Below are 112266 nucleotides of genomic sequence, written 5' to 3'. Positions count from 1 at the left end.
GACCCCACCGGAGCAACGCGCCTCGGTGAGGATCCCGCGCGTGGGATGGAAGCCTGGGGTCCGCGCAACAAGCAGGAACGCACCTGGCGTATCATCGACGCCGTCGCTGAGGTTGCAGCCGAGATCGGTGCCACGAGCGCGCAGGTGTCCCTTGCCTGGCTTGAGGTGCAACCGGCGGTGACCTCGGTCATCCTCGGGGCGCGGAGTGTGAAGCAGCTCGCGGAAAACCTGTCCGCGGCCGACGTGCAACTGAGCCCAGAGCACCTGGAACTGTTAGGCGCACTCAGTTCACCGGTCGTTTCCGACTATCCCTACGGTGAGGCGGCGGTCGCGCAGCGCTTGCGCGTGGTCGGTTTTTAGGCCCGGTGCTCGAGCCGGACCGGTCGCCGCCACGACCTTGCCCATCGCACCCGACGGCATGCCGGTGCACTTCTCGAACGGCCAGGTGCCCTCCGTGCCGTCGATCTGTCCCTGTCTTCATACCCACGGGGTATTCACCACGGAAGACATAAGCGACATCCTGTTCTGAGACCAGAAAGCGAAAACCCCGAAGGAGAAATCATGACCGTCATCAGTTCGAACACCGACACCGAGGCGCTGACGCTCACCTTCGTGGCGGATTTCGACGCGAGCCCGGAGCGGGTGTGGCAGCTCTGGGAGGACCCGCGTCAGCTCGAGCGCTGGTGGGGCCCGCCGACCTGGCCGGCCACCTTCGAGCGGCACGACTTCGTGCCCGGCGGCCGGTCGAACTACTTTATGACCGGCCCGGACGGCGAGAAGGGGCCCGGCTGGTGGGTGACCACGCTGATCCAGCCGCCGCGCCGGTTGGAATTCGAGGACGGCTTCGCCGACGAGAACGGTGACCCGATTCTCGAGATGGGCTCGGTGCGGGCCGTGCTGACTCTGGAGGAGGCCGACGGTCGTACCCGCATGACCACAGTGTCGACGTTTGCGAGCCTCGAGCAAATGCAACAGATTTCCGAGCTGGGTATGGAAGAGGGTATGCGCCAGGCCATGGGGCAGATCGACAGGCTTCTCGCTGAAGACGACAGCGCCTGACCGGAGCGCCGTCGCCGGCGGTCGCGCCCCGCTCAGTGCACGAGCGCCTTGAGTGCGATCAGTGCCAAGCCCATGCCCGCCGTTCCCGCCGCGGTGGCGAGCTTCGCGCGTGAACCGGCCTGCCGTTGCCGGGCAGCCCACCAACCCAGCACCGCGAGGGTGACCACAGCAGCCCACAGTGAAAGGTCTACGGCCGCATCTATCGACCACCCGAGGAGTGCGGCGAGGATCAGGCCGGCTACCGGCACGATGAGCGCCCATAACAGCCCGGCTGAGCGTTGCAGCGCCTCACGGACCGCCTCCCGCCAGCTCAGGTCCCGATTGCCGACGATCTCGGCGTACACATGCGCGCCCCAGAACACCAGGACGGTTCCCACGGTACGGGCGATGAGGGCCGGCAGGCCGGGGTTGTACAGGGAGAACGCGGAAATGAGACCCGCGGTCAGCACAGTGCCGTAGACGGCCTCCGCGTTCATGGCCCGCGACACCCACGGGAAGCGCCGCAACCGGGCATCCAGGTCGAACCCCGAAGGCTTCATCGCCACCGCCGTTTCCGCATTGGCGACTCGCTGCCGCCGCGGTCAGCATAGTCGGGCGAGCTGCGTGTGACCCTACATCAGCAACCACGCCGCGCCAGCATCGTTGGGCGGTCGCGGTCGCGGTCGCGGTCGCGTTCTCGGGCATGCGTCGGGCGGAGAAGTTGCCCTCCCCGGAGAAGACCGTACGGCAGGCGGACCGCGACGAGCCTGCGCCGTTCTGACTCGGGATCCGCGATTTCGCGTGCACGTGTTACACGGCGTTGCCGGCGAACCAGTCCAGAACGGCAGGAGTCGCATGGCGAGCGCGTGGCCCAACTCCGTGTCGACACGAGTGCCCCAAGGCCACGACCTCCGCCCGGTTGCTGGCTCCCGAGCACACGGCCAGCCGCCCCGAATATGCGGATGCCTTGCTGGACGACGTACTGGCCGGTCAGACCTCGGGCTCCCGGGCGACCACGCCTGAGACTTCGACGAGCTGGCGGCGACCATCGGCACCCTCATCGGGAGCGACGTCACCTTCCGCAACCTCACCCCGGCCGCGCACGCGGACATGCTGACGGGATTCGGACTCGACGCGGGCCTGGTGGGCTTTGTTGTGGGGCTCGACACCGATATCCGTGACGGCCTGCTCGGTGAGACCACCGGTGACCTCGCGTGCCTCACCGGCAAGCCGCCGACCCCGCTCGCCGCGGGTTTGGCTCGTGCGTCGTGAGGTGGTTGCTCGAGGCGAAGAACGGGGCCTCGGTGACCGACGCTCGATCGGCATCGGCATCGGCAGGCGTCTGGCCAGCCCCGAGGGGGCGACGAGCAGGTGGAAGCCTTTGCGGGCAAGGATTGGCACAACCTCAGCCTGCCGGCCAAGGTGGAGGGCCAACGAAGAAACCCCAGTTCTGCGACTGGGGCTTCTTCATTGCGACCTCTGCAGAACTCGGGCTAGTGGCTCAGTGCCGGTTCCTCGAACTGGTTCATCGTGTTGTTGGTGCCGCCGGCCTTCAGGGCGGCCTCGCCGGCGAAGTACTCCTTGTGGTTGTCACCGATGTCGGAGCCGGACATGTTCTGGTGCTTGACCGTGGCGATCCCCTCACGGATCTCTCGACGCTGCACACCCTTGACGTAGGCGAGCATGCCCTGGTCGGCGAAGTAGCCTTTGGCCAGGTCATCGGTGGACAGCGCGGCCGTGTGGTAGGTCGGCAAAGTGATGAGGTGGTGGAAGATGCCGGCCTCGGCCGAGCCGTCGCGCTGGAAGGTGCGGATGCTCTCGTCGGCGATTTGAGCGAGCTCGGTCTCGTCGTAGGCGACGCTCATCAGCTTCGCGCGGTCGTAGGCCGACACGTCCCTGCCCTCGGCGAGCAGGTTGTCGTACGCCTGCTGACGGAAGTTGAGCGTCCAGTTGAACGACGGGCTGTTGTTGTAGACCAACTTGGCGTTCGGGATGACCTTGCGAACCTCGTTCATCATTCCGGCGATCTGGGCGACGTGCGGCTTCTCCGTCTCAATCCAGAGCAGGTCCGCACCGTTCTGCAGCGAGGTAATGCTGTCGAGAACGCAACGGGCCTCACCGGTTCCCTGACGGAACTGGAACAGGTTGCTTGCCAGGCGCTTGGGGCGCAGCAGCTTGCCGTCGCGCTTGATGACAACATCCCCGTTACCCAACTCGGCCTCGGTGATCTCGTCGACGTCGAGGAAGGAGTTGTACTGGTCGCCCAGGTCCCCGGGCTGGTAGGTCACGGCGAGCTTCTGCGTCAGGCCGGCACCGAGCGAGTCGGTGCGCGAGACGATGATGCCGTTGTCGATGCCGAGCTCGAGGAACGCGTACCGCACGGCGTTGATCTTCGCGATGAAGTCCTCGTGGGGAACGGTGACCTTGCCGTCCTGGTGGCCGCACTGCTTCTCGTCCGAGACCTGATTCTCGATCTGGATGGCGCAGGCGCCTGCCTCGATCATCTTCTTGGCCAGAAGGTACGTCGCCTCGGGGTTACCGAAACCGGCGTCGATGTCCGCGATGATCGGCACGACGTGGGTCTCGTAGTTGTCGATCTGTTCCTGGATGTCCGCGGCCTTGGCGTCGTTGCCGGCGGTACGGGCCCCGTCCAGGGCGGTGAATAGCAGGTCCAGCTCGCGGGCGTCGGCCTGGCGGAGGAAGGTGTAGAGCTCCTCGACCAGCGCGGGAACGGCCGTCTTCTCGTGCATGGACTGGTCGGGCAGCGGGCCGAAGTCGCTTCGCAGAGCAGCGACCATCCAGCCGGACAGGTACAGGTAGCGCTTGTTCGTGGTCTTCAGGTGCTTCTTGATCGAGATCATCTTCTGCTGGCCGATGAAGCCGTGCCAGACTCCGAGGGACTGTGTGTAGACGGAGGAGTCCGCGTCGTACTCCGCCATGTCCTTGCGCATGATGTCGGCGGTGTACTGGGCGATTTCGAGGCCGGTCTTGAAGCGGTTCTGTGCACGCATGCGGGCGACCGACTCAGGGTTGATCGCGTCCCAGCTGCTTCCGGCCGCGTTCTTGAGAGCTTCGACAGCCTGGGTGTCGTCTTGATAGATGGTCATGTGCATTCCTTCGACGTTGAATTGTGCAGAGCGTTGGACGGCTTCCGGCGGCCCGTTATCGGCTGCTAATTGAAGACTGCTGCAATAACAAGCGGTCTTCTTCACGATTCCCGGCAGAACTTTTGGGATTCTTCTTCGTTTGAGAAGAATTCCCTGAGCGAGCCGGATCGTGACCGGGAATATGCCGAGATCGACGACCCAGGTGGGATCGGAGGGGAGGCCACCCCGGTGGATCCCTCCCCGCGCGACTAGGGTGTTGCGCGGAAGAAAGCTTTGACCGGAGGACCAGCTGAGCCCTGACCGTGGCTGGGGTGTTCCTCGCGGGAAAGGCACGGCGGCAGAACCGCACCAATCAAAGGAAATCACTATGAACAGCACACCTTCAGTAATCGTTTTCGACGTCAACGAAACCCTCTCCGATATGTCCCCGCTGAGCGCCCGGTTCGTGGAGATCGGAGCCCCGGCCCACCTGGCCCGGGTCTGGTTCGCCTCGCTGCTGCGGGACGGCTTCGCCCTCGCCGCCGCGGGAGGAACCGCGCAATTCTCCATGATCGGATCCGAGATCCTGCGCGGGGTCCTCCGCGACGTCGACCTGACCCGTAGCCTCGACGACTCGGTGCGCCACGTGATGGACGGCTTCGAGACGTTGTGCCTGCATCCGGACATTGCCGACGGCATCCGTGATCTGAAAAGTGCAGGGTTGCGCCTGGTGACCTTCTCCAACGGATCCGCGCAGGTGGCCGAGTCCCTCCTGACCCGCGCGGGTCTCCGAGGGGAGTTCGAGGCTCTGCTCACGGTGGAGGACGCCCCGGCCTGGAAGCCGGTTCGGGCCGCCTACGACTACGCCGCGGATGTCTGCGGAGTGAAGCCGGGCGACCTGCTCCTGGTGGCCGTGCACCCCTGGGACATCCACGGGGCCGCGCAGGCAGGCCTCCGCACTGCGTGGCTGAACCGCGCCGATGAGATCTACCCCAGCTTCTTCGCGGCACCGGACCACACCATCACCGCCCTCGGCGAACTGGCCACCCAGCTCGCCCGCGACTCGCACCCCGCCCATCGCCCCTAACGAATTCGACGGAGATTTTGGCTCTGGAGCCCGGTTTGTGGCCCACACAGGTCGAAAATCGGAAAATCTCCGTCGAATTCGTTCGGGCGGGCCGTGGTCTGGGGGCAAGGGCTGTCGGGAAAGAGACCGAGGCCGATGGTGGCGCTCTGGATACCCTAGGGGGTATACTGATACTTTCAGTGAATCGAGAAGGAGTCAGCTATGTGCAGCCCCATTCGTTGTAACCGTTGCGGCAAGATCACCTGGACCGGTTGCGGTGAGCACGTCGACAGCGTCATGGCCGACATCCCGCCCGCTCAGCGCTGCACCTGCAACTAGGCATGAAGAACCTCGTCGCAGCACTCGTCCTGGCCGGTGCCGCCCTGTTCGGCCTCACCGCGTGCTCCGCTCCGGTCGCCCCGGCGGCTGAGTCCGCCATGGCGGCCGGCACCGTCGTGATCGACGTGCGCACCCCCGGGGAGTACGCCGCCGGTCACCTCGAAGACGCGCTGAACATCGATGTGCAGTCATCCGACTTCGACAGCCAGGTTGCGGCGTTGCCGACCGACGGCGACTACGTCGTGTACTGCCGCTCGGGCAGCCGTTCGGCCGCCGCGGCGGCCCGTCTGGCCGATCTCGGGTTCACCTCGGTGACGGATGCCGGCGCCATGTCTGCCGCCACCGTCTCCACCGGTCTCCCGATCGTCACGACCCCGTAGTGCCCGCAACACCGGCACCACCCACAACACCGCGAAGGGCACCCACGAGCGTGGGTGCCCTTCGCGGTGTTGCCGGTGCTTAGCCGCCGAAAGCGACGAGGTGCTTTCGAAAGCGGCCAGCAGTCGCTCGTAGACCTTCAGCACGTCGGGGGCGGTGACGCCCTCGACCGCGATGGTCAGATCGGCGATGTCGGTCTCCTCGACCGCGCGTCCGGCCTCCATAGCGGTGTCCACGCTGACCGAGCCCTCGGCGAGGAGAGTGTCGTAGAGGTCCTGGGTGTCGTCGGTCAGGAACTCGTCGGCCTCCAGTCCGACGGTCGGGTCGGTGAGCTCATACCGCTCCAGGAGGGTGCACACGGCATCCAGGTGCTTGGATTCCGACTTGGCGATGCGGGTAGAGAGCGCCGGGTCGTACTGGGCGTCGAATGCGGCGTACAGGTCGTACGCGAGCTTCTCTTCTCCGCTCATCGCCGCGAGCTCTGACTTCTGGTCCTCGGTCAGCGTGCCCATGACCATGCCGCTCGGGTTCGACTGGCCGGCCTGGGGGGCGTCGCCGGGAGTCGGTAAGGCGGAGAGGCCGGTCAGGCAGACGCCTTGTCGGCGGCCTGGCGTGCCGCGATGCTGGCGTGCACCTCGTCCATGTCGAGGCTCCGCACGGCGGTGATGACCTCTTCCAGTGAGGAGGCGTTCAGGGCGCCGGGCTGGGAGAACACCAGCACTTTATCGCGGAAGGCCATCAGCGTCGGGATCGAACGGATGCCCGCGGCGGCGGCCAGGCTCTGCTCGGCCTCGGTGTCGACCTTGGCGAACACGATGTCGGGGTGCTTCTCGGACGCGGCGGTGAAGGTGGGCGCGAACATGCGGCACGGGCCGCACCAGGCCGCCCAGAAGTCCACCAGCACGATGGAGTTGTCGGTGATGGTCTGGTCGAAGGTTTTCTCGGTGGTGTCAATGGTTGCCATGACTCCAGAATATACCCCATGGGGTATTTTGGTCAAGCGTCGGGCGACGCCCGGAGCGGCCCGACAGGTTGCTTTTCAGATACCCCTGGGGGTATCGTATCCAATGTGCGATCCGATCGCACGCACAACGCAGGCAAGACGTCAGCACGACGCACGCAAGACTTGGAGGACTTCGAACCATGGACGTTATCGTTATCGAAACCCCGCAGCTGGGAGACCGCAGCTACCTGGTGCACGACGGCGCGGTCGCGCTGGTCATCGACCCGCAGCGCGACACCGACCGGGTGGAGAGCGCGGCACGCGAGGCCGGAGTCACCATCACCCACGTCGCCGAGACCCACCTGCACAACGACTACGTGACCGGCGGCTTCGCGCTCGCCCGGGTGCACGGCGCGAAGTACCTGGTCAACGCCGCCGACTCCGTCACTTTCGAGCGGGAGCCGGTCACCGACGGCCAGGTCTTCCCAGTCGGCGGCCTGACCGTCACCGTGGTGGCCACGCCGGGGCACACCCACACCCACGTGTCCTACATTGTCAGCGACGGCAGCGAAGAGGCGGTCTTCTCCGGCGGCAGCCTGCTGTTCGGCTCGGTCGGACGCACCGACCTGGTAGCCACGACCGACACGGTCGCGCTCACCCACGACCAGTATGCCTCGGTGCGCCGGCTCGTGCACAAGGCCGAGCATGACGCCGCGCTCTTCCCGACCCACGGGTTCGGCTCCTTCTGCTCCAGCGGCCCGGCCACCGGCGCCGGAGCATCCACCATCGGCGAACAGCTCACGGCGAACCACGCCCTGACCGACTCCGATGAGGAGCACTTCGTGCGCGACCTGATCACCAACCTCACCGCCTACCCCTCCTACTACGCGCACATGGCCCCCGCGAATACGCAGGGTCCCGGCGCGCCGAACCTGCAGGTGCCCGAGTCCCTCGACGCCGTCGAGCTCACCCGGCGCCTGGCCGAGGGGGAGTGGGTCGTCGACCTGCGCAACCGGGTCGCGTTCTCGAGTAACCACCTGCAGGGTGCCGTGAGCTTCGAATACGGCAACGGCTCGAACTTCACCACCTACCTGGGCTGGGTTCTGCCCTGGAAGGAGCAGCTCACCCTGGTCGGCGACCGCGCAGACGTCGAGGACGCCATCCGTGACCTGTCGCGCATCGGCATCGACTCGCCGGATGCCGCCATCGGCACCGAGCCGCACGCCCTGGCCCCGGATGCCCCGGTCGCCACCTACCCGCGTGTGGGCTGGGTCGGGATGCTGCAGGGCCGCGCCGAACAGGATGTCCTCCTGGACACCCGTCGCGCCGACGAGTTCGCCAATTCCCACCTGCTCGGTGCGGTGAATGTTCCGCTGCACGAGTTGCTCTCCCGGATGGAGGAGATCCCGGCCGGCACAATCTGGGTGCACTGCGGTTCCGGCTACCGTGCCGGGGTCGCCGCCAGCCTTCTGCAGCGCGCCGGCCGTGAGGTCGTGCACGTCGACGGGAACTTCGACGAGGCCACGGCTGCCGGACTCACCCTGGCCGAGCTGACCGTCTAACCCCATGCCGGGAAAGCGAACGGCGATCCACCCGGCCGAGAAGCGCAGTCCCGGCTCGTGGACCGTCCCTGGAAGATGCTGCCGATCGGTGTGCTCTTCGGTTCTGGCCTCGACACTGTCGTCTCGATCAGTCTCTCCGTTTTCTCCCGGGTACTCACGCCGGGCCGGTCCTGGTACGCGGCCCTGGTGCTCCCCATCGTCTTCTGGGAGCGGTCCTGTTCGGCGTCGTCGCGCTGACCGGAGTCCTCCTGGTTCTGTGGGCACCATTCCGCCCCAATCTGTCCCTGGAAAGGCACTCATAATGGAACTCACCCCGCAGCAGGTCTTCAGCCGCCTGGCCGAGGCGCAGATCATCGATGTTCGGGAAACCCCCGAGCTTCTCGACGGCATGATCGCCGGAGCCCGGCACATTCCGCTCAGCACGATTCCAGAGAACACCGCCGCTCTGGACCCGAAGCGACCCGTGATCCTGGGCTGTCGCAGCGGGAGTCGCAGCGCCAGCGCCGCCGATTACGTGGCTGCCGCGGGATTCGACGCGCATACGATGACGGGCGGAATGCTCGAGTGGACTGCTGAGCGGCTGCCCACTGTTCTGCCTCAGCGCCCGTGATCATCGCGGCCCTCGTCCTCGGGCTCATCGTCGGGTCCCTGCTGGGCCTGGTCGGCGGGGGCGGGGCGATCATCGCCGTGCCGGCCCTCGTCTACGGGGTCGGGCTGCCGTTGGAGGAGGCGATCCCCACCTCCCTGATCGTTGTCGGAGCGGCCTCCGCCGTCGCCGTGCTCCCGCGGCTGCGTCGCGGCGTCAACTGGCGGCTGGCCACCATCGTCGGGTCGGCCGGGGTGGCGACCGCCTACCTGGGCACCATGGTCAACCGGCTGCTCGACCCGGGAGTTCTGTTGCTGATTTTCGCCGTGATCATGGTGATCGCCGGCATCCGCATGTTCATGCCGCCCCGACCTGGCGGCGGCCCCTGTGCGCTCCCGGGCGGGGAGATCAGGTGGCGCAGCTGCCTGCCCCGCGCGCTCGCCACCGGCGCGGTGGTCGGTTTCCTGACCGGGCTGCTCGGAGTCGGTGGAGGCTTCCTCATCGTGCCCGCGCTTACCCTCGTGCTCGGCCTGCCCATGAGCGTGACCGTGGGAACCTCGCTGGTCATCATCGTCATCAACTCGTTGGCCGGGTTCACCGCGCACCTGGGTGACGTGCAGATCGACTGGGCCGTGACCGGTGCGTTCGCCGTGACGGCCATGGCTGCGTCGCTGATCGCCGGCCGGCTCGCCCGCGGACTGTCCGACACTGTGCTGAAACGCGGATTCGCCGTTCTGGTTCTGATCGTCGCGGTCTATGTGGCCGTGCAGGCCGTGGTGGCGCTTGTCGACTAGGACAGCGCTAGGAACAGCTTCTCGAGTTCCTCCACGCGGAGGGGCTTCTTGTCAACGGTGTCGCCCTGGTCGGGGAGACACTCCTTCATCGCGGAGGTGATGATCGTGAAGCCGGCGCGGTCGATGGCGCTGGAGACGGCGGCGAGCTGGGTGACGACCGCCCGGCAGTCGGTGCCTGCTTCGACGGCGGCGATCACCGCGACGAGTTGCCCCTGGGCGCGCTTGAGCCGGCTCATGGTCTTGCGCAGATCATCTGGCCTTGTCGGGTCTGACTACATGTGTATAAAATACCCCGTGGGGTATCAACCCTCTTGACAATCGAGGAATCAGCCACACCATGAGAATCTCTAGAACGTTCACCGACCTCCGCATCTGGCCGCGCCGAAGACGGATGGTCGCAGCCGGCATCGCGGCGGCGGCGTTAACCGCGCTGACACTCGCCTCGGGCTCCGTTGCCGTGGCCGGCGGATCACTGATGTTCCCCGGTGCCGTCTGGGCCTATGCGGTCACGGTCGTCGGGGCCGGGCTGATCGGCCTGGTCGTCGCCAGCTACTTCGATGCCCCGATCGGCGGGGAAGCCACCCGGTGTGACGTGCGCTGGCCCGTGCTCGGCCTGATCGCGGTTTATCTCACCACCGAACTGCGGGAGGCCGTTCCACTTATCGCGGCCGCCGTTCGCCCGGTCGTCGCCGTCGCCGCGATCGCGCTGCTGGCGTGGGCGCTGCTCGAGCGTCTGGGCATCGAGCACCGTGCCGTCGACGATCGGAGTGTAAACGGTGAGGACGGCGAGGTCTGCACGACCTGCAAGCCGCTGTTCCCGGCGACGCGGAGCCGCTGACACCGTCAGGGCGCCAGAGGGTCGAGCCGACCGGCAACCACAGGAAGTCAAACCCCCAACAGTCGCACCGACGCTCCACTGCCCGGAAGACCGTGGTGCTCAGGAGGTCACGTTCCTGCGCGCTGAGACCGCCGAGTTCCGGTCTGCTCCCGACGGAGGTCTCCAACGGCCGATGATGTTTTGGCTGGTCTCCCCGTTCCAGATCACCGGGTACACCGCTACATGGATTCCGCGACCACGGCCAGCACGTTGGCGGCCGGGTCCGTGAACCAGGCGATTTGGGCCCGGTCTTCCTCGTCGCGCATGATGCCCTTCTCGTCGTTGGGCGGCATGTCGGCCAGATCCGCATCGCCGTAGATCTTCGTGGTCACGCCGCGGGCGTTGAGCTCGTCGACCGTCTTCTCGACGTCGTCGGTCATGAAGTTGAGAACGGTGAAGGACGCCGGCACATGATCGGGCTTGACGTAAATGAACAGCTGCGCGCCGTTGCCGAGCCGAACCTCGAGGTTGCCCATCATGCCCTCCGTGACGGAGAGACCGAGGGTCTCACCGTAGAAGCGTTTTGCCTTGTCGATGTCGTCAACGGAGAACGAACTGAAGGCCTCGGAACTGGTGAACATGTCAATCTCCTTCGTCAGGAACCATGTGGTTCGCCGACGACGATTGCACTCTGCACCAGAGTTGGATAGCCCCCGGCAGGGTAGCGGATCGCGGATACCCCGTGCCCTGCCGAGGCAGGTGCCTAGTAGCTGCGCGGCTGGCGCGGCGGGCGCTCGGTGCGGCCCTCGCGACGGACCGGTCCGCCGCCGTCGGCACGGATTTCGATGAGCTTGCCGCTGATGCGGGTGTTCTCCAGTCGGCCCAGCACGTCGCCCGGCATGTCGGCCGGCAGCTCGACGAGCGAGTATTCCGGGTTGATCTGGATGTGACCGAAGTCTTCGCGGCTCAGGCCACCCTCGTTGGCGAGAGCGCCGACGATCTGGCGCGGTTCCACCTTGTGGCGCTTGCCGACCTCGATGCGGTACGAGGCCATCGCGCGGTTGTTGTCGCGGGGGCGGCGTTCCACCCGCTCCACGCGTTCGCCGCGCTCTGCGCGTTCGTCACGGCGGTCGCCGCGACCGGCGTCGGCGCGGGCGCGCTCTGCCCGGTCGCCGCGGTCGGCACGCTCGGGGCGCTGCGCGCGGGCATCCGCCTGGGTGAGCAGCAGGGGAGTCTCTCCCTGGGCGACGACCGCCAGGGCCGCCGCGACATCCGCTTCGGGCACGTCGTGGTGTGCGACGTAGTGACCGATGATGTCGCGGAAGGCGCCGATCCGTTCGGACTGGCCGAGGGCCTCGGTGATGGCGTCGTCGAAGCGTGCCAGGCGGGTGACATTGACGTCTTCGAAGCTGGGCAGCTGCATCTGCGTCAGCGGCTGGCGGGTCGCCCGCTCGATGGCGTTGAGCAGGTGTCGCTCGCGCGGCGTGACGAAGCTGATCGCTGCGCCGCTGCGGCCGGCTCGGCCGGTGCGGCCGATGCGGTGCACGTACGACTCGGTGTCGATCGGGATGTCGTAGTTGACGACGTGGCTGATGCGGTCGACGTCGAGGCCGCGCGCGGCGACATCCGTTGCGACCAGGATGTCCAGCTTGCCGGACTTGAGCTGGTTGACGGTGCGCTCGCGCTGCACTTGGGCCACATCGCCGTTGATGGCAGCGGCGGAGTAGCCGCGCGCGCGCAGCTTCTCGGCGAGCAGTTCGGTCTCGTTCTTGGTGCGGGTGAAGACGATCATGCCCTCGAAGTTCTCCACTTCGAGGATGCGGGTGAGCGCGTCGACCTTCTGCGGGTACGACACCATCAGGTAGCGCTGGGTCGTGTTCGCGGAGGTCGTGGTCTTGTTCTTGATCGTGATCTCTTCAGGGTCGTTCAGGTACTTCTTCGAAATCCGCCTGATCTGCGGCGGCATGGTCGCCGAGAACAGGGCGACCTGCTTGTCGTTCGGGGTGTCGGCGAGGATCGTCTCGACGTCCTCGGCGAAGCCCATCTTGAGCATCTCATCGGCCTCGTCGAGCACCAGGTACTTCAGCTGCGACAGGTCGAGCGTGCCCTTTTCGAGGTGGTCCATGATGCGGCCGGGCGTACCGACGACGATGTGCACCCCACGACGCAGCGCGGAGAGCTGCACGCCATAGCCCTGGCCGCCGTAGACGGGGAGCACGTGCACGCCGCGCATATGACCGGCGTACTTCTCGAATGCCTCACAGACCTGTAGGGCAAGCTCACGGGTCGGGGAGAGCACGAGTGCCTGCGGGGTCTTCTGCGCCAGGTCGAGGCGCGAAAGAATCGGCAGCGCGAACGCGGCAGTCTTGCCGGTTCCGGTCTGGGCGAGGCCGACGACGTCGCGCCCGGCGAGAAGCGGGGGGATGGTGGCGGCCTGAATGGCGGAGGGAGTTTCGTACCCGACGTCCTTGAGCGCCTTGAGCATCGAATCATTGAGCCCAAGGTCGGCGAAGGTTTTCGTGTCGCGGGCAGTATCTGCCTCGCTCTGCGTGGGGGTCGTGTCAGGGGTGTGCATACTACAACGGTAATCCATCGGAGAGTGCGCCCCGTTCGTGCGGGAGGATAAGACCATGTCGACAACGCAGCAGCAACCCTGGGTAAAGAACTATCAGCCGGGCGTCCCGGCCGAGATCGAGCTCCCCACGGAGTCGCTCGTGGCGATGCTCGAGCGGGCCGTGGCCGAGGCCGGTGACCACCCCGCACTCGAGTTCTTCGGGCGCCGCACGACGTACACCGAGCTCGGCGACCAGGTCGACCGGGTTGCGGAGGGTCTGCGGCACCTCGGGGTGCGAGCGGGAGACCGGGTGGCCCTGATCCTGCCGAACTGCCCCCAGCACGTCGTCGCCTTCTACGCGGTGCTGCGCCTGGGTGCCGTGGTGGTCGAGCACAATCCGCTGTACACCTCGCGGGAACTCCGCCACCAGTTCGAGGACCACCAGGCGCGCATCGTGATCGCCTGGGACAAGTCCGTGGCCTCCGTTCGCGCCTTCCCGCGCGACATCGAGATCGACCACATCGTGTCCGTGAACCTGCTCCTGGCGTTCCCGACCCTCAAGCGCCTCGCCCTGCACCTGCCGGTGAAGAAATTGCGCGAATCCCGCGAGGCCCTCACGATTGCCGCGCCGGGCACGATCCCGTGGAAGGAACTGCTCAGCCATCTCCCGATCGATCCCGCGCATCCGCGCCCGTCGGTCGACGACCTCGCGGCCCTCCAGTACACCTCGGGCACCACGGGCCAGCCCAAGGGCGCCATGCTCACCCACTTCAACCTGTACTCCAACGCTCTGCAGGGCGAGGCATGGATGCACGGGGCCGAGTACCGCAAGGAGGTCTTCTACGCGATCCTGCCGATGTTCCACGCGTTCGGTATGACCCTCTACCTGACCTACGGCATCCGTAAGCAAGGTCTGCTCGTCTTGTTCCCCAAGTTCGACCCCAACTTGATTCTCGACGCCATGAAGAAGTCGCCCGCCACGGTGTATTGCGCGGTGCCGCCGATCTACGAGCGCACGGCCGTGGTGGCGAAGGAGCGCGGAATCTCGCTGCGCTCCTGCAAGTACTGCATCTCGGGTGCGATGAACCTGCCCGACCATGTCGTGGAACTGTGGGAATCGGTGTCGGGCGGGCTGCTGGTGGAGGGCTATGGCATGACGGAGACGTCGCCGGTGGCCCTCGGCAACCCGTTCCACCCCACCCGCCGGCCCGGCACGGTCGGCGTGCCCTTTCCCTCCACGCTGATGAAGGTGGTCGACCTGGACGACCCCACCGTGGAGGTAGTGCAGGGCCGGCCCGGCGAGCTGCTCCTGAGGGGCCCCCAGGTTTTCCAGGGCTACTGGAACAACCCCGAGGAGACCGCGAAGGCCCTCCTCCCCGGCGGCTGGATGTGCACGGGGGACATCGTGACCGTCGACGCAGACGGCTTCACCACGATCGTGGACCGCGCCAAGGAACTCGTCATCACCGGCGGCTTCAACGTCTCGCCCTCGGAGGTCGAGGCGGTGCTGCGACTGCACGCGGATGTCGTCGACGCGGCCGTCGTCGGCAAGGCTCTCGAACGCGGCGGGGAAATGGTCGTCGCGGCAGTCGAGCTGAAGCCCGGAGTGCCGCTCGATGAGGATGCACTGCGGGAGCACTGCCGCGAGCACCTCGCCGCCTACAAGATCCCGCGCCGGATCGTCACGATCGAGGACATGCCCCGCTCCATGCTCGGCAAGATCCTGCGCAAGCAGGTGCGCGAGCAGGTTCTGCCGGGGCTCTGAGACTGATCAGAGGTGCTGCTCGAGCCGACGCTTCGTGAGCAGGTAGGCCCGGCGCAACCACGGATCGCCGTCGCCGGCCCAGCGATTGAGCACCCCGTCTGCCCGGGCCCGGCCCGGCGCATCCAACCGCTCCACCAGCGGACCCACCACGTCGACGGCGAGCGGGTCGACCAACTCGCGCAGGCGGGCACTTCGCACAAATCCCTCGATCCGGCTCAGGTCGGAGTTGTCCAGCACCCGCACATTCGATTGCAGCAGCACGACGGCCGCGAGACGGCGCTCGAACACCGGCACCGCCCACAGCTCGGAACTCAATGCTGTGATGTCGTCGTGCGTCAGGCCGGGATACCGGCGGCCGGCGTCCCGGATCGTTCCGCGCACCGCGCCGACCGAGGCACCGTAGAACCGCAGGTCGCTGCCCAGCCGCTCCTGCGCCGCCGCCCGGTACGGATCCCCCTCGGCCTGCAGCGTCGCGTCTACGAAGCTGCCGGCGTCACTCACCCCTTCATTCTCGCGTTTCCGGAGGCTGCCGGCGCACCCCGGCCGTTACGCTGAGCGCATGACGACGGCATCGGAGAACACCGTGACGGACGCCCGATCTACCCGCCTGAGCAGCGTCAACCTCGCCGCCGCACTCCTCCTGGTCGCACAGGCCGTTCTGGTCTCCGTGGTCGTCCTGGCCCAGAGCGCCCCGGTGCTGCTGCCGGTCACGGCCGGCTTCCCCGGCGGGCCGGTGGGTTCCCAGGCCGAAGCGCAGGTCGTCGACCTGGCCGCCGTGAACCTCGGGGTGGCCGTCGTCGTCCTGCTCGCCTTCTCCGCGCTCCTACGTCTCGCCGCCGTGACCCCGACGGTCGCCGGCAGCTACCGGCGCGGCCTGGCCGCCGCGCGCAATCCGCTGCGCTGGGTCGAGTACTCGCAGGTCTCCGCGGTCACGGTGTTCCTCATCGCCCAGTTCAACGGCGTCACGGAGGTCGGCACGCTGGTGGCGCTCTACGCCATCACGGCGGGTGCCACGCTGTTCCTCGCACTGCAGGAGCGTGAACCGGCCGGCGGCTCGCTCCGGCCCTTCGTCTTCGGAGCCATGGTCGGCATCGTGCCGTGGGGCATCATCGCCTTCTACCAGGTCGGCGCCGGGGTCCTCCATGACGTGCCCGAACTCTTCGTGCGCACCGTCACCCTCTCGCTGCTCGCGGTGGCGGCCTTGGTCTGGACCAACGCCTGGCTCGGCCGGCGAGCCCACGGCGCATGGGCGCATCCGCACCGAGTGGAGATCGTGCAGATCACCCTCGTCACGCTCGGCACCACGCTGCTGGCCGCGCACGTGGTGTGGGGCGTGCTGCTCTAGGCGAGGTTCGACACCGTCAGGTGCGGGGCCGACTCCAGCAGGGCCTGCTCGAACCCGGCCAGTGCCTCGGCGGGGAGCGACCAGGCCTGCTTCGGGCATCCGTCACCGGGTCTGCCACCCGCATCCGTCGTCACGTTAATACGAAGATTTTTTGGTAAACGCCGGTCTTGGCGCCTGAGCGGCGTGTCGCCAAAATCTCCGAAGTTAGCGACGGCGCGCCGGGTCTCGACGGGCTCGACCGCCGGAAGACGAGCTCGACCGCCGGGCTCAAACGGGCTAGGCGAGCGCGCGGGCCACGTCCAGTCCGGAGCGCACGGCCCGAGAGATGCCCGACGGATGCCCGTGCAGCCGCCCGAAACCGTCTCCCGCCACGAAGATGCCGGGCTGGTCCGCGCTGCGGAAGAACGTGGAATCCGACCCCGAATCTGCAGGCACCACAGCATTCGCATACCGCCAGCGCTTCAACGCTGAGTCCAGAACGCGCACGCCGGGCAGCAGCCGGATCAGCTCGGCCAGCAGCTCCGCCTGCGAGAATGTGGCGTCCGCGTCCCAGGTCGCCTCGCTCCAGAGCGGGCTTGCAATGACCTCGAGCCACACCTGTCGGGCATCGTCCCGGTGCCTGACTCTAATCGTCTCGATGACTCCGTCGGGAGCGGACCAGCCCACGACGTCATTCACGACGTCGGCGCCGTCGACGATGCACAGCAGAACGGCCCGCCTGTCGTAGGCAGCCTCGAGCAGGCCGGGCGCGACAGCGATCCCGCTGCCGCGCAGCATCTGCAGGTTCTGTGGAACCGGCGCTGTGAGAACCACCGCCCGGCCTCCGAACGGTTCCCCCGAGTTGTGCGGCACGACGTGGATGAGACCGGAATTCTGCACGGCGAGGTGGGTGACGAAGGTGCGCCGGAGCGTCGTGCCGCCCGCCCACCGCTTGGCGATATCGCCCGCGGGCTCGTCGAACATCCACTTCGCGTAGCCCTCGGTGTCGGGCACGAACCGGGCTCCCGTTCGGCGGGTGATCTCGCGGGTGACCTCGGCGTCGTGACTGTGAACCGCGTCGACGGACGGGTTCAACAACCGGCCGCCGAGCGGGCGGCTCGCGAGCCGCCCGCCCGGCCGCGATCCCTTGTCGAGGAGGAGGACCGCACGACCGCGCTCCTGCAGGTTCCGGGCGATGGTCAGACCGCAGACGCCCGCACCGACCACGATGACGTCCCACGTTTCCATGTCTGGAGGCTAGTGCACGCGCGTTGCACGCGCATTGCACGCACAGCGCGCCCACCGTGCAGTCGTACGCTTGTTCGTGTCGTCCTAGCTGCCGAGACCTGGCACGGATGCCGCAGCGCTGCATCCGCAGCGCTGCATCCGCAGCACCGCCCACACAAAGGAGTCCCGCATGAAGATCGTTGTCACTGGTGGAAGCGGAAAGCTCGGCCGGACCGTCGTGACGTACCTCGTCGCCGAGGGTCACGAGGTACTGAACCTCGACCGCGACGGTGCCCGCAGCCACGATCTGGTGGTCGTGGACCTCACAGACTACGGCCAGGTCGTCGACGCGGTCCTCGGTGTCGATGACCGGCATAGCGGGTTCGACGCCATCGTGCACCTGGGCGCGATCCCGGCTCCCGGCCTGGTTCCCGACGTGGCCACGTTCCACAACAACATCCTCTCCACCTACAACGTGTTCCAGGCGGCCCGGCGGGCGGGCATCAAGAAGCTGGTCTACGCGTCCAGCGAGACTGTGCTCGGTCTCCCGTTCGACATCGACCCGCCCTATATTCCCGTAGACGAGGAGTACCCGGCCCGGCCCGAGAGCACCTACTCGCTGGTGAAGCACCTCGAGGAGCAGCTGGCGATCCAGCTCACCCGCTGGGATCCCGAACTCAGCATCACGGCTCTGCGCTTCTCCAACGTGAAGGACCCGGAGGACTACGCGGCCTTCCCCGCCTTCGACGCCGACGCCACCCTGCGCAAGTGGAACCTGTGGGGCTACATTGACGGCCGTGACGGCGCCCAGGCCGTGCTGCGGGCATTGCAGAACGCGAAGCCGGGCTTCGAGGCGTTCATCATCGCCGCCGCCGACACGGTGATGAGCCGGCCGAACGCCGAGCTGGCCGCCGAGGTCTTCCCCGACGTCGAACTCCGGGAGGTCGGCGAGAACGACACCTTGCTCTCCATCGACAAGGCCCGACGGATGCTCGGCTACGCACCGCAGCACAGCTGGCGCGACCACGTGTAGCCGTTTCAGCCGATGAAGCAACGGATGCCCCCACCCGGCCGGGCAGGGGCATCCGTCTTTTCGGTGCTGAGTGGTGTGCGGCTAGTTGGTGACCGCCACGAACGCCCGGGAGAACGACCACTGCGGGTTGCTCACCCCGGAGCACATGTACGCAGCGATCCCGCCGGTGCACGGCTGGTCCCGGGTCATTTCCCACCAGCCGAGGTAGTTCAGCGCGTTCGCCTTGGCGAACTTGCCGACCTTGGTCGTGTCGGTGAGCGAGCAGACCTCTCCCGTGTCGTTCAGCCCGATCATCGGCGTGATGCCGATCATGGACAGGCGCTGGGCGTCGGTCAGGCCGGTGTAGCGTCTCGTCCCGAACGAATTCGACGGAGATTCTGCCCAAATTGCCCCAAAACAGCCCGAAAACCGGATTTTTCCTTAAAATCTCCGTCGAATTGGTTCGGCCCTCCGGGCGTAATACAATCGCGCGACACAACCGCGCGACACAACCGCGCGACACAACCGCGCGACACAACCGCGCGACACAACCGCGCGATACAACCGCGCGAGACAACCAATGGCGGAGGACTCAGTGCACCTTGAGCGACAGCAGCTGCGGTCCGCCCGGTGAGCCCACGCTGAGGCCGGCCCACGAAACGAGGGTCCAACCGTCTTCGGGAGAGCCGGACAACTCGACCATCCCCGTGTTCTCGAGGTCGGTCGTGCCCGCGAACAGGGGCGACACATTGCTGGCGCGGGCCGCGGTCCACACGCTGATCGCCGCGCCGTGGCTGAACACCGCCGCCGTGTCGGCACCGGCGGCGGCAGAAGCGATATCGGCGTCGAACCGGGAGAAGAAGCTGTTCCCGTCCAGGCCTTCGGGCATCCTGGCCGCGAGGTCCCCGGTGACCCAGGTCAGCACGGTTTCAAAATAGGTGCGAATGGATGCCCGGTCGCTAAGCCCCTCGAGCGCGCCCGCTTCGATCTCGTGCAGCCCGGTGGCCACCTGAACGTCGAGCTGCAACGCGGTCGCCAGCGGCTCGGCCGTGAGCCGGGTGCGTACGAGCGTCGACGCGAAGATGGCGTCGATGGACTCGAGGCGCAGGGCATCCGGAATCACTGAGGCCTGCCGGAACCCGAGCTCGGTCAGGCCGGGGCCAGGGTGAGCGGTGTCGAGCTGACCGAGCACATTGGCGGGCGTCTGGCCGTGACGGATCAGAAAGAGTCGCATTGTGACACCAGCATAGGCATCGGGCCTGGCGAGAGCCCGCAGGGTGAGATCGTCGCCGCCGAGGGTGACAGCATGGGAGGAGTAAACAGTGCATCCACGAGAGGGAGAAACCCCATGACGATCATCAAAATCAACGCCATCACGGTGCCCGGCGACAACGGCGACGAGCTGGCCCTCCGGTTTGCCGCCCGAGCCGGTGCGGTCGACAACCGACCGGGTTTCGAGGGTTTCGAACTACTCAAGCCGACGGATGGTCGCAGCACCTGGCTGGTCGTCACCCGCTGGGCCGACGAGGAGTCCTTCCAGGCTTGGCTGACCTCGCCGTCTTTCGCGCAGGGTCACCGCGGCGACGCCCCGACGGAGGGCGAAGCACCGGCCCGGCCCATGGGCATCAGCAGTGAGCTGTGGTCCTACGAGATCGCCGGCGGCTCGCCGGCCTGACGCAGTCGCGTCCCCTGCGGTGCCCGAGGCCACGGCGCGTTACACGGAGCTGCGCGGCGGGCGGCCCGGTCGAGCTGGGCCGATGAGCGAACCCCGTGCACACGACGCCCTGCACACCGACGCCGTGCGACCGATGCGGGCCCAGGCTCTGCTGGATGCGTTGAACGTCCGGGTCGTCATCGCCGACGGCGCCATGGGCACCATGCTGTAGGACGGGCCTACGTCGAGGAGGACCGTGCCGAATTGTTCGACGGCACGGTGCGCCACGCGCGGGATGCCTTCGAGGGGTTGGCGGTGATGGAGCCGCTGGTCGCCGTCGCGCGGGGCGCCGACCCGGAATCCGTGGGTCTGCCGCCGCTCAAAAAGCGCATCCACAAGCGCAGTCTGCTCACCGTCACGGAGCCGGACGCCATGCCGGCCCGCTCCGATGTGGTCGCCGACAACCCCGTGCCCGTTCCGCCGTTCTGGGGCACCCGCATCGTCAAGGGGATCGCGCTGGCCGAGTACTCCACGTTCCTCGACGAGCGGGCCACGTTCATGGGGAAGTGGGGTCTGAAGCCCAGCCGCGGCGACGACGGCAAGAGCTACCAGCATCTGGTGGACACCGAGGGCCGACCCCGGCTGCGCTACTGGCTCGACCGCATCCTCGCCGAGGGCATACTCGACGCCTCCGTCGCCTACGGCTACTTCCCGGCCTCAAGCGAGGGCAACGACCTCGTCGTGCTGCACCACGGCGACGACCCGTCGGGCGTGCTGGGGGTCGCCGGCCTGCCCGCCCCCGACGGCGGCTCCGGCGGCACCGTGGATTCCGAACGCCTGCGATTCGTTTTCCCCCAGCAGCGGCGCGACCGGCACCTGTGCCTGGCGGACTTCGTTCGCCCACGCGAATCCGGCCAGACGGATGTCGTCGCCCTCCAACTGGTCACGGCCGGAGCGAACGTCGACACGGTCACGGCAAAGCTCTTCGCCGAGAACAAATACCGCGACTACATGGAGCTCAACGGGCTGACCATGCAGCTCACCGAGGCGCTGGCCGAATACTGGCACTCCCGGGTGCGGGAGGAGCTCGGCCTGGGTGCCGAAGACCCGGTCGAACTGGCCGGCATGTTCAAGCTCGAGTACCGCGGCACCCGGTTCTCGCTGGGCTACCCGGCCTGTCCCGAGATGGAGGACCGCCACACGGTCGTCGAACTACTCAGGCCTGAGCGGATGGGTGTGGTGCTGTCGGAGGAGCTGCAGCTGCACCCGGAGCAGTCGACGGATGCGTTCGTGTTCCACCACCCGGAAGGGAAGTACTTCTCGGTGTAGCCGGTGTAGCCGGTGTAGCCGGTTCGGCCTGGGGTGGTCGGGCGGCCCTGCCTGGCCGGCCCAGCTTCGCTCGGCGGAGAGCGGCCAGTGCGGCCGGGCCTACCAGCACGATCCCGACCGTGGTGGTGATGGCGCGCACGGTGTCCCAGGTGAGGGTCGACGTCACGAGCGTGTACAGGGCGAAGGAGGCGAGGTTCTCGCCGAGCGTGGCGTCGGCCGCATAGGAGATGTCGGTGCCCGAGCCCACCGCGAACGGCCAGAACCAGAGGTTCATCACCAGTCCGAAGAGGTAGGACGCCACGATGCCGTAGGCCACGAGCATCGCGATCTCGAGGCGGGCCGCGCCGATATGTGCGGAACGGATGCGCGGCAGCAGCGCCGCCCCGGCTCCCACCCAGCCGCAGGCGAACATCTGGAACGGGGTCCACGGGCCGAACCCACCCCACAGGGCCGAGGACACCGCGATGGTGAGCAGGCCGAGCAGGAACCCGAAGCGGGCCCCGTAGGCGCGACCGGCCAGGATCAGCAGGATGAACACGGCCTCGACGCCGCCGACGCCGGTGCCCGCGATGCGCACGGCGGCGCCGACCGCGGAGAGCACCCCCAGCAGGGCCACGGTCTTGGCCGTGTACATCTCCCCGTCGAGGGTGAGAGCGAGGGCCACGATCAGGGCCGGCACGAGCGCGAAGGCCACGACCGGCGCGGCCGACTGGGCGTTCTCCGGCAGCGCCGAGGCGAAGAACGGCCAGGCGAAGCCGGCGGCCGCGAGGATACTGCCGCCGCCGAGCACCCAGGCGGTCCAGCCCGTCCAGCCGGTGCGCCTCACGACCGCACCGGTTCCGGTTCGGTGAGCAGGCCGGCGGCCATGATGACCGTCTTCGTCGCCAGGGACCGGGCGAAGTCGCGGTCGTGGGTGGCGAACAGGACCGCCGACGTGTCACTCGAGGCGCGCACTAGCGCGGCGGCGACGATCGCCCGGGCCTGTGGATCGAGGCCGCGCGTCGGTTCGTCCACCAGCAGCACCCGCGGCTCGGCGGCCAGCTGGATGGCCATCACGAGGCAGAGGCGTTCGCCGGCCGAGAGGTCCCGCGGATGCCGCCACATCAGGTGCGCCGCCTCCGCCATGGTGCCAAGCCCGAGTAGGTTCGCGAACCGGAGCGCGGTTCCGATCCCGGTTCCCTTCCCGGCCGGGGGCTTCAGCCGGCGGTCGGCCCGGCGGCACTCCTCGGCCACCGTGACGGCGAAGAGCAGATCGTCGAAATTCTCCGGCACCAGGGCCACAGCCGTGCGGCGGTATCGGGGGCGCAGCTGCGCCACGTCCCGCCCGGCCACGAGCACGCTGCCTCGCGTCGCCGAAAGGGCGATCGCGCGCAGCAGGCTGCTCTTGCCCGCGCCGTTCCGACCCTCGAGCGCCACCAGGTCGCCCGCGTAGAGGTCCAGCGACACATCGTCGACCGCCCGCTCGCGCCCGTGCAGAACCGTGAGGTGACGGATACTCGCGAGCGGCCCCGCAGGCCCGGTGGCGGGGGTGGTCAGGGTGCTCTGACCCTGCTGTGCCGCCTGCTCCGCCGCGACCAGCGCACTCGGCCGCTCGCCCGGGCCGAGCGCATGCACGCGCGCACCGCGGAGCTCGAGCCAGGCATCCGCCGAATTCGACCACTCCCGGGTGTTGTGCTCGGCGACCACGACGCAGACCTGGGTCTCGTGGGCCAGGCGGTCGAGCACCTGCACCACGCGCTCCCGGGCCGGGGTGTCGAGATCGGCCAGAGGTTCGTCCACGAGCAGCAGGATCGGCTGGTTGACCAGGGCGGCGCCGATGGCGACGAGACTGGCCTCGCCCGCCGAGAGCTCCGAGGTGCCGCGGCCGAGCAGATGCTCGATCCCCAGCCGCTCGGCCACCTCGCGCACCCGCTGCTCCACGAGGACCGGTGCGATGCCGCGCACCGCGAGGGCGAAGCCGATCTCGTCCGGCACGGTTTCGGCCACGAAGGAGAGCCGCACGTTCTGGGTGACAAGTCCGACGAAGCCGGCCGTTTCGCGCGGGGGAGTGGCGGCGCGGTCGGCGCCGCCCACCTCGATCGAACCGTGCTGGGTGCCTCCGGCGAAGTGCTGGAAGAGACCGCTCATGCTGTGCAGCAGGCTGGTCTTTCCCGATCCGGTCGAACCGGCGATCACGGTCAGCGTGCCGGGAGCGAGGTCGAGGGTGAGTCCCTCGAGGTGCCAGCGCTCACCCTCGAAGCCGAGTGCGGCATCCGTCATCACGACCGGCTTCTCACACTCGCCGGCTGCCGCCCGCGTGGCGGCGAACCCGCGGGACTCCATGGACGCAGCCAGGCCGAGCGCCCGTTCCACGGTCTGCTCGAAGACCGGCACCAGCAGGGCCGGTGCCGACCGTTCGCCGCGCAACGCACTGGCCGTGCGCACCCGGCGTACCGCGTCGATCAGTGCCGGGAACGTCGCCCAGGCGATCACGAGCGACCGCGACAGGGCGCGCAGCGGGCCCCGGTTAGCGCCCCGGGCGAAGAAGCGGCGCACGTCGACGAGCGCGTTGAGCACACCGAACCCGAGGATCACCAGAGCGAAGGGCAGCGCGCTCAGGGCGGCATTGCCGAGGCCTCCGGTCGTGACGGGCCCGAACAACGCGATGTGGTTGAACGGCCCATCGAGCGGCAGGCGCGGGAGGTCGAGCAGCAACAGGCCGCCGCCGGATGCCCCGCTGAAGGCCACCCGGTAGAGCACCCGGATGCCCACGAACGCTCCGGCAAGCAGCGCCGCCGAGCGCAGGGGGGAAAACCGGAAGCGCAGCATTAGCTTCCGGGGGTGGGCGTCTCGGTGCCGGTCGTGAAGATGAGGCCGACGGACTGGCCCGGTTCCAGCTCGAGGCTGCCGAGGCCCTCCTGGGCGTACTCCCACTCCGCGTCTGCGGTGGGCTTGACCCAGAGCGCCCAGTAAGCGGCAGCGGCGGGCATGGACGCGCAGGTTTCGGTGAACGGGGTTTCGCCGGCCACCTTGATGGTTTCGTCGGCGGCCGGGCGGCCGCCCACGCGGCAGACCACCTGGTCGCCCCACTCCACGGTGCCCTCGGTTTCCACACCGGCGGTCGCCAGAACCGTGCTGGCCGTGATCGTCCCGGCGGTGGCGGTGGCGGTGTCGACGCAGTCCGTGATCTCGGGGGCGTCGAGCGCGCCGAAGTCGACGACGACGCTCACGCCGGCACAGGCCCCGTCGGCCGGAGCGGCGGTGGCGGAGGCGGGGGTGGTGTCGGTCTCGGGCGCGCCGGTGGTGCATCCGCTCAAGGCCAGCGCCACCACCAGGGTCAGGGTGGCCAGTGCTGTCAGCTTCATGTGCTCCAGAATACCCAGCGGCGGGTGAAGTCTGGTTCCTGTCACGCGCTGAGACGGGGGCACCGAGTGTTCACCGGGCCGACACCGGCTGGAGACCGGGAGACCTCCGGGCGTCAGCATGAGGCTCATAGATTCGATGGCGTTGTACCTACCCCCTATGAAGGAGTCGCGCCTTGCGCAAAAAGATCGCTGTCTTTGCCCTCACCGCCACCGCCACTGCCACCGCAGTCGTCGGCATCGCCCCTGCCGCGCTCGCCGCGACCGGCCCGTTCGATTTCGTGCCTCTCGCCGGTTCCGCCTACGGCATGGGCAGCACCGACTGGACCCAGCCGTACCTGCTACCGGAGGGCTTCACCCAGACCCTCGTGCACGACGAAACCGTGCTCGACGTCTACCCCGGCGTCGACGACCTGCATGACATGAACACCCAGAACGAGACCGGTGCCCAGGCCGGCCGCTTCCTCTACAACACTTACGAGGTCGGCTCGAACGGCGCCGTCTCTGTGACCGACCTGAAGACCGGTGCGGTCAGCGTCATCGCGCAGCGCGCGGACTGGAACCGTCTCGATGGCATCCGCTGGACCCCCTGGGGCAGCCTCCTCGTCACGGAAGAGACCACCGGCGGCAAGGTCTTCGAACTGTTCTTCGCGAAGAACGACCCGACCACGGTCGAGCGTATCGAGGAGCGCACCGAGCTCGGAGCGCAACGTCACGAGGGCATCGACGTCACGGCCGACGGCTCCGTCATCGTCATCGACGAACTCAACGGCGGCTCAATCTTCAAGTTCGTGCCGACCGTTCGCGGCGACCTCTCCCAGGGCCGGCTGCACGCCCTCAAGATCACCGGGCTGACGGATGCCGCGCAAAAGTGGAACCAGGCCACCTTCACCGAGAAGGTCGGCGCCTTCGAATGGGTGGCCCTCGACCAGGCGCAGGTGCGCGTCGACGCGGATGCCGCGGCCAACGCGGTGAGCGCCACCGAATTCGGTCGCCCGGAAGACGTCGAGATCATCGGCCAGACCCTTTACGTGGCCAACACTTCCGAGGAGCGTGTGGTCGCGATCGACCTGTCGAAGCTCACCGTCAGCAGCTTCGTCGAGGCCGGCGTGAACGTGCCGGTCGAGGACAAGGCCGCCGGGGTCAGCGGGTTCAACAACCCGGACAACCTTGCCGAGGGCCCCGACGGCGCCCTCTGGATCACGGAAGACAACAGCTTCAGCGACATCTTCCGGGCCGAAAAGGACCGAGACCACGACGGAGCGTCCGACAGCGTCGAGCTCTTCGCCTCGCTGACGGATGAAGGCGCCGAGACCACCGGGATCTACTTCGGCAAGAACCCGAAGGAGCTGTTCGCTACGGTGCAGCACCCCGACAAGGACCTCGCCGACGGCATCTGGAAGATCACGCGCGACTAGCCTCACCCCGGAGGCAGGCTACTGCAGCGCCGAGGTCAGCCGCGCGAGGCCGTCGAGCACGGTCTTGCTGTGGGACTCGTTGTTCCAGTCCGACAGCGTCAGCTCCCGGCTCACCTTCCGGTAGCCTGCCTCCACCTCCCGCATCCGGTCAACGAACGTGCGCCCACGCACCATCAGGGAAGTATCGAAGTGCCGCTTCGTCAAGAAGCCGGCATGAATGTAGCGCGGGTGAGGCGCGGAGGTGCGGGCAGCCTCAGTTCTGCGACAACCCGTGGGTGCCCGGCAGTTCCTCGCTCGACACCGAGCTGAGCAACAGGCTGGTCTCGCTGTTGAGCACGCCCTCGATCGAGCGCACCTGCCCGAGCAGCCGGTCGAAGTCGGCCAGGGTGTCGGTGCGCAGCTCGGCGACGAGGTCCCAACCGCCGTTGGTCGAGTGCAGGGCCTTCACCTCCGGAAAGCCGCGAAGGGCGTGGATCACCTTCGTGATCGCGCGCCCCTCCACTTCGATCAGGGTGATGGCCCGAATCGAGTTCGGGTCGCGGTCCTCCCTGATCCGCACGCCGAAACCCACGACGGTTCCCGAATCGGTCAGCCTCCTGAGCCTGCTGTTGACCGTGGACCGGGTGACACCGAGGTCGCGGGCGAGGCTGGCCACGGGCTCGCGGCCATTCACGCGGAGGGCGGAGAGCAGGCGGCGGTCGAGGTCATCGAGGGGATACATTGCACATAGTGTATGTATATAGAGCGCACAATGCATAGTCATCTGGACAGAATGCGGCAATAATCAAATGGCGGCTGCACATCGCCCATGCATATGGTTGTAAACCTGAACGAGGGGAGACGCACGTGGTGCGCTTTGTAGACGTAGGAAACATCAACCGCTGGGCCGCCGCGACGGGTGTGGAACGCATCCTCACCGACATGGTCGAGTACCTCGAACGGGACTTCCGCCGCTGGCCTACCTTCGACAAGGCGCCGCGCGTGGCCAGCCACTCACCGCTCGGCGTGATCGAACTCATGCCCACGAGCGACGGCGTCACCTACGGCTTCAAGTACGTCAACGGTCATCCGTCGAACCCGTCGCGGGGCCTGCAGACCGTCACCGCGTTCGGCGTCCTCGCCGACGTGCAGAGCGGCTACCCCACCTTCTGGTCCGAGATGACCGTGCTCACGGCCTTCCGCACCGCCGCGACCTCGGCCATGGTCGCCCGCGCGCTCGCCCGCCCCGACGCCGACACCATGGCCATGATCGGCACGGGCACCCAGTCGGAGTTCCAGGCGCTCGCCTTCCGTGGGCTCCTCGGCATCAACCGGCTCCGCGTCTGGGACACCGATCCCGATGCCATCGCCAAATTCGTGCGCAACCTGGCTCCGCTCGGTTTCGAGATCATGGTCGCCACCGGGGCGACGGATGCCGTGGCCGGCGCCGACATCATCACGACCTGCACCGCGGACAAGGCGAATGCCACCGTACTCACCGACGCCATGGTCGGCCCCGGCGTGCACATCAACGCCATCGGCGGCGACTGCCCGGGCAAGACGGAGCTCGACGCGGGCATCCTGCACCGCGCCGACGTCTTCGTGGAATTCACCGCGCAGACCCGTATCGAGGGCGAAATCCAGCAGATGCACCCCGAATTCCCGGTCACCGAGATCTGGCAGGTGCTCCTCGGCGAGGCCGCCGGCCGCACCTCGGCAGAGCAGATCACGGTCTTCGACTCCGTGGGCTTCGCCATCGAGGACTTCTCGGCGCTCCGCTTCCTGCAGGATGCCGTCGACCAGACCTCGTTCTACACCGATATCGACCTCGTAGCCGACCCCGATGACCCGAAAGACCTCTTCGGTCTGGTCACCGCGGGCGCGCCCGTCCTCGTCTGACCCCGGTGTCCGTGCAGGCCCCGTCGGCCGTGGTGCTCATCCGGCCACATTTCTTCTCGCCGAACCCCGAGACGGCCCATGACAACGCTTTCCAGTCACGGGACGCCGGGCACGATGCCGCCTTGGTGGCCGAGGCCGCCTACGCCGAGGTGACCCAGGTAGCAGGCACCCTGGAGGCGCAGGGCATCGCGGTGCACCTGTTCGATGACGACGGGCCGGGCCGCCCCGACAGCGTGTTCCCCAACAACTGGATCTCGACCCACGCCGGGGGTCACGTGGCGCTCTATCCGATGCACGCGCCGAACCGGCGCACCGAGCGCCGGGGTGACATCGTCGAGATGCTCAAGCAGCGCTACCGCGTGCAGGATGTCGTCGACTACTCCGGTCTCGAACTCGACGACGTCTTCCTCGAGGGAACCGGCGCCATGGTTCTCGACCATGCGGCGCGCATCGCCTACGTGGCCCGGTCGCGGCGGGCCGACCCGATCGCGCTCGAACGGTTCTGCACCAACTTCGGCTACGAGCCCATCGTCTTCGACGCGTCTGACGAGAACGGCACGCCGATCTACCACACCAACGTCATGATGTGCATCGCCACGGACTTCGCCCTGGTCGGTCTCGACCTGATCGAGTCGCCGGCCCGGCGCAGCCACGTCGTGGAGCGCCTGGCGGCGCAGGATCGGCAGGTGCTCGCCCTCGACCGCGATCAGATCCGCAACTACGCCGGCAACGCGATCGAACTGCACGGCCGGAACGGACGAATGCTGGCGCTCTCCCGCCGCGCCCTTGGCAGTCTGACTGCCGAGCAGCGCCGGATCATCGAGCAGAGCTGCACGATCCTGCCGCTTGACGTGCCCACGATCGAACTCGCCGGCGGCTCAGTGCGGTGCATGCTCGCCGGGATCCACCTCGACCGTCGTGCTGCGTTCACCAGTCAGGCGGCCGCGGCCGCCTGAGGGCTCAGGCGTTCGACGCTAGAGGCATTCGTCCGGATGGATGCTCCTGGTTGAAGCCCGGCGGTTGCGTCCGCGAAACCAATCCGTGGGGTGTGGCTTCGGGAGGATCTTCGCGACCGCGAGTGCGGCGAACATGACCGTATTGATGGCGACGAACGCCGCAAGGATGGGGAATTCGTCCGATTGGAGCACCGTTGACGGAAGGAGGATTCCGACCGGAACCAGGGCGTGGAGAGCATCAACCATGATGGATCAGGCCACCCTTCGCAGTTCGTCGTTGGGTGCGGAGCGGATGACATGGCCCCACTGTGCCTGCCGGCCCAGGGTGATGTCGATGATCCCCTTGACAAAGACGAGGTCTAGGAACACATCGAAGATCAGCTCGGGGAAAAGCGTGAGCGCCAGCAGGCGTGCCCGTAGACCGCCCGCCCAGACCGACACGACACGTGCGGCGATGAAAACGAGACCGAGGCCAGCCCGAACGGAAACCAGACCCACGAATCGATCGCCAGAAGCGTCACAAGCATGAGCAGCAGGAACGCGCTGAGCGCGATGAAGCTGTAGCCCAGGCCCAACTGCTGGGCCCAGTACCGGAAGGTGAAGGGTGAGACGCCGCATGCCCCGATGTTCTCCAACGCGCCCCGTTGCCAGCGCAGGCGTTGTACCCACAGAGTGCGAACGGTTGGCATTGCCTCGGTGACCACCGTGCACTTTGAGGGAGAGATGATGAGCGCTCCCAGCGACTTCAGGGCAATGGTGAGTTCGTTGTCTTCCGTGAGCGCGGCGGTGTCATAGACATCCCCGCTGGCACCGGCGACGGCGACTGTCACGGGAGTACCGAATGTACTCGTTGCGCTGGAACTGACCGAGAAGCCCGGAACCTTCCTCTCCGTAGAACAACCCACCGACCGCGATCAGCGCACGATCGCTGGTGAAGCGACTAACGGCGGCTTCCAGAAAGCCGTCGTCGAGACGTGTGTCGGCATCCAGGACCATGATGAGGTCGTTGTCGCCCTGGCCCGGTAGGAGCACCTTCAGGATTTGATTGAGCGCCCCGGCTTTCTTGAATGTGTTCCGGCGAGATTCGAAGATCTCCACCCCCAGCGATCGGGCAATGTCGACGGTCCCGTCGGTGCAGTTATCCGCCACGACCACGACGCGTTCCGGGCGGTGCGACTGGGCGAGCAGCGATGACAGTGTCGCGAAGATCGATGCCTCTTCGTTGTGCGCGGGCACCAGAACGGTCACGGTCACGGCGCCGGCGAAGACTCCGCGCGTTCTTGCCATCGCGATTCCCGCCGAGAGGGGAGTGGTGCGCTGGTTCAAAGACCGACGGGCCTTGCTCGACGTTCCTCGTTCGAGCATCGCAATTCCTGCGGCGACGACAAACCAGAGGAGGGCCGCTGCACCTCCAGCCACAAGCCCGATGACGACGCCGACGCCGCGATCGAAAGTCTTTGCCCCGATGAGCGCAGATCAGCAGAGTAGGGGGACCTCGACCCTCCCGCTGCTGCTCCCGCTCCGGAAGAACTCGATCGCCGCCTCCCGGAACGCGCGTGACGTCGGGGCGTTGAAGTGATTGCGCCCGGGGATCTCGAAGAATCCTCCGCTCGGCGTGGCCGCGGCAAGTACCTTGGAGGCCTCGAGGATGCTGTCTTTGGTCCCGGTGGCGAAGAGCACGGGCTGAGTCGGCGCGTTGTCGGCGCCGGGTTGGGGGCCGCCGCGCATTCCCTCGACGAGGGCCACGAGGGCTTTGAGGTCGTTGCCGGGCAGCGCGCGGGCCATGGTCAGGTAGGCCCCGGTAAGGCGGTCGGCGACCTCGGTGCCGTGCTCGATATGAGCGCGGGCATCCGTGACCTTGAAGCGTCTGAGGGGGTCGCCGTCGGGTATGCCGCCGAGCACGGCCCGCGAGATGCGTCCCTCCAGTTCGCGGGCGGCCTGCCAGCCCACGCGGGCGCCGAGGGAGTATCCCGCGTAGGCGACCTCGTCGAGCAGGTAGGCGTCGAGTACCTGCAACACGTCGTCGACCAACGCCTCCATCGTGTAGTCGGCGGGGGAGCGGGGCTTGTCGCTCAGGCCGTGCCCGCGCTGGTCGATCGCGATCAGGTGGAAGCCGGCGCGGATGAGATCGCGCGTCCAGCCGGTGACGTGCCAATTGGCGACGGCGCTGGAGGCGAAGCCGTGCACGGCGAGCACGGTGGGGGCGCTCGAATCTCCGAATTCGTAGGTGGCCAGGTTGACTCCATCGGCCGAATAGACGAAGCGGTGCGGTGGGGCGGTGCGTTGTGACATCACGGACCATTGCATCACGACCATCCGGATTTCGGCCCACCAGGTCGACTTTTGGGCAATCCCGCCACCCTGCTTTGCCAGTGCTTTGCCAGCTAAAAATGAGGATATGTCCAGAAATCCCGGGCAGTCTTGAAGGTTCGCCCGGCCGGGTCCCCGACCGAGGAACGTCGAAAAAGAAGCGTGAGCGCAGCCGCGCGCGATTCGCCCAGTGAAAGTTATGCCAAACTCAGACTCGTCTTCCCCTTTGTCCGTCCTTTTCCCCAGTTCAAACCCTGAATCAGACGCCACTCCGGTCCGTGCGGCAGCCGCGATCGGCACCGACGTCGGACTCACCCGCCATCAGGAAACGCGTCGCCGGCGTGGACGAAGCCGCCTACTCGTGGCCGGCGCCGTCATCGCCGTTGGCGCCATCGTGGGCAGTGGATTCTCCGCCCAGTCTGCGTCGCAGGCTGCCGCGGACGAGCAAAAGAAACGCATCATTGCCACCGCAGCTCTGGCAGCCGCCACCGGCCCTCATCCCGAGCAGGCAGGCAGTCTCGACGGAGTCGTCCCGGCCCACGCCTCCGCGAGCGCCCGCACCGCCCTTGCCGGTGCCACCGGCGTGATCGCGGCGGCCCAGGGCAAGACGGATGTCTCGGCCCTCTCGAGCACCGTCGCCTCGCTCAGCGAGTACTCGCTTCTGGCTCCCGAACGAGTTTTCGATCTTGTGGAGCAGGTCACTGCCGAAGCCGAGGTCGTGAAGGCCTCGACCGCCGAGGCCGATCGCATCGCCGCGGAGCAGGCCGCGGCTGCTGGTCAGGCTGCCGCAGCTGCTCAGGCTGCCGCAGCTGCTCAGGCTGCCGCGGATGCCCAGGCGCAGGCCGCGGCCCAGGCGGCGGCTCCGAAGCCGGCAGCACCCAAGCCGGTCGCGCCCGCCCCGGCACCGCCCCGCCCCGCCGCCCCCACGAACCCCAGCGGAGCCCAGGCGATCGCCCGGGACATGATGGCGTCCAAGTACGGCTGGGGCGCCGACCAGCTCGGATGCCTGGTCAGTCTCTGGAACAAGGAGTCCGGCTGGAACGTCAACGCCTACAACGCCTCGAGCGGTGCCACCGGCATCCCGCAGGCCCTGCCCGGCAGCAAGATGGCCTCGGCCGGCGCCGACTGGGCGACCAACCCGGCCACCCAGATCTCCTGGGGTCTGAACTACATCGCGGAGCGCTACGGCGATCCCTGTGGAGCGTGGTACAAGTCGGTGGCCTCGGGCTGGTACTGATGGTCAACATCTTCGAAAAGTCATGTAGATTTTCTGCGTATCACTAGAACTGAAATTCCATCAGTGCTAAAATCAGGGTATGGAAAACCTGGCCGATCTCAGCGACATCGAGGACTTCGACATCGAAGAGCTTGACGACGGCGGCGCGCTCGGCGTCGTGACGGCCGAAACGTCCGGTGATGCGGCTTCCCTCGATCGCAGAATGAGTGTCCTGGCCGAGCTGGTCTCCGCGGCCGCGGCCGCCGACCGACTGCTCGCCGCGGCGTCGGCGGCGCGGGCCGAGGCGGTCGACGAGGTGCGGGCCTGGTGCCTGTCCAATGAGCTTGCCGTCGAACGTGATCGCGCCCGCCGGACGGCTCGGGCCGAGGCCGTCGAACAGGGGCTCACGCCGCCTGCCGACAGCGCGGCCGACAGCGCGGTTGACAGCGGTTCGGTTTCGGCCGGCGTGGCCGATTCCCGGTGGAACGCCCTTGAGATCGCCTACCGCACCGCGATCTCCGAACTCGCCTGTGCGTTGCACATCTCCCAGGCTTCGGCCTCCAATCTGATGGCGCAGAGCGAGGCGCTCACCGGCACATTCACCGCCAGCCGCAATGCCCTCGCGGCCGGCCAGATCAGTTACGCGCACGTGCGGGTCCTGATCGAGCACGCCAATTCTCTTCCGACGGCGGCCCGCGCCGCCTTCGAGGCCGAGATGCTGCCCCAGGCGAAACGGCTCACCGTGCCCCGGTTCGACCGCACGGCCCGCCGCCTGCGGGAGAAGTCGCATCCGGAGTCGATTACCGTGCGCCGCAGCAAGAGCCAGGCCGACCGCACCCTCATGTTCGAGCCGGCCGCAGACGGCATGGGGTGGCTGCACAGCTACCAGCAGCTGCCGGTTGCCCAGGCGATTTTCCACCGAGTCAACGACATGGCGGCCAGTCTGCAGGGCCCCGACGAGCACCGCACCCTGGCCCAGCTCCGAGCGGATGCCTTCGCGGCACTGGTGGTCGACGGCGTCACCCCCGCGGGGCTCGGCCGGGGCATCCGCGCCACCGTGAACGTGACGGTGCCGGTGCTCACCCTCCTCGGCCGCAGCGACGAGCCGGGTCACCTTGAGGGGTGCGGGCCGATCGACCCCGAGACGGCCCGGGAACTGGCGGCCGGAGCGCCGAGCTTTACTCGCATCCTGGTCCATCCCGAGACCGGCGTGATGCTGTCGGTCGGCCGAGATCAGTACCGGGTGCCGAAGGACCTCCGGCGGCTCCTTGTGATTCGAGACGAAACCTGTCGATTCGCCGGCTGTAACCGACCGGCGGCCCGCGCCGAGATGGACCACAGCCACGAATGGCAAGAAGACGGCATCACTCGGTACGACAACCTCGCCAGCCTCTGCGCGCCCGACCACCGGTTGAAGACCCAAACCAACTGGACGGTGACCCAGTCGCCGGGCGGCGAGCTCCACTGGACTGCGCCCAGCGGTCTCCACTACAGGTCCGATCCGGCAATACCCTTCGAGCCTCCGGGCGCCGTCGACGACCCACCGCCCTTCTAGGGCCGGCGTCCAGGGTCACAATGTCTGCTGAAGCTCCCTCTCGTGCTCGCGGGAGCCCAGACCGACAAGGGCGGCTGGGCATTGGCTGGCTACGAGGAGGACAAGAAGCTGGCCGGGATCGTAACGGCCGCAGTGTTCGTGACATCCGCGATCTCCTCCGGGGGTCGCGAACACGTGCAAGCCGAAGCAGGTCAGGGCGTAGCCTCAAGCCATGAAGCGTGCGCTCGCAATTGCCCTGGTGTCGGCCCAGTTCCTGCTGCTCCTGGCCCTGGCCCTCCTGCCCCACGGCGCACTGTGGCCGGTGCACCTCGCCGTTGTCTTTGGCGCGATCGTGCTTGCTGTCGCCGGCGCGGTCTTCGCCGTGCTCGGCATGCTCGGCCTCGGACCGGCCCTCACCGCGAGCCCGATTCCGCGGGAACACGCGCCTCTGGTCACCACTGGTGTCTACGGTCTTGTGCGCAGCCCCATCTACACCGGTCTGATGATCTGCGGCCTTGGGCTTGTGCTGCTCGGTGCATCGGTCTGGCATCTCGTAGCCTGGCTCGCCCTCGTTCTGCTGCTGGCGGGCAAGGCACGCTGGGAAGAGCGGATGCTCGTCGCCGAGCACCCGGACTACGCCGCTTACGGCGCCCGCGCCGGCCGCTTCCTCCCCGGGATGGGCCGGCTGAAGCCGTGACGTGGTGAACCAATTCGACGGAGATTTTGGAGCACAAGTGCTTTTCGGCCGGGTTTTGGGACATTTCGGCCAGGGTCTCCGTCGAATTCGTTCAGGACGCGGAGAGGAACACGACGGCTGAAACACGACGGCTGGAACACGACGGCTGGAACACGACGGCTAGACGAAGACCAGAACCAGCCGCACGACGACAGCCAGAATCGCGACTCCCGACAGGGCCAGCGACGCGAGCACCAGCCCTCGCCCTCGGGCGCCGGCCGGGATCACACTGAAAGCCCGCAATGAAAGGGAAAGCCCGATCAGGGCAACGAACAGCGCGGGAAACGGCAGCAGCACCGCGAGGACGACGCTGACGACCGACACCCAGAAACCCGGCACCCGGCCGGGCGTCTTCGACCAGTCCAGGTGGGGCGCACCGAGATTGAGCAGGTTGTTGCCCTCCATATTCGCGCGCGGGTCGGTCACGTGTCGCTCCTTCAGCTTGTCCTGACAGTCTCACACGCGCCACGAGCGCCTGCCCGCGTGTCGGCCCGCACGCGAGGACCGTTACCCTTAAGGAGGCCCGGGAAGGAACTTCTATATGAGCGAGCTTGCGGGTGAACTGGCGCGGGTGCGCGAAGCCTTCGACAAACCCACCCTGCGCCTGCTGGACCGCAAGTGGGCGCCGTTCGTGCTCTTCGTGTTCAAGTCCTCCTTCAGCCGCGACCGGCGCAGCGTGCGGGCCGATCTGCTGCACATTCAGGTCGACGCCTACCTTGCCGACCTGCGCTCGGTCGGCAGCGATGTGCCGGGCAAGACCGGTCGGGCCCTCTGCGTGCAGTGGATGAACGACCAGTGGCTCTACCGCGAAACGGGGGAGGGCGACGAAGAACACTACTCGCTCACCTCGCACGCACTCGAGGCGCTGCTCCTGGTCGAGAGTCTGTCCCGCGATCGGGCTTTGATCAGCGAATCCCGTCTCACCACGATCGTCGACACGGTGCGTCACCGCGCCACGCAGGCCAACCCTGATCGGGAGGAGCGCATCCGTCGCCTCGACCGGGCGATCGCCGAGAACGCCGCCGAGCGCGACCGCCTCGCAGCCGGCGGCGAGATCGCGCCCGTCTCGAACGAGCAGATGCGTGAGGGCTACGCCGACCTGGTCGACCTGATCGGCCAGCTGCCCAGCGATTTCAAACGCGTCGAGGAATCCGTCGCCGCCATGCACCGGCAGATCGTCAACGATTTCCGCGGTGAGGAACGCCCGATCAGCGAGGTACTCGACGAGTACCTCGCCAAAACGGATGCCCTGATGACCTCGACCCCGGAAGGTCGCGCCTTCGAGGGGGCCTTCACCCTGCTGCGCAACGACGACCTGCTGCGGGAGCTGGGGGACGACCTGGAGACGATCCTGCTGCATCCGTTCGCCCTCGAACTCAGCGCCACCGACCGCCGCAGCTTCATGGGCACCGTGCGCCTGATCCGCAAGGGCATCGACGACGTGCTCACCCAGCGCAACGGGCTGACGACCACCCTGCGCGAGCACATCGTCAACCACGACGTGGTCAAGGACCGCGAACTCGAACGCCTGCTGCGCGAGATCAACAAGGAACTCGCGACCTGGATGCAGACCGCCGGGCCCCGCTCCACGGTCACCGCCGAACTCATGCCGGGAACCCTCGACGCCCCGCACCTCCGCGAACGCTTCTACGACCCGGGCGCCCACCGCGCGCCGCCCGAGCTGCAGGATGTCTCCGACGACGCCCCGCCGCCACCGAGTCTCGACGAGATGCGCACGCAGGGCGGCCCGCTGCTGGGGGAGCTGCGCGACGCGATCGTGACGGCCTTCAACCACGGCGACGCCGCATCCGTCGGTGACGCCTTCAACGATCTCGACGTCACCCTGCGCCGCCCGGTCGAGATTCTGGGGATGCTTCAGATCGCCACCCAGATCGATGCGGTCAGCCGGTCCCAGACGCTCGAACGATTCGAAACCGTGCGACCCGACGGCTCCACCCGCAGCTTCGAGGTGCCCCGAATCATGCTCAGCGACGACGAAACTGCGGCGCTGTCCGCCCTGAACTACGGATCCGACAATGACTGACGAGCCCACCGCCGAGCACCCCGACATCGATATGCCCAGCTTTTCCCTTTTCGAGGGCGACGAGGGCGGACTCACCGTGGAGCAGCGTCGCACCCTGGTGCTGCTGCTGAAGCACCGCTACATCTCCGCCGCGCTGCAGCCGGCCGAATGGCAGACGCTGCTGCGCTCCCAGAGCCTGCTCAAATCGCGCCTGAACGACATGTTCCTCGATCTGCATGTCGACCTGCACTACGAGGTGGCATTCAAACGGCAGGCGGTCGCCGAGGGCGGAGACCGGTTCCCGACCCTGCTGCACGACGTGTCCTACACGCGGGAGGAGACCATTCTGCTCGTGCTGCTGCGGCAGCGGTTCCGCAGCGAGCGTGCCAACGGCCACGACATCGTTATCGTGGACCGCGACAACCTGGTGGAGAACGTCGGCCATTTCCGGCCCGAACACGCCACCGACCGGTGGGGCGACGCCCGAAAGGCCACGGCCGCCGTCGACAGCCTCGCGAAGGCGCGGGTGCTGCTGAAGACCAGCGACCCCGACCGATTTCGCATCTCCGCCGTGATCGAGGTGCTGCTGCCGGTGGAACGGCTGAGCGAACTGCTGGAGTGGCTGGTCACCCAGAACGCTGATCCCGGCCCGGATGCCACCGATCTTGACGATCTGCCTCTCCTGTCCGAAGCCCTGCCGGAGGCCCTGTCATGAACGATTCCCCGCTCTTCTATGTCGACGGCCTCACCGAAGGCACCACGCAGTGGCGCGCCGAGTCGTTCCAGATGGTGAACTGGGGCGGCTTTCAGGGCCACCACGAGGTTGCGTTCGCGCCCAGCGCCACCCTGGTGTCCGGCGCGTCCGGAACCGGCAAGAGCAGCCTGCTCGACGCCTACCTCGCCCTGATGATGCCGTCGGACACCCCCTTCAACGGCGCCTCCAACGACGCCGGCTCCGGGCGGGCGCGCAGCGCCGACCAGCGCAGCCTGATGACCTACCTCAAGGGCAAGACCGACGCCAACCGGGAGGCCGGCACGGGGGAGCTGCAGGACCAGGTGCTCCGCGGTGCCCACGAGTCCACCTGGGGTGCCGTGTCGATGACCTTCATCGACGACAACCAGCGCCGTTTCACAGTGTTACGGGCCTACTTCGTGCCCCGTGGCGCCACCCGGTTCGCCGACATCACCATGAAGATGGCCACGATCGACGGATACCTCGACCTGCGCGACCTGGCCGACGTGACCGAGTCCCGGTTCGACAAGCGCGCCCTCAAATCCCGGTTCCCCGAACTGGATGTCTTCGACACCTATGCGGCGTTCGCCCAGACCCTGTACACCCGCCTGGGCATCGGCGCCAACGGCGAGGGCGGCAAGGCGCTCAGGCTGCTCGCACGCATCCAGGCCGGCCAGCAGGTCAAGACGGTCGACGGGCTCTACAAGTCGATGGTGCTTGAGGAACCGTCCACCTACGGGGCCGCCGACAAGGCCGTTGCCCACTTCGAAGACCTCGAACGGTCCTACGGCGCCATGGTCGCCGAGGCGCAGAAGGCCAAGGTGCTGGAACGCCTGCCCGTCCTGCACCGCGTCTACGAGACGGCGACCGATAAGGCCGACCTGATCGACACCTTCGGCGTGCACCGCTCCGGCGACACGCCGTTCGTGCTGTGGCAGCTCCGCACGGAGCAGAGCCTGCTCGAGGAAGCCGCCGACGTCAACCGGGTGCAGCGGCGCGACACCCAGCTTCGCTCCACGACGGCCCGGGATGCCGAGACCGCGTTGAAAGCGCGCGTCGCCGATCTGCAGCGCCAGCAGCGTGACAACGGCGGCGACGTGCTCGTCAGCCTGCAGAACGAGCTTGGCCAGCTCACCGACAAACGCGACGACGTGGCCGCCGAGCGCTCCAAGTTCGACGAGCGCATCCGGCCTCTCGGCCTCTCCATCGACTCCGGCGACGACTTCGATCGGGCCCGCGCCGCGGCCGACGGGTTCCTGTCCGGCTTTCCCACTGCCGAAATCGACCTCGAGAACAAGAGAAGCGCGCTGCAACGCACGGCCTATCCGGTCGAGGAGAACCTCCGCACCCTGGGGCAGGAGCACCAGTTCCTGTCCGGGCGGGCGAGTCTGGTTCCCCAGCACCTGCACAGCGCACGCCTGCTGATCGCCGAGGCGTCGGGCATCCCCGCCGAGGAGCTGCCCTTTGTCGCCGAACTGATCGATCTGGCCCCCGGCGAGGACGCCTGGCGCCAGGCGGCCGAGGTCACCTTGGCCTCCGTCGTGCGCGTCCTGCTCGTCGACGAGACTCGTCTGCGCGCGCTCAGCCTGGCCATCGACCCGCTCCGCATCCCCGTGCGCATCCACTTCGACGGGGTGCCGCTGCGCGCGCACGAGCAGATCGACGGTGACCCGCGCTTCGTGTCGGGAAAGCTCGTCTTCAAGGACTCGCCCTTCAGTGGCTGGGTGCGGGACCGGGTACAGGCCGCGAACCTCGACGCGGAGTGCGTCGCCACGGCCGCCGACCTCGTCGGGGACGGCCCGAGGGTCACCCCGAGTGGGCAGACCCGCAACGGTTCCCGCGGCGCCCATGGCTGGAACAGCGACCAGAAGTCGATCATCGGCTTCTCCAGCCGCACCCGCCTGCACGACATCGACGAGGAGCTGGCCCGCCTGCGGCTTGAGGCCGACAGCCTGGCGCGTGAAGCCTTTGCGCACGGGGCGAGCCTCGCCGACCTCCGGGCCCGCAGGGGCGCACACCAGTTCGTCGTCGACGCGGCCTGGCCGGCCATCGACGTGCAAGCCGCGGATGTCCGCATCACTGACAAGCGGGCCGAGCGCGAGCGCGTGCTCGCCGACAGTGACGTGCTGCGCGCCCTGAAAGACGAGGAAGAGCGTCTGACCGCCGAACTGGAAACAGCCCAGAAGCTGAAGCACGCCACGGAGGTTGCCCTGCAGGCCCTCGTCGCCAAGCAGGGCCGCTTCGTGGACCGGCAGGATGCGGTGAGCAGCCGCCTCGACCGCATCGACGGTGACCCGGAAGCCGCGCTGTCCCTGTCGGAGGAGCACGCCACCCACCTCGACGCCCAGTTCGCGGCTGTCGCCGACCAGCACGACCTCGACGCGTTCGACGGGGCCATCAGGCGGCTGCGCGAGCGCCTCACCGAGCAGTCCAGTCAGGACCGGGACAGCGCCGCGGGCGCCCGCAACACCCTGATCGGCATCTTCGAGACCTTTCAGAGCCGCTGGCCCGACCCGAACATCGGCGTCTCGCTCGATTCCTACCCGAGCTACCGGGACATCCTTGACGCCGTCTACACACTCGGCTTGCACGATCGGCGCCAGGAGTGGAAGCGCCGCCTCGCGCTCTGGAGCGGCCAGGACCTGGTTCCCCTGGTCGGGGCATTCACCTCCTCCATCGAGGAAATCGAAGATCGTCTCCGTCCCATCAACGAGATCCTCACCACACTGCCGTTCGGAGCCGGGCGCGACCGACTCAAGATCGCGTTGCGTCGCCTCCACCGCGATGACGCCACCGCGTTTCGCACGGAACTCAAGGTGCTGTCCTCCGGATCCACGGATGCCTTCACCGACGAGCAGACCGAAAGCCGGTTCACCCGGTTGCAGGCGTTCATGAACCTGATCCGCAAGTCCGCCGACGGTCCGCGCCAGGAATCCCAGCGCGATCTGCTGCTCGACGTGCGCCGGCACGTGGAGATCACCGCCGTGCGCACCACCCCGGAGGGCGTGGAGATCAGCACCTACTCGTCGCTCGGCGGCAAGAGCGGTGGCGAGTCCCAGGAACTGGTGGCGTTCGTCGTGGGAGCCGCCCTGCGGTTCCAGCTCGGCGACGAGAGTCGCACCCGCCCGCGTTTCGCGCCGGTCTTCCTCGATGAGGGCTTCGTGAAATCGGACTCCGAGTTCGCCGGCCGTGCCGTGTCGGCGTGGAAGGGGCTGGGCTTCCAGCTCATCATCGGTTCCCCGCTCGACAAGGTCACCGCGCTTGAGCCGCACATGGAGCTGGTGCTCTCGATGACCAAGAACAACAGCACCGGGTTCTCCTACATCACGCCGCTCTCGTCGCCGGTGCGCTCGCATTAAGCTCCGCGCAGGACCCTACCGCGACAGGGGGAGCCCTGATTTCGGCAGGCCTGCACAGTAAGATTTTGTAGCGTGGCCGCAATTAAGGTGATCGTCGACGAGGGGCTCAAGATCGCGCTTTCCGCCGTCCGAATGGCGGTGAAGAACGACATCATCGTGGGCGCTCTCGGTGATCACGCCGACTACGATCCGGAACGCTACGCGGCGACCGCCCGGCACGAGCTGCACCTGCTCACCCGGCAGAACGAGCAGTACGCCCGCCGGGTCAAGGACCTGCGCACAGAGCTGACCAGGTCACGGTGGACCTCCGATCTCACGGAAGACCAGCACCACGACATCATTCAGCTCAAACTGCGCCGACGCGTGCATGAGAAGCTCGCCGAGGCCCTCGAGGCCGTGGCCGCCGACGACGACAAGGTCGCGCGTCTCGTGCGGCGGGCCCAGCGGGCCGCCAGCGACGAGGTCAGTGACGCGGTGTCGTCACGCCTGATCAGGCTGAACATCGACTGGCATGACCCCGATTACGAGGCCCGGCGGGAGGCCCGCACCGAGGTGTTTCTGCACATCGACCTCGCCCTTTTGAAGCTCAAGCACGACGCCGCGACCGACCTGTCCGCCAGCGACTACTGACTCCGGACTCAGTTGCGGGTGAAGAGCCGCGCGAAGAAGCCGGGGGTCGGGGCGTCTTTCTCGTGTCCGCGGCACCGCTGTGCACTCGGAACGCCTCGCATCACCTGGTCGACGTGCTGGCCGCACCCGGCCCAGGTCGTTTTTCCACACTTCTTACACGTGACTTGACGGCACATCCGTTGAACCCTTTCGTTGAACTCGTCCGCCCAACATACCCCATGGGGTATCACTTATGCTGCACGGCGTGCCCGCCAGGCGCGCCACGCACCGGTCGACCACAGCGCCCACGCCACGAGCACCGGCTGGAAGAGCAGGCGGATGCCACGGGACAGGTCCGAATCCAGGCCGAACGAATCGGTGGCCGTGACGAACTGGGAGATGTTGCCGGGGAAGATTGCCAGGAAGAACAGGGCCACGACCCAACCCACCTGCACCTTGCGCCTGGCCAGCAGCAGCAGCGACAGGCCCAGAGCGATCTCGACCAGGCCCGACGCAACCACGACGAAATCTCCCTCGAGCGGCAACCAGGTGGGCACCTGGGCGAGGAACGCCTCACGGTTCCAGGCGAGGTGGCTGATCCCGGCGAAGAGCAGGAATGCCCCCAGAGCCAATCGGCCGATCAAGCGGGGGATCGAGGTGCGGGGGGTACGGGTGCCGGTGGCAGCGTCAGAGGTCATGAATCGACTTTAGCCGCGATCTCGGCGTCCGTTCGGGCGTTGAAGATACCCCACATGATGTGCGTCGGGCCGCTGCCGTCCCTGCCGGGCGCCGCCGCGCGGCTGATCCAACGCTCGGCGGCCGCGGTGGCGCCGAGCGCGGTCAGAGACGGCGCGATCCGGGTCTTGCGAATCTTGCCGGCCATCACGCCGCCGTCCGGCGCAAGCCTCCAGCCGCGGCTGGAGGCGAGCACCTGCCCCACCTCTTCGTCGGTGAGCCACCGGGAAAAGCTACGGCTGGGCGGGTCAATGTCGGTGAGCTTCACGTTAGTGCCACCAGTTCGGCCTCCAGGCGTTCCACATCGACCCGGTGGCAGAGTTCCGTGGCCGGTGTCATCGCGGTGGCGCTGCCGGCGGCGACGGCGGCCCGGAACGCCCGGTCCACCGGGAACCCCTGCGCGATCCGCAGCACGAACGCACCGAGAAAGCTGTCGCCGGCCCCGACGGTGCTCTGCACCGTGACCTGCGGCACCCCCAGACGGATGATCCCGCTCGCCGAGGCGAGCACGGCTCCCGCTCCGCCGAGCGTCAGCGCGACGACTTCCGCGGACCCGCGGGCGACGAGCTCGGCGGCCGCGTCGATCTTGCTCTGTTCGGTGTCGAGGGTTGCGCCGACGAGCTCTCCCAGCTCACGCCCGCTCGGTTTGACCAGGTAGACCCCCTCGTCGAGCGCGGCCGCGAGAGCGGGACCGGACGTGTCCACGATGCAGCGGGCGTCGTGCCCGTGCGCCAGACGGGTGACCCGGGCGTAGAAATCATCCGGGACTCCCGGCGGCAGGCTGCCGCTGGCGACCACATAGCCGCCGACCGGAATCGACTCTCCGACGACCGCGAGACAGGCCCGCCACTCGGTTTCACTGAGCTCGGGGCCTTCCAGCACGAAACGGAACTGCTTGCCGGTGCCAGTCTCGTCGACGGTGAAGCTCTCGCGGGTGCTGCCATGGATCGGCACCGCGATGGTCGGGATGCGTTCGGCTTCGATCAGCCGGCGGAAGGCCTCCCCGGTAGGGCCGCCCGCGGTGTACACGGCCAGGGCCTGCCCGCCGAGACGTTGCACTACCCGAGCCACGTTCACGCCGCCGCCGCCCGGGTCGAGGCGGGACCGGCCGCAGCGCATCTTGTGCTCGCTGACCACGTGCTCGGTTGACGTGCTCACGTCGAGAGCGGGGTTGATGGTGAGGGTGAGAATCGGCCGCAGCAGGGCGGCCCTGGGGGAGTCCATGGTTCCAGCGTAGGAGACTTCCCCGCACGCCTCGTGCTGGCGCGGGGTTGAGCCGATAATCGGAGCATTCGCCCCATGACAGAAAGAGGCTCCACCATGACGACCCAACTCAATCCCTACCTGGGGTTCCGGGATACGACCCGGGAAGCGATGGAGTTCTACCGGACGGTGTTCGGCGGCGAGCTGACGCTGAGCACGTTCGCCGAGTTCGAGGCGAGCGACGACAAGGCTGAGCAGGACAAGATTATGCACGCCATGCTGACCACCGACGACGGCCTGGTGCTGATGGCTTCCGACACTCCGAACCGGATGGAGTACCGTCCGGGCACCAACTATTCCGTGTCGCTCAGCGGCGACGACGAACCGGTGCTGCGCGGCTACTGGGACAAGCTCGCGGCCGGGGGCACCGTCGTCATGCCGCTCGAGCCGTCGCCGTGGGGCGACAGCTTCGGCATGTGCGTCGATAGATTCGGCGTGAGCTGGATGGTCAACATCGCCGGCGCACCCGCATAGGTCGGTGGTGGGGGGTTCGCATTCGACGCCGCGCAGATGCAGCAGCTCCTGGTGCAGGGGGAGACCAGGTCTTCGACGCGCTCACAGCCAGGTCGAAGCCGGAGCCGGGTCTACCGAGGCCCGCCACTACGATGATGCTGTGAAGCCCTTCCTGCTGCTCGCCACCCGTTCTGAGGACGAAGCCGCCGATGACGAGTACGCCGGCTTCCTCGCGGCCGGCGATCTGGAACCCGACCAGCTCCACCGGGTGCGGCTCGAGGCTGCGCCGATGCCGCCGATCGACCTGAACGGATACTCGGGCATCATCGTGGGCGGCAGCCCCTTCAACGCGAGCGATTCCGCCGAGATCAAGTCGTCCGTGCAACGCCGCGTCGAGGCCGAGTTGGCCGCCCTCCTCGACCAGGTGCTGGCCCGGGACTTCCCCTTCCTCGGTGCCTGCTACGGTGTCGGACTGCTCACCAGCCATCTGAGCGGCAGGCTGGACCGCACCTGGTCCGAGGAGGCCGGGCCGACCTGGATCTCCCTCACCGAGGCAGGCGCAGCCGACCAGCTGTTCGCCGCGCTCGTGCCCACCTTCCAGGCTTTCGTCGGGCACAAGGAGGCCTGTTCAGAGCTGCCGCCCGGCGCCGTCCTGCTGGCGACCGGGCAGAACTGTCCCGTGCAGGCGTTCCGGGTCGGCAACAACGTCTACGCGACGCAATTCCATCCGGAACTGACCAATGCCGGCATCCTGACCCGCATCCGCATCTACCGCGAGTCCGGCTACTTCGATCCCGACGCCCTGGACGACGTCATCGCGGCGATCGACGCATCCATCGTCACCGAGCCGGCCAAGCTGATGAAGGCCTTCGTCTCGCGCTTCGGCAGGTAGAGCCGGCGGGGTCCGGCGCGGGTCCGGAACCGGTCCCGGATCTAGAGTGGTCCCATGGAACTCGAACCAACCGACCGTTCTGCGGCGGCGCTGCTGGAACTGGCACGATCACTCGGGGTTGACACCTCTTTCACCGGCTGGGACGGTGCTTCACGGGCGGTCGACTTCGGCACCCTGCGTAAGGTCCTGGGTGCCCTCGGCGTTCCCGCCGGCACGCCTGCCGAGGTTGATGCGGCCCTGACCGAGCAGAGCCTCGCGCCCTGGCGCCGGCTCCTGCCTCCCGTCGTGGTGCTCCGCGCGGGCGGCGAGGCCGAGGTGCCCGTGCACGCCGGCGCAGGTTCGACGGCCCTCGTCTGGATCGTCGCCGAGGACGGCACCCGGCACGAGGTGTTGCAGACCGGGCTCTGGGAGAAACCCCGCACCGTCGACGGTCGGCCGACGAGCCGGGCGATGTTCCAAATTCCGGCCGGCCTGCCTCTGGGCTGGCATACCCTGCACGCAGAGAGCGGAGACCACACGGCGCGCTGCGGCCTCGTCGTGACCCCGCCCCGGCTCGAGACCACCCGCAACCTGGCCGGGCATCGCGACTGGGGTTTGATGGCCCAGCTCTACTCGGCGCGCTCCTCCCGGAGCTGGGGGATCGGCGACTTCGCCGACCTTGCCGACCTGGCCGCCATCTCCGGCTCCCAGTACGGAGCCGACTTCGTCCTGGTCAATCCGCTGCACGCGTCCGAGCCCGCCCCGCCGGTCGAGCCCTCCCCCTACCTGCCGTCGAGCCGGCGCTTTTTCCACCCGCTGTACATTCGGGTCGAGGACGTGCCCGAATACGCCTACCTCGCCCCGGCGGCACGAGCCGTTGTCGAGTCCCTCGCTGACCGGCAGCACTCGGCCAACCTGGAGGCGGACCACCTCGACCGCGACTGCGCCTATGCCGCCAAACTGACCGCGCTGGAAGCCGTGCACGAGGTGCGGCCGAGCCCCTCCCGTGCCCACCGGTTCGAGGAATTCTGCGCCGAGCAGGGTCAGGGTCTGGTCGACTTCGCGCTCTGGTGCGCCCTGGCCGAGTTGTTCCCGGCGGATGCGCCGGAATGGTCGATCGAGCCGCGCGGCCCCCGCGGTCCCTTCGCCGCCGAGCACCGGAAGCAGCTCGCGGACCGCATAGAATTCCACAGCTGGCTCCAGTGGCTCTGCGACCAGCAGTTGGAGACCGCTCAACGCGCGGCGACGGATGCCGGGATGGCCATCGGCATCGTGCACGACCTCGCGGTCGGGGTGCAGTTCACCGGGTCCGACGCCTGGACCCTGCAGGGCGTTCTCGCCCCGGGCATGACCGTGGGCGCCCCGCCGGACATGTTCAACCAGCAGGGCCAGAACTGGTCGCAGCCGCCGTGGCACCCCGGCCGGCTGGCCGAGTCGGGCTACGTCGCCTACCGGGACATGCTCCGCAGTATCCTGCACCACGCCGGCGGCATCCGGGTGGACCACATTCTGGGTCTGTTCCGCCTGTGGTGGATCCCGGTCGGCGCCGGACCGGGAGAGGGCACCTACGTGCACTACGACCACGAGGCACTCATCGGCATCCTGGCCCTCGAGGCCCAGCGCGCCGGCGCCGTGGTGATCGGCGAAGACCTCGGCGTCTTCGAGCCCTGGGTGCGCGACTACCTCGCCGAACGCGGCATCTTCGGAACCTCGATCCTCTGGTTCGAACGAGACAACGGCGTGCCGCTGGCCCCCGAACGGTACCGCCAGGCCTGCCTGACCAGTGTGAACACCCACGATCTGCCTCCGACGGCCGGCTATCTCGCCGGCGACCACGTGGCCCTGCGCGAATCGCTCGGTCTGCTCGGGCGATCGGTCGAGGAAGAGCGCACCGCGGACCTTGCCGAGCAGTCCGCCATGCTGGCCGCGCTTCGTGAACGCGGCCTGCTGCCGCCGCTCGGCACCGAGCCAGCCCCGACCGTGCAGGAGACGGTTGAGGCGCTCTACGCGTACACCGCACTGACGCCCTCGTCGCTCCTTGGCGTGGCTCTGGTGGATGCGGTCGGCGAGCGCCGGACCCAGAACCAGCCCGGGACCTCGAACGAGTACCCGAACTGGCGCATCCCGCTGGCCGGCCCCGACGGAAAGTCCGTGCTCATCGACGACCTGCCCGGCAACGCCCGCTTCGCCGCCCTGGTGGACGCGATCCGCGCCACTCCCTGAAGCGCTTTATCACGCCGAGGAAGATCTTCGCGCTGTCGGCCCGAACGGCGCCGAGCTGCGGAACCTGCGGGACCTGCCGGCCCCGCGGCCGGGTGTCGTATTCCGTTTTGGGCATTTGAACCGAGGAAGATGGGACGGATGACCACCCCCCAGAGCACTACCGCCCTTCGAGGCGCGCGCGACCACCTTCTGCAGCTGCGAGACGATCATGCGCGCGCCCAGGCCGAGTTCGAGTGGCCGGATGTGGGGGCGAACTTCAACTGGGCCGTCGACTGGTTCGACGTCATCGCCGCTGGCAACGACAAGACCGCCCTGTGGATCGTGGAGGAAGATGGTCGCGAACTGACGGTGACCTTCAGTGAGATGTCGGCGCGCTCCGACCAGGTGGCCACCTGGCTGATCTCCCGGGGCGTCGGGCACGGCGACCACGTCATGCTGATGCTGGGCAACCAGGTCGAGCTCTGGGAGCTGATGCTCGCCATCATGAAAGTGGGCGCGGTCATCCTGCCCACGTCCACGGTGCTTGCGACCGGCGACCTGGCCGACCGGGTTCTGCGCGGCGGTGTGCAGCACGTCATCGCCAACGCCGGCGACGCCGCCAAGTTCGACGCGGTGCCCGGCGACTTCTCGCGCGTCTGCGTCGGTGCGGCCACCCCCGGCTGGGCCGACTACGCGGATGCCGCGCTCGTCGCGGCCGAGAAGCCCGCCGTGGTCGTGTCCTCCGACGACGCGTCCCTGATCTACTTCACCTCGGGCACCACCAGCAAGCCGAAGATGGTGGTGCACACCCAGACGTCCTATCCCGTGGGGCACCTGACCACCATGTACTGGATCGGACTCCGCCCGGACGACGTGCACCTGGCCATCAGCTCGCCCGGCTGGGGCAAGCACGCCTGGAGCAGCTTCTTCGCCCCGTGGATCGCCGAGGCCACCGTCTTCGTCTACAACTACGCCCGGTTCGACCCGTTCGCCCTCGCCGACCAGCTGCACCGCGCGAAAGTGACCACCTTCTGCGCCCCGCCGACCGTGTGGCGCATGCTGATCCAATCCGACGTCGGCGCCAAACCGGTAGGCCTGCGCGAGATCATCTCGGCCGGCGAGCCGCTCAACCCGGAGGTCATCCACCAGATCCAGCGTTCCTGGGGACTCACCATCCGGGATGGCTACGGCCAGACCGAGACCACGGCGATCGTGGGCAACGCCCCGGGTTCCGCACTTCTGGCCGGTTCGATGGGGATGCCCCTGCCGGGCGTCGCGATCACGCTGCTCGATCCCATCACCGGTGAGGAGAGCGACGAGGGCGAGATCTGCCTCGACCTGTCCCGCACCGCGGTCAACCTGATGGCCGGCTACCACGGGGATCCCGAACGCACGCGGGAGGCCGTGCGGGACGGTTACTTCCACACCGGTGATGTCGCCAGCCGCGACGCCGAAGGCTACATCACGTTCATCGGCCGCACCGACGACATCTTCAAGTCCTCCGACTACAAGGTCTCCCCGTTCGAGGTCGAGAGCGTGCTGCTGGAGCACCCGGCCGTGGCCGAGGCGGCCGTCGTGCCCGCGCCCGACGACACCCGGCTGAACATCGCGAAGGCCTACATCGCCCTGGCGGCGGGCTGGGAGTCCAACGGCGAAACGGCGCTCTCGGTGCTGCGCCACGCCCGCACCGGTCTGCCCCCGTACATGCGGGTGCGGCGGGTCGAGTTCTACGAGCTGCCCAAGACCAGTTCCGGCAAGATCCGCCGGGTCGAACTGCGCATGCGCGAGGATGCCGCGGCCGCCGAGAACACCCGGCTCCCCGGTGAGTGGCGCGACGACCAATTCCCCGAGCTCAAGCGCTGACCGGCCGTTCCGGCCGCTCACGGCAATCCGGCGGAGACCTCCAGGACGAGGCCGCGGATGGCCGCGAGCGGGATCGGCAGCCAGGAGGGTCGGTTGCGGGTCTCGTAGACGGCCTCGTAGAGGGCCTTGTCCAGCTCGAACGCGTCGAGCAGGGGCTCCTGACCGGCCAGGCTCTGGCCGGATCGCAGCGTGTAGCCGTCGAGGAACGCGTGCTGGCACGCCGCGGCCCACGCTTCGGCCGACGCCGTCTGGTCGCCGGGCGAGGACCGCTCCACCGTGCCGGCCACATAGGAGAAGGACCGCAGCATCCCGGCGATGTCCTTCAACGGCACATCCGGCTGGGTGCGATCGTCGAGGGGGCGCAGCGGTTCGCCCTCGAAATCCACCAGCACCCAGCCGCGGCCGGGGACCTCGAGGGCCTGGCCGAGGTGGAAATCGCCGTGGATGCGCTGCAGCCGGGGCCAGCAAGCCCTCTCCGCCCGCTCGAAGATCGCCTCGACGGCCGTATCGTAGCCGGTCAGGGCGGGCACCTCGGCGGCGGCGCTGCGATAGCGCTCGCGCATCCGGCCGAGTTCGGCGGCGATGACCGCGGGGGTGGCGTCGTGAGTGGGCATCACGGCGGCCAGGTCGGCGTGCACGGCTGCCGTCGCCACGCCCAGCGCCCGCGCCTGTTCGCTAAAGTCCTCCCCGGCCCCGGCCGAGGCCAGGGCGGCCCGCCAGGCATCCGGGGCGCCCGGCAGGAACTCCTGGGCGAAGACGAGATGGCCCGTGAGGGTGACCCGCGGTTGCTCCGGCTCGGTCCACTCGCCGACCACGCAGCCCACCGGTTCCGGCACGAAGTGTGAGCCGGCCCGGGCCAGGGCCGATTGCACGGACACGTCTGGATTCTCGCCGGGATGCAGCATCCGGAACACCTTGCAGATGACGGGACGAGCCGGGCGCCCGGCGGCGTCGACGCAGTCCAGGATGATCGAGGTGTTCGACTGTTCTCCGCGCAGCAGACGGCCGGCGACAACCCGGGCCGGCCGTTCGGCGGGATCTGCGCTCGAGTGGAGTTCGCCGCGAGCCCGCGCGCCGAGGTTTTCGGGCTCAGGTGAGGAGGCCTGGCGCAGGATGAAACCCAGCAGAGCGCGCCCGTAGGCCGGGTCGGCGGTGCCGTCGTAGACCGCGCTGCCGTCGGCGAGGGTGACGATGAGGCCCTGCCCGCCTGCGGGGAGGGGAGTGGTCCGCTGGGTCAGGGGCAACTGGTAGAGGGTGCGGGTCGGGGCTGCGGCATCGAAGACGAGCTCAGTGCGGATGTCCACCTCGGCTTCCTCGCTCGGAAGCACCCAGCGCCCGATGCTGACCAGTCTCGGCACACGGCCCTTGTCGGCGAACCATCGCTGCGTCGCCACCCAGTGGTTGAGGTAATCCGGAAGTGGGATTGCGCGACCGTCGACAGTCATGGCCTCAGCGTACGCCCGCGCCGACGGGAGCCGACAGCAGGGACACCACGACGGTGCCACCCTTCGTCGACTGCTCGCCGATCGGCTCGAAGCCGAGCCGGGAGTGGAACGCCAGCGACCGAGGGTTCGGAGGTGCGATGTTCACTTCGCAGAAGACCTGGCCGACCTCGGCCGCGCGGGCCGCCGCGAAAATCGCGGTGTAGAGCAGGGCGCCGAGACCCTGGTTGCGGGCCTGGTCCGACACCACGATGCGGTCCACGTAGAGGAAGGACTCCGACCGGGCGGAGAACCATCGGTAGTTCTCGCTCGCGTAGTCGGCGTCGACCCCGAACAGCACGGCGAAGCCGAGCACCTCTCCCGGCGCGTCGTCGTGCACGACCGCGAGGGCGTGGCTGCTGGCCGCGAGCAGGGCGGAGAGGCTCGCCTCGTCATGGGCGTTGACGGCAGGCACAGCGGCGTTGTTGAGTCCGAGCACCGGTGCGGCGTCGGCGGGAAGGAGATGGCGGAGCGAATAGGGCATGGGATGACGATAATCCAGGTGCCGCCTACTCGGTGACGCGCCGGCGCATCCCGTTCGCCACCAGGGCCAGGCAGAGCGCGCAGACCACGAACAGAATGCTCAGAAGCACCGGGTAACCGGCCACGGCATTGAGCCAGGCGAAGGCGACCGGCAGCAGGAAGCCGATGTAGGTGAGGCTGTAGTAGACCCCGGTGATACCCGCCAGGTCGGCCGCCGTGGAGATCTTCTGGATCTCCACGAGCCCGGCCACGATGCTCACACCGTAGGCGGCGCCGAGCACGACGGCCGTGAGGAACGCGAGCACCGGGGACAGCACGATCGCCGTGACCACGCTGAGACCCACTCCCAGCAGCATCACGGACATCCCGACCATGAGTGCACGCCCATCGGTGACCCGGTTGATCCGAGCCACCTGCGGTTGCGCGAGCGCGCCGGTGCCGAGGGTCACAACCGTGAGCAGGGTCGCGTAGGCGAGGTTGAGGCTGCCGAGTTGGTCCTGGACCAGAGTGGGCATGATCGCGTAGGCGATGCCGGCGGCGCCGAAGACCCAGGGAGCTGACGGAATGATCACGCGCACGAAGCGGCGGTGTCCGGCCAGCGGAACCGCCAGGTCCTGCCAGAAGGGCCGGTGTGCCCGGTAGCGCGGCACGGTCTCCGGGGCCCTCAGCAGGCGGGGGAGCACAAGCAGGCTGAGCACGATGTGCACGACATAAGGGGAGAGGGTCGGCATCGGCCCCCACTGCGCGAGCACTCCGGCCACCCCGGCCCCGAGCCCGAACCCGACCGTGAGGGTGAGTGAAGGCCGCCGTGCCCCTGCCGTGCGGCCGGCCTGGTTGTCGAACGGCGGGCTGGACAGTTCCTTGAGCCACGCGGTTCCCACCGCCATCGCCACGGCGACGCTCAGCCCCGCCAGCAGGCGCCCGGCGGAGAGCATGATCCCGCTTGAGAATCCCAGACCCAGCAGGATGCTGGCGAGAATTCCCAGGACGACGCCTGCCAGGGTCAAGGGTTTGCGCCCGTAGCGGTCCGAGAGTGCGCCGGCGAGCAGCAGCCCGGGGACCAGGCCCACCACGTAGAAGCCGAGGAAGAGGTCGGTCATGACGACGGAATAGTGGCCGAGCGATTCGTACATGTGCAGGAGGGGCGTGAAGTGGTTCCCACCCCAAGCCATGACGAACAGGGCAGGAGCGGCGAGCTGCCAGGCGGGAACGGTACGGCGGAAAGTCATGGGTCTTTTCTGAAAAGCAGGTGCGGGAAGGTGGGGGACGGTCAGGGCGCCAGCTGCGCGTGATGACCGTCTTCGACGTGCTGGCGCAGAGCGACCTCGTAGGCGAGGGTGTCGCCGCCGCGCAGGTGGTGGGCAAGGATTCGGTGTTCGGCCACCAGACGGTCGAGGTTGCGCGGGTCGCGCAGGGCTGCCCGGTGCACGAGGCGCTCAAGCCTGGGGCCGAGCCGGGTGTAGATCCCGTCGATGACCCGGTTATGCGTCTCGTCGACGATGCGGGCATGGAACCGGTGGTCGGCCCGGGCGAACGTGAGCAGGTCGCCGGCCAGGGCGGCGTCGGACTGGACCCGAATAAGGTCCTGCAACTCGGCGTCGACGCCCGGGATGTCGTCCGGCCGCTCGCTGAGCAGGGTCACCGCCGTGTTCTCCAGCATGACGCGCACCTGTAGCAGCTCGGCCGTCTCCGTGTCGCCCAGGGCTGTGACGACCGCGCCCTTCTTGGGGAAGAGCGTCAGGAGCCCGTGAGCCTGGAGTTCGAGGAAGGCCTCCCGCACGGGGGTGCGGCTGGTGGAGAGGGCCTCGGCAATTTCGCCCTCGGTGATCAGCGAGCTTGCGGCCAAGGTGCCGGAGATGATGGCGTCGGCGACGGTCGTGTAGATCCGGTCGACGGCGGAGGGGGCCGCGGCGGGGGGCCTGGCGGCTCCGCGGGACATCGGGAGGAAGCTCATGCCTCAACCTTAGTCACACATGCACCTATCTATAAATGCATCAATGGATGCAATCTCATAAATTTCGCGTTCGGGTGGGTCTGACGGGAGTAGTGTTGGGAAAGAGGGCAAGTCACACGGTGCATCGTTGCATTAGCCGGAGCCTCGTGGTCCTGCTCTCTCGGCCCGACTGCGGGAGAGACACTTTCGCGGAGGGTGTCTCGATCCCACGAGGAGAGCAATCTACATGACAATCACTGAAGGTGTTCGCAGCGGAACGGATGATGCCGGTCGGACTGACTTCGCCTCCGGCCCCTGGCAGGATTCGATCGATCTGCGCGACTTCATCCAGCGCAATTACACCCCCTACCTGGGCGACTCGAGCTTCCTTGTCGGAGCGACCGCACGCACCACGGGGATCTGGGCCAAGCTGTCCGAGATGTTCCCCGAGGAACGCCGTAAAGGCGTCTACGACGTCGACGCCACCACGCCGTCGTCCATTACGGCCCACGCTCCGGGCTACATCGACCAGGCAAACGAGGTAATCGTCGGACTGCAGACGGATGCTCCGCTCAAGCGTGCCATTATGCCTTTCGGCGGGTGGCGCATGGTTGCCACCTCGCTCGAGACCTACGGCTACCCCGTGTCTCCCGAACTTGAAAAAGTCTTTACCGATTACCGCAAGACCCACAACACCGCCGTCTTCGACGTCTACCCTCCCGGGGTCCGTCGTGCACGAAACAGCCACCTGATCACCGGACTGCCCGACGCCTACGGCCGCGGCCGTATCATCGGCGACTACCGCCGTGTCGCCCTCTACGGCGTCGATGCCCTCATCACGGGCAAGAAGAACGACCGCGCCGAGCTCGACATGGAGCCCTCGACCGAGGACATCATCCGCGCCCGCGAGGAAAACTCGGAGCAGATCCGGGCCCTCAAGGAACTCATCCAGATGGCGGCCTCCTACGGCTCCGACATCTCCAAGCCGGCCACCACCGCGCGCGAAGCCGTGCAATGGCTCTACTTCGCCTACCTCGGCGCCGTCAAGGAACAAAACGGTGCTGCAATGTCGTTCGGCCGCAACGCGGCCTTCCTCGACACCTACATCGAGCGCGAACTCGTCGCCGGCACCCTGACCGAAGAGGGCGCCCAGGAGCTGATCGACGACCTCGTCATCAAGCTGCGCATCGTGCGCTTCCTGCGCACCCCCGAATACGACGAGATCTTCGCCGGCGACCCGACCTGGGTCACCGAGTCGCTCGCCGGCATCGGTGAAGACGGCCGCCCGCTCGTCACCAAGACCACGTTCCGCTTCCTGCAGACGCTCTACAACATCGGCGCAGCGCCCGAGCCGAACCTCACCGTTCTCTGGAGCGACGCTCTGCCCGAGGGCTTCAAGCGTTTCTGTGCGCAGGTGTCGATCGACACCTCGGCCATCCAGTTCGAGTCCGACGAGATCATCCGCGCCGAGATGGGTGACGACGCCGCGATCGCCTGCTGCGTCTCGCCCATGCGCGTCGGCAAGCAGATGCAGTTCTTCGGTGCACGCGTCAACGCCGTCAAGGCGTTGCTGTACTCGATTAACGGTGGAAAAGACGAGGTGTCCGGCAAGCAGGTTGCCCCGGCCACCACGCCGAACGCCGACGAGGTGCTTTCCTACGACACCGTCTTCCCGGCCTACCTGGAAACGCTCGAGTGGCTCGCCGAGACCTACGTCACGGCTTTGAACTGTATTCACTACATGCACGACAAGTATGCCTACGAGCGTCTCGAAATGGCGCTGCACGACAAGGAGATCATCCGCACGATGGCTTGCGGAATCGCCGGCCTGAGTGTGGTCGCCGACTCCCTGTCGGCCATCAAGTACGCCACGGTCCGCCCGGTGCGCGACGAGACCGGCCTGGTCGTCGACTACACGATCGAGGGCGAGTTCCCCCAGTTCGGCAACGATGACGACCGCGTCGACACCATCGCCGTCGACGTGATGGAGCGGTTCATGAAAATGATCCGCAAGCACCCGACCTACCGCGACGCCATCCACACCCAGTCGATCCTGACGATCACGTCCAACGTGGTCTACGGCAAGGCCACCGGCAACACGCCGGATGGTCGCCGCAAGGGCGAGTCGTTCGCTCCGGGTGCCAACCCGATGAACGGCCGCGACACCCACGGGATGCTCGCGTCGGCGCTCAGCGTCGCCAAGCTCCCCTACAGTGAAGCGCAGGACGGCATCTCGCTGACCAACACGGTGGTTCCCAGTGGTCTCGGCCACACCAAGGAAGAGCAGATCACCAGCCTGGTCGGCCTCATCGACGCGTTCACGTCGGCAACCGGTTACCACATCAACGTGAACGTGCTCAACCGCGACACTCTCGAAGACGCCATGGCGCACCCGGAGAACTACCCGCAGCTGACGATTCGCGTGTCCGGCTACGCGGTGAACTTCGTCCGCCTGACCCGCGAGCAGCAGATGGATGTCATCAGCCGCACGTTCCACTCGCACTGATCACTGATATCAACGCGGCGACGCTGAGTAGGACGAGACAATGCCAGCAGTAAACCTCGGTCTGCCCAGCGCCGGCGCGGCGATCGCCCTGGTGGACGGTTCATCCGTAAGCAGTGAACAAGCCGAACTGGCTGAACTCCACCACCTCGAAATGGAGGCGATTCACAACGGATCGGTCGCCAGTGTCCACTCGTGGGAACTGGTCACCGCCGTTGACGGTCCCGGCACGCGAATGACACTCTTCCTTTCCGGGTGTCTGCTGCGCTGCCAGTACTGCCACAACCCGGACACCTGGAAGATGAAGGATGGGTTGCTCACCACGCTGGACGACCTCGTCGCCAGGGTCAAGCGCTATAAGGGCGTCTTCGACTCGACCGGCGGAGGGCTGACCATCTCCGGTGGCGAACCGCTCATGCAGCCTGCCTTTGTGACTCGACTCTTCGAGGAGTGCCACAAGCTCGGCGTGCACACCACCCTGGACACCTCTGGGTTCCTGGGCAAGAGCGCGTCGGACACGCTGCTGGACAACCTCGACCTCGTGCTGCTCGACGTCAAGTCCGGCATCCCCGAGACGTACAAAGAGGTGACCGGCCGAGACCTCGCTCCGACGATCGCATTCGGTGACCGCCTGAGCGAGCGGAACATTCCCGTCTGGGCGCGTTTCGTTCTCGTCCCGGGTCTGACCGACGCCGTCGACAACGTCGACGCCGTCGCCGAGATCGTGTCGCGCTGGCCGAACGTGCAGCGCGTCGAGGTTCTGCCCTTCCACCAGATGGGGGAGGACAAATGGGACCGGCTGAACATTCCATACCCGCTGCACGGCTCTCATCCTCCGGATGAGGCACTGCTGGTGCGGGTGAGGGCCCAGTTCGAGGCGCGGGGCTTGACGGTCTTCTAGACGCGAATCACACTCGAACCAGACGAGGCGTGGCATCTCTAGCGGTGCCACGCCTTTTCTGCGCAGTAAGCCAGAGGATGCCTCCTGCCAACCGCAGAAAAGCCGGAGTGGTTCGACTGATCGGCATTTGCTGGCTCGGTGGCGGACTCGCATTTCTGCTCATCGGAGGGCTGGGCCTCGTGGTTTCGAGTGCCGTGTTCGAGAGTCTGCCGGGCTACCCGGACATCGAACCGCTCTCCCAGAAGAGCAACACCTACGCCGCCCAGAACGACGGCACGTCCGTGCTGCTGGCCTCTTTCTACGATCAGAACCGCATCGAGGTCGACTGGGACGAGATCAGCCCCTACGCCCGGGATGCCGTCATCGCCGCCACCCCCGCCCGCGAGATCAAGAAAATGCGCCTCGCAATCGGGGCGGAGAAGAAATTCCCCCAGAACGACATCCTGCGCCAGTACCTCAACATCACCGGTTTCGGCGGCACCGTCTACGGCAACGAGGCCGCGGCGAACTACTACTTCGGCACGACGGCCGCAGAGCTCACCCTGCCGCAGGCCGCAAACCTGGTGGAGATCGTGGACAACCCGGCCAAGTTCCGCCTCGACAATCCCGGCAGTGAGACCAACGGCTACGCAGTCAACAAGGCACGCCGGGACTACATCCCGCGCGAGATGGTCGAGCACGAGAAGATCACCGCAGCGGAATTCCAGGCTGCCGTGGCCACACCGGTTCAACCGGCCATCCAGGGCACGTTCAACGACAGTTGTCGGGGCCGCAGAACTATGATTTTCAGAACCGAAACCCGAGAAACGACGCCGGGGAGAGCGGCAGAAACTCCAGCGCGCTCGAGTCCACCCTCGGCTCGATCAATACGGGTTTCATCGGGATGGCGAAGAAACTGGACCTGTGCGGCATCCTTCAGACGGCCGCGGCTTTCGGAGTGCATCGCGCCGACGGCAGCCCGCTCGTGCAGACCGCGGCGGCCGTGATCGGAACGAATGAGGTGGCTCCGCTGACCATGGCCGGTGCCTTCGCGGGCATGGTCTACGCGACGCGTCGGGTGATGACCGACAACACGGCAGCTCGACGGACAATTCCGACGACTAGGAGATTCCGGAACCGGAACCGGAACCGGTGACGGTGACGGCGATGAGCGCTTCGTTGTGCCTGAGGAAGCCCGGCTTCCAGGGTGGGTCGAAGCGGGCGAAATAGGGTCGGCCTGCGAGCAGGAGACCCTCGCGGCTCACCGCGTCGACGAGGAGGGTGCCGTTCTGCGCGAACCTTTCCTCGCTCCAGCCGCCGTTGAAGCGGCGGGCGGCGACCGTGCGCTCGGGGACCTCCTTCGTGCTGACCTGCGCGTCGCGGGGCACGGGCACCTCCGCGGGCGGCATCCCGTCGGGGAGGACGAAGCTGACGGTGTGGCTCTGCGGGGTCGTGGTCTCCTGGATCACGGGCGCGGTCATCGCGAGGCGTGTCGAGGTCTGGTTGTTGCCGCTGATGTATTGGAAGAGCGGCCCGAAGCCGCGGTTGCCGGCCGCGGAGAAGTCCCCGGCCACCTCCACCTGCACCAGCACGGTGCGGGGATAGTGACGCAGTTCGAAGTCGGCGTACTGACGAAGCACGTCGTAGCGCTGTTTCTCGGTCATGGACACCAGTGTAAGCGCGGGTCAGGCGGTGCGTCGGGGCCATAGATGGTGCACATTCGTGGTCGCCATGGCCGCCAGGTCCTCGGCCAGTTCGTCGGCCAGGTCGTGGGCGCGGTCGGCGTTCCGGGCGGCCGCCTCGCCCGCGTGACGCAGCTTGACCCGGCGGGCGACATCCGTGAGATCCCACAGGTTCTCGCCCGTGACGGAGACGCCCTTCGCGCCGGACCGACGGGTGCGGCCGCGCACCAGCAGTTGGCCGGTGTGGAACACCGGGCCGCCGATGCGCTCCTGGGCGTCGTGGAAGAACACGACGTTCGAGACCGGTCCGGTGCCGTCGTCGAGGCTGACGAAGACCACCCGGCGCCCGTTTCGCATCGGCGGCGTGTTCGTGGCTCGGCGCACCCCGGCCAGGAGCACCTCGGTGCCGCCGGGCAGGTTGATCAGCTCGGAGGCCGGCGTAACGCCCAGCTCCGTGAACAGCGGGTAGAACCGGGCCATCTGGTGCCCGGACACCGCCAGGCCCAGATCCCTGAGTTCGAGGTCGGTCTGGCTGCGGCCGCGCAGCTCGAGCGAGGTCACCGCGTTGAACCGGGACCCCTCGTATTCGAGCACCGGCAGAGGCACGTCGAAGGCGAGCTGGTCGTCGTGGATGGTGACCGCTGTGCCGCGGAGAGACTGGATGTGGGCGAGCAGCTCGTGCCGACGGGTGCGGTCGTACCCGATGAAGCTGTCGAGCGCTCCCACCCGGGCGAGCGCCTCGAACGTGCTGCGCCGCGGGCGCACCCGGTCCCGGAAGTCCTGCAGCGAGGTGAACGGCTGGTGGCGCACGATGCGGGCGCGTTCGGCGGCCGTGCAGCCGGAGAGTTCCGGCAGGGCGAGACGGATGCCGCGCCGGCCGCCGTCGGACTGCTCGCCGTCGATCTGCTCCACCCGGTAGTCGAGGGCGCTGTGTTGCACGTCCAGGCCCAGTACCGGCACGCCGAGCAGCCGAGCCTCGGCCACGATCAGGTCTTTCGGCCACATACCGGGGGCGTGGGTGAGGAGTCCGGCCAGGAACACCGCGGGGTGGTGGGTCTTGAGCCAGGCGGACTGGTAGGTGGGCAGGGCGAACGCCGCCCCGTGCGCCTTGGCGAAACCGAAACTACCGAACCCGGCGAGCACCCTCCAGGCGCGGTCGATCACGGCGGGGGTGAACCCGCGCTCGAGGGCACGCATCCGCACGTACTCCTCGATCCGGGCAAGCTGCTCCGGTTTGCCAAGGTGGCGGCGGAAGACATCCGCTCGGCCGAGCCCGCAGCCGGTGAGTTCGTCGAACAGTCGCATCACCTGCTCGTGGAAGATCACCACACCCTGGGTCTCCCGGAGGAACGGCTCGAACCGAGGGTGGATGTAGTCGGGCATCACCTCCCCATGCCGGGCCTGAAGGTATTTCAGGGGCATGTTGTTCTGCATCGGCCCGGGCCGGAACAGGGAGATCTCCACGGTGAGGTCGTTGAACACCTCGGGCTGCAGCTTGCCGACCAGCTCCATCTGGCCGGGAGATTCGATCTGGAAGATGCCGAGGGTGCGAGTGGAGCGGATCAGTTCGAAGGTGTCCGGGTCGTTCAGTGGGATTCGGTCGAGGTCAATGGTCTCGCCCGACAATCGGTGATGTTCCTCGACGGCGTGGGCCATGGCCGACTGCATGCGCACACCGAGGATGTCCAGCTTGATCAGGCCCATCGGGTCCATGTCGTGCTTGTCGAACTGGGACATGGGCAGCCCCATGCCGGACGCCTGCACCGGGGTGCGGTCGAGCAGGGAGGCGTCGGAGAGGATGACGCCGCAGGGGTGCACGGAGATGTGCCGGGGAAGCCGGTCGAGTTTGGCGGTCAGGTCGACCAGCAGGTCGAGCTGCGAGGAGGCGCGCACCTCGGCGGCCAACGGCTCGAGCTCGGGCTTCTCGGCCAGGGCGCGGCGGAAGTCGCGCGCGTTGAAGCGCCACATCTGCTTGGCCACCGCGGCCACCTGCTCGTGATTCATGCCGAGGGCCAGGCCGGCGTCGCGCACGGCCCCGCGGCCGCGGTAGGCGTTCGTCATGGACATCAGCGACACCCGATCGCTGCCGAAGGTGTCGAAGAGCGTGCGATAGACGTCGTGCCTTCTGGCGGACTCGACGTCGAGGTCGATGTCGGGCAGGGTCTGCCGCTCGGGGGAGAGGAATCGCTCCCAGAGCAGCCCGTTGGAGATGGGCTCGACGGAGGAGGTGTGCAGGGCGTAGTTGAGCACCGAGCCCACCCCGGACCCGCGCGCCTGGATGCGGATGCCCATCTCCCGGATGATGTCCGCCACCCGGGCGACGGTGAGGAAGTAGCCGGCGAAACCGAGGTGCTCCACCGTCTTCAGCTCATGCACGAGACGTGCGTGCGCAGCATCCGCCAGCGACCGGCCCGCCGGCGACGTGACGGGGTAGCGGTCGTCGATGCCGGCCCGGGCCCGGGCGTGCAGCTCGGTCAGCGGGTCGCCGCTGACGCCGATGATGCGTGCCTCCGGCATGCGCGGGCGACCCAGGCCGATGTCGGAGTCCGGGTCGAGGCTGCACCGCTCGGCAAGCTGCTCGGTGTCGCGGAACAGTCGGTCGACGGCGCCGTCGTCGTGCAGCCCGGCGTCGACGACCATGCGCGCCACCTGCCTCATGGCGACTTCGGGTTTCAGCCAGGCCTGGCCGTTGGTCTGCAGCTGCTCCAGGTTCGCCAGCGCCGTCAGGGTGCGGGCCGCGTCGGCCAGGTCGGCGGTGACGGCCTCGTCGGGGGTGCCGTAGCGCACGGCGTTGGTGAGCACGGCGGGCAGCGCGGCGTGCTCGAAGAGGGCGAGCATGCGGGTGGCCGGCGTCACGCTGCCGGGAGTCCCCGGCGCCGCCAGATGGCAGACGATTTCACCCACCACCGACTGCGGCGGCAGGGCGCGCAGCCACGCGGTGAGGCAGGCGCCGGCCGCGTCGGTGTCGCGGCGCTCGACCGATTGGCCCACATCGGAGGTAGGGCCGAGCAGCACGGTGAGGCAGCGCAGTCCGGCCAGCTCGGCGAGGTGCGAGCGGGCGATGCTGGGGCGCCCCGACGCGCTGTGCGCGGCGCTGTTGTGGGCGGCGCTGACCGCGCGGCAGAGGGCCGCATAGCCACGACCGTTCATATCACCATGGGCGAGCACCACGATCCGGCCCAACGGATGCCCGTCGTCGTCGTGCACCGCGAGGTCGGCGCCCAGCCCCGGCCGGATACCCGCGGCCGCGCAGGCGCGCACGTGCTTGACCGCGCCGTAGAGACCGTCCCGGTCGGTGAGGGCCAGGAAGGAGCCGTTCTGCGCCTGCGTCTGCTCCACCAGCGCCTGGGGGAGTGTGACCCCGAAGTGCGTGGAGTAGGCGCTCGCGACGTGGAGGTGTGCGAACATGTGTGTACTCCTCTGGCGGGCAGGTCGACGGGTGATAGATAGAACGAATGTTCGATGTAGGGAGTGTACGTCACACGGCCGACACGCGCTACCGGCAGTCTGGCGAGGCAGTCTGGCTAGGCTTGGTGGCTCAGCCGTCGTTCGCCTCGTTTGGAGATCCCCATGACCACGCCCACTTCGTCCTGGACGGACTATCTCGGCCGGGCCGCCATCCGCTCCGGTCAGGCCCTGCTGGTCCTCGCCCTGCTGGTGGTGGCCATCTACGGGATCACGCAGCTCAAGCTGGTCTTCACCCCGCTCCTGATCGCCCTGATCGTGGCGTCGGCGCTGCGCCCCTTCATGCGGTTCCTGCTGGCCCGCGGGGCGAACGAATCCCTTGCTGCGGCGATCACCCTGATCTTGAGCGTCGCGGTCTTCGGTGGCGTCGTTACCCTCGTGGTGTTCGGCATCCGCGGCGAGTGGGACACCCTCTTCACCTCGGCCAGCGAGGGGCTCGACAGCCTGCAGGAACTGCTCACCAGCGGCACGCTGCCGATCGATTCCGCTCAGATCGATTCGGTGCGCGAATCGGTCATCGACTTCGCCACCAGCAGCCAGTTCGGGTCCGGGGCCCTGGTCGGGGTCTCCGTGGCCGCCGAGATCGTGGCCGGCGTGGTGCTCGGCCTCGTCGTGCTCTTCTATTTCCTGAAGGACGGCCCCCGCATTTGGAGCTTCCTCATCCAGCCGCTCGCCGGCAAGCGGCACGAGCGGGCCGTACGCGTCGGCGTGAGCAGCGTCGAGGTATTCGGCAACTACGTGCGCGGCACGGCGATCGTCGCGTTCGTCGACGCCCTGTTCATCGGGATCGGACTGTGGATCCTGCAGGTTCCGCTGGCGCTGCCGCTCGCCGTCATCGTCTTCGTCGGCGCGTTCATCCCCATCGTCGGGGCGACGGCCGCCGGCATCCTGGCCGCACTGGTGGCCCTCGTCACGAACGACCTGACCACCGCCATCATCGTGGTCACGATCGTGGTCGCAGTCAACCAGCTCGAGGGCAACTTCCTGTCCCCGGTGGTGCTCGGCAAGTCACTGCGCCTGCACGGCCTGGTGATCCTGCTGGCACTGACGGCCGGCACGATCCTGGGCGGCATCGTCGGCGCGGTCATCTCGGTGCCGATCGCCGCCGTGGGCTGGGCCGTCATCAAGGCCTGGAACGCTCCCACGCCGCCGGTTCCGGTCGCGTCGGTTCCGGTGCCGCCGGTCGCGCCGATTGAATCGGCCCCGCCTGCCCCGCCGCTCGGGGCGACCGGCGCGACACCCTAGCCGATGCGCGCCAGGTTCGGTGTTGAACCAATTCGACGGAGATTCTCGTTCACAACTGCCTTTTCGGAGTTTTCAGGGCTGATTCGGACAGAATCTCCGTCGAATTCGTTCGGACGAGCGGTGATCAGCTGAAGGCGGAGATGCCGGTTACGGCCCGGCCGACCAACAGCGCGTTGATCTCGTAGCTGCCCTCGTAGGAGTAGATCGCCTCGGCGTCGGCGAAGATCTTGGCCATCTCGTACCGGGTGCTGATGCCGTTGCCGCCGAGCAGACCGCGGCCCAGGGCCACCGTTTCGCGCATCCGGGTCGTGCAGGTCGCCTTCGCGAGGGCCGCCTGGTCCATCGTGAGCCGCCCGCTCTCCTGCAGTCGCGCCATCTGCACCATCAGCGACAGCGACAAGGTGGCGTTGCCGATCATGCGGGAGAGCTGCTCCTGCACCAGCTGGAAGGATGCGATGGGCATGCCGAACTGGCGCCGCTCCAGCGCATAGGCGCGGGCCACGTCGAAGGCGGCGAGCTGCTGGCCGACCGCCTGCCACGACACCCAGATCCGCGAGTTCCGGAGCAGCACGTTCGTGTCCTGAAAGCTCCGGCTGCCCGGCAGCCAGTTCGTGTACGGGATCCGCACCTCCGTGAGGGTGATGTCGGCGTTCTGCACGATCCGCACCGCGATCTTGTTCTCGATCGGGGTGGCCGTGAACCCGGGCCGCTCCGTCTCGACGATGAATCCCTTGATCTGCCCGTCCGCGGTGTCCCGGGCCCAGACCAGCACGTAGTCGGCCATGGCGCCGTTGCCGATCCAGCGTTTGGTGCCGTTGAGCACCCACTCGTCGCCGCTGCGGGTGGCCGTGGTCTCCATCATGCGGGAGATGTCCGAGCCGTGTTCCGGTTCCGTCAGGGCGAAGGCCCCGATCTTATCCAGGGCCAGGAGGCCCGGCAGCAGACGTTCCCGCTGCTCGGGTGAGCCGAGCTCGTCGATGGCGGCGGCGAACAGCTCGTGGTGCACGCCGTAGAACGTGGAGATCGAGGTGTCGGCCCGGGTCAGCTCCATCTGCAGCAGCCCCGTGAGCAGATGGCTGGTCGCGGCAGCACCGGTCGCGGCGAGGTTCTGCGCGGCGAGGCGGGGCAGCAGCTCGAACGGGAACGCGGCGCGGTTCCAGTAGTCCACGGCGAGAGGGCGCACCTCGGCCTGATAGAACGATCGCGCCGCGGCCAGCCGCGCGCGCTCACCCGTGGTGAGCAGATCGGTGACGAAGATCAGGTCGGCGTCGACGTAGGGCACCTCGCCCAGCCCGGGCCCCATTCCGAGCCCCAGCTCCTGCTCGCCGAGCGGCGCGAAGAACGCGGCGACGGATGCCTCCGTCACCTCGCCGAGGCCGGCCGGCGACCACCGGGGGCTGCGGTCCTTGTCGATCACCTGGGCCCGGATGCCCTCCTGCAGCTCGCTCCGCTGCAGGAAACGGAGCGTCACCCGGTACTCCTGATCGAGCGCCTCGTCGAGGCTCGGGAGCCGCCGGGCCCGGCGCAGCGAGGCCAGGGTGACCGCGAGTGCGGTCGGCGACCTCGTGAGGATGAGGGCGGCGGCGTCGCGTGCGGCTTCCACCGGGGAACGCCGCAGGGCGGCGACGATCTCGCCCACGTCATCGGACGCGTAGCACTCGTCGATCCAGTGCCGCTGGGCGAGGAGGACGGAGGGCGGGGGAGTCTCGGCCAGGGCGCGCACCGCCTCGGCCGCGTCGGTCTCGGCCAGGGTGCGGACCAGGGCAGGGAGCCGGTCGCTCGGCACGAAGTGGTCGGCCAGGCCCAGTGCGATGGCGTCGGACCCGGAGACCAGGGCGGCGGTCAGGGCGAGGTGGGTGCCGAGCTCACCGGGGGCATGGGACAACAGCCAGCTTCCGCCGACGTCGGGTACGAAGCCGATCGCGGTCTCCGGCATCCCCAGCCGCGTGCGCTCGGTCACGATCCGGGTGTTCGCATGGCCGGAGACGCCGACCCCGCCGCCGAGCACGACGCCGTCCATCACGGCCAGGTACGGTTTGGCGAACCGGTGGATCTGCGCGTTCAGATGGTACTCGTCGGCGAAGAACCGGGCGGCCTCGGCGTCAGCGTCCGCTCGATCGTCCGCGCCCGCGTCCGCACTGCGGTAGATCGCCACGATGTCACCCCCGGCGCAGAGGCCCCGGTCGCCGCTACCGGTCAGCAGAACGGTCTCGACCTGACCGTCGACGGCCCAGTCGGTCAGCACCGCGGACATCCGTCGGATCATCGCGTGGGTCAGGGCGTTCAGGGCCGCCGGGCGGTTCAGGATGATCTGGGCGAGCCGCCCGTCGCGGCGCAGCAGAATGTCCGGCCGGTCATCCATGAGCTCGAGCATGGACCCCACGCTACCGGCACAGACTCAGATCGTTCGGAAGCGACTCCGCAGCGACTCAGAAGCGGGCGAGCTGCTCCGCCTTGTTGGCGTCGAATTCGGCGTCGGTGACGGTCCCCGTGGCGCGCCGGCCCGGGCGAAGGCCATGGCGAGTTTGATCGTGAGCACGTTCGCGTTGACGTCGCGGGCGCGGCCTCGCTGGCGGCCCGGCTCGACGTGGACCTGGAACGGATGCGCAGCAACCTCGACCTCACCGACGGCCTGGTGTTCAGCGAACGGGTGACCACCCTGCTCGCAGAGGCCCTCGGCAAGGCCGCCGCGTTCGCCCTCGTGCAGCGCGCGTCGGAGAAGTGCTACCGCACCAACCGCCCGCTGCGGGTGGTGTTCTCCGCCCTGATCACCGCCGGGGGACATCCCGAGGAGCTCCGATCGCGGGCCTGGTCCGCGTTCGATGACGACCTCAGCCTCAGGCAGACGGACGCCGGAATCGACCGGGTGCTCGCCCGGTACCTCGAATCCACCGCGAGCAAGGGGACCTCACTATGAACCAGCCCATTATCCGCGGCACGGTCACGCCGGCACCGGCACCGGCCTCAGCCCCGCCGCCCGGCAACCGGTTACCGTCGCTGAGGTCGCCGACGTTGTGATCACCCTGGTCGACTTGGTCGGCGGGGGAGCCTTCCACTACGCCGGGGTGTCGTTCGGCGGCGCTGTCGGACTCGAACTGGCCCTGCACCACCCCGGAGACGGCGGATTTCCAGGACTTCATCACCCGCTATGTCTGGGGGGAGATCTGGACCAGGCCCGGCCGCGATCGGCGCACCCGCAGCTTCCTGACCCTGGCCTGCCTGGTGACCGGCGGCCACGAACATGAACTGGGCATGCACGTGCGCGCGGCCCTGACCCATGGGCTGACCCGCGCGGAGATCAGCGAGGCCATCCTGCACACCGCGATCTACGCGGGGGTGCCGGCGGCGAATTCCGCTCTGGCGGTGGCACGCGATACCTTCAAGACGATCGACATCGGCACCACGAACTGAAGCTGAAGGACCACTCCATGGACAAGACGTACTCCTCCGCCGCGGCTGCCGTCGCCGACATCCCGGATGGGGCCTCCCTCGCCGTCGGCGGCTTCGGCCTGGTCGGCGTCCCGATCCTGCTGATCCGGGCGCTCCTGGCCCAGGGCAGCACCGACCTCCGGGTCGCATCCAACAACTGCGGCGTCGACGGCTGGGGGCTCGGCGAACTGCTGCGGGAAGGGCGGATCAGCCGGGTGATCGCCTCCTACATCGGCGAGAACAAGGACTTCGCCCGCCGCTATCTCGGCGGTGACATCGAGGTGGAACTGACCCCGCAGGGCACCCTGGCCGAGCGGCTCCGGGCCGGCGGCAGCGGAATCCCCGCCTTCTACACCGCCAGCGGCGTCGGCACCATGGTCGCCGAGGGCGGGCTGCCCTGGCGCTACGGGCCGGATGGGTCGGTGACGGTGTCGTCGCCGCCCAAGGAGACCCGCACCTTCGCGTCGCTCCGCGGCGGGGAGAAGGAGTACGTGCTCGAGGAGGCCATCGTCACCGACTTCGCCCTCGTTCGCGCGGCGAAGGGCGACCGGCACGGCAACCTCGTGTTCGAGAAGTCGGCCCGCAATTTCAACCCGGTCGCCGGCATGGCCGGCCGCATCACCATCGCCGAGGTCGACGAGCTGGTCGAGCCGGGGGAGCTCGATCCGGATGCCATCCACCTCGCCGGTATCTACGTGCACCGCATCGTGGCGCTCTCCGGCGCCGAGGCCGCCGACCTGCCGATCGAGAAGACCACCACCCGGCCGCGGCCCGTCGCATCCGTCGTATCCGTCGCATCCGTCGCAAAGGACAGCTGATCATGCCGTTGACCCGCAATGAAATGGCCGCGCGCGCCGCGCAGGAGCTCACCCCCGACAGCTATGTCAACCTCGGGATCGGGCTGCCCACGCTGATCCCCAACTTCCTGCCGGAGGGGGTGGACGTCATCCTGCATTCCGAGAACGGGGTGCTCGGGGTGGGACCGTACCCGTGGGAGGGCGAGGAGGACCCGAAGCTGATCAACGCCGGCAAGGAGACCATCACGGTCAACCCCGGTGCCAGCTACTTCGACTCCGCGCAGAGCTTCGGCATGATCCGCGGCGGAATGATCGATGTGGCCGTGCTTGGCGCGATGCAGGTCTCCGCCACCGGCGACATCGCCAACTGGGCCGTGCCCGGCAAGATGATCAAGGGTATGGGCGGTGCGATGGATCTCGTGCACGGCGCCGACACCGTGATCGTCGTGATGGAGCACACTGCGAAGAACGGCGACTTCAAGATTGTGAACGAGTGCGGCCTGCCGCTGACCGGCAAGCGCGTCGTGACCCGCATCATCACCGACCTGGCCGTGATCGACGTGACGCCGGAGGGTCTTCTGCTGCGCGAGATCGCGCCGGGACTCACCGTGGCCGAGGTGCAGGCCGCCACCGAGGTGCCGCTGCTCGTGCCGGGGACGCCGACCGTCATCCACACGCTCCTCTCCGCTCCGAACACGGTGGCCGCATCGTGAGAGACGTCGTCATCTACGAACCGCTACGCACCCCGATCGGCCGGTTCGGCGGCGTCTTCAGGGCGGTCGCGCCGGCCAACCTGACGCGGCCGTGATCACGGCGCTGATCGAACGCACCGGAATCGACGGGGCCGTGGTCGACGACGTGATCCTCGGCCAGGGCTATCCCACCGTGGAGGCCGCCTCCGTGGCGCGCGTCGCCGCACTGAACGCCGGCCTGCCCGTGACGGTCGGCGGCGTGCAGGTGGACCGGCGATGCGGCTCAGGGCTACAGGCCATCCTCGACGCGGCTGTGCAGGTGCAGACCGGTGTCAGCGACGTCGTCGTCGCCGGCGGGGTCGAATCGATGAGCCAGGCTCCGTTCTACACCGTCGACTCCCGCTTCGGTGTGGGCGGCGGCGCCGGAATCCTGCTCACGGACGCGCTCAGCCGCGGCCGCGAGACCGCCGGCGGGCGCCGCTACCCGGTACCCGGCGGCGTGCTCGAAACCGCCGAGAACCTGCGCCGCGAGTACGGCATGGGCCGCACCGAACAGGACGACCTGGCTCTCCGGTCGCAGGCGCGGGCATGCGTCGCCGTGGCCGAGGGCCGGTTCGACGACGAGATCGTGCCGGTCACGGTGCCGGGCCGCACGGGCCCGGTCGTGGTCTCCGCCGACGAAACTCCGCCGACGAAACTCCGCGGGCCGACAGCAGCCTGACGGCTCTGGCCGGCCTCCGCCCGATCCTGCTGGAGACGGACGCCGACGCCACCGTCACCGCCGGAAACGCCAGCGGCCAGGGGCTCGCCGCCATCTTCGAGCGGGTGTAGGGAGTCTGTCTCGCGCACGCGTTAGGCGCCCGGGCCCCGATAGGGCAAGCTGGTGGAGAGCATTGGGGGATGCCATCACCAAGCCCACCACCCGTCGTCGTGCGCTGCTCGCACTCGGCGTCGCCGCAGCCGTCGTGCTGAGCGGCTGCACCGCGGGCCGGAACAGCGTCGACCAGAACAGCACGCCGATCGCGGCGGACATCGCCGGGCAGCTGGACGCGGCCGTGGGCGAGGCGATGGCGCTATCGGGTTCCTCCGGCGCTCTGGTCGGGGTCTGGTCCGCCGCCGGCGAATGGACCGTCGCGCACGGCACGACGGAAATCGGCGGTTCCGCCCCGATGACCGGCGGGATGCACTTCCGCATCGGCACCAACACCACGGCCATGACCTGCACGGTGCTGCTCCGGTTGGTCGACGAGGGAACCGTGACGCTCGACGACCCGGTCTCCACCTACCTGCCCCGCCTCGTCGGTGTGGCGGGCGTGACGCTCGGCCAGCTCTGCCAGGGCACTTCGGGGCTTGGGTCCTACAGTCCCGTTCTGGCCGGGGAGTTCGTGCACAACCCCCTGCGCACCTGGCCGGCGATGGAACTCGTCTCCCAGGGGCTGGCCACGCCCCGAACCGGTGCTCCGGGCAGCGTGTGGGGTCCTACAAACACCGGAATCGTGCTGCTCGGGATGGCGCTCGAGCGGGCCACGGGCCGGCAGTGGGCGGCGCTCTACGATGAGTACATCTTCCATCCGCTCGGTCTGCACGACACCTCATATCCTCACGCCGGCGATGTGGACCTCCCCGCACCACACTCGCACGGCTACGCCGCCGCGGTGGGCGCCGACGGTCCGGTGTGCACGGCCATCACCGACAACACCCTGCTCTCCAATTCGATGAGCGGCGTGGCGGGCGGTGTCGTTTCGACGCTGGCCGACATGAGGACCTGGGCAGGCGCTCTCGCCGCGGGTGGTCTCTTGTCCGAGTCGTCGGCGAGCGCCCAGTGGAACACCGTGAACGAAGACGTGACGACGCCGCCGTGGCAGCGCTACGGCCTCGGCGCGGAGCAGGTCGGGCCCCTCCGCGGGCGCACCGGATCGATCCCCGGATTCATCTCGGCGACCCTGGCGGATCCGGACCAGACCATGACCGTGGTGGTCATGCTGAACAACTCGAGCGCGGGTGACCAGTTCGCCCTGACACTGGCCCGTCAGCTGGCCGCCATCATCGCCGAGGCGCCGGCTGGACGCGGGAACGAACCGTCGGTTGCGCTGCCCTGGACGGTTGCGCAGACCCGAGCCGAACTGGCTGCCGAGGCGGCCTGCCCGACTGTGGCAGAGATCGTCGGTTAGCTGAGTGGGCCGTAACCGTTCGGTGGTGTCGCTCGCCGGGCCCGCCGCGCGCCGCGGAACGGGGATGACCCTCGGTCGAGGTCGCGGGAGCCCGTGGACAGGCAGGCCACGCAGCGTGTGCGGTGGATCAGCTCGAGACCCCTGGCAGCCACCACGAGAATACGACCCGCGAGAGGGGCCGAACGGGACTCCGGGGCTGCTCAGCGGGCCTCGGCCTCAGATTTTTTAGCCCTCGATGCTCCGGGAACAGTGGAGTACGTTTCTCGTTCCGCTTCCGCGCGTAATCTGAATGTGTGAATTCAGCAGGAACGACTGACCGAAGCGGCGTGAATGAGAACGACGCGAACCCTGGCGAGGGTGCCGTCAACCAGGTGGCCACGGCGCCGCTCGACCTGGCCGCGCACGTTGCTGCCGTGTCGACCGGATCCTGCGGGGCCGTCGTGACCTTCATCGGCCAGGTGCGCGACCACGACCCCGACGCCGCCGGGCAGGTGACCGGCCTCGATTACAGCGCGCATCCGGATGCCGGTCGCATCCTGTCCGAGATCGTCGCCCGGTACTCCCGCGAGTACCCGCAGGTGAACCTGTCGGTCAGCCACCGCATCGGCCACCTCGACGTCGGTGACCTAGCCCTGGTCGCGGCCGCGGCAAGCGCCCACCGCGCCGTCGCATTCGAAGCCTGCGAACGCCTGGTGGAGACCGTCAAGCTCGAGGTGCCGATCTGGAAGAAGCAGTACGAGGTCGACGGGTCCACCGCCTGGGTGGGCCTGACCTGACCGGACCCGACGTGACCTGACGTGATCCGACCTGGTCTGATTCTGGAATAATTAACCGGACGTGTATCCTGTTTATTAGCGGCCGGCTCGGTCGTTCCACCGAGGAGGATTCATCCTATGACCGCCGAACCCATCACCCTGAGCAGCGCACACACCTGCAACTGCAACCATGACGACGCCGAGACCATCGTGCTCGACGGTCGCACCATCCCGCACGCGGTTCGCCACGCGGCCATTTTCGGCGCCCTGGAGGCCATCCAGCTCGGCTTCTCGCTGGACCTGATCGCCCCGCACGACCCGCTGCCCCTGCTGGCGCAGCTCGAGCAGGCACGCCCGGGAGCGTTCACCGTGTCGTACGTGGAGCGTGGCCCGGACGCCTGGCGCATCCGCTTCACCCGCGCCGCCTAGTCTCCCGAGATTCGACACCACCGTGCACGGCAACGGGCGACTGGCGTTTCTGCTGCTCGGCGGCCTCTCTCTGCTGGCCGGGCTCGACGGTGCGCTGCTCCTGTTGGGTTTCCCGGCGCCGGTCGTGACCGCACGCCTGGCGGATGTGCACGGACCCCTGATGGTCTTCGGGTTCGTGGGCACCGTCGTCGTGCTCGAACGGGCCGTCGCCGTGCGCCGGAACTGGGCCTACCTGTCGCCGGGGCTGCTGGGCCTCGGCGGCCTGTCACTCGTATCGCCGCTTCCCCTGGTGGTCGGCCAGCTTGCCCTCGTGGCCGGGTCGGCCGTGTTGCTGGCCATCTACCGGGCGATCTGGCTCCGGCAGCCGTCGACGTCCGCCGCGGTGCAGGCACTCGGTGCCCTGCTCGGTCTCACGGCAACCGTGCTGTGGCTCGGCGGCGTGCCCGTGCCTGTCCTGGTGCCCGCGATGACGCTCTACCTGGTGCTCACGATCGCCGGTGAGCGGCTCGAACTCGCGCGCATCTCGCCCTCCGTCGACCACCGGGCCGAAATGCGGATGCTGGCCGCCGGCCTGTTCCTGACCCTCGGCACGGTCGTCGCTCTCGTCTGGCCCGGGGTAGGCTATCCGGTTCTCGGGCTCGGGCTGCTCGGTCTCGTCGCCTGGCTGTTCCGGCACGACGTGGCGACCCGGCTCATCCGCAGCACCGGCCTGCCCCGGTACATGGCCGCGTGCCTGCTGGCCGGCTACGGCTGGCTGCTCGTGGTGGGCGCCAGCTGGATCATCGTCGGCCCGAGCTTCTCCGGTCCCGGCTATGACGCCGTGCTGCACGCCGTCTTCCTCGGGTTCGTGATGTCGATGATCATGGCGCACGCCCCGACCATCCTGCCGGCCGTGCTGCGCCGGCCGCTGCCGTACCGGCCGGTGCTCTACCTGCCGGTGCTGCTGCTGCATGTCTCCCTGCTGGTGCGCATCCTGCTCGGTGACGCGCGCGACCTGCCGGCACTGGTGCAGTGGGGCGGCGTGGCCAACATCGTGGCCGTGCTCCTGTTCGTGCTGCTGGCCGTGATCTCGGTGGTGCGCGGCGTGCCGCGGCGCCAGCCAAACACCAAACTGAAAGTCACACCATGAACCGTCGACTGTGGCACCTCATTACCGGGCTTCTGACTCCGGCGTGGCTCCTTCTCACTCTCATCGCCGTACTCATCCACCGCTTCATCCCTGTCGCGCCGTGGCTCATGGTGCACCTCCTGTTCCTGGGCGCCGTGAGCACCGCGATCCTGGTCTGGAGCCAGCACTTCGCCGACACCCTGCTCCGGCATCCGGCCCCCGGCGGCCGCGCCTCGCTCGGGGCGAGGCTCGGCGCGCACACCCTCGGAGCGGTGCTCGTGATCACCGGCATCGTCGGCGGCTGGTGGCCGGTCGTGCTTGCCGGCGGCATCCTGGTCGGCACGAATGCCCTCGCCCACGCCCTGCTGCTGTTCCGGCAGTCGCGGGGAGCGCTGCCGGGACGGTTCGCACCGCTCGTGCGCTACTACATTGCGGCCGGAATCGCGTTGGCCATCGGTGTGACCCTGGGCGTGCTGATGGCCCGAACCGATATCGATGGTGAGTCCGCGGAGCGGATGTACATCGCCCATATCGGGTTCAACCTGCTCGGCTGGGTCGGCCTGACCGTGATTAGCACGGTGGCCCTGCTCTGGCCGACTGTGCTGCACGCCCGGGTGCAGACGACGCGCGCCTCGGCCCGCGGAACCCTGCCTCTGTTCCTGGCCGGCCTCGCGGTGCTCGGGATCGGCCTGCTGATCGACCAGCGCCTGGTCGCCGCCGCGGGTGTTCTGCTCTACCTGGTCAGCCTCGGCCTGGTGCTGGTTGAGGCCCTGCGCCTGGCCAGGCAGTCCCCGGCCGTCACCTTCGCCGGTTGGAGCATCGGTGCCGCCCTCACCTGGTTCTTCGCCTGCGTGCTCGGGTTCGGCCTGATCGTGACGTTCGCACCGAGCTGGGTAGCCGCGACCGACCGGCTCGGGCAGCTCGTGCCCGTGTTCGCGGTCGGTTTCGCCGCGCAGATCCTGCTCGGAGCCCTCAGCTACCTGGTGCCGGTCGTGCTCGGCGGCGGACCCTCGGTCTCGAAGGCCACGGCCGCCCTGCTCGATCGTGGTGCCCTGTTCCGGGTCATCGTCGTCAACGTCGGCCTGGTCCTCTATCTGATGCCGGTGCCCAGCCTGGTGAAGGTCACGGTCTCGCTGCTCGTCGTCGGCACGCTCGCCTCCTTCCTGGTCCTGATGCCGCGGGCGCTGCGGCAGAACCGCCGGCTCCGCCAGGCGACGGATGCGACGGCCCCGCCCGCCCCGCGGATTGCCGCGGCCCCGTCGCGCCGCACAGGTGCGACCATCACGGCCGTCGGCGCCCTGCTTCTGGCCGTATCCCTGGGGATCGCCATGGACCCGGCCGCCGCCGGAATCGCGAGCGGCGGGGCATCCGCCGACAGGGTGTCGACCGGCCACACGACCACGGTCGAGGTCGTCATGAAGAACACGCGCTTCAGCCCGGACACCATCGAGGTGCCCGTCGGCGACACCCTGGTGATCAACCTGACCAACGACGACGAGATGGTGCACAACCTCGTGCTCGCCACCGGCGTGGTCTCCGGTTCCGTCGCTCCCGGCACCAGCCGGCAGGTCGACGCCGGCATCGTGGGCGCCGACGTCGAGGGCTGGTGCTCCATCGCCGGCCACAAGGTCCTGGGCATGGTGCTCACGGTCGTGGCCGTCGGAGCCGAGCCTCAGTCCGGCGACGACTCCCCAGCGATGGACCACGGCTCTGCGCCCGCCGGCGGCGCGTCCAGCGCGGCAGACGATCTCGATTTGATGCGTGAGCCCGACGCCGATTTCGTCGCCCGCGACCCGGCGCTGGGGGCGGCGGAGGCGGAGACCGTGCACACGTTGACCATGCGGGTGGAAGACGTGGAGACCGAGGTGTCTCCCGGCGTCACCCAGACCCTGTGGACGTTCAACGGCACAGCCCCCGGCCCGACCCTGCATGGCAAGGTCGGCGACGTCTTCGACATCACCTTCGTCAACGACGGGTCGATCGAGCACTCCATCGACTTCCACGCGGGTGCCCTCGCACCCGATCGGCCCATGCGCAGCATCAATCCGGGGGAGAGCCTGACCTATCGTTTCACCGCGACCCGCTCGGGGATCTGGCTCTACCACTGCGGCACGATGCCCATGTCGGTGCACATGGCGAACGGCATGTTCGGCGCCGTGATCATTGATCCACCCGGGCTTTCAGCGGTCGATCGGGAATACGTCCTGGTGCAGTCCGAGCTCTACCTCGGTGCGCAGGGCGGGGAGGCCGACGCCGACAAGGTGGCGGCGCAGTTCCCCGACCTGGTGGTCTTCAACGGCATCGCCAACCAGTACGGAGCCCGCCCGCTGACGGCGAAGGCTGGCGAGAAGGTGCGCATCTGGGTGCTGGACGCCGGCCCCAACGTGGGCAGCTCCTTCCACGTCGTGGGCGGCCAGTTCGACACCGTTTTCAAGGAGGGCGACTACCTGCTGCGTGATGGCGGCAGCACCGGCACGGGCGGCTCCCAGGTGCTCGACCTGGCCGTGGCCCAGGGTGGCTTCGTCGAGTTGACCTTCCCGGAGGCCGGCAGCTACCCCTTCGTCAGCCACATCATGTCTGATGCCGAGAAAGGCGCCCGCGGCGTCGTCCTGGTCAGTCCGTGACCTTTGTCCGAGTTTCCCCAAAAATGATTGTGTGCGGCGTGTCGCCGGTCAGGTGGAAGAAATGGGCGGCCCGTCGCCTCAGTCTGCTGTGTGAGGGTATTACACCGTTGGACAGGGTTTTTATTGTGGAATACCGTCACTGCGAGTTTGGTGAAGCGATTAGAAATGTCACTCATACTTTTAATCCTGTGGTAGCTTTCAACCACCCCGCGTGACCTATCCGGGGGAGGAACCGTGACAGGTGGCAGCACCTGCTTCCGCGCCCTTGAATCACGCAACATGGAAAGGGGCCCACCGTGGTCCGATTGAGAGCCGGTGCAGGAAAACTGCGATCGGAGTTGATGGTTTCCAAAGGATGGTTGCAGGGCGTAGCCCTGGTAATGGTCTTCGGTTTCGCCGTGATGGGCTTCCTGGCCTTGAGGACCTATACGGACTCGATGCCCCAGCCCAAGCAGGTCGTCGACTCGCAGGGTGAGGTTGTCTTCACGACGGCCGACATCACCGCGGGCCAGCAGACCTTCGTGCGGCGCGGCCTGCAGCAGTATGGCTCGATCCTGGGTCACGGCGGCTACCTCGGACCGGACTATACGGCCGACTACCTGCGGCGCTCCTCGACCGAGGTGCTCGAGGCCCTGACCGCGTCCGGTGTGCAGGACCCACAGGGTGCCCTCGTCGAGATGATGCGGACCAACCGCTACGACAAGGCCACCGGCGACCTCGAATTCACCGATCTGCAGATCGAGGCCTTCGACACGCTCAAGCAGCACTACGCCGATTTCTTCGGTTCCCCGACCACCCAATACGGTCTGATCCCGAATGCCATCACGGACTCGGCGGACATCCACGACCTGACCGCCTTCTTCGCCTGGACGTCCTGGGCAGCCTCTGCTGAGCGGCCCGGTCACAACTACTCGTACACGAACAACTGGCCGGCCGAGCCGCTCGTGGATAACGTTCCGACCGCCGACATCATCGTGTGGAGCGGCCTCTCGCTCGTGGCCCTGATGGTCGCCCTCGGCGCCCTCTTCGGCCTCTACGGCCGGTGGAGCAAGAGGATGGGCTGGCAGCACGGGGAAGAAACCCCGGCACTGTCCTTCCGACAGCCGGGGGAGGTGGCGGTGACACCCGCCCAGACCGCCACGGCCTGGTTCTTCTTCGTGGTGGCTTTGATGTTCCTGGCCCAGGCCTTCCTAGGTGCCGCCATCGAGCACTACCGGGTCGACCTGTCGAGCTTCTTCGGGGTCGACCTGGCTCAGCTGCTGCCGTTCAACCTCGCCCGAACCTGGCATGTGCAGCTCTCGCTGTTGTGGACGGCCACTTCGTTCCTGGCCGCAGGCATCTTCCTCGCCCCGTATATCTCCGGGCGTGAACCCAAACGTCAGCACTGGTTGGCCTACGGCTTGCTCGGCGCCCTCGCCCTGGTCATCGTCGGATCGTTCGTGGGTGAAGCCTTGAGCATCTTCGGCGTCGAGGCCGCGAAGGGCTCGCCGTTCTGGGACATGCAGTGGGAGTACATCGACCTGCCCAAGGTGTGGCAGGGCATGCTCGTCGTCGGACTCTTCCTCTGGATCGCGATCATCTACCGCGGCATCCGGGCGCGTCTGAAGTCTGAGCACCGCTTCAACCTGCCGTGGCTCTTCTTCTACGCCGGTCTCGCGATCCCCGCGTTCTACGCCGTCGGAATGCTCGCCGGCACCGAGGTTCACCTGAGCGTCGCCGAGTTCTGGCGCTTCTGGGTGGTGCACCTCTGGGTTGAGGACTTCCTGGAACTGTTCACGACCGTGATGGTGGCCTACATCTTCGTCATGCTCGGGGTTGTGCACCGCAAGATCGCGATGCAGATCATCCTGCTCGACGTCATCCTGTATTCCGCCGGTGGCATCCTCGGCACCATGCACCACCTGTACTTCTCCGGAACCCCCGTCGAGCACATGGCGCTGGGAGCCTTCTTCTCCGCCCTGGAAGTCATCCCGTTGACCTTCCTGACGATCGAGGCCTGGAGCTTCCTCCAACTCGGTGCCCGGCAGGAGTCGCGCAGTTCGGCTCCGTTCCCGCACCGCTGGGCCGTGATGTTCCTTGTCGCGGTCGGCTTCTGGAACTTCCTGGGTGCCGGCGTCTTCGGATTCCTGATCAACCTGCCGATCGTCTCGTACTACGAGATCGGTACCGCGCTGACGGCCAACCACGCCCACGCGGCGATGATGGGCGTGTACGGAATGATGGGCGTCGGTCTGTCGCTCTTCGCCCTGCGCTACCTGATCCCGGCCGAGCGCTGGCCGGACAAGCTCGCCAAGATCTCGTTCTGGTGCCTCAACATCGGCCTGGCCTGGATGACGTTCGCAACGCTGCTGCCGCTCGGCGTCATTCAGCTCTGGCACTCCATCAACGACGGTTACTTCGAAGCCCGCAGCCTCAACTTCATCAACGAGCCCGGCAACGCCGTTCTCGAATGGCTGCGGATGCCCGGTGACATCGTCTTCATCGTCGGAGGCGTGATGCCGTTCGTCTGGATCACCTGGCTCGGGGTTCGCTACCGCATCAAGGCAACCACCCACGACGTGCCGATGGAGGCTTTGTTCGTCGAGGCGGTCCCCACCGGCGCGACGGTCACCGGCGGCGCGGAGCCGACATCCGGATATTCCTCGGACTACCGCTCCACCGGCACCGGAGAGCTCGGTGGGGACCGCCCGGGCGGCGGCGTGTGATGGCCTCCATCAATCCGGAGGTCTGGTTCGCGCTTGTCTACGGCGGCTTCCTGCTGGCCGTGGCACACGTGCTTGACCTCCTGGCGAGACGCACCGGGGCGAAAACCACCGCCATGAGTTCGAGCGGGTTCGAGTATCACGAAAACCACGACGCCTGGAAGTGCCAGGAGGACCAGTGGCTCTGGCCGATCTCCTTCGATCCGGATAACCGGGTGACGCGATACCAGGCCAGCCCCACGGTCTGCAACCCCTGCCCGGTCAAGGACACCTGCACCACCTCGGATGCGGGCCGGCAGCTCGCGCGAAACATCGACCCCTGGCCCAGTTCGGAGGCAGAACGGTTCCATCGCGGGATCGCCTGCTCCGTCGTCGTGCTCGGGCTCATCTGGCCGCTGGCGTCCATGTTCCAGAACCGCACGGGCGTGGAATTGCTGATCCTGGGGTCAGCCTCGGCCGTCATCGCCGCCGGCAGTTGGCCGTTGTGGTCGCACCTGCGTCGCACGCCCGCTCGCTTTCCCGAGCATCTCAAGGTCGTAGGGCTCGACGAAAGCGTCGCGGCCCGCGCCGCCACGGCGGCGGTCGAGGCGCAGCGGCGCAGCGGCTACGGCAGCATCAGAAAAACGGGCCCGCGGCCGGTTCAAATCGAACCGTACGCGAGCGCCCGGGCGTCGGAGCAAACCGACGCCGATCCGGAAACGATGAAAGGAAACACAGTGAGCGCCTCATTCTCAGCCCGTTGGGCTGAACTGGAGACGGAGGCCGACCCGGGTCGTTCCGGCCCCGCCGTGGGCTGGAGCCGGAGGGGCAACTCGTGATGGCCTGGCAGATCGCGGCCCTGATCGTGGTGGCGCTGCTGCTCGTCTGGCTGGCAGCTTCCTTCAAGGTGCTGCAGGAATACGAGCGCGGCGTGGCGTTCCGATTCGGCCGGCTGGGCCCGGTGCGGGACCCGGGTGTGCAGATGGTGTTCCCCGGACTGGACAAGATGGTGCGGGTCGACCTCCGGATCGTGACCCTCACGATCCCGCCGCAGGACGTCATCACCAAGGACAACGTTCCGGCCCGGGTCAACGCCGTCGTCCTATTCCAGGTCACCGACCCGGTCCGTTCGGTGATGGCGGTCGAGAACCACGCCATCGCCACCTCCCAGATGTCGCAAACAACGCTGCGCTCGGTCGTGGGCCGCGCCGACCTCGACACCCTGCTCGCCCACCGGGCCGACCTGAACGAAGACCTCGCCCGCAACATCAATGCGCAAACCGAACCCTGGGGCGTGCAGGTGAAGGTCGTCGAAATCAAGGATGTCGAGATTCCGCAGGCGATGCAGCGTGCCATGGCCCGTGAAGCCGAAGCCGAGCGGGACCGCCGGGCGAAGATCATCAATGCCCACGGTGAACTGCAGGCGTCGGAGGAGCTGGGCCAGGCGGCGGAAATCCTGAGCCGCAATCCCGCGTCGCTTCAGCTGCGCTACCTGCAGACCCTGCTCGAGCTGGGCGCCGACCAGAAATCGACTGTGGTCTTCCCGCTTCCGATGGACATTCTCGGTCCGTTCCTCAACGGCAAGGTCACCCAGCAGGTGGCCCAGCCGAGCGCCGCGCCCCCCGGTGCGGACACGGTTCCCCTGCCGGACCCGGCGGGGGCCGCCGCGGCCTTCGCCGCCGCCGTTGCGACCGCCGTTGCGGCTGCCGCAGCACAGACAACGGAGGTTTCTTCCTAATGGCCGACATCGTTTCACGCGACCGCGCCCTCAGCATCCGTCTGATGCTGATCGGAGCCTTCGCCGGCATCTTCGCACCCATCGCCGGGTTCCTCGGCGGCACGATCGTCGGAGTCGACCAGACGGTCGGCGGCCTGGAACCGCTCTTCGTCTGGCTCTTCGTGGGCATGATCGTCGGGATGTTCGGCGTGGCCATCGGTATTCTTGGCGCCCTGCGCTGGGTCAAGGGCGGGCACCACCTGGACTGACCTGCCGCGCACCACCGCACGCAGAAGCGCCCGGCCGAGTAATCGGCCGGGCGCTTCTGCGTGCGGTGAGCTGCTGTAAACCGATCAGCGTTCCGGGCTGCTCAGTCGGTGCTGGGCTGGTAGCCGCAGCTGGGGTCCTCGGCGAGCGGGTCCCCGGTCACCGCGTAGGCGTGCGAGCGGGAGCCGCCGCAGACCGTGCGAAATTCGCAGTGACCACACCGGCCGCCGAAGAGATCCGGGGTGCGCAGCTCCTGGAGCAGCTGCGCCTCCCGGTAGATCTCGGAGAAGGGCTGCTTGTGCACCGACCCCACGGACACGGGCAGGAACCCGCTGGGGTAAACGAGACCGACATGGTCGACGAAGGCGAACCCGCGCCCGGAATTGACGTCGAGGGGGGCCCGCGGACGCCGCCGCCTCGGCTCGTCACCGGTGAGCAACCGCTCCGTGGCCTCCCGCAGCGAGGCTCTCAGTGGGCCGACTGGGAACGCGGTGTCGAGGTCAACCCCGTCGTCCACGCCGGCCCGCTGAAGCGCGATGCGTCGGTAGTGGGGTGCCTCGGTGGTCTTGATGGCGACCAGGTCGGAGACGTCGTGCAGCCAGTGCAGAACCTCCTCCTCCTCGGCCGCGGTCAGAGCGTTCAGGAGCTTGCCGCGGCCGGTGGGCACGAGGAAGAAGACACTCCACAGGGTGGTGCCGAGATCGAGGACGGTCTTCAGGATGCCGGGCAGCTCGTGCACGGTGTCGCGGGTGACGGTCGTGTTGATCTGCAGCCGGTAGCCGACCTCGCGCACCATTCGGGCGGCGATCATGGTGTCGTCGAAGACGCCGTCGACACCGCGGAAGGCGTCGTGGGTGGCCGCTGAGGCGCCGTCCAGCGAGAGCGAGACCGCCTTGGCCCCGGCGTCGTGGAGCTCGACCAGGACCTCACGGGTGAGGCGTGGGGTGACCGAGGGGGAGAGGGCCATGCTCAGGCCGAGGCTGGTACCGTGGGCGACGAGCTCCGGCAGGTCGGGGCGCTCGAACGGGTCCCCGCCGGTGAGCACGACCAGCGGGCGCGGTGTGCCGAAGGCGGCGAGGTCGTCCAACAATTTGCGACCCTGGTCCGTGCTCAGCTCGAACGGATTGCGAGTGCGGATGGCGTCGGCCCGGCAGTGGGTGCAGACCAGTTGACAGGCGCGCGTCACCTCCCAGATGACGATGAAGGGCCGTTCGGCGGTGTCGTGGTGCAGCACCCGGATGGGGCGCACGTGCGTGTCGGTCATGGGGCAAGTCCTAGCTCAGCGCCGAATTTCGGCCCTCAGTTGTTTTTACCATAGATATAGGGAAAACTAGTCTGGTGCCTATCGAACCCCTTGACGCCCGCACCCACCGCGTGCTCTCCGGCATCAGTCGGGTCGCCATTCTCGAACTCCTGCGCGATGCCGACGCGGCGATGGATGTGCCGGCCATCGCCCAAGCGGTGGGGCTGCACGCGAACACGGTTCGGTCCCACCTCGACCGGCTGGTCGAGGTGGGCCTGGTTGCCGAGACCGTCGAGGCGCGCGTGCGTCCCGGGCGGCCCCGGCTTTTCTTTCGCGCCACGTCACCCGCCGCCGAGGTCCCCGCCGAGTCCTACCGGCTTCTTGCCGGTCTCCTGGCCGGCGGCCTGGGCAGGGACGTTTCCTCGGGGGCAGGCGCGGCCGCGGCCGCGGAGGCCGGGCGGCGCTGGGGCAGGGAAATGGCCGAGACGGATGCCGGACTCTCCGACGCGCAGTCGGGGGCGGCCCACGGAGCATCGGTCGGGCGTATCGTTCAGATCCTTGACGAGGTCGGCTTCGAGCCGCGCCTCGGGGATGCCGGTGATACCGGTGCTGCCGGTGCTGCCGATGACGTCGCTTTCGGCGGCGCCGCCGCTCCGGTCGACGTCGTGATCGAGCTGCACCGTTGCCCGTTCCTCGATGTGGCCAAGGAGCACAGCGACGTCGTGTGCGCGGTGCACCGCGGCCTGATGGAGGGCGCCCTCGAGCGCCTGCACACACCCGGAGTCGGCGTCACCCTCGAGCCGTTCGCCCGCCCGGGCGTCTGCCTCGCCCACCTCGAGATCCCGGCGACGAAGCCGTGAGCGTGGCCCGGCGCACACCGCTGCGCAGCACCTGTGCGCGGCCGCATCCGTGCTCCTCCGCCATGCGGAACAGCATTCTCGGCCAGATCCCGATCTTCCAGGACCTGTCGGCCGGCGAGCTCGCCGACCTGGCCGAACGGATGCTGTCGCTCGCCTGGGGTCCCGGAGACACGCTGTTCACCGCCGGCGAGCCGTCCGAGCACGTGTTCGTACTCGCGGCCGGCCAGGCGAAGGTGTTCCGATCGACCTCGACCGGGCAGTTCACGAGCCTCGACTTCCTCGGCCCGGGAGCGGTGCTGGGAAGCCTGACCGCGCTGGACGCGGGTCGGTACCCCGAGACGGCCGTTGCCCTCGTGACCACCTGCGCCCTGCGCCTCGAATCCGGCGCCTTCCGGCAGATGTTGCTCGCGCATCCGCCGGTGGCGCTGCGCGTGCTGGATGTCGTCGTCGACCGTCTTCATCGGGCGCGGTCGAGGGAGGCCGAGCAGGCCTCCGTTACCGTCACGACGCGGGTGGCAGCGACCCTGCTGCGCCTCGCCGACACCTTCGGCGTGCCGGGGGACGGCGCCGGTACCACCCTGATCCAGCTGCCTCTGACCCGCGCCGACCTGGCCGCCATGACCGGCACGAGCGCCGAGTCGGTGTCCCGCGCCATGAGCGGCCTGCGCCGGGACGGGCTGATCGATTCCGGACGACGCTGGACCGCCGTGCTCGACCGTTCCGGTCTGGTTGCGGCAAAGTGACGGCCGTCATGGTTGCCGCCGCCTCGGGTTCGTAACGTCGCAGTCATGACCACAATCATCCCCACCACAACATCCACTCCGACATCCACCCCGACATCCACCCCGGCCACCGTCCACACCATCCTGCGGGCCGACGGCTTTTCCTGCCCGTCCTGTGTCGCCAAGATCGAGAAGCAGATCGGCCGCCTCGCCGGAGTCAGCGCCGTGACCGTGTTCTTCGCCACCGCCCGGATCGAGATCGACCACGACCCGGCCGTCGTCAGCACGGATGCCCTCATCGCCGCCGTCGGCAAGGCCGGCTACACCGCCCGCCTGGCCGCGTTCTGACCGGCGGACGGGGGGAGTGACATGACCATCGTGCGCCGCCACCTGATTCCCCTCATTTCCGGCGCGTTGATCGGCGCCGCCTGGCTGCTCGGCCTCCTGCCGGTGCCGCCGCTTGTCTCCGATGCGGCGATGGTGGCGGCCGCGGTCGTGGCCGGGTTACCGATCATGCGGACCGCCGGGCGAGCGCTGCTCGCCCGGGTCGTGGGCATCGACCTGCTTGTCACGGTCGCCTCCGTCGGCGCCATCGTGCTCGGCGAATACTGGGAGGCCGCCGCCGTGACCTTCCTGTTCGCGATCGGGCATGCCCTCGAATCGGCTACCCTCAACCGCACCCGCTCCGCCCTGACCGCGCTCGTGGCCCTGGCCCCGGACGTCGCCCTCGTGCTGCGGAACGGCGAGCAGCTCGAGGTCCTGGCCGGGTCCGTGCGGACCGGGGAGACCGTCCTGGTCAAGAACGGCGCGCGGGTGCCCGTCGACGGCACCGTGCAGCAGGGCACGGGCACGATCGACGAGGCCTCCATCACGGGCGAGTCCTCCCCGGCCGAGAAGCGCGCCGGCGACCGCGTCTTCGCCGGCACGGTCTCGACCGGCGGCTTCTTGCAGGTGCTGGCCACCGAGGTCGGCGCGGCTACCACCCTGGCCCACATCGTGCACCGGGTCGAGGAGGCGCAGGAGGCCACGGCCCCGACCCAGGTCTTCATGGACCGGTTCTCGGCCTGGTACACCCCCGGCATCCTGGTGCTCGCGATCATCGTCGGCGTGGTGACCGGCGACGTATTCCTGGCGCTGACCCTGCTCGTGATCGGGTGTCCCGGCGCCCTGGTCATCTCCATCCCGGTCGCGATCGTTGCCGGGATCGGCCGCGCCGCGCAGCTCGGAATCCTGATCAAGGGCGGCGAGTTCCTCGAGACCGCCGCGAAGATCACGGTCGTCGCGGTCGACAAGACGGGCACCCTCACCCGGGGTCGTCCGGTCCTGACGGATGTCGTGGTGCTGAACCCCGCCCTGACCCGTGCCGAGGTGCTCGACTGGGCTTCACGGGCGGAGGCCGGCTCCGAGCATCCGCTGGCCGGAGCGATCGTGCAGGCCGCCGCGCGGGAGGCCGCACGCGAAGCCGCGCAGGGCGCCCAGGTGACCGGCCTGCCGGAACACATCACGTCGGTGCCCGGGCAGGGCATCGTCGCCGCGGTGGCCGGCCGCACCGTGCTGATCGGCAATCCGGCCCTGCTCCGCGCCCACCGGATCGCGGGCACGGATGCCGCCACGACGCTGGCCGAGAAACTCGCCGCCCACGGGCGCACGCCGCTGATCGTCGCGCTCGACGGCGTCGTCGCCGGTGTCCTCGCCGTGGCCGACGAGGTGCGTCCCGACGCCGCCGACATGGTGGACGCGCTGCACGCGGCGGGGATTGTTCGGGTCGTCATGCTCACCGGCGACGGGCCGCTCGTGGCGCAGGCCGTGGGTGCCCACGTCGGCATCGACGAGATCCGGTCGTCGCTGCTGCCGGAGGACAAGCTCGACGTCGTCACCGGGCTCCGGCGGGACGGCCACGTCGTGGCGATGGTGGGAGACGGCGTCAACGACGCCCCGGCCCTCGCCACGGCGGACATCGGCATCGCGATGGCGGCGGCCGGTTCGGCCGTCGCGGTCGAGACCGCCGACATCGCGCTGATGGGTGACAACCTGCTGATGCTCCCCGCCGCCATCGACCTGGCCCGCCGCACGGTGCGCGTGATGCACCAGAACGTGGCCCTCGCGCTGGTCACGGTGGTGCTGTTGCTGGCCGGTGTGCTGTTCGGCGGCGTGACGATGTTCGGCGGCATGCTCGTGCATGAGGCATCCGTACTGATCGTGATTGTGAATGCGATGCGCCTGCTGCGCCGGTCCGGGCAGCGCGCGGAACGCAGAGTACGGCGTCGGATTTCGTCCGAATTGCATGTCCAGTCCCCGAAAAAGTCAGAGAATTCAGAAAATAAGGAGATGATTAGGAGGTGACGCCGTCCTCCCCCTCGTCGAGCTACCGCACGCTCGCGTCCTTCAGCAGGATTCAGCTTCTGTACTTCCTGCAGCAGCGCGGAACGATGACGGTGGGCGACCTGGCCGAGGCCACCGGTCTGCACCACAACACGGCCCGGGAGCACCTGCAGCGCCTGATCGGGGACGGTTTCGTCACCTGTCACCCGGAAAACAAAGACTCCAAGGGCCGGCCTCGGATGTTGTACAGCGCCGCCGCCGGCCCGAACCACGTCGACGGCTCCATCCGGGCCGCAAAGGCCGAAGCCGCCGATCGCCACGGTGACCAGGTGCGACGGATGCTGCGGGTCGAGGCCGTCATCCACTCGCCGCTGCAGCGGCAGCTGGACGCCCTCGACGACCACCTCGACGAGTCCGGCTTCGACGCGCGGCTCGAGATCGACGGTGCCGACGGCAACCGAGTGCACCTGCACGAATGCCCGTACAGCGAGATGGTCAAGGCGCACCCCGAGGTCTGCCGGGTGCACTTCGGGCTGCTGAAAACCCTGCTCGAAAGGACCGAGGGACCCCTGAGCGCCGACGCGCTGCACCCGCTGGTCGAACTGAACACCTGCACCCTCGACCTGCACCGGTCCGACGCCGACCCAGGTGTCGAAACAGGCGCCGAACAAACCGCCCCGGAACGGCTCAAGCCGGCAATCATTTATCACGGCGTTTCCGGCTTGTAGCGAATTTCGCCACCCCTGAGACTGGAGTCCGAGGGTGGTTGCCGACCATGGTGACCCCGGGCAGTGCAAGGGGTACGTTGTGAAAACACTCAAGAATTCGGCTTTCTCGAAGCCGGCTAAGACCCGGCCGGCCAAGCCCGGCATCGACGGCCCCATCGACGACACGATCCTGAAGCTCGGGCGGTTCCTGCGTCGAGGCAAGGCCTCACCCGACCTGCGATCCGTGTTCCTTGCGGGCGGCCGCGACGCCGACTCGTTCTACCGCGACCGCTGGACCCACGACAAAGAGGTGCGGTCCACCCACGGTGTGAACTGCACCGGCTCCTGCTCCTGGAAGGTGTACGTCAAGGACGGCATCATCACCTGGGAGACCCAGCAGACCGACTATCCCTCCGTCGGCCCCGACTCACCCGAATACGAGCCCCGCGGCTGCCCCCGCGGCGCCGCCTTCAGCTGGTACACCTACTCGCCGACCCGGGTCAAGTACCCCTACGTGCGCGGCGTGCTGCTCGACCTGTTCCGTGCGGCGAAGGCCCGCACCGGCGACCCCGTGCTCGCCTGGGCCGAGGTCACCGGCGACCCCGAGAGCGCCCGCGCCTACAAGAGCGCCCGCGGCAAGGGCGGCCTGGTGCGCACCAGCTGGGATGAGGCGTCCGAGATCGTCGCCGCTGCCCACGTGCACACCATCAAGAAGTACGGCCCCGACCGCATCGCCGGCTTCTCGCCGATCCCCGCCATGTCGATCGTCTCGCAGGGGGTGGGCAACCGGTTCATCTCCATGCTCGGTGGCACCATGCTCTCGTTCTACGACTGGTACGCCGACCTGCCCGTGGCGTCCCCGCAGGTGTTCGGCGACCAGACCGACGTGCCGGAATCGGCAGACTGGTGGAACTCCTCCTACCTGATCATGTGGGGCTCCAACGTGCCGGTCACCCGCACGCCCGACGCGCACTTCATGGTCGAGGCCCGCTACAAGGGCCAGAAGGTCATCACCGTCTCGCCCGACTACGCCGACAACTCCAAGTTCGCCGACGAGTGGCTGGCCGTGCACCCCGGCACCGACGGCGCGCTCGCGCTGGCCATGGGCCACGTCGTGCTCAAGGAATTCCTGGTCGACCGCCGCACGCCCCGCTTCGTCGACTACATGAAGCGTTACAGCGACTCCGCCTACCTGATCAGCCTCACCAGGCGCGGCGACGCGTACGTGCCCGGCAAGTTCGTGACCGCGGATGCCCTGCCCGGCCTGGCCCCGACGGTCGCCAGCGCCGCGTTCAAGCCGGTGCTTCTGGGCCACGACGGCGAGGTCGTCGTGCCCAACGGTTCGATCGGGCACCGTTTCTCCGAGACCGACGTCGGCAAGTGGAACCTCGACCTCGAGGGTGTCGACCCGCTCCTGTCCATCGCCGACGCGCCCGACTACGACCAGGCGTCCGTCGCCATCGACATGCCCCGGTTCGACGTTGCTCCGGAGACCGACGAGATCGGAGAGCAGCACGCGGGCGGTGCGGGCATCATCCGTCGCGGCGTCCCCGTGCGGATGGTGGCCGGCCAGCTGGTCACCACCGTGTTCGACCTACTGCTCGCGCAGTACGGCGTCGGCCGGCCAGGCCTGCCCGGTGTCTGGCCGACCGGCTACGACGACGCCACCTCACCCGGTACCCCTGCCTGGCAGGAGGGCATCACCTCGGTGCCGATGCAGGCAGCCGAACGCATCGGCCGCGAGTTCGCGCAGAACGCCGAAGACTCCAATGGACGCTCGATGATCCTGATGGGTGCCGGAACCAACCACTGGTTCCATTCCGACACCATCTACCGGGCCTTCCTGGCACTGACCACCATGACCGGCTGCCAGGGCGTCAACGGTGGCGGCTGGGCTCACTACGTCGGCCAGGAGAAGGTGCGCCCACTCACCGGCTACGGCCAGTACGCGTTCGGCCTGGACTGGGTGCGCCCGCCCCGCCAGATGATCGGCACGGGCTTCTTCTACCTCGCCACCGACCAGTGGCGCTACGACGGCCTCGCCGCCGACACCCTGTCCAGCCCGCTCGGCGCAGGCACCTTCGCCGGCCGCACCACCGCGGACTGCCTGGTCGAGTCGACCAAGCGCGGCTGGATGCCCGGCTACCCCACCTTCAACCGCAACTCGCTCGACCTCGTCGACGACGCGGTCCGGGCGGGCGTCGACCCGGCCCAGTACGTGGTCGAGTCCCTCGGCGACGGCACCCTCGAGTACGCCATCGAGGACCCGGATGCGCCGGAGAACTTCCCGCGCATCCTCGACGTCTGGCGGGCCAACGTGATCGGCTCGTCGGGCAAGGGCAACGAGTACTTCCTGAAGCACCTGCTGGGCACCAAGAACGCCGTTCGCGCCCCCGAATCGCCGCCCGAGAAGCGCCCGAAGACCATGAAGTGGCACGAGACCGCCCCCGAGGGCAAGCTTGACCTGATGGTCACCAGCGACTTCCGCATGACGAGCACCACCATCTTCAGCGACGTGGTGCTGCCGCCGGCCACCTGGTACGAGAAGAACGACCTGTCAACCACCGACATGCACCCCTTCATCCACTCGTTCAACCCGGCGATCGCCCCGCCGTGGCAGGCGAAGACCGACTTCGACATCTTCCACATCCTCGCGGAGAAGATCTCCGAGATGTCCGTGGAGCACCTCGGAGTGCGGAAGGACCTGGTCGCCGTTCCGCTGCTGCACGACACCCCGGATGCGATGAGCGCCCCGCACGGCATAGTCGAATACGACCAGGTGCTGGTGCCCGGCGTGACCATGCCCAAACTGGTCGTGGTCGAACGCGACTACCCGGCCTTCGCCGCGCGGCTCGGTGCCCTCGGCCCGCTGACCGAGAAGCTCGGCATGATGACCAAGGGCGTCAAGTTCAACCCCGACGTCGAGGTGGCCTACCTGGCGAAGAAGAACGGGCTCGTCGAGAGCGGCCCCGCCGCCGGGCGGCCGCAACTGAAGACCGCCATCCAGGCCTGCGAAATGGTGCTCGCGCTCTCCGGCACCACCAACGGACGGCTCGGTACGCAAGGCTTCCGCAGGATGGAGGAGCGCACCGGCCAGAAGTTGGCGCACCTGGCCAGCGACAACGAGGGCCGTCGCTTCTCCTACCCGGATGTGCAGGGTGCCCCGGTCCCGGTACTCACCTCCCCGGAATGGTCCGGCAGCGAGCACGGCGGCCGACGCTACAGCGCGTTCACGATCAACGTGGAGCACCTCAAGCCCTGGCACACCCTCACCGGGAGGCAACACTTCTACCTCGACCACGACTGGATGATCGAGCTGGGGGAGACCATGCCGATCTTCCGGCCGCCGCTGGACATGCACCGCCTGTTCGATGATTCCATCGTCGGGTCGACCTCGTCCACCGGCGCGACCGGCTCGAAGGGCCGGGCCGAGGTGGCCGTGCGCTACCTCACCCCGCACTCCAAGTGGTCGATCCACTCCGAGTACCAGGACAACCTGATGATGCTGTCGCTGTCCCGCGGCGGGCCCACCATCTGGATGTCACCGCAGGACGCCGACAAGATCGGCGTGCGCGACAACGAGTGGATCGAGTCCTACAACCGCAACGGCGTCGTCGTGGCCCGTGCGGTCGTCTCGCACCGGATGCCCGAGGGCACCGTGTACATGTACCACGCGAAGGACCGCACCATCAACGTGCCGATCGCCGAGACGAGCGGCATGCGCGGTGGCACGAACAACTCGCTCACCCGGATCCTGCTGAAACCGAGTCACCTGATCGGTGGCTACGCCCAGCTGTCCTTCGCTTTCAATTACCTCGGCCCGACCGGGAACCAACGCGATGAGGTCACCGTGATCCGTCGACGCAGCCAGGAGGTTGAGTACTAAATGCGCGTAATGGCTCAGATGTCGATGATCATGAATCTCGACAAGTGCATCGGGTGCCACACCTGTTCGGTCACCTGTAAGCAGGTGTGGACCAACCGCACCGGCGTCGAATACGTCTGGTTCAACAACGTGGAGACCAAGCCCGGCGTCGGCTACCCGCGCCGCTACGAAGACCAGGACAAGTGGAAGGGCGGCTGGCAGCGCAACAAGCGCGGACGCCTGAAACTGCGCTCCGGTGGCCGCATCAAGCGCCTCGCCACCATCTTCAACAACCCCGACCTCCCGGTGATCGACGACTACTACGAGCCGTGGACCTACGACTACGACATGCTGACCAAGGCTCCGCTGAGCACGGAAAGCCCCGTCGCCCGGCCCAAGTCGCTGCTCACCGGCCAGAACATGGACATCAAGTGGTCCGGCAACTGGGACGACGACCTCGGCGGCTCGCAGGAGACCGCGGCAGACGACCCCATCCTCGCCACCATGAGCGAGCACGTGAAGATGGAGTTCGAGAACACCTTCATGTTCTACCTGCCGCGCATCTGCGAGCACTGCCTGAACCCCGCCTGCGTCGCGGCCTGCCCCTCGGGCGCCATGTACAAGCGCGAGGAGGACGGTATCGTCCTCGTCGACGAAGACGGATGCCGCGGCTGGCGCATGTGCGTCTCCGCCTGCCCGTACAAGAAGGTCTACTTCAACCACAAGACGGGTAAGGCCGAGAAGTGCACGCTCTGCTACCCGTTGATCGAGCAGGGCAAGCCCACGATCTGCTCGGAGACCTGCGTCGGCCGGCTGCGTTACCTCGGCCTGATGCTCTACGACGCCGACGCGGTCCTCGCGCAGGCCTCGGTCGAGAACGAGCACGACCTGCTGGATGCCCAGCGCGCCTGCTTCCTCGACCCGTTCGACCCTGAGGTCATCGCCGCGGCGAAGGCCGAAGGCATGGAGGACGACTGGATCCTCGCGGCCCAGAACAGCCCGATCTACAAGCTCATCTCCGAGTACAAGGTGGCTCTGCCGCTGCATCCGGAGTACCGCACCATGCCGATGGTCTGGTACATCCCCCCGCTGTCCCCGGTGGTCGACGTCATCTCGACCACCAACAACGACGGTGAGGATGCCCGCACCCTGTTCGCCGCCATCGACAAGCTCCGCATCCCGGTGGAATACCTCGCCGGGCTGTTCTCGGCCGGAGACGTCGTTCCCGTCGAGTCCTCGCTGCGGAAGCTCGCCGCCATGAGGTCGTACATGCGCGACATCAACCTGGGCCGCGACCGCGACGAGTCGATCCCGGAAGCGGTCGGCATGACCGGTCCCGAGATCGAGGCCATGTACCGCCTGCTGGCCATCGCCAAATACGAGGATCGCTACGTCATCCCCAAGGCGCACGTCGAGACGGCGCGTGAGCTTGAGGAACTCGCCTGCTCGCTCGACACCGACGGCGGCCCCGGTATGGGTGGCCCCAGCGTCGCCACGGCGGCAGGCCCCTATGGCAAGACCCCCGGGATGCCGCTGAACGCGACCGTCGACAACTACAACGAGATGGTCGGCAAGGGCTCCGAACGCACGAAGCCCACCACGCCCGGCCGGGTCAACCTGCTCAACTGGACCGGCGGCGGCGTGCCGGAGGGCATGTTCCCGCCGAAGGCCTCCGGGAGTCCCGCATGAGGCTGCCGAAGCTCCCGACCCGCAAGGTCACGGCGCTGCCTCTGTCCGCGGAGGACGGCCGGATGGCGCACATGGCGGCATCAATTCTGCTGGATTACCCCAGCCAGGAGCGACGGGCCCGTTTCGGTGCTGTCGCCGCGTCGGTGGCGTTGCTGCCGGATCCGCTCCGCCACGCCTTCGAGGCGTTCCTGACGAAAGCGGATGCGATGACGCAGCAGGAGTTGGAAATCCACTTCACGGCCACTTTCGACCTCAAGCGCAAGTGCTGCCCGTACCTGAGCTACTTTGCGGCGGGGGACACCCGTCGCCGCGGCATGGCGCTCGTGCGCTTCGTCGAGGCCTACCGTGCCGCGGGCTGGGAGGTCGCCGCCGACGAACTGCCCGACTACCTGCCGATGGTGCTCGAATTCTCCGCGCGGAGCGACTCGCCGATCGCACAGGAACTGCTCGCCGCGCACCGCGACGGGATAGAGGTGCTCCGCATGGCACTCGAGGCCGTGCCGAGCCCCTACGCGCACATTGTGGAGGCGGTCTCCCTGTCTCTCCCGAAGATCGACGAGGAGACGCGTCAGCGTTACCTCAACCTGGTGAACGAGGGTCCGCCGACCGAGACGGTCGGCATGACCTTCCTGGGCAATCTCAAACCGTTCTCGCCGTCCGGCGCGAACAGCGAGGAAGTACGGGTATGAATCCGCTCGACATTCTGCTTTGGGTGGCGTTCCCCTATGCCGCCGCCGGGGTCTTCATCGTCGGCCACCTTCTGCGCTACCGGTTCGACCAGTTCGGCTGGACCTCACGGTCGAGCCAGACCTACGAGAACAAGTGGCTCCGCTGGGGCTCGCCCATGTTCCACTACGGCATCCTGATGGTCTTCGGCGGTCACATTGTCGGACTCTTCATCCCCAAACCGTGGCTCGAGTTCTTCGGCGTCACCGAGCACATCTACCACCTCGGGGCCACCTGGCTGGGCAGCGTCGCCGCGGTGCTGACCATCGCCGGCCTCGCCATCCTGCTGATCCGTCGCCGCCTGGTCGCCCGGGTCAAGCTGGTCACGACCGTGATGGACAAGGTCATGTACCTGTTCCTCGCCGGCACCATCGCCTTCGGCACGACGGCGACCGTGCTCTACCAGGTGCTCGGCGCCGGCTACGACTACCGTGGGTCAATCTCGCCGTGGATCCGCAGCCTGTACGCCTTTCAGCCGGACCCGGCGCTGATGAGCGACGTGCCGTTCTTCTTCCAACTGCACGTGCTCTCCGCCACGATGCTCTTCCTGCTGTGGCCCTTCACCCGACTGGTGCATGTATTCTCGGCGCCGCTCGGCTACTTCGTGCGTCCCTACATCGTCTACCGCTCGCGGGACGGCCACCGCGGTGCGGGCTCCCAGAAGGCCCGCCGTGGCTGGGAGAAGAGCGAACTACCGAAGGACACCCGCGAAAAGGTGGGCGGCCGCCGCTAGCCGAAGATCCCAGGGACGTCGACGCCGGTGCGCGACCCGCAGCCGCCATATGCAGCCGGGGGAGCGGGTCGCGCAGGGGTAACGGATGATGCAGGCCGCCGGCACCTGGGCTGCCCGAAGGGCTAGCCCGCGCGCACGCCAGGCCGCCTGCAGGCGATCGAGGGCGTCTTGATCCCGCCGCACTCGGGCTGGTAAGCGAAGCCTGCGCTGTATGGCGGGGTTCCGCTCCGGTGCCTAGCATTGCCGGTGTGGGTCCAATTTCGTGCCTGAGGATACCCAGAAGGAGACACATGTTCGATGCGCTGCTCGACACCATCTTCGGTTTGCCTGTGCACCCCCTCGTGGTGCACGCGACCGCGGTCGTCGTTCCCACGGCGCCCTCGTCGTCGTCGTCGCGGCCCTCTGGCCCCGGTTTCGCCGGTGGGCGAAGTTCCTGCCGCTGATCCTCGCATTGGCCGCACTCGTTCTCGTGCCGCTGGCGCGCGAATCCGGGGAGGCGCTGAGAGAGCGGGTCACCGAGACCGCGCTGGTCGAGACCCATTCCGAGCTGGCCGACGGGCTGCTGCCCCGGGTTGCCGCCCTGGTCGTGGTCGCTGCCGTTCTGCTCTGGTGGAACTACCGGGAGGTCGGCGGCCGGACATCCGTCGCCCGCACCCCGAAGTGGGTGGCCATCGTGCTGGCCGTGGCCGCGCTGGGCGCCGCCATGGGAACCATCGTGCAGGCCGTGCGCATCGGTCACAGCGGGGCGGCGGCCGTCTGGTCCGAGGCCGGGGGAGCACCGGCGCCCGCCGGGGGCGAAGACGACGACTGAGCCGGCCTGAACTCAGTCGGTCACGGAGCTGTCGGCGCCCACGCCGGCGGCAACCTCGCGGGTCCACTCGGCGGAGATTCTGGCTCCCCTGACTCTTCCGCGGGTTAGGCCCGGTCGCGCGCGAGTGTGTGTGTGTGTGTGTGTGTGTGTGTGTGTGTGCGGCCAACTCAGGACATCCGTTGCCGGCATGCACCGGCCGCCACGGATCAGTGCGGAACCAGTGTGGATGTTCGGCCCGGCCGGACGGATCTCCTGAGTTGGCCACAGCCCCCGCCGGATGGGCAGCAGCGCTGGTGCGGATCGGGCGTCGACCACCCGCTTCGCTCCGTTCGGGGCGCGGAACTCCCAGTCCGACCCCTTCATCGCCCACGGCTGGCAGGATTCGGGCAGCTAGTCGGCGGTGGCGGCCCGTTCCTCGGCGAGCTCCGCGAGCCGCGCGAGAGCGCGGGGCCAATCCGCAGCGAACATGGCCGTGAATTCCTCGTCGGTGTCGACGGTCACCACGAGTGTGGTCACCCCGTCGGACTCGCTGAAGGAGTAGTCCTCGTGCGCGCCCGCGAACCGCCGCGCGTGAGCGCTCGTGGTGTCGTCGATGCCCCGGGAGACAGCACCGTGGATTTCCAGGGAGATGAACTCGTCCAGCCGGTTTTCGACGACCGTGGCCACCAGCCCGCTGTGGGAAGCATCCTCGCCGGGGGCAAGGAAGCGGATCGTGCTGCCCTCCGCCCAGCTTCCGACGTAGTGGGAACCCTCATGGAACGCCCGGGTCCAGTCCCGGTAGGTCGACGCGTCCAGCATCGTGCTCCAGACGGCGTGTACCGGAGCGTCGATCCGAATCGTGAAGTGCAGCTGTTCCATGCGGGGATCGTACTCCGCTCCGGCAGATCGATCAGCTGGGGAAGGGAGCACCCTTGCGGGCGTAGTAGAACCAGGCGAGCCAGGTGCAGAACACGCAGAACACGGCGCAGCCGGCGAAGAACGCGGTCGGGCTGATCATGGTGAGCGAGATGCCCACGACGAACGGTCCGAAGGCCGCGATGGCGGAGGTCCAGGCGATGGCTCCGCCGGCCTGACGCTTCGGGAAGATCATCGGCATCTGCTTGAACGTGCCGGCGTTGGCCAGCCCGGCGAAGAAGAAGATGATCAACATGCCGGTGAGGAAGCCCCAGAACTCGTCCACGCTGGTCGGCGTGAGGAAGAAGGCGGTGAGGGCAGTTCCCGCCACCATGCCGAGGCCACCGATGAACGTGAAGATCGCGCCGCCCCACCTGTCGCAGAACGGGCCGCTCGCCGCCCGCACCAGGGCGCCGAGGACGGGGCCGATGAATGCGAAGGCCAGCGGGTTCGGGGCATCCGGGAAGTCGCCGTAGACGTTGAGGATGATCAGGCCCATCTGGGCGGCGAGGCCACTGTAGGCGCCGAAGCTCATCAGGTAGATGGCGGTCATGATCCAGGTGTGCTTGACCTGGAAGATGTCCATCTGCTGGCGGAAGTTCGCCGTGATCGGCACCCGGCGCAGGTACATCACCGCCAGGACGATGGCAAGCAGAGCCCAGGGGATGAGCACCAGCCCACCGTTGTGCAGCCAGACGAGGTCACCGTCGGCACTGCTCTGGGGGGTGAGGGCGGCGGTGCCGAGCAGACCGAATCCGACGACCCAGGGCAGGATCAGCTGCATCAGGCCGATGCCGAAGTTGCCGAGGCCTGCCTGCAGGCCCAGAGCCGTACCGGCGAGGCGTTTGGGGAAGAAGTAGCTGGTCGATGCCATGAAACCGGAGAAGGTTCCGCCGCCGATGCCGGCCGCGAACGCCAGGGAGAGCAGCACCCAGTACGGCGTCGACGTGTCCCGGGCGGCGAGGGTCCAGCCGAGCATCGGGATCATGAGCAGGGCCGACGACATGGCGACGAGGTTGCGGGTGCCCATCATCGGCGGCAGGAACATGAAGACCAGGCGCAGCAGGCCGCCGGCGAGCCCGGGGAGGGCGACGAGCCAGTACAGCTGGCTGGGTGCGAGGGAGTAGCCGATGTCGTTCAGACGCGGGGCGATCGCGCTGACGAGGTACCAGGCCGCGAAGCTCAGAGTCAGGCTGAAGGTGGTGATCCACAGGGTGCGCCAGGCGAGCCCCGGATCCCAGGTCTCGTCATTCTCCGGGTCCCAGTTGGACAGATCCGGTTTGAGTTTCGAGGCGAACTGCGGGGACGTTGCGACTGACATGGACTTCCTCGGCTGGTTGCTGCCGGGCACCAGGCCCGCGTAGCTTCCACCCTCGCGGTACAGCGGAAATGCGACAACGCGTGAACGCCGTGAAAAATGATTCGGTCGTACAGAACCGAAATCGGCGGGCGTCAGCCGCCGGCGAAGGGCGGCAGCACGTCGACGGTGTCGCTCCCGGAGAGCGGCACCGTGTCATCCGTCGCCCGCGTGCCGTTCACGAGCAGGGAGCACCGGCCGAGGATGCGCTCGAACTCGTCGCCGTAGAGGCTGGTGAGCTGGGCGCGCAAGTCGCCGATGGTGGCGGCATCGATCGCGGCCGCGTCGGCGGCGGCGGATTCGGCTGCCGCGGCGAAGAAACGGATGGTCGCCATCAGCGTGTCACCTCCGGCTGGTCCGGCGGCCAGGTGAGGGCGAGCCGGGTGGCCAGCGCACTGGCGGCCTCGATGGCGGTGGGTGTGCCGCCGTTCCGGGCGGCGGCCAGACCGACCAGGAACGTGCTCAGCGGGGCGGCGGGCCGGGCCACGTTGTGGGCCACGTCGCGGGCCACGTCGAGCAGCGTGCCCACGGGGATGTCGGCCGGATCCAGGCCGAGTGCGGCGGCGAGGGCCACCAGCCACTCGTCGAGAGCCTCAGGGGGAAGCGGGGTCGAGGCGCTCATTGGGTATCACTCCTCATCGGATTGCTCCGCGGTCGGATTGCTCCACGGTGGGGTGCTGGTCAGCAGTGCGGAACTCCTCTCCACATCCTGCCATGTGTCCACGTCGCTCCCCTTGCCGTTCTGGTCGCGGACGCCCCGCAGCTCGAGCGGGGCCAGCAGTCCGCGCATGCTGGCGCCGTGGGCGTCGGCGCCGAGCCGGTGCGCGGCCGCCCGCAGCGGCGCCAGACGGTAGATCCCCGCGAGCCACTGCGCGCGGCCGCCCGCGTCGACCAGGTGCAGGCCGTGAACGGATGCCGGCAGCCCCGGGTCGGACGCCGCCGGCACCAGTAGGCGGGCGGCATCCGCTGCCCACGGCAGGTCGCAGGCCAGCAGGAGCACCCAGTCCGCAGGCCCGGACGCGGTCGCGTGCTCGAGCGCCGCGAGTCCCGCCACGATGCCGGCGACCGGGCCGCCGAACGGGGGATCTTCGAGCGTCCAGGTCAGCTCGGCCGTGTCGTCGTCCGGGACGGCCGCACGGGCCTCCTCCGGCCCGACCACGACAACGTTCCGGGCGAGACCGCGTGCGTCCAGCACCCGGGAGAGCAGCGTGCGCCCGGCCACCTCGACCGCGGGCTTGACCGCGCCGTCGAGGCGCCGGGCGCGCCCGCCCGCCAGCACGATCAGGTCGACGCTCATGGCTGCTCGGGTCATCGCTACTCGTTCGGGCGGTGCCAGTCGCCGGACTTCCCTCCGGTCTTCGTGATGAGGCGCACGTTCTCGATCCAAACGGACTTGTCGAGGCCTTTGACCATATCGACCACGGCGAGGGCGGCGATCGACACGGCGGTCAGCGCCTCCATCTCGACGCCGGTGCGGTCGGCCGTGCGCACGGTGGCCGTGACGCGCACCCCGGTGTTTTCGATGACGAGGTCGACGGCGGCGCCGTGCACCCCGATCACATGCGCGAGGGGGAGCAGGTCGGCGCACTTCTTGGCACCCTGGATGCCGGCGATGCGGGCCACGGCGAGCACATCGCCCTTGGGGGTGCTGCCGTCGCGAAGGGCCGCGATGACCGTCGGTCCGCAGGCCACGAAGCCGGCGGCGGTGGCGCTGCGCACGGTGGGCTGCTTCTCGGTGACGTCGACCATGCGGGCCTGGCCGGAAGAGTCGAGATGCGTGAAGGGGTGTGCGGACAGGTCGCGGATGCTCATGTCAACAGCATGACAGTGACGCGGTCGCCCTCGGCAATCCGCGTCACGTTTTCCGGCACGATGGCCAGCCCGACGGCCTGAGCAAGCCCGGCGACGAGGTGGGATCCCGACCCACCCGCGGCGGACCGGCGGACCACTCTGCGGATTCCCACGCCCTCGAGGGTCACCGGCATGTACTGGGCACGGCCGGGCGGGGAGTCCCAGCTCTCCCCGGCGGTCGCCGAGATCGTGGGGCGAAAGAGGTCGATGTGCCCGCCGAGGCGGCGCAGGGCCGGCCGCACGAACACCTCGAACGACACGAAGGCGCTGACCGGGTTGCCGGGGAGGGCGAAGATGAGCGGTCCCTCGACTGCATTGTCGTCGGCCGGCCAGCGGCCGAAACCCTGAGGCTTGCCCGGCTGCATCTTGACCGGCCCGAACCGTACGGTGCCGAGCGGCGCGAGCACGGCCTTGACGATGTCGTAGGCGCCGACGCTCACCCCGCCGGAGAGCACGATGGCGTCGACCGTGCCGGCGAGGCTGGCCAGCAGGCTGCGGAGCGTGTTCTCGTCGTCGGGAACCGCGCCGAGCCGGATCGGCACCCCACCGGCGGCGGTGACGGCCGACGCGAGGAGGTAGGAGTTGGAGTCGGGGATCTGGCCGCGCCGGGCGGGTTCGCCGGGGGTGACGAGCTCGCTCCCGGTGGAGATCACGGCCACGCGCGGAGCCGGGTGCGCCCGGAGCGACGAGGTTCCGGCGCTGGCGGCCGCGGCAACCCGGGTCGGCCAGAGCACCGAGCCGCGGGTGAGCACGGTGTCGCCGGCGTGGGCGTCTTCGCCGGCGCGACGGATGTGCGCTGCCGGCTGCGGCGCCCGCACGACGGTGACCGTGTCGATGCCCTGATCGGTGTCTTCGATCGGAACCACGGCATCCGCCCCGTCCGGGAGCGGCGCCCCCGTCATGATCCGGGCCACCTGCCCGGTCTCCAGGTGCGGGTTCTGGCTGGTTCCGGCCGCGAGGTCGGCGACCACCGGCAGCGTCACCGGGTGCTCGGCGGAGGCCTGCAGCAGGTCGGCGCGCCGGACGGCATAGCCGTCCATGGCCGAGTTGTCGAAGGGAGGTGTGTCCGTGGCGCTCCGAACATCCTCGGCCAGCATCAGGCCCAGCGCCTCGTCAAGCGAGACCAGCACGGGCGGCAGCGGGGCGACCGCGGCGAGCACGAAGGAGAGCTGGTCGGCGACGCTGCGGGCCGAGACCGGTACGGCGCAAGCGTCGGCGTCGTGCTCGTGGGTGTGCTCGTGCGTGTTCCCCGTCATGGTCAGTTCCCCGCTGTGGTCGTCGATTCGTTGGACACGGCGTCGCCGGCCCACTTGCTGCCCCGGCCGGGAGCCGTGCGTGCGGCGACGGCGACGTCCCAGGCGACGATCCCGCCGGCGAGCAGGGTGAGGCCGGTGAAGCCGGCCGCGTCCAGGGCCATCGCGGCGCGTTCGGCCCGCGGCCCCAGATGGCAGTGCAGCACCAGCGGCACGTCCCGCGGCAGGGTGGCCATTCCGGCCTCGGTGAGCAGGTCGCCGAGAGGCAGCAGGACGGCATCCGGGATGGCGCTCTCGGCGTGCTCGTCGGGCTCGCGCACGTCGACCAGCACGAACGGGTCGGTTCCCTCGGCGCGGGCAGTGAGCCGGGCCACGAGCTCCACCGGGGTGAGCGTCGACCAGGCCCCAGCGGTGGCGGCCCGAGCGGAGCCGCGGGCGGCGGCGAGGGTCGCTGCCGGGTTCGGGTCGGCGGCGGCGATGCCGGTGCCGATCAGGGGCACTTCGGTGAAACGGCCCGAGAGCGCGTCGATCACGAGCACGCGCCCGATCAGCGGAGCGCCGATACCGGCGATCAGCTTGATCGCCTCGGTGGCCATCAGCGAGCCCACCTGGCCGCAGAGCGCGCCGAGCACGCCGGCTTCGGCGCAGTTGGGCACCTCACCCTCTGTGGGCGGGGTCGGGAACAGGTCGCGCAGATGCACCCCGGTGAGGCCGCTCTCGGCCGGTGGGGTGGCCCAGAACACCGACAGCTGGGCGTCGAAACGGAGAACGGATGCCCAGACCAGTGGCAGGCCCAGGGCCGCGCAGGTGTCGTTGACCAGGAAACGGGTGGGGAAGTTGTCGGTGCCGTCGATGACCACGTCGTAACCGCCGATGATCGCGGCGGCGTTGCCGGCGTCGAGCCGTTCGGCGTGCTGCACGACCACGGCCTCCGGCGCGATCTGGGCGATCGATTCGGCGGCGCTGGCCACCTTGGGGCGTCCGACATCCGCCTGGCCGTGCACGATCTGGCGTTGCAGGTTGCTGGGTTCGACGTCGTCGCCGTCGACGATGCCGATCGTTCCCACGCCGGCCGCAGCCAGGTAGATGAGCGCGGGGGACCCCAGCCCGCCGGCGCCGAGCACGAGCACCCGGGCGTTGGCGAGGCGGCGCTGGCCGAGCTCGTTGAGCTGGGGCAGACGGCGTTGGCGGGCGGTGCGAACGGATTCGGCGCCGCTCAGGCGGGCGATCGGCTCGACAAGGGGGGGAATGGCCATGCTTCCACGGTAGGCGTTGGCAGCGCCCGGTGTGTACCCAAAACAGTCATCTGAGCACACCCCTTGAATTTCAGGCCGCAATGTAGTCCTCTAGATGTGAAACAGGCACCAACTAGAAATTTCGATGCAGTCTCGCGCGGCCCGACGGGTCTCGCTGTGAGGGAAGCAAACAGGAACTAGGAAGGTACTTCATGACTGGGAACAGAGCAGTTGCCTACAAGAGCCCGGGCGTCGTCGAGGTCATCGACATCGACTACCCGACCTTCGAGCTGAAAGACGGACCGGGTGTCAACCCGGCGAACGTGGGCCGCAAGGTGCCGCACGGGGTCATCCTCCGCACGGTCACCACCAACATCTGCGGCTCGGACCAGCACATGGTTCGCGGGCGCACGACCGCGCCGTCGGACCTCGTCCTCGGCCACGAGATCACCGGCGAGGTGGTCGAATGCGGACCCGACGTCGAGTTCATCAAGGTCGGCGACATCGTCTCGGTGCCGTTCAACATCTCTTGCGGCCGGTGCCGCAACTGTAAGGAGCGCAAAACCGGAATCTGTCTCAACGTCAACCCCGACCGCCCGGGCAGCGCCTACGGCTACGTCGACATGGGCGGTTGGGTCGGCGGCCAGGCCGAGTACGTGCTGGTGCCGTACGCGGACTGGAACCTCCTGAAGTTCCCGGACCGGGACCAGGCGCTGGAGAAGATCATGGACCTCACCATGCTCTCGGACATCTTCCCGACCGGCTTCCACGGAGCGTTCAGCGCGGGCGTCGGGGTCGGATCGACCGTATACATCGCCGGAGCGGGCCCGGTGGGTCTGGCCGCGGCGGCATCCGCTCAGCTGCTCGGGGCCGCCGTCGTCATCGTCGCCGACCTCAATGAGGAGCGGCTGGCGCAGGCCCGCAGCTTCGGCTGCGAGACCATCGACCTGCGGAAGGGCGAACCGCAGGATCAGATCGAGCAGATCCTGGGTGTGCCCGAGGTCGACTGCGGCGTGGACGCGGTCGGCTTCGAGGCCCGCGGCCACGGCAAGGATGCCGGAACGGAGCGTCCGGCCACGGTGCTGAACTCGCTGATGACGGTCACGGCCGCCGGTGGTGGCCTGGGCATCCCGGGCCTCTACGTCACGGGTGACCCGGGCGGGGTCGACGAGGCGGCGAAGGTCGGCTCGCTGTCCATCCGGCTGGGCCTCGGCTGGGCCAAGTCCCTGTCCTTCGCTACCGGTCAGACCCCGGTGATGAAGTACAACCGGTCGCTGATGATGGCGATCCTGCACGACAAGGTGCAGATCGCGAAGGCCGTCAACGCTCAGGCGATCAGCCTGGACGATGCCCCGCGCGGCTACGCCGAGTTCGACGCCGGCAAGTCGATCAAATACGTGCTGAACCCGAACCAGTACATCAAGTAAGCGCGTTCGACCGGTAACAGGACATCCGGCCCGCGGTTCGCCCGGGTCGGATGCCCTGTTCTGCTGAGGCCGGGCATTTGTCACCGTCCCGAAGGACTGTTGCCGCGGAGGGCGGCGGTTAGTGTGGAGACATGATTGATCAGTTCCAACGCCCGCTGCACGATCTGCGCATCTCGGTCACGGACCGCTGCAACTTCCGCTGCGTGTACTGCATGCCCAAAGAGGTCTTCGGCAAGGACTTTGCTTTCATGGAACGCGACGAACTGCTCTCCTTCGAAGAGATGACCCGGCTGGCGCGGATCAGCGTGGCGCACGGGGTCGAGAAGATCCGCCTCACCGGCGGTGAGCCGCTGCTGCGCAAAGGGATCGAGGAACTGGTGGCGATGCTGGCGGCGCTCCGCACCCCGGACGGCCGCCCGATCGACATCGCGATGACCACCAACGGTTCGGTGCTGGCGCTGAAGGCCCGGGCTCTGAAGGACGCCGGGCTGAAGCGCGTCACGGTGTCGTTGGATTCGCTCGACGACGCCACGTTCCGGGCCATGAACGACGTGAAGTTCCCGGTCGCCAAGGTGTTGAACAGCCTGGACGTGGCCCACTCGGTCGGGCTCGGCCCGATCAAGATCAACATGGTGCTCAAGCGCGGGCAGAACGATCAGGACATCGTTGCCATGGCGCGCCACTTCAAAGGCACCCCGTACATCCTCCGGTTCATCGAGTTCATGGACGTGGGCTCGAGCAACGGCTGGGAGATGGGTGACGTGGTGCCCTCGGCCGAGGTCGTGGCCCGCATCAACGCTGAACTGCCTCTCGAGGAGGTGGCCCCCAACAAGACCGGTGAGACCAGCCGCCGGTGGCGCTACCGCGACGGCGAGGGGGAGATCGGCGTGATCTCCAGTGTCACCCAGTCGTTCTGCCATTCCTGCTCGCGGGCGCGGGTCTCCACCGACGGCAAGCTGTTCACCTGCCTGTTCGCGACCGAGGGGCACGACCTGCGTGCCCTGATGCGCGGCGGTTGCACCGATGAGCAGCTGGCCGAGGTGCTGAAGCAGATCTGGCGCGAGCGCACGGACCGCTATTCGGAGCTGCGCAGCGCCGAGACCGGCCGGCTGCGCGCATCCGGCAAGAAGAGAATCGAAATGTCGTACATCGGTGGGTGAATCCAGATGAGCAGGATCACGGCCAGGCGCAAGGTCGTGCGACTGACGGCGGGCGAGAATCCCACCAGCCGGGAAGACGTGCTGGCGGTCGAAGAGCCACTCGAGATCCGCGTGAACGGCCGCTCCCTCGCCGTCACGATGCGAACCCCCGGCAACGATTTCGACCTCGCCGCCGGGTTCCTGGTGTCGGAGGGCGTCATCACCCGGAACGAGCACTTTTCCACGGCCCGGTACTGCGCCGGCGCCACCGTCGAAGGCGTGAACACCTACAACGTGCTCGACGTGTCGCTCGCGCCCGGGGTCACACCGCCCGACCCGAGCCTGGAGCGATCGTTCCTGACGACCAGTTCCTGCGGGCTCTGCGGCAAGGCCAGTATCGACGCCGTGCGCACGAAGTCGGCGTTCCCGGTGACGGCTGACCCGCTTCAGGTCGACGCAGAGCTCCTGACGAGCTTTCCCGAGGTCTTGCGCGACGCCCAGGACGTTTTCGAGAAGACCGGCGGCATCCATGCGGCCGCCCTCTTCGACGGGACCACCGGGCGGATGCTGGTGCTGCGCGAAGACGTCGGCCGCCACAACGCGGTCGACAAGGTCATCGGTTGGGCGCTGAAGGAAGACCTGCTTCCGCTCACCGGCACGGTGCTGATGGTGTCGAGCCGGGCGAGCTTCGAACTGGCGCAGAAGGCGCTGATGGCCGGGATTCCGGTGCTCGCCGCCGTGTCGGCGCCGTCGTCGCTGGCCGCCGAGTTCGCGGACGAGGTAGGCATGACGGTGGTCGGGTTCCTGCGCGGCGACTCCATGGTGATCTACGCCGGGGCGGAACGCATCACGAGCGGCGAGCGGACGCCGCAGAGCGTCCCCGGCTAGCCGCGCTCCGCGGGTTCGACCACCCGCCCGGTGCGCCAGGTGTCGACCGTGATCACGCAGCCCACCACTATCAGGGAGATCGAAACGGAGGCCAGGGCATCCGTGGTCCAGTGGTAGCCGAGGTACAGGCGGCTGAGGGCCGCCAGCGCGATGCCGACCACGGCGATGCTGAGACCGAGGGTGGTGGCCCGCATGCTGCAACGGCGCGAGAGCAGAAGGTAGGCGGTCACCAGCAGGAAGTCGGATGCACCCAGCACGTGGCCGGAGGGGAACGAGAACGTGAGATCCGTGCCGTACAGCATCAGGTCGATCGGCGGCCGCTCGCGGCCGACCGTGCGTCCGATGACCTGGGCCAGCACCACGCCGGTTGCCATGGCACCGGCGAGCAGCAGGGGGCGCCAGGCGTGCCGGGTGAGAAGACCCCAGCCGACACACACGACCAGCACGATCAGGGGCAGCGCGACCGGCCCGAATACGACCGCCAGCACCACCATCACGGTCGTCAGAACGGGGGACCGGGCTTCCAGCAGCCACTCCTGCACGGGGAGGTCGATCGCGGTGACGCCGCCGCCGCTCTGCACACTCAGCAGCGTGAGCGTGAAGACGACGGCGCCGAAACCCAGGCAGGCGATCGCGGTGACTTGGAGCATGCGGCGGGACCGGGCATTGCGTTCCCACGTCTCGACGACGTACCGGTCGTGGAACGTGCGCCACGGATGCGACGCGCGGCTGCGTCGGCGTTCGCGATCGAGTGTCACGGCCAGGGGAGCCCAGACCACCACCGCGATCCCGATGCCGAGCAGTGCCGCCCCGACGGTGTCGGTCAGCCAGTGAGCGCCCAGGTAGGTGCGGCTGAGCATCATCAGCGCCGTGTACAGCGCCCCGGCCAGCCACACCCACCAGAACCGGAAGAGCAGCGCCAGGATTATCGCCAGCGTCGCCGCATTGGCGACATGGCCGGAGGGGAACGACCCGAAATCGACGCTGACCAACAGATCGTCGAGCTCGACCGGGCGGGCCCGGCCGAACAGCCACTTGAGGAGGTGCACGGCGGCACCGGAGACCACGGTTACCGCGAGGGCGAAGCCCGCGGCCCACGGGCGCTTGAAGAACAGGAGCAGGCCGATGAGCAGACCGGGCACGACGACGGAGGCGGTGAGACCGCCGCCCAGGCTGTTCATCACGAGGGCGAGGGAATCCCACACCGGTGCCCGATTGCCGGACACCGCGATCATCCACTCCGTGTCCAGGGCGAACGGCTTGCCGTTCCGGGAGATGACCAGGCCCAGACCCACCGCCAGCGCGACGGTGACCAGCCCGGAGAGCAGCGGCCACCAGTGGGTGACGCGCTGTGCCCCAGCGCCCGTGTTCACGCCTCGGCTCACGTCAGCGGTGCTGAATTCGCTGCCTCGTGGGCGATGAATCGCACGGACATGGCCTTGTAACCGGGGGTGTTCGACTCCCGGGCCACGAGCTCGCGGTGCATCAGGGCGTTCGCCTCGGGGAAATACGCGGCCGCGCAGCCCCGCGGGGTGGGGTAGACCACCAGGCGGAACTCGTTGGCGCGCCGCTCCTCGCCCCGGAAAGTGCTGATCACGTCGACCATGTCGCGGTCCGCAAAGCCCAGCTCGGTGACGTCGTCCTGGTGGATCAGGATGACCCGGCGGCCGCCGGAGATTCCGCGGTAGCGGTCATCCAGGCCGTAGAACGTGGTGTTGTACTGGTCGTGGCTGCGCATGGTCTGCAGGATCAGGTGGCCGGCCGGCGGGGTGAGGTACTCGAGCGGGCTGACCGTGAACCGGGCCCGGCCGATGTCGGTGGCGAAGCTGCGGGTGTCGCGGGGTGGGTTGGGCAGTACGAAACCGTTCTTCGTCTTGAGGCGCGCGTTGAAATCGGTGAAGCCCGGGAGAACCCGCGAGATGCGGTCACGGATGACGTCGTAGTCGTCGGCCATCGCCTTCCAGTCGATCACGTGGTCGTCGCCGAGGGTGGCGCTGGCCATCCGGGCGACGATGACGGGCTCGGCGAGCAAGTGCTCGGAGACCGGGTCCAGACGCCCCTGCGTGGTGCGCACGACCGACATGGAGTCCTCGACCGAGAGCACCTGGCGACCACCCGGGTGCTTGTCGTCCGTGTCGGTGCGCCCCAGCGTCGGCAGGATCAGCGAGGTCGTGCCGTGCATGATGTGCGACCGGTTGGGCTTGGTCGACACGTGCACGGTCAGGCCCACGCGCTGCATTGCCGCCTCGAGGGCCACTGTGTCGGAGCAGGCGAGGGCGAAGTTGCCGCCCATCGACACGAACACGTCGACGTCGTCGTTCTCGAAGGCCGCGACGGTGTCCACCGAGTCGAGGCCATGCTTGCGAGGGGACTCGATGCCGAATTCCTTGTCCAGCGCGGCGAGCATCGATTCCTTGGGCTTCTCCCAGACGCCCATGGTGCGGTCGCCCTGCACGTTGGAGTGGCCGCGAACCGGGCAGGCGCCGGCGCCCGGCTTGCCGAAGTTGCCCTGAAGCAGGAGCAGGTTGATGATCTCCTTGAGTGTGTTGACCGAGTGCGGCTGCTGAGTGAGTCCGAGCGCCCAGCAGATGATCGTGGCCGTGGAGTCGATCATCATCTGCGCGACGGTGGAGATCTCCACCGCGGTGAGCCCGGTGGCCTTCTCCGTCTCGGCCCAGTCGATGGTCGTGCGGGCGGCGCGGTACTCGTCGAGGCCCTGGGTGTTCGCCGCGACGAACTCCGCGTCGACGACGGAGCCGGGAACGCGCTCCTCCGCTTCGAGCAGCAGGTGGCCGAGGGCCTGGAACAGGGCCAGGTCGCCGCCGACCTTGATCTGCAGGTACTCGTCGGCGAGTGCTGTGCCATCGCCGATCAGGCCGGAGACCGACTGGGGATCCTTGAAATTGAACAACCCGGCCTCGGGCAGCGGGTTGACGGCGACGACCCGGCCACCGTTGTCCTTGCACTCCTTGAGGGCCGACAGCATCCGCGGGTGGTTGGTGCCCGGGTTCTGGCCGACGACGAGGATCAGCTCGGCATGGTGGATGTCTTCGAGCGAAACGGTGCCCTTGCCGATGCCGATGGTGGCGTTCATGGCGCTTCCGGAGGACTCGTGGCACATGTTCGAGCAGTCGGGCAGGTTGTTCGTGCCGATCGAGCGGGCGAACAGCTGGTAGAGGAACGCCGCCTCGTTGGCGGTGCGTCCCGAGGTGTAGAAGACCGTACGGTCGGGAACGGTGGCTCGGATCCGCTCGCCGATGAGCTCGAAGGCTTCGTTCCAGGAGATCTGGGAGTAGTGCGTGTCGCCGGGACGGATGACCACTGGATGCGTGATGCGGCCCTGGTTGCCGAGCCAGTACTCGGTCTTCGTGGCGAGCTCCTCGATCGAGTGCTCGGCCCAGAACGCCGGCGTCACGGTGCGCAGGGTGCTCTCCTCGGCGACGGCCTTGGCGCCGTTCTCACAGAACTCCGCGGTCTTGCGGTGGCCCTGCGACTCCGGCCACGCGCAGCCCGGGCAGTCGGTGCCGTCGCGCTGGTTGAGGCGCAGCAGCGCCTTCGCCGTGCGGGGAACGCCGGCCTGCGCGAACCCGCGATCGAGCGCCACCAGAACCGCTTCCACTCCGGCCGCGGACTTCTTCGGCTTCGTGACGACCAGATTGTCTTCGTTGATGTCTTCGATCGGAGCGCGTCGTGTCATGTGACCATTTTGCTCCATTTCACAGGGCGTTCCGACATCGGCTACGTGTATGTTCGGATCGGACTGCTTGAAGCAGGAGACAGAGGGGGCACCGTGGGCACTCACACGACGCTGGACACGATGCGGCAGACCCGGTCAATCCTGGACGGCATTCGCTGCGCCGACGACCTGACCATCGCAGCGAGCCGGGACGGCGGCATCCGCGCCGTGCGCCTGCTCGCGCAGGCGGCGACCGACCCTGGCGACCAGCTGACCGCGATCGCAGCCATTCACTCGCTCGGCCAGGTGTTCGACGAGTCCGCGGATGACGTGCTCGTGTCGCTGCTCACCCACGACTCCCTCTTCATCCGCGAACACACGGCCTGGGCGTTCGGCGCCCGGCTGCCCCGGTTCGAGGCGATCTCCGGACTGCTGAGCATGGTGGTCGACGGCGGCTTCTCCGGCATGATCGCCCAGCGCACGCTGGAGCAGTGGAGCTCGTCGGTGCCGGTGCATGTGGCGCTCGCCCTCGAGGGCACCCTGATCGGCGTGCATGAGTGCGGCGCCCGCGCCCGCCTGGTCGAAACGATGGGTCTCATCGCCGGGCGCATCCCCGAACGTCTGCTGCGCCGGGTCGCAGTCGACGGCTCCGAGCCGAACGCGGTGCGTGCGGCGGCGATCGCGGCCATCGGCGACCTCGGTCCGAACGAGGCCAACATCCGTATCGTGAGCGACCTGTCGCAGGGCAGCGGCGTGCTTGCCGACGTGGCCCGGCTCGCCCTGATCGACTTGACCGTGCCGGCCTACCCGCGCCCGCCGTGGAGCCGGGGGCTGACGGTGGCCCAACTCTTCCTGCACGCCGACATCGACCGCGAACTCAGCCAGGTGGGAGCCGGCGATAACGGCGGCATCGCCACGCTGCTCGTGCGCCTGGGCGACGCGCTCGTCTCCGGCGGCAACGGCAGCGGCGGCAGTGAGCGCGGCGGCTCCGTGGAACGGGTGCTCACCCTCTCCCGCGGCAGCTTCGCCGGCGCGCTCACCTCTCTGTCCGAGGTCGGGTCTTCCCTCGCGGAGCACGCCTTCGCGACCGTGCCCTTCCTGGGCGAACCCGTCGCCTCGGTCGATGCCTGGCCGCGGCGGATTGCGACGCAGCGCGGCATCCGTCGCATTCTGCGCGCCGCCGGCACCGTCGACGCGATCCACCTGCGAATGGCCGACATCGGCACGCTGGCTGCCTCCACCGTCGCCCGCGAGCTCGACATTCCGATCGTGTTCACGGTGGCCCCCGACCCGCACAGCGTCATCCACTCCCTCGACAGTTCCGGGGTGCTCACCCGGGCGAACTTCGGCACGGTCGACGAGACCGAGCACTTCTGGTTCCGGGCCCGGCTCGTTCAGCGGCTGGCCGCGGATGCCGCGCACACTGTTCTCTTCCCGAGGCCCGAGCTGCGGCGTGACATGCGCGACCTTGTGGGAATCGATATCCGGCAGCATCCGGAACGCCACTCCGTGATCGCGGAGGGCATCGACCTCGCCGTGATCGAGCGTGCCCTGGCGGATGCCCGACTCGCGGCCGACCCGCCCGCCGCGCACGCGACCGGGGCGACCGGCGTGACCAGCGCGGCGGGCGCGGCGGGCGCAGCGGCGCTAGCCGAACTGGACGACCTGCTCACCACCCTCCCGCCGAGCCGGCGCGGGCTTCCGCTCGCCGTCACCGTCGGACGCCTGCACCGCGTCAAGGGCATGGCTGCCCTGGTTCAGGCGTGGGCTGCGGATGCCAACCTGCGCGCCCGCTGCAACCTGCTCATCCTCGGCGGGGACCTGAATTCTCCCTCCCTCGACGAGAAAAGCCAGCTGGACCAGATGGCCGCGGTCGTCGACCTCGCCAATGCGGCCGACCAGGGCCTACTGCTCGCCGGGCACCGCACCAACGACACCGTGGCGCACTGGCTGGCCGCGGCCCGGTACGGCCGGCCCGGACTGGCGGCCCCCAATGGGGCGTATGTCTGCGCGAGCATGAAGGAAGAATTCGGCATCGCCCTGCTTGAGGCCATGGCGACCGGGCTCACCGTCGTCGCCCCGAATTCCGGCGGCCCGGCCACCTATGTGGAGCACGCAGTGACGGGTTTCCTCGTCGACACCGGCAACCAAACGGCCCTGGCGGGCGGGATCATCGCTGCACTCGAGTTGGCTGCCGGCCCTCTCGGACCGGAGTACGCGGACCGGGCCGGGGAAATGGTGTCGCGTTCCTTCACGATCCAGGCCATGGCTGAGACGCTGACCCGGGTCTACCGCGACGTCGCCGACACGAACGAGTCGGGCGCGTACCTGGTGAGCGTTTCATGACGCTGCTGATCATCAGCCCGGACTACGCCTCCCACCTGTTCCCGCTGGCCACTCTGGGCACCGCGTGGCTGGAGGCCGGCGAACGCGTCGTGGTGGCCAGCGGTTCGGCCACTGCCGACATCGTGGCCGCGTTCGGATTCGAGCGCATACCCCTGCAACTGGGCCGCGGCTCGAACCCCGGCACGATCCGCGCCGAGGAACAGCCGACGGGCGAGGACGACGCGCTCCGCGGGTTCTTCGACGCCACCCGGCTCGGAATGGTGGAAACGCTCTGTTTCCAGGCCAAGGCACGCAGCAGCGACCTGCTCTGGAACCCGGTGGAGGTGGCCCGCGCGGTACAGCTCATCGTGGCCGAGGTGCAACCCGACCACGTGATCGTCGATCACCTGGCGTTCAGTGCGCGCCTCGCTTTGGTGAGTGCGGGCATCCGTCACGCCGATGTGGTGCTCGGTCACCCGTCGGCGCTGCCCGTGGGCGCGGAGGTCTACGGTTTCCCGCCGGAGTGGCCGCTCGCCTTCGCGCCCGACAGCGACGACCTCGGCGCACTCCTGACGATCTGCGAGAGCGTGCGGGATGCGTTCACCACCCAGTGGAACGACGCCCTGCGGGTTCTTGACCCGGCCGCGCTGCCGAGCCCGGATGCGTTCATGGAGTCCGGAGACATCCTGCTGCTCAATTATCCGGCCGAGCTGCACGACACCGCACGTGGCGAGTTGCTGCCGGCGCACGCGTTCCTCGGCTCCGCCGTGCGCAACGAGGCCGCCGACGACGAGGTGAACGCCTGGCTCGCCGCCGACAGTGACCGGCCCATCGTCTATGTCAGTTTCGGCAGCTTCCTGTCGGTGCGCGGGGATGTTCTCGCCCGGGTGGCCGAGGCGCTTGCCGCACTCGACGTGCGGGTGGCCGTCGCCACCGGTGCCACCGACCCCGCGGAACTCGGGCCGATCCCCGACTCCTGGCTCGTGCGCGCGTTCCTGCCGCAGGTCACCGTGCTGGCGCGCTCGGCTCTGGCGGTGTCGCACGGCGGCAACAACAGCGTCACCGAGGCGATGACCTCGGGGGTGCCACTGCTGCTGCTGCCCTTCTCCACCGACCAGTTCGCCGGGGCCGCCGCGGTCGAAGCGGCCGGATTCGGGCTGTCCCTCGCGCCCAACACGGCTACGGTTGAGGAGCTTCGGGCCGGAATAGCCGAACTGCTCGCGCTCGACGGGGACGCCCGGCGAAGCCTGGATCGGTTGAGTTCCTCGCTGCAGGGCGGGGCCGGGCCCAAGCGCGCGTACGCGGCGCTGCTGGCGGTGCCGGTCGAGCTGTAGGTTGCGAGTATCCGGGAGGTCAGACGTCGATCGCGTAGACCAGGGATTCCTGCACCATACCGAACCAGTCGTAGATGTCGTTCAGGAACGGTGCCGCGTCGGCGCTCCGCGCCGGCACCCCGTCGGGCCCGATCTCGAGGCGTTCGGCAAGGGTGAGGCGCAGGTCGGTGAGCGTGCGCAGCCAGGACTGCACGTCGTCGGCGTCGAGGTCGATAATCACGGGCGCCTCGGCGGATGCGGCCGCGTCGGCGGTCGCAGGTAGCTCGGCGTCGTTCGGTTCGTCGGCGATGTCGGCGGGCGGTTCCTCGCCGAGCGTCGCAAGCATGCACCGGGCGTTCCGCACCTTGCGCTCGAGCAGGTCATCGGCGGTGAACCGGCGGAATTCCGCGGCGGCCTCGGGGTCATCGGCGTAGGCATCCGGCAGCAGCCGACGCAGGGCCGGGTCACCGGATGTGCCGAGTGCGTGGGTTTCGGCGCCCTCCAGCAGGTCAATCAGCTGGCTCGCGGCCAGGCGCAACAGGCCGATCTCGACGGGTTCGAACCGGGCGGTCACGCTGCCGGCGTTCTCGCTGCCCGTCATGAACTGCATCATGCGTCGGCCTTGGCGAGGGTGGCCCACAGCCCGTAGCCGTGCATGGCTTCGACGTGGCGTTCCATTGCTTCCCGGTTGCCGGAAGCGACGACGGCCTTCCCGTCGTTGTGCACCTGCAGCATGAGGCGCTCGGACTCCAAGGCGGAGATGCCGAAGTAGCTGCGGAACACGTAGGAGACGTAGGACATCAGGTTCACCGGGTCGTCCCAGACGATGGTGATCCAGGGGCGATCGAGGGACACGGCGTCTCGCAGATCGAGTCGTTCGTCAGTCTTCGGCACGGGTTAAGCCTCACACGGAGGGGGGGCAATTCCAACCCGGCGTGGCCGGTGTCCGGGGGCGTGGTGCGGTGCGGTTTCGGTGCTCAATCGCGCGTGTCGACGTCGAGCCCGGTCTCGAGGTCGGCGCAATCGACCAGCCGGGTGTTGTGAGACTGCAGGTAGGGACGTGCGCCGGTGTCGCCGGTGGCGGTGTCGATGAGCGCGCCCCAGTGTGCTCGCCCGATCACCACCGGGTGTCCCGGGCGGGCGTCGAAGCCTGCCTGCCGGAGCGTGAGCGGGCCGACGGGGTTCGCGTCGGCATCCGTGGCACCGGGCACGGTGGCACCGGGCACGGTGTCACCGGGCAGGGTGTCACCGGGCAGGGTGTCGATGGGCAGGGTGCCGATCAGTCGTGCGACCGTGCCGGGCAGCAGACCCGGGATATCGACCGGGACGATCGCCACGGCGACCGGAGCAGGCAGGAGCTCGGTGGCCTGCAGCTCGGTGGCTTGTCGCAGGCCCGCCCGCAGGGACGCGGAGAGTCCCTCTGCCCAGTCTTCAGCCTGCGTGAGGACGACCGACGGGGTCATGCCGAATTGGTGGAGCAGTGCCCGGACTTCTGCGGTTTCGGCGCCGAGCACGACGATCACCGGTGAGCAGCCGGCATCCGTGAGCGTGCGGATCGTGCGCACCAGCCAGGGGATGCCGTCGTCGCCCTGCGCAAGTGCCTTCGGCATGCCGTAACGGGAGCCGGCGCCGGCTGCGAGCACGAGGCCGGCGATTGGTGCGGAGGAAGTGGCCATGCCTGCCATCGTAGGGCGGTGCGGGTGTGGGCACGGGTGTGAAGGTCGGTCGGGCACGGCCCGCACGATTCTCACCTTTTAGTCCATCAACCCCTGACGAATTCGACGGAGATTTCACCGATTTCGCGCCCAAATGGATGCTCGGGGCCGGTTCTAAGCAAAATCTCGGCTCTCCTGCTTCATCTGTGGGTGTTTCGGAGCGCCTTAACGGCCGCACGCCGCTTCCTGTCTAGGTTTC

The 112266-nt window shown here is 68.1% G+C and carries 108 protein-coding genes and 2 pseudogenes (1 of these 110 only partly in view); 64 read left to right on the top strand and 46 right to left on the bottom strand.

The features are described from left to right. Both CXY79_RS11610 and CXY79_RS11605 read left to right on the top strand, forming a co-directional pair. Positions 1-360, top strand: the 3' portion of a protein-coding gene (locus CXY79_RS11610) for an aldo/keto reductase (RefSeq protein WP_104101524.1). The gene continues 666 nt to the left of window position 1, outside the view; only the last 360 of its 1026 coding nucleotides appear in the window; its start codon lies off the left edge, out of view; it ends in the stop codon at positions 358-360. A 201-nt stretch (positions 361-561) separates the two neighbouring features. Next, positions 562-1059, top strand: coding sequence for an SRPBCC domain-containing protein (locus tag CXY79_RS11605; protein WP_104101521.1), 498 nt, complete (start codon positions 562-564; stop codon positions 1057-1059). Positions 1060-1091: 32 nt separating this feature from the next. Here CXY79_RS11605 and CXY79_RS11600 read toward each other — a convergent pair whose 3' ends face one another. Next, on the bottom strand, positions 1092-1598 hold the full coding sequence (locus tag CXY79_RS11600) for a hypothetical protein (RefSeq protein ID WP_104101519.1): 507 nt from the start codon (positions 1596-1598) through the stop codon (positions 1092-1094). Positions 1599-2148: 550 nt separating this feature from the next. Here CXY79_RS11600 and CXY79_RS16020 point away from each other — a divergent pair. After that, a complete protein-coding gene (locus CXY79_RS16020; protein WP_158250278.1) occupies positions 2149-2310 on the top strand; it encodes a hypothetical protein in 162 nt (53 codons plus the stop codon). A gap of 221 nt (positions 2311-2531) precedes the next feature. Here the strand turns inward: CXY79_RS16020 and CXY79_RS11595 are convergent, their stop codons facing one another. Next, positions 2532-4145 (bottom strand): isocitrate lyase, encoded by a 1614-nt coding sequence (locus tag CXY79_RS11595; protein WP_104101516.1) that lies wholly within the window; start codon positions 4143-4145, stop codon positions 2532-2534. 367 nt (positions 4146-4512) lie between these two features. Here CXY79_RS11595 and CXY79_RS11590 point away from each other — a divergent pair, with 367 nt between their 5' ends. After that, positions 4513-5211, top strand: a complete 699-nt coding sequence (locus CXY79_RS11590) for a haloacid dehalogenase type II (RefSeq protein ID WP_104101513.1) — start codon at positions 4513-4515, stop codon at positions 5209-5211. Positions 5212-5531: 320 nt separating this feature from the next. After that, a complete protein-coding gene (locus CXY79_RS11585; protein WP_104101511.1) occupies positions 5532-5909 on the top strand; it encodes a rhodanese-like domain-containing protein in 378 nt (125 codons plus the stop codon). Positions 5910-6083: 174 nt separating this feature from the next. On the opposite strand, the pseudogene CXY79_RS16960 reads toward CXY79_RS11585, so the two are convergent. Together CXY79_RS16960 and trxA are read right to left on the bottom strand one after the other, a co-directional pair. Beyond that, positions 6084-6377, bottom strand: a pseudogene (locus CXY79_RS16960) (DUF2202 domain-containing protein); the annotation flags it as partial. Between the two features lie 113 nt (positions 6378-6490). Next, positions 6491-6871 (bottom strand): thioredoxin, encoded by a 381-nt coding sequence (trxA, locus tag CXY79_RS11575; protein ID WP_104101506.1) that lies wholly within the window; start codon positions 6869-6871, stop codon positions 6491-6493. Positions 6872-7050: 179 nt separating this feature from the next. Here trxA and CXY79_RS11570 point away from each other — a divergent pair, with 179 nt between their 5' ends. The 4 genes from CXY79_RS11570 (at position 7051) to CXY79_RS11555 (ending at position 9792) form a co-directional block, all read left to right on the top strand. After that, complete coding sequence (locus CXY79_RS11570; protein WP_104101503.1) at positions 7051-8412, top strand: rhodanese-like domain-containing protein; 1362 nt, start codon at positions 7051-7053, stop codon at positions 8410-8412. 57 nt (positions 8413-8469) lie between these two features. After that, a complete protein-coding gene (locus tag CXY79_RS11565; RefSeq protein WP_104101501.1) occupies positions 8470-8649 on the top strand; it encodes a hypothetical protein in 180 nt (59 codons plus the stop codon). A gap of 64 nt (positions 8650-8713) precedes the next feature. Continuing rightward, a complete protein-coding gene (locus CXY79_RS11560) occupies positions 8714-9022 on the top strand; it encodes a rhodanese-like domain-containing protein (RefSeq protein ID WP_104101498.1) in 309 nt (102 codons plus the stop codon). Next, positions 9019-9792 (top strand): sulfite exporter TauE/SafE family protein, encoded by a 774-nt coding sequence (locus tag CXY79_RS11555; RefSeq protein WP_369827977.1) that lies wholly within the window; start codon positions 9019-9021, stop codon positions 9790-9792. The genes CXY79_RS11560 and CXY79_RS11555 overlap by 4 nt, the downstream gene beginning before the upstream one ends. Here CXY79_RS11555 and CXY79_RS11550 read toward each other — a convergent pair. Continuing rightward, the gene (locus tag CXY79_RS11550; protein WP_104101496.1) at positions 9789-10028 is read right to left on the bottom strand and encodes a metal-sensitive transcriptional regulator; all 240 of its coding nucleotides are present in this window, start codon (positions 10026-10028) and stop codon (positions 9789-9791) included. The genes CXY79_RS11555 and CXY79_RS11550 overlap by 4 nt on opposite strands. Positions 10029-10129: 101 nt before the next feature. Here CXY79_RS11550 and CXY79_RS11545 point away from each other — a divergent pair, with 101 nt between their 5' ends. After that, a complete protein-coding gene (locus tag CXY79_RS11545) occupies positions 10130-10630 on the top strand; it encodes a hypothetical protein (protein WP_134342389.1) in 501 nt (166 codons plus the stop codon). A 218-nt stretch (positions 10631-10848) separates the two neighbouring features. Here CXY79_RS11545 and CXY79_RS11540 read toward each other — a convergent pair whose 3' ends face one another. Beyond that, entirely contained in the window at positions 10849-11250 is a 402-nt protein-coding gene (locus tag CXY79_RS11540) for a VOC family protein (RefSeq protein ID WP_104101492.1), read from the bottom strand. A gap of 122 nt (positions 11251-11372) precedes the next feature. Then, positions 11373-13184, bottom strand: coding sequence for a DEAD/DEAH box helicase (locus CXY79_RS11535; RefSeq protein ID WP_104101489.1), 1812 nt, complete (start codon positions 13182-13184; stop codon positions 11373-11375). 55 nt (positions 13185-13239) lie between these two features. Between CXY79_RS11535 and CXY79_RS11530 the strand changes: the two genes are divergently transcribed. After that, the gene (locus CXY79_RS11530; protein WP_104101486.1) at positions 13240-14928 is read left to right on the top strand and encodes a long-chain-fatty-acid--CoA ligase; all 1689 of its coding nucleotides are present in this window, start codon (positions 13240-13242) and stop codon (positions 14926-14928) included. Positions 14929-14934: 6 nt separating this feature from the next. Here the strand turns inward: CXY79_RS11530 and CXY79_RS11525 are convergent, their stop codons facing one another. Then, positions 14935-15429 carry a DNA alkylation repair protein gene (locus CXY79_RS11525; protein WP_104101483.1) on the bottom strand — a complete coding sequence of 165 codons (495 nt, stop codon included), beginning with the start codon at positions 15427-15429 and terminating at the stop codon, positions 14935-14937. Positions 15430-15487: 58 nt separating this feature from the next. On the opposite strand from CXY79_RS11525, the gene heR reads away from it, so the two are divergent. Next, entirely contained in the window at positions 15488-16273 is a 786-nt protein-coding gene (gene heR, locus CXY79_RS11520) for a heliorhodopsin HeR (RefSeq protein ID WP_104101481.1), read from the top strand. Here the strand turns inward: heR and CXY79_RS16015 are convergent. Both CXY79_RS16015 and CXY79_RS11515 read right to left on the bottom strand, forming a co-directional pair. Beyond that, positions 16270-16407 carry a hypothetical protein gene (locus CXY79_RS16015; RefSeq protein ID WP_158250276.1) on the bottom strand — a complete coding sequence of 46 codons (138 nt, stop codon included), beginning with the start codon at positions 16405-16407 and terminating at the stop codon, positions 16270-16272. The genes heR and CXY79_RS16015 overlap by 4 nt on opposite strands. 142 nt (positions 16408-16549) lie before the next feature. Continuing rightward, complete coding sequence (locus CXY79_RS11515) at positions 16550-17500, bottom strand: FAD-dependent oxidoreductase (RefSeq protein ID WP_104101479.1); 951 nt, start codon at positions 17498-17500, stop codon at positions 16550-16552. Positions 17501-17669: 169 nt separating this feature from the next. Between CXY79_RS11515 and CXY79_RS11510 the strand changes: the two genes are divergently transcribed. Then, the gene (locus CXY79_RS11510; protein WP_104101476.1) at positions 17670-18512 is read left to right on the top strand and encodes an NAD(P)-dependent oxidoreductase; all 843 of its coding nucleotides are present in this window, start codon (positions 17670-17672) and stop codon (positions 18510-18512) included. 81 nt (positions 18513-18593) lie between these two features. On the opposite strand, the gene CXY79_RS11505 is transcribed toward CXY79_RS11510, so the two are convergent. After that, on the bottom strand, positions 18594-18824 hold the full coding sequence (locus CXY79_RS11505; protein WP_104101473.1) for a hypothetical protein: 231 nt from the start codon (positions 18822-18824) through the stop codon (positions 18594-18596). Between the two features lie 259 nt (positions 18825-19083). Then, complete coding sequence (locus CXY79_RS11500) at positions 19084-19725, bottom strand: histidine phosphatase family protein (protein WP_104101471.1); 642 nt, start codon at positions 19723-19725, stop codon at positions 19084-19086. Positions 19726-19839: 114 nt separating this feature from the next. Here CXY79_RS11500 and CXY79_RS11495 point away from each other — a divergent pair, with 114 nt between their 5' ends. From CXY79_RS11495 to CXY79_RS11490, 3 genes and pseudogenes are all read left to right on the top strand, one after another. Further along, entirely contained in the window at positions 19840-20166 is a 327-nt protein-coding gene (locus CXY79_RS11495; RefSeq protein WP_104101469.1) for an antibiotic biosynthesis monooxygenase, read from the top strand. Between the two features lie 82 nt (positions 20167-20248). After that, complete coding sequence (locus CXY79_RS16735; RefSeq protein ID WP_255409034.1) at positions 20249-20377, top strand: hypothetical protein; 129 nt, start codon at positions 20249-20251, stop codon at positions 20375-20377. Beyond that, a pseudogene (locus tag CXY79_RS11490) lies at positions 20362-21474 on the top strand (vitamin B12 dependent-methionine synthase activation domain-containing protein); the annotation flags it as partial. The gene CXY79_RS16735 and the pseudogene CXY79_RS11490, both read left to right, overlap by 16 nt. On the opposite strand, the gene CXY79_RS16510 reads toward CXY79_RS11490, so the two are convergent. From CXY79_RS16510 to CXY79_RS11480, 3 genes are read right to left on the bottom strand one after another with little or no spacing between them, the layout of a single operon-like run. Further along, positions 21362-22300 carry an ECF transporter S component gene (locus CXY79_RS16510; protein WP_233191438.1) on the bottom strand — a complete coding sequence of 313 codons (939 nt, stop codon included), beginning with the start codon at positions 22298-22300 and terminating at the stop codon, positions 21362-21364. The pseudogene CXY79_RS11490 and the gene CXY79_RS16510 sit on opposite strands and share 113 nt — an antisense overlap. After that, positions 22297-24282: an ATP-binding cassette domain-containing protein gene (locus CXY79_RS11485; RefSeq protein ID WP_233191437.1), complete on the bottom strand. Its 1986-nt coding sequence runs from the start codon at positions 24280-24282 to the stop codon at positions 22297-22299. Before CXY79_RS11485 ends, CXY79_RS16510 begins: the two co-directional genes overlap by 4 nt. Beyond that, the gene (locus CXY79_RS11480; RefSeq protein ID WP_104101464.1) at positions 24282-24818 is read right to left on the bottom strand and encodes a hypothetical protein; all 537 of its coding nucleotides are present in this window, start codon (positions 24816-24818) and stop codon (positions 24282-24284) included. Before CXY79_RS11480 ends, CXY79_RS11485 begins: the two co-directional genes overlap by 1 nt. A 173-nt stretch (positions 24819-24991) precedes the next feature. On the opposite strand from CXY79_RS11480, the gene CXY79_RS11475 reads away from it, so the two are divergent. Then, positions 24992-26233, top strand: a complete 1242-nt coding sequence (locus CXY79_RS11475; protein WP_233191436.1) for an alkaline phosphatase PhoX — start codon at positions 24992-24994, stop codon at positions 26231-26233. Positions 26234-26251: 18 nt separating this feature from the next. On the opposite strand, the gene CXY79_RS16010 is transcribed toward CXY79_RS11475, so the two are convergent. Continuing rightward, positions 26252-26407: a hypothetical protein gene (locus CXY79_RS16010; protein WP_158250275.1), complete on the bottom strand. Its 156-nt coding sequence runs from the start codon at positions 26405-26407 to the stop codon at positions 26252-26254. Positions 26408-26486: 79 nt separating this feature from the next. Further along, positions 26487-26954 (bottom strand): Lrp/AsnC family transcriptional regulator, encoded by a 468-nt coding sequence (locus tag CXY79_RS11470; protein WP_104101462.1) that lies wholly within the window; start codon positions 26952-26954, stop codon positions 26487-26489. Positions 26955-27079: 125 nt separating this feature from the next. Between CXY79_RS11470 and CXY79_RS11465 the strand changes: the two genes are divergently transcribed. Continuing rightward, on the top strand, positions 27080-28111 hold the full coding sequence (locus CXY79_RS11465) for an ornithine cyclodeaminase (protein ID WP_104101460.1): 1032 nt from the start codon (positions 27080-27082) through the stop codon (positions 28109-28111). A gap of 5 nt (positions 28112-28116) precedes the next feature. Then, positions 28117-29067 carry a citrulline utilization hydrolase CtlX gene (gene ctlX, locus CXY79_RS11460; RefSeq protein ID WP_198411465.1) on the top strand — a complete coding sequence of 317 codons (951 nt, stop codon included), beginning with the start codon at positions 28117-28119 and terminating at the stop codon, positions 29065-29067. A gap of 18 nt (positions 29068-29085) precedes the next feature. Here the strand turns inward: ctlX and CXY79_RS11455 are convergent, their stop codons facing one another. From CXY79_RS11455 to CXY79_RS11445, 4 genes are all read right to left on the bottom strand, one after another. Then, complete coding sequence (locus CXY79_RS11455; RefSeq protein WP_104101456.1) at positions 29086-29313, bottom strand: hypothetical protein; 228 nt, start codon at positions 29311-29313, stop codon at positions 29086-29088. A 131-nt stretch (positions 29314-29444) separates the two neighbouring features. Further along, on the bottom strand, positions 29445-29897 hold the full coding sequence (locus CXY79_RS16505; protein WP_233191435.1) for a glycosyltransferase family 2 protein: 453 nt from the start codon (positions 29895-29897) through the stop codon (positions 29445-29447). Further along, complete coding sequence (locus CXY79_RS16500; protein WP_233191434.1) at positions 29857-30354, bottom strand: glycosyltransferase family 2 protein; 498 nt, start codon at positions 30352-30354, stop codon at positions 29857-29859. The genes CXY79_RS16505 and CXY79_RS16500 overlap by 41 nt, the downstream gene beginning before the upstream one ends. 189 nt (positions 30355-30543) lie before the next feature. Next, positions 30544-31359 (bottom strand): alpha/beta fold hydrolase, encoded by an 816-nt coding sequence (locus CXY79_RS11445; protein ID WP_233191433.1) that lies wholly within the window; start codon positions 31357-31359, stop codon positions 30544-30546. Positions 31360-31738: 379 nt separating this feature from the next. Between CXY79_RS11445 and CXY79_RS15705 the strand changes: the two genes are divergently transcribed. The 3 genes from CXY79_RS15705 to CXY79_RS11430 all read left to right on the top strand — a co-directional run bounded on the left by CXY79_RS15705 (position 31739) and on the right by CXY79_RS11430 (position 34824). Further along, positions 31739-32614 (top strand): transglycosylase SLT domain-containing protein, encoded by an 876-nt coding sequence (locus CXY79_RS15705; RefSeq protein WP_233191432.1) that lies wholly within the window; start codon positions 31739-31741, stop codon positions 32612-32614. Between the two features lie 79 nt (positions 32615-32693). Beyond that, positions 32694-34148: an HNH endonuclease signature motif containing protein gene (locus CXY79_RS11435; RefSeq protein ID WP_104101454.1), complete on the top strand. Its 1455-nt coding sequence runs from the start codon at positions 32694-32696 to the stop codon at positions 34146-34148. 211 nt (positions 34149-34359) lie between these two features. Beyond that, on the top strand, positions 34360-34824 hold the full coding sequence (locus CXY79_RS11430; protein ID WP_104101452.1) for an isoprenylcysteine carboxylmethyltransferase family protein: 465 nt from the start codon (positions 34360-34362) through the stop codon (positions 34822-34824). Between the two features lie 159 nt (positions 34825-34983). On the opposite strand, the gene CXY79_RS11425 is transcribed toward CXY79_RS11430, so the two are convergent. After that, positions 34984-35289: a hypothetical protein gene (locus CXY79_RS11425; RefSeq protein ID WP_104101449.1), complete on the bottom strand. Its 306-nt coding sequence runs from the start codon at positions 35287-35289 to the stop codon at positions 34984-34986. Between the two features lie 115 nt (positions 35290-35404). Between CXY79_RS11425 and CXY79_RS11420 the strand changes: the two genes are divergently transcribed. The 4 genes from CXY79_RS11420 (at position 35405) to CXY79_RS11405 (ending at position 41608) form a co-directional block, all read left to right on the top strand. Next, entirely contained in the window at positions 35405-36907 is a 1503-nt protein-coding gene (locus CXY79_RS11420; protein ID WP_104101447.1) for a DUF3375 domain-containing protein, read from the top strand. Then, a complete protein-coding gene (locus tag CXY79_RS11415) occupies positions 36900-37601 on the top strand; it encodes a DUF4194 domain-containing protein (protein ID WP_104101444.1) in 702 nt (233 codons plus the stop codon). The genes CXY79_RS11420 and CXY79_RS11415 overlap by 8 nt, the downstream gene beginning before the upstream one ends. Beyond that, on the top strand, positions 37598-40978 hold the full coding sequence (locus tag CXY79_RS11410; RefSeq protein WP_104101441.1) for an ATP-binding protein: 3381 nt from the start codon (positions 37598-37600) through the stop codon (positions 40976-40978). The genes CXY79_RS11415 and CXY79_RS11410 overlap by 4 nt, the downstream gene beginning before the upstream one ends. A gap of 72 nt (positions 40979-41050) precedes the next feature. Next, positions 41051-41608 carry a hypothetical protein gene (locus tag CXY79_RS11405; protein WP_104101439.1) on the top strand — a complete coding sequence of 186 codons (558 nt, stop codon included), beginning with the start codon at positions 41051-41053 and terminating at the stop codon, positions 41606-41608. Between the two features lie 230 nt (positions 41609-41838). Here the strand turns inward: CXY79_RS11405 and CXY79_RS11395 are convergent, their stop codons facing one another. The 3 genes from CXY79_RS11395 to CXY79_RS11385 are packed head-to-tail and all read right to left on the bottom strand — an operon-like array spanning position 41839 to position 43546. Then, the gene (locus tag CXY79_RS11395) at positions 41839-42285 is read right to left on the bottom strand and encodes a hypothetical protein (protein WP_104101434.1); all 447 of its coding nucleotides are present in this window, start codon (positions 42283-42285) and stop codon (positions 41839-41841) included. Beyond that, entirely contained in the window at positions 42282-42590 is a 309-nt protein-coding gene (locus CXY79_RS11390) for a hypothetical protein (RefSeq protein WP_104101432.1), read from the bottom strand. The genes CXY79_RS11395 and CXY79_RS11390 overlap by 4 nt, the downstream gene beginning before the upstream one ends. After that, on the bottom strand, positions 42587-43546 hold the full coding sequence (locus CXY79_RS11385; protein WP_174720206.1) for a 1-phosphofructokinase family hexose kinase: 960 nt from the start codon (positions 43544-43546) through the stop codon (positions 42587-42589). The genes CXY79_RS11390 and CXY79_RS11385 overlap by 4 nt, the downstream gene beginning before the upstream one ends. A 96-nt stretch (positions 43547-43642) precedes the next feature. On the opposite strand from CXY79_RS11385, the gene CXY79_RS11380 reads away from it, so the two are divergent. The 4 genes from CXY79_RS11380 to CXY79_RS11365 all read left to right on the top strand — a co-directional run bounded on the left by CXY79_RS11380 (position 43643) and on the right by CXY79_RS11365 (position 48974). After that, positions 43643-44059, top strand: a complete 417-nt coding sequence (locus tag CXY79_RS11380) for a VOC family protein (RefSeq protein ID WP_104101430.1) — start codon at positions 43643-43645, stop codon at positions 44057-44059. Between the two features lie 139 nt (positions 44060-44198). Beyond that, positions 44199-44930: a glutamine amidotransferase gene (locus tag CXY79_RS11375; protein WP_104101427.1), complete on the top strand. Its 732-nt coding sequence runs from the start codon at positions 44199-44201 to the stop codon at positions 44928-44930. A gap of 54 nt (positions 44931-44984) precedes the next feature. Continuing rightward, positions 44985-47132: a 4-alpha-glucanotransferase gene (gene malQ / locus CXY79_RS11370; protein WP_104101425.1), complete on the top strand. Its 2148-nt coding sequence runs from the start codon at positions 44985-44987 to the stop codon at positions 47130-47132. Between the two features lie 138 nt (positions 47133-47270). Further along, complete coding sequence (locus CXY79_RS11365) at positions 47271-48974, top strand: AMP-binding protein (RefSeq protein WP_104101422.1); 1704 nt, start codon at positions 47271-47273, stop codon at positions 48972-48974. Positions 48975-48991: 17 nt separating this feature from the next. Here the strand turns inward: CXY79_RS11365 and CXY79_RS11360 are convergent, their stop codons facing one another. The 4 genes from CXY79_RS11360 to CXY79_RS11345 are packed head-to-tail and all read right to left on the bottom strand — an operon-like array spanning position 48992 to position 52892. After that, positions 48992-50419, bottom strand: a complete 1428-nt coding sequence (locus CXY79_RS11360) for a phosphotransferase (RefSeq protein WP_104101420.1) — start codon at positions 50417-50419, stop codon at positions 48992-48994. 4 nt (positions 50420-50423) lie between these two features. Beyond that, positions 50424-50939 carry a GNAT family N-acetyltransferase gene (locus CXY79_RS11355; RefSeq protein WP_104101418.1) on the bottom strand — a complete coding sequence of 172 codons (516 nt, stop codon included), beginning with the start codon at positions 50937-50939 and terminating at the stop codon, positions 50424-50426. Between the two features lie 25 nt (positions 50940-50964). After that, the gene (locus CXY79_RS11350; protein WP_104101416.1) at positions 50965-52167 is read right to left on the bottom strand and encodes an MFS transporter; all 1203 of its coding nucleotides are present in this window, start codon (positions 52165-52167) and stop codon (positions 50965-50967) included. A gap of 41 nt (positions 52168-52208) precedes the next feature. Further along, the gene (locus CXY79_RS11345; RefSeq protein WP_104101413.1) at positions 52209-52892 is read right to left on the bottom strand and encodes a GntR family transcriptional regulator; all 684 of its coding nucleotides are present in this window, start codon (positions 52890-52892) and stop codon (positions 52209-52211) included. 226 nt (positions 52893-53118) lie between these two features. On the opposite strand from CXY79_RS11345, the gene pflB reads away from it, so the two are divergent. From pflB to CXY79_RS11330, 3 genes are all read left to right on the top strand, one after another. Next, positions 53119-55377, top strand: coding sequence for a formate C-acetyltransferase (gene pflB / locus CXY79_RS11340; protein ID WP_104101410.1), 2259 nt, complete (start codon positions 53119-53121; stop codon positions 55375-55377). A gap of 40 nt (positions 55378-55417) precedes the next feature. Beyond that, the gene (gene pflA / locus CXY79_RS11335; protein WP_104101408.1) at positions 55418-56275 is read left to right on the top strand and encodes a pyruvate formate-lyase-activating protein; all 858 of its coding nucleotides are present in this window, start codon (positions 55418-55420) and stop codon (positions 56273-56275) included. 107 nt (positions 56276-56382) lie between these two features. Further along, positions 56383-57261 carry a transglycosylase domain-containing protein gene (locus CXY79_RS11330; RefSeq protein WP_158250274.1) on the top strand — a complete coding sequence of 293 codons (879 nt, stop codon included), beginning with the start codon at positions 56383-56385 and terminating at the stop codon, positions 57259-57261. A gap of 114 nt (positions 57262-57375) precedes the next feature. Here CXY79_RS11330 and CXY79_RS11325 read toward each other — a convergent pair whose 3' ends face one another. Next, positions 57376-57918, bottom strand: a complete 543-nt coding sequence (locus CXY79_RS11325) for a heme-binding protein (protein WP_104101402.1) — start codon at positions 57916-57918, stop codon at positions 57376-57378. A 21-nt stretch (positions 57919-57939) separates the two neighbouring features. Continuing rightward, positions 57940-61344, bottom strand: a complete 3405-nt coding sequence (locus tag CXY79_RS11320) for a DNA polymerase III subunit alpha (RefSeq protein WP_104101400.1) — start codon at positions 61342-61344, stop codon at positions 57940-57942. Between the two features lie 162 nt (positions 61345-61506). On the opposite strand from CXY79_RS11320, the gene CXY79_RS11315 reads away from it, so the two are divergent. Further along, positions 61507-62646, top strand: a complete 1140-nt coding sequence (locus CXY79_RS11315) for an AI-2E family transporter (protein ID WP_104101398.1) — start codon at positions 61507-61509, stop codon at positions 62644-62646. A gap of 124 nt (positions 62647-62770) precedes the next feature. Here CXY79_RS11315 and CXY79_RS16955 read toward each other — a convergent pair whose 3' ends face one another. Further along, positions 62771-65020: a 3-hydroxyisobutyryl-CoA hydrolase gene (locus CXY79_RS16955; RefSeq protein ID WP_347232575.1), complete on the bottom strand. Its 2250-nt coding sequence runs from the start codon at positions 65018-65020 to the stop codon at positions 62771-62773. Between the two features lie 228 nt (positions 65021-65248). Between CXY79_RS16955 and CXY79_RS11300 the strand changes: the two genes are divergently transcribed. From CXY79_RS11300 to CXY79_RS11235, 14 genes are all read left to right on the top strand, one after another. After that, entirely contained in the window at positions 65249-65563 is a 315-nt protein-coding gene (locus CXY79_RS11300; RefSeq protein WP_104101395.1) for a hypothetical protein, read from the top strand. Between the two features lie 164 nt (positions 65564-65727). Next, positions 65728-66057: a carboxymuconolactone decarboxylase family protein gene (locus CXY79_RS11295; RefSeq protein WP_104101393.1), complete on the top strand. Its 330-nt coding sequence runs from the start codon at positions 65728-65730 to the stop codon at positions 66055-66057. A 17-nt stretch (positions 66058-66074) separates the two neighbouring features. Next, positions 66075-66893, top strand: a complete 819-nt coding sequence (locus tag CXY79_RS11290) for a CoA transferase subunit A (RefSeq protein WP_104101391.1) — start codon at positions 66075-66077, stop codon at positions 66891-66893. Positions 66894-66895: 2 nt separating this feature from the next. Next, on the top strand, positions 66896-67585 hold the full coding sequence (locus CXY79_RS11285; protein ID WP_104101388.1) for a CoA transferase subunit B: 690 nt from the start codon (positions 66896-66898) through the stop codon (positions 67583-67585). Positions 67586-67676: 91 nt separating this feature from the next. Continuing rightward, positions 67677-68285, top strand: coding sequence for a hypothetical protein (locus tag CXY79_RS11280; RefSeq protein ID WP_233191431.1), 609 nt, complete (start codon positions 67677-67679; stop codon positions 68283-68285). Between the two features lie 172 nt (positions 68286-68457). Next, the gene (locus tag CXY79_RS11275) at positions 68458-69735 is read left to right on the top strand and encodes a serine hydrolase (protein ID WP_104101386.1); all 1278 of its coding nucleotides are present in this window, start codon (positions 68458-68460) and stop codon (positions 69733-69735) included. 326 nt (positions 69736-70061) lie between these two features. After that, positions 70062-70511: a molybdenum cofactor biosynthesis protein MoaE gene (locus tag CXY79_RS11270; RefSeq protein ID WP_104101383.1), complete on the top strand. Its 450-nt coding sequence runs from the start codon at positions 70062-70064 to the stop codon at positions 70509-70511. 117 nt (positions 70512-70628) lie between these two features. After that, the gene (locus tag CXY79_RS11265; protein WP_104101381.1) at positions 70629-70919 is read left to right on the top strand and encodes a DUF2249 domain-containing protein; all 291 of its coding nucleotides are present in this window, start codon (positions 70629-70631) and stop codon (positions 70917-70919) included. A gap of 22 nt (positions 70920-70941) precedes the next feature. Continuing rightward, the gene (locus CXY79_RS11260) at positions 70942-72048 is read left to right on the top strand and encodes a hypothetical protein (RefSeq protein ID WP_233191430.1); all 1107 of its coding nucleotides are present in this window, start codon (positions 70942-70944) and stop codon (positions 72046-72048) included. Then, on the top strand, positions 72045-74651 hold the full coding sequence (locus CXY79_RS11255; protein ID WP_104101379.1) for a multicopper oxidase domain-containing protein: 2607 nt from the start codon (positions 72045-72047) through the stop codon (positions 74649-74651). The genes CXY79_RS11260 and CXY79_RS11255 overlap by 4 nt, the downstream gene beginning before the upstream one ends. A gap of 341 nt (positions 74652-74992) precedes the next feature. Next, positions 74993-77356 (top strand): nitric-oxide reductase large subunit, encoded by a 2364-nt coding sequence (locus tag CXY79_RS11250; protein ID WP_104101377.1) that lies wholly within the window; start codon positions 74993-74995, stop codon positions 77354-77356. After that, positions 77356-78171 (top strand): hypothetical protein, encoded by an 816-nt coding sequence (locus tag CXY79_RS11245; RefSeq protein WP_174720207.1) that lies wholly within the window; start codon positions 77356-77358, stop codon positions 78169-78171. The genes CXY79_RS11250 and CXY79_RS11245 overlap by 1 nt, the downstream gene beginning before the upstream one ends. Next, the gene (locus CXY79_RS11240; RefSeq protein WP_104101375.1) at positions 78171-79070 is read left to right on the top strand and encodes a slipin family protein; all 900 of its coding nucleotides are present in this window, start codon (positions 78171-78173) and stop codon (positions 79068-79070) included. The genes CXY79_RS11245 and CXY79_RS11240 overlap by 1 nt, the downstream gene beginning before the upstream one ends. Continuing rightward, positions 79070-79318 (top strand): hypothetical protein, encoded by a 249-nt coding sequence (locus CXY79_RS11235; RefSeq protein WP_104101372.1) that lies wholly within the window; start codon positions 79070-79072, stop codon positions 79316-79318. The genes CXY79_RS11240 and CXY79_RS11235 overlap by 1 nt, the downstream gene beginning before the upstream one ends. A 101-nt stretch (positions 79319-79419) precedes the next feature. Here CXY79_RS11235 and CXY79_RS11230 read toward each other — a convergent pair whose 3' ends face one another. Next, positions 79420-80580 (bottom strand): TIGR04053 family radical SAM/SPASM domain-containing protein, encoded by a 1161-nt coding sequence (locus tag CXY79_RS11230; protein WP_104101370.1) that lies wholly within the window; start codon positions 80578-80580, stop codon positions 79420-79422. A gap of 74 nt (positions 80581-80654) precedes the next feature. Between CXY79_RS11230 and CXY79_RS11225 the strand changes: the two genes are divergently transcribed. The 11 genes from CXY79_RS11225 to CXY79_RS11180 all read left to right on the top strand — a co-directional run bounded on the left by CXY79_RS11225 (position 80655) and on the right by CXY79_RS11180 (position 92994). Next, entirely contained in the window at positions 80655-81419 is a 765-nt protein-coding gene (locus CXY79_RS11225) for a metalloregulator ArsR/SmtB family transcription factor (protein ID WP_104101367.1), read from the top strand. Positions 81420-81481: 62 nt separating this feature from the next. Beyond that, positions 81482-82162 carry a Crp/Fnr family transcriptional regulator gene (locus tag CXY79_RS11220; protein WP_104101694.1) on the top strand — a complete coding sequence of 227 codons (681 nt, stop codon included), beginning with the start codon at positions 81482-81484 and terminating at the stop codon, positions 82160-82162. A gap of 45 nt (positions 82163-82207) precedes the next feature. Further along, complete coding sequence (locus tag CXY79_RS11215) at positions 82208-82489, top strand: heavy-metal-associated domain-containing protein (RefSeq protein WP_104101365.1); 282 nt, start codon at positions 82208-82210, stop codon at positions 82487-82489. A gap of 21 nt (positions 82490-82510) precedes the next feature. Then, the gene (locus CXY79_RS11210; RefSeq protein WP_104101362.1) at positions 82511-84484 is read left to right on the top strand and encodes a cation-translocating P-type ATPase; all 1974 of its coding nucleotides are present in this window, start codon (positions 82511-82513) and stop codon (positions 84482-84484) included. Continuing rightward, positions 84481-85191: a metalloregulator ArsR/SmtB family transcription factor gene (locus CXY79_RS11205; RefSeq protein ID WP_104101360.1), complete on the top strand. Its 711-nt coding sequence runs from the start codon at positions 84481-84483 to the stop codon at positions 85189-85191. The genes CXY79_RS11210 and CXY79_RS11205 overlap by 4 nt, the downstream gene beginning before the upstream one ends. Positions 85192-85270: 79 nt before the next feature. Next, entirely contained in the window at positions 85271-89056 is a 3786-nt protein-coding gene (locus tag CXY79_RS11200; RefSeq protein WP_104101691.1) for a nitrate reductase subunit alpha, read from the top strand. Continuing rightward, positions 89057-90724 carry a nitrate reductase subunit beta gene (narH, locus tag CXY79_RS11195; RefSeq protein WP_104101357.1) on the top strand — a complete coding sequence of 556 codons (1668 nt, stop codon included), beginning with the start codon at positions 89057-89059 and terminating at the stop codon, positions 90722-90724. It begins immediately after the preceding gene. Then, positions 90721-91413: a nitrate reductase molybdenum cofactor assembly chaperone gene (gene narJ / locus CXY79_RS11190; protein WP_104101355.1), complete on the top strand. Its 693-nt coding sequence runs from the start codon at positions 90721-90723 to the stop codon at positions 91411-91413. Before narH ends, narJ begins: the two co-directional genes overlap by 4 nt. Next, positions 91410-92183 (top strand): respiratory nitrate reductase subunit gamma, encoded by a 774-nt coding sequence (narI, locus tag CXY79_RS11185; protein WP_104101352.1) that lies wholly within the window; start codon positions 91410-91412, stop codon positions 92181-92183. Before narJ ends, narI begins: the two co-directional genes overlap by 4 nt. A 290-nt stretch (positions 92184-92473) precedes the next feature. Continuing rightward, positions 92474-92626: a hypothetical protein gene (locus CXY79_RS16005; protein WP_158250273.1), complete on the top strand. Its 153-nt coding sequence runs from the start codon at positions 92474-92476 to the stop codon at positions 92624-92626. Between the two features lie 8 nt (positions 92627-92634). Then, positions 92635-92994: a hypothetical protein gene (locus CXY79_RS11180; protein ID WP_104101349.1), complete on the top strand. Its 360-nt coding sequence runs from the start codon at positions 92635-92637 to the stop codon at positions 92992-92994. 390 nt (positions 92995-93384) lie between these two features. Here CXY79_RS11180 and CXY79_RS11175 read toward each other — a convergent pair whose 3' ends face one another. From CXY79_RS11175 to CXY79_RS11140, 8 genes are all read right to left on the bottom strand, one after another. After that, positions 93385-93852, bottom strand: coding sequence for an SRPBCC domain-containing protein (locus CXY79_RS11175; protein ID WP_104101347.1), 468 nt, complete (start codon positions 93850-93852; stop codon positions 93385-93387). A 31-nt stretch (positions 93853-93883) separates the two neighbouring features. Then, the gene (locus tag CXY79_RS11170) at positions 93884-95209 is read right to left on the bottom strand and encodes an MFS transporter (protein WP_104101344.1); all 1326 of its coding nucleotides are present in this window, start codon (positions 95207-95209) and stop codon (positions 93884-93886) included. Positions 95210-95340: 131 nt separating this feature from the next. Beyond that, complete coding sequence (locus CXY79_RS11165; RefSeq protein WP_104101341.1) at positions 95341-95580, bottom strand: MoaD/ThiS family protein; 240 nt, start codon at positions 95578-95580, stop codon at positions 95341-95343. After that, the gene (locus CXY79_RS11160) at positions 95580-95867 is read right to left on the bottom strand and encodes a DUF6457 domain-containing protein (protein ID WP_104101339.1); all 288 of its coding nucleotides are present in this window, start codon (positions 95865-95867) and stop codon (positions 95580-95582) included. Before CXY79_RS11160 ends, CXY79_RS11165 begins: the two co-directional genes overlap by 1 nt. A 6-nt stretch (positions 95868-95873) precedes the next feature. Then, positions 95874-96557, bottom strand: a complete 684-nt coding sequence (locus CXY79_RS11155) for a molybdenum cofactor guanylyltransferase (protein WP_199186756.1) — start codon at positions 96555-96557, stop codon at positions 95874-95876. Positions 96558-96559: 2 nt separating this feature from the next. Next, positions 96560-97057: a cyclic pyranopterin monophosphate synthase MoaC gene (gene moaC / locus CXY79_RS11150; protein ID WP_104101336.1), complete on the bottom strand. Its 498-nt coding sequence runs from the start codon at positions 97055-97057 to the stop codon at positions 96560-96562. Further along, complete coding sequence (gene glp / locus CXY79_RS11145; protein ID WP_104101334.1) at positions 97054-98352, bottom strand: gephyrin-like molybdotransferase Glp; 1299 nt, start codon at positions 98350-98352, stop codon at positions 97054-97056. The genes moaC and glp overlap by 4 nt, the downstream gene beginning before the upstream one ends. A 2-nt stretch (positions 98353-98354) precedes the next feature. Continuing rightward, on the bottom strand, positions 98355-99605 hold the full coding sequence (locus tag CXY79_RS11140) for a ThiF family adenylyltransferase (RefSeq protein WP_104101331.1): 1251 nt from the start codon (positions 99603-99605) through the stop codon (positions 98355-98357). A 191-nt stretch (positions 99606-99796) separates the two neighbouring features. Between CXY79_RS11140 and fdhA the strand changes: the two genes are divergently transcribed. The 3 genes from fdhA (at position 99797) to fdhD (ending at position 103038) form a co-directional block, all read left to right on the top strand. Beyond that, the gene (gene fdhA, locus CXY79_RS11135; protein WP_104101328.1) at positions 99797-101011 is read left to right on the top strand and encodes a formaldehyde dehydrogenase, glutathione-independent; all 1215 of its coding nucleotides are present in this window, start codon (positions 99797-99799) and stop codon (positions 101009-101011) included. Between the two features lie 131 nt (positions 101012-101142). Continuing rightward, on the top strand, positions 101143-102171 hold the full coding sequence (gene moaA, locus CXY79_RS11130; RefSeq protein ID WP_104101326.1) for a GTP 3',8-cyclase MoaA: 1029 nt from the start codon (positions 101143-101145) through the stop codon (positions 102169-102171). Between the two features lie 6 nt (positions 102172-102177). After that, positions 102178-103038, top strand: coding sequence for a formate dehydrogenase accessory sulfurtransferase FdhD (gene fdhD, locus CXY79_RS11125; protein WP_104101323.1), 861 nt, complete (start codon positions 102178-102180; stop codon positions 103036-103038). Here the strand turns inward: fdhD and CXY79_RS11120 are convergent. Next, complete coding sequence (locus tag CXY79_RS11120; RefSeq protein WP_233191429.1) at positions 103035-104411, bottom strand: phosphatase PAP2 family protein; 1377 nt, start codon at positions 104409-104411, stop codon at positions 103035-103037. The two genes, fdhD and CXY79_RS11120, sit on opposite strands and share 4 nt — an antisense overlap. Positions 104412-104419: 8 nt before the next feature. Next, complete coding sequence (locus CXY79_RS11115; RefSeq protein WP_104101320.1) at positions 104420-106735, bottom strand: FdhF/YdeP family oxidoreductase; 2316 nt, start codon at positions 106733-106735, stop codon at positions 104420-104422. Positions 106736-106828: 93 nt separating this feature from the next. On the opposite strand from CXY79_RS11115, the gene CXY79_RS11110 reads away from it, so the two are divergent. Beyond that, positions 106829-109060, top strand: a complete 2232-nt coding sequence (locus CXY79_RS11110) for a glycosyltransferase (protein WP_104101683.1) — start codon at positions 106829-106831, stop codon at positions 109058-109060. Beyond that, entirely contained in the window at positions 109057-110373 is a 1317-nt protein-coding gene (locus CXY79_RS11105; protein ID WP_104101318.1) for a glycosyltransferase, read from the top strand. The genes CXY79_RS11110 and CXY79_RS11105 overlap by 4 nt, the downstream gene beginning before the upstream one ends. A gap of 19 nt (positions 110374-110392) precedes the next feature. On the opposite strand, the gene CXY79_RS11100 is transcribed toward CXY79_RS11105, so the two are convergent. The 3 genes from CXY79_RS11100 to CXY79_RS11090 form a co-directional block, all read right to left on the bottom strand. Further along, a complete protein-coding gene (locus CXY79_RS11100; RefSeq protein ID WP_104101316.1) occupies positions 110393-110965 on the bottom strand; it encodes a DUF2017 family protein in 573 nt (190 codons plus the stop codon). Next, positions 110962-111246 (bottom strand): ATP-dependent Clp protease adapter ClpS, encoded by a 285-nt coding sequence (gene clpS, locus CXY79_RS11095; RefSeq protein ID WP_233191428.1) that lies wholly within the window; start codon positions 111244-111246, stop codon positions 110962-110964. The genes CXY79_RS11100 and clpS overlap by 4 nt, the downstream gene beginning before the upstream one ends. Positions 111247-111329: 83 nt before the next feature. Continuing rightward, positions 111330-112028: an NTP transferase domain-containing protein gene (locus CXY79_RS11090; protein ID WP_104101313.1), complete on the bottom strand. Its 699-nt coding sequence runs from the start codon at positions 112026-112028 to the stop codon at positions 111330-111332. Between the last annotated feature and the right edge of the window lie 238 nt (positions 112029-112266).

It is taken from the genome of Cryobacterium sp. M96, from assembly GCF_002929845.1.
Taxonomy (GTDB): Bacteria; Actinomycetota; Actinomycetes; order Actinomycetales; family Microbacteriaceae; genus Cryobacterium; species Cryobacterium sandaracinum.
Note: the sequence above shows the minus strand (reverse complement) of the source record. Positions and strands in the feature narration are given on the sequence as shown.

Bases quoted from the DNA above. Each gene is read 5' to 3' on its own strand.
- CXY79_RS11155 (WP_199186756.1), bottom strand. From the start codon at position 96,557: ATGACCCGAGCAGCCATGAGCGTCGACCTGATCGTGCTGGCGGGCGGG.
- CXY79_RS11530 (WP_104101486.1), top strand. From the start codon at position 13,240: ATGTCGACAACGCAGCAGCAACCCTGGGTAAAGAACTATCAGCCGGGC.
- pflA (WP_104101408.1), top strand. From the start codon at position 55,418: ATGCCAGCAGTAAACCTCGGTCTGCCCAGCGCCGGCGCGGCGATCGCC.
- fdhD (WP_104101323.1), top strand. From the start codon at position 102,178: ATGAGCAGGATCACGGCCAGGCGCAAGGTCGTGCGACTGACGGCGGGC.
- CXY79_RS11495 (WP_104101469.1), top strand. From the start codon at position 19,840: ATGACGATCATCAAAATCAACGCCATCACGGTGCCCGGCGACAACGGC.
- CXY79_RS11570 (WP_104101503.1), top strand. From the start codon at position 7,051: ATGGACGTTATCGTTATCGAAACCCCGCAGCTGGGAGACCGCAGCTAC.
- fdhA (WP_104101328.1), top strand. From the start codon at position 99,797: ATGACTGGGAACAGAGCAGTTGCCTACAAGAGCCCGGGCGTCGTCGAG.
- heR (WP_104101481.1), top strand. From the start codon at position 15,488: ATGACGACGGCATCGGAGAACACCGTGACGGACGCCCGATCTACCCGC.
- CXY79_RS11415 (WP_104101444.1), top strand. From the start codon at position 36,900: ATGACTGACGAGCCCACCGCCGAGCACCCCGACATCGATATGCCCAGC.
- CXY79_RS11165 (WP_104101341.1), bottom strand. From the start codon at position 95,580: ATGGCGACCATCCGTTTCTTCGCCGCGGCAGCCGAATCCGCCGCCGCC.
- CXY79_RS11325 (WP_104101402.1), bottom strand. From the start codon at position 57,918: ATGACCGAGAAACAGCGCTACGACGTGCTTCGTCAGTACGCCGACTTC.
- CXY79_RS11430 (WP_104101452.1), top strand. From the start codon at position 34,360: ATGAAGCGTGCGCTCGCAATTGCCCTGGTGTCGGCCCAGTTCCTGCTG.
- CXY79_RS11500 (WP_104101471.1), bottom strand. From the start codon at position 19,725: ATGCGACTCTTTCTGATCCGTCACGGCCAGACGCCCGCCAATGTGCTC.
- narJ (WP_104101355.1), top strand. From the start codon at position 90,721: ATGAGGCTGCCGAAGCTCCCGACCCGCAAGGTCACGGCGCTGCCTCTG.
- CXY79_RS16005 (WP_158250273.1), top strand. From the start codon at position 92,474: ATGTTCGATGCGCTGCTCGACACCATCTTCGGTTTGCCTGTGCACCCC.
- CXY79_RS11235 (WP_104101372.1), top strand. From the start codon at position 79,070: ATGGCCGACATCGTTTCACGCGACCGCGCCCTCAGCATCCGTCTGATG.
- CXY79_RS11590 (WP_104101513.1), top strand. From the start codon at position 4,513: ATGAACAGCACACCTTCAGTAATCGTTTTCGACGTCAACGAAACCCTC.
- CXY79_RS11360 (WP_104101420.1), bottom strand. From the start codon at position 50,419: ATGACTGTCGACGGTCGCGCAATCCCACTTCCGGATTACCTCAACCAC.
- CXY79_RS11470 (WP_104101462.1), bottom strand. From the start codon at position 26,954: ATGTATCCCCTCGATGACCTCGACCGCCGCCTGCTCTCCGCCCTCCGC.
- CXY79_RS11505 (WP_104101473.1), bottom strand. From the start codon at position 18,824: ATGATCGGCATCACGCCGATGATCGGGCTGAACGACACGGGAGAGGTC.
- CXY79_RS11540 (WP_104101492.1), bottom strand. From the start codon at position 11,250: ATGTTCACCAGTTCCGAGGCCTTCAGTTCGTTCTCCGTTGACGACATC.
- CXY79_RS11545 (WP_134342389.1), top strand. From the start codon at position 10,130: ATGAGAATCTCTAGAACGTTCACCGACCTCCGCATCTGGCCGCGCCGA.
- CXY79_RS11455 (WP_104101456.1), bottom strand. From the start codon at position 29,313: ATGGTTGATGCTCTCCACGCCCTGGTTCCGGTCGGAATCCTCCTTCCG.
- CXY79_RS11115 (WP_104101320.1), bottom strand. From the start codon at position 106,735: ATGACACGACGCGCTCCGATCGAAGACATCAACGAAGACAATCTGGTC.
- CXY79_RS11100 (WP_104101316.1), bottom strand. From the start codon at position 110,965: ATGATGCAGTTCATGACGGGCAGCGAGAACGCCGGCAGCGTGACCGCC.
- CXY79_RS11480 (WP_104101464.1), bottom strand. From the start codon at position 24,818: ATGAAGCTGACAGCACTGGCCACCCTGACCCTGGTGGTGGCGCTGGCC.
- CXY79_RS16735 (WP_255409034.1), top strand. From the start codon at position 20,249: ATGAGCGAACCCCGTGCACACGACGCCCTGCACACCGACGCCGTGCGA.
- glp (WP_104101334.1), bottom strand. From the start codon at position 98,352: ATGACGGGGAACACGCACGAGCACACCCACGAGCACGACGCCGACGCT.
- CXY79_RS11595 (WP_104101516.1), bottom strand. From the start codon at position 4,145: ATGACCATCTATCAAGACGACACCCAGGCTGTCGAAGCTCTCAAGAAC.
- CXY79_RS11420 (WP_104101447.1), top strand. From the start codon at position 35,405: ATGAGCGAGCTTGCGGGTGAACTGGCGCGGGTGCGCGAAGCCTTCGAC.
- CXY79_RS11090 (WP_104101313.1), bottom strand. From the start codon at position 112,028: ATGGCCACTTCCTCCGCACCAATCGCCGGCCTCGTGCTCGCAGCCGGC.
- CXY79_RS11435 (WP_104101454.1), top strand. From the start codon at position 32,694: ATGGAAAACCTGGCCGATCTCAGCGACATCGAGGACTTCGACATCGAA.
- CXY79_RS11585 (WP_104101511.1), top strand. From the start codon at position 5,532: ATGAAGAACCTCGTCGCAGCACTCGTCCTGGCCGGTGCCGCCCTGTTC.
- CXY79_RS11600 (WP_104101519.1), bottom strand. From the start codon at position 1,598: ATGAAGCCTTCGGGGTTCGACCTGGATGCCCGGTTGCGGCGCTTCCCG.
- pflB (WP_104101410.1), top strand. From the start codon at position 53,119: ATGACAATCACTGAAGGTGTTCGCAGCGGAACGGATGATGCCGGTCGG.
- CXY79_RS11265 (WP_104101381.1), top strand. From the start codon at position 70,629: ATGACCGCCGAACCCATCACCCTGAGCAGCGCACACACCTGCAACTGC.
- CXY79_RS11250 (WP_104101377.1), top strand. From the start codon at position 74,993: ATGGTTTCCAAAGGATGGTTGCAGGGCGTAGCCCTGGTAATGGTCTTC.
- malQ (WP_104101425.1), top strand. From the start codon at position 44,985: ATGGAACTCGAACCAACCGACCGTTCTGCGGCGGCGCTGCTGGAACTG.
- CXY79_RS11355 (WP_104101418.1), bottom strand. From the start codon at position 50,939: ATGCCCTATTCGCTCCGCCATCTCCTTCCCGCCGACGCCGCACCGGTG.
- CXY79_RS11230 (WP_104101370.1), bottom strand. From the start codon at position 80,580: ATGACCGACACGCACGTGCGCCCCATCCGGGTGCTGCACCACGACACC.
- narI (WP_104101352.1), top strand. From the start codon at position 91,410: ATGAATCCGCTCGACATTCTGCTTTGGGTGGCGTTCCCCTATGCCGCC.
- CXY79_RS11175 (WP_104101347.1), bottom strand. From the start codon at position 93,852: ATGGAACAGCTGCACTTCACGATTCGGATCGACGCTCCGGTACACGCC.
- CXY79_RS11395 (WP_104101434.1), bottom strand. From the start codon at position 42,285: ATGACCTCTGACGCTGCCACCGGCACCCGTACCCCCCGCACCTCGATC.
- CXY79_RS11350 (WP_104101416.1), bottom strand. From the start codon at position 52,167: ATGACTTTCCGCCGTACCGTTCCCGCCTGGCAGCTCGCCGCTCCTGCC.
- narH (WP_104101357.1), top strand. From the start codon at position 89,057: ATGCGCGTAATGGCTCAGATGTCGATGATCATGAATCTCGACAAGTGC.
- CXY79_RS11255 (WP_104101379.1), top strand. From the start codon at position 72,045: ATGAACCGTCGACTGTGGCACCTCATTACCGGGCTTCTGACTCCGGCG.
- CXY79_RS11510 (WP_104101476.1), top strand. From the start codon at position 17,670: ATGAAGATCGTTGTCACTGGTGGAAGCGGAAAGCTCGGCCGGACCGTC.
- CXY79_RS11485 (WP_233191437.1), bottom strand. From the start codon at position 24,282: ATGCTGCGCTTCCGGTTTTCCCCCCTGCGCTCGGCGGCGCTGCTTGCC.
- CXY79_RS11385 (WP_174720206.1), bottom strand. From the start codon at position 43,546: ATGGACTCCCCCAGGGCCGCCCTGCTGCGGCCGATTCTCACCCTCACC.
- CXY79_RS11105 (WP_104101318.1), top strand. From the start codon at position 109,057: ATGACGCTGCTGATCATCAGCCCGGACTACGCCTCCCACCTGTTCCCG.
- moaA (WP_104101326.1), top strand. From the start codon at position 101,143: ATGATTGATCAGTTCCAACGCCCGCTGCACGATCTGCGCATCTCGGTC.
- trxA (WP_104101506.1), bottom strand. From the start codon at position 6,871: ATGGCAACCATTGACACCACCGAGAAAACCTTCGACCAGACCATCACC.
- CXY79_RS11140 (WP_104101331.1), bottom strand. From the start codon at position 99,605: ATGGCCATTCCCCCCCTTGTCGAGCCGATCGCCCGCCTGAGCGGCGCC.
- CXY79_RS11285 (WP_104101388.1), top strand. From the start codon at position 66,896: ATGCCGTTGACCCGCAATGAAATGGCCGCGCGCGCCGCGCAGGAGCTC.
- CXY79_RS11240 (WP_104101375.1), top strand. From the start codon at position 78,171: ATGGCCTGGCAGATCGCGGCCCTGATCGTGGTGGCGCTGCTGCTCGTC.
- CXY79_RS11365 (WP_104101422.1), top strand. From the start codon at position 47,271: ATGACCACCCCCCAGAGCACTACCGCCCTTCGAGGCGCGCGCGACCAC.
- CXY79_RS11220 (WP_104101694.1), top strand. From the start codon at position 81,482: ATGCGGAACAGCATTCTCGGCCAGATCCCGATCTTCCAGGACCTGTCG.
- CXY79_RS11550 (WP_104101496.1), bottom strand. From the start codon at position 10,028: ATGAGCCGGCTCAAGCGCGCCCAGGGGCAACTCGTCGCGGTGATCGCC.
- CXY79_RS16020 (WP_158250278.1), top strand. From the start codon at position 2,149: ATGCTGACGGGATTCGGACTCGACGCGGGCCTGGTGGGCTTTGTTGTG.
- CXY79_RS11210 (WP_104101362.1), top strand. From the start codon at position 82,511: ATGACCATCGTGCGCCGCCACCTGATTCCCCTCATTTCCGGCGCGTTG.
- CXY79_RS11245 (WP_174720207.1), top strand. From the start codon at position 77,356: ATGGCCTCCATCAATCCGGAGGTCTGGTTCGCGCTTGTCTACGGCGGC.
- CXY79_RS11515 (WP_104101479.1), bottom strand. From the start codon at position 17,500: ATGGAAACGTGGGACGTCATCGTGGTCGGTGCGGGCGTCTGCGGTCTG.
- CXY79_RS11215 (WP_104101365.1), top strand. From the start codon at position 82,208: ATGACCACAATCATCCCCACCACAACATCCACTCCGACATCCACCCCG.
- CXY79_RS11160 (WP_104101339.1), bottom strand. From the start codon at position 95,867: ATGAGCGCCTCGACCCCGCTTCCCCCTGAGGCTCTCGACGAGTGGCTG.
- CXY79_RS11445 (WP_233191433.1), bottom strand. From the start codon at position 31,359: ATGTCACAACGCACCGCCCCACCGCACCGCTTCGTCTATTCGGCCGAT.
- CXY79_RS11315 (WP_104101398.1), top strand. From the start codon at position 61,507: ATGACCACGCCCACTTCGTCCTGGACGGACTATCTCGGCCGGGCCGCC.
- CXY79_RS11345 (WP_104101413.1), bottom strand. From the start codon at position 52,892: ATGAGCTTCCTCCCGATGTCCCGCGGAGCCGCCAGGCCCCCCGCCGCG.
- CXY79_RS11320 (WP_104101400.1), bottom strand. From the start codon at position 61,344: ATGTTCGCACACCTCCACGTCGCGAGCGCCTACTCCACGCACTTCGGG.
- CXY79_RS11605 (WP_104101521.1), top strand. From the start codon at position 562: ATGACCGTCATCAGTTCGAACACCGACACCGAGGCGCTGACGCTCACC.
- moaC (WP_104101336.1), bottom strand. From the start codon at position 97,057: ATGAGCATCCGCGACCTGTCCGCACACCCCTTCACGCATCTCGACTCT.
- CXY79_RS11410 (WP_104101441.1), top strand. From the start codon at position 37,598: ATGAACGATTCCCCGCTCTTCTATGTCGACGGCCTCACCGAAGGCACC.
- CXY79_RS11535 (WP_104101489.1), bottom strand. From the start codon at position 13,184: ATGCACACCCCTGACACGACCCCCACGCAGAGCGAGGCAGATACTGCC.
- CXY79_RS11380 (WP_104101430.1), top strand. From the start codon at position 43,643: ATGACGACCCAACTCAATCCCTACCTGGGGTTCCGGGATACGACCCGG.
- CXY79_RS11560 (WP_104101498.1), top strand. From the start codon at position 8,714: ATGGAACTCACCCCGCAGCAGGTCTTCAGCCGCCTGGCCGAGGCGCAG.
- CXY79_RS16955 (WP_347232575.1), bottom strand. From the start codon at position 65,020: ATGCTCGAGCTCATGGATGACCGGCCGGACATTCTGCTGCGCCGCGAC.
- CXY79_RS16500 (WP_233191434.1), bottom strand. From the start codon at position 30,354: ATGGCAAGAACGCGCGGAGTCTTCGCCGGCGCCGTGACCGTGACCGTT.
- CXY79_RS11300 (WP_104101395.1), top strand. From the start codon at position 65,249: ATGCGCAGCAACCTCGACCTCACCGACGGCCTGGTGTTCAGCGAACGG.
- CXY79_RS11290 (WP_104101391.1), top strand. From the start codon at position 66,075: ATGGACAAGACGTACTCCTCCGCCGCGGCTGCCGTCGCCGACATCCCG.
- CXY79_RS16010 (WP_158250275.1), bottom strand. From the start codon at position 26,407: ATGGTGCGTGGGCGCACGTTCGTTGACCGGATGCGGGAGGTGGAGGCA.
- CXY79_RS11170 (WP_104101344.1), bottom strand. From the start codon at position 95,209: ATGTCAGTCGCAACGTCCCCGCAGTTCGCCTCGAAACTCAAACCGGAT.